The following is a 112315-nucleotide window of genomic DNA, read 5'->3' as shown; positions in this document are numbered from 1 at the left end:
GATTCGCGCGCCATCGCCACGGCAGAAGCGCTGTACTTTCGCGGGCAGGCCACCCTCGCTGCTGAGACGGCACGCCCCTATCTTGACGCCACCAATCCCGCACTGCGCTATTCCGCATGCTTTATCTGCGGATACGCCAGTCTGTCGCTCAACCGTATCGCCGACGCCCGCCGGTGCCTTGCTGGCATCCTCGATACCCCGGCCGACGAGGAATCACCCGCCATCCACGCCACGCATATCCTATTCGCCTCCGCCGCGAGTGTCCTGCTGCACTTGCCTTCCCCGTATTCTGCCGAAGAGTTTTATCCACTTGCGGCGCATCTACCCGAAGGCCTGCGCCTGTTCGCCAGCTACGTGATGGCGCACGCCTTGTACCTGCGCGGCGAATACGGCCGCAGCCTGGGCATGGCGGAAAATGCCCTGATTATGAAACAGGGAAGCTATCCGATCTCGGAACTGTTCCTGCACCTAGCAGCTTCCATGGCATGCATGAGCCTCAAGGACATCGACGCCGCAAAGGCACACTTCGGAACCGCTTGGAACATTGCACGTCCCGACGGCCTTATCGAGCTCATTGGCGAGCACCACGGCCTTTTACAGGGGCTCATCGAGGCGTGCCTAAAAACGCAATACCCTGACGACTTCGCGCGCATCATCGAGATCACGTACCGCTTCAGCTACGGCTGGCGGCGCATCCACAACCCCGATTCGGGCGAGGACGTGGCCGACGATCTAACGACCACGGAATTCACCATGGCCATGCTCGCCTGTCGTGGGTGGACCAACGCCGAAATCGCACGCCATATGGGAGTATCGCCGGGCACCGTCAAAAACCGACTATCCGGCGTATACGCAAAGCTTGGCATCGGCACACGCGCCGAGCTGGTCGCGCATATGTTACGTTAGCGACCGGACTGCCAAGCGCATCGAACGCATTCCGGAACCCGGCGCTTCGCTCGATCAATTTGGACATTTTGACCCTTGAACGGCACTACCGCTACGAGGCGCCTTCTCGCAAAATTGGATTATTTCCACCGATACCTGCGGGATGGGAGCCAAAGATGCTTGATCGCCGTTCGTTACTTGTCGCCGGAGCGTCCTCGTTAGCGAGCATTATGTTGCCGCGCGTGCCGGGAAGCGCAAACGCCTTCATATTGCCGTTCGCGCCCACCGAAGCCCATGCCGACGAAAAAGACCCCTTCAGGGTGCTCGTTCTCTCGCGCACCATGTTCGGTGTGGTCGTGGTCGACGTCGCCAACAAGAATACGCCCATCACGGGTGCCCAGGTCACACTCACATCGCGCTATGCCGCAGGCAAGCAGCTCACCGCCACTACCGATGACGAAGGCACGGCCATCTTTGAGGTCGCGCCGCTTTCGGAAGGCTACGTGGACGAGGCGACGCTTCTCGACGCGTACGACTTTAACGGCGGCATCTCCATTAGCATGGCGGGCTACCGCGATGTCGAGATTCCCCTCGCGCGTGTCCAAGGCGGAACCGCCATTACCGCACCCACACGTCCGCTCTCCGATGGCGAGCCGTACTTTCGCCAGCTCACATTCGACGAATGGGACATCCAGTACGCCGACGCTACGTTCATGGCATTGCCGAAGGACGACACGGCAAACGACCAACCCGACACGCACGCCTTTACCGTGCAGGCACATCTGCCACAGGGCGGACAGGCAACGCTGCGCATCAACAAAGTGATGCCCGCTGCGGGCAGCTCATCCGAAACCGTCACGCAGATTGGCCAAGTCAAGGCCAGCGCATCGGGCGCGGATAATCTGGCGACGTTCACGCTCGAAGACAAGTTCCTCGATGCAGCGTCGAGCCTTCTGGAAGAAGGATGCAAGCTGCGCTTTATCCTCGACTACCAGGGCAAAACCTACACGCTCTCCTCCCCCATGGCCGTTGTCACTGCGCCGGCCGCAAAGGCAGAATCGGGCTCGACCACCATCATTCCCACCACTATGGACCAAGAGATCACTCCGTTTGATTTCCCCGCGGCGTTTCCCGGCATCGGCGGCAATAAGTTCACGTGCTGGATGCCCACATTTCCGATTCTCTTCGATTTCTCGTTTGCTGGATACGTGCTGTTTGGCGGAGGATACAAACCAGCCAGCTATATGAACGATTCGGGCAACCCTGATCCGGAATACTGGAAGAAATCGCCGCGCGAGTCGGGCGCCAAGCAGGCAAACCGCTACCTCGACGAGATGGAGGGGAAGTGGAATCAGTACAAGAGTATGAGTGCCGGTTCGGGCACCGATCCAAGAAACACCAAGCTCCTTCGCCACCATTGCACGCCGCTGTTCACGATGGATATCGCCACACAGCTGTACGGCTCGCTCGCCTACGATTGGGTGGGCAAAACCTGGGGTAACAACAACGACCCCGCATACGGCAATATTAAGGCCCTCTTCCAGGTAAGAACCGACCTCAATTGGACCGAGCAGTTTACCCTAGGACCGGTGCCGTTTTTCCTAAACGTCAACCCCTGGGTGCTGGCAAAACTGGCGCTCGCCGTGGGTGCCCACACGCACGGCAGCGGCGCGGCGTTTTTTAAAAACATTTCGCTCGACTATTCAAACACGTCGGGCTCGTTCACCATCCAGATCGGGCTTGCCGTCACCTTTGGTGCCGGCGTTGCAGGCGTCGCTTCGTCTGCCGTGCGCGGCGCCGCATCCCTCACGCTGTTCATTGGGTACGAGAAGGCAGATGGACACCAGCTTCCGCGACTGCGCGTAGGTGCAGACGTCGATGTCGACGTGATACTCCAGTTCGTAATGTTCAAGTGGACCACCAAGGCTTGGTCGGGGTCGTGGCCCACACTCATCGATTCGTGGAATATGTCGGTGAACAATGGCGACCAGTATGTGCTCCAGCGCTCTGAGCTCGCATTGGGTGGAGATACGCCTTATACGCTGGATGCCTGCTTCGGCTCGGCCGGCAACGCCGAGGCGGGTGGTGTGCCGCAATTTATCGCATCGGCCACCATCGTCACCAACGCCGAACTGCTCGCACGCGCCGAGGTTAAGGCCACTGCAAGGAATGTCGCGCCTACCGTACGCGATTGGGACCGGTCGGTCACGCGCATTGAGCTCGAGGCGGATGCAGAAAGCGACGACACGGGACGGGTCGAACATTTCGTCCATGCACTGATAGAGAACGACGAAAACGCCGCGCCGATGTACGATTACACCTATATCGGCCAGGCAACGAACACCGTTGCCGACCCGAACGCCAACTCTGCCGGCGTGTCGGAGGACGAGCGTGGCGGCATAAAACCCTCGAGCGACAACGTACTGTTTTCCGGCGTGCTCAGCGAAGCCCACATGAAGCTAACGATGATTGCCGGCGTGGAGTGCCTATTCCGTATCGCCTCGGTGCGCTACGGCGAGAATGGTCGCTCGCGCCTGGTGGTGCATACAAAGACGAACGGCACGTGGTCCGCTCCCACGCCCGTGGACTTCTCCCTTGGGTTTGGCGAGGGCGACGTGGAGCGCAACGGCATATTCGATTACGACTTCGACGTGGTGGAATATACAGACGGGAGGAGAAACCAGGACGCCTACGTGCTGCTGGTCTCGGGCGAGCGCCCCGCCGGTGACAACACCCTTTTCGATACGGCGAGCACATCCGGCATACTGTCCGTTGTACGCCTGCGCATAAGCAACGACGGAGTTCGCGTGATATCGCATACGTCATGGCGCAGCATCTCGCGCGGCCGCCTTCAGGAGGATGGCTACCATTGCCTGCAGTGCCCACGCATCACGGTGGGCAAGACGCTAGTCGACGGGCGCCTGTCGGGCGCCTACCTCCACCGCCGCGGAGCCACCGCAGAAAAGGCACTCGGCAGCGAGGCCGAGGTTGCGCTGGAGTGCTTTACCCTGTGGTCGGACGTTTCGGGCGACAGTCTCACGTTCCGTCAGGTCCTCCGCTTTCCGCAGGCACCGTCGAGCATCGAGCTGGGCACGCCCGAGAATATCAACGGCAAAATGGTGGTGCCCGTTGCATACGAGACTGCAGACGGTTGCGGCTGCGCATCGTACGCCGTGATCGGCCAGTCCATTGCGGGCTGGGGCGTTATGTCGCCAGATGCGGCAGTACCCCACGCGGTGCCGTGGCCGCAACACACGGGCTTTTTGGCTACCGTCAACGAGCAGCTGCAGCATATTACTTGGGCACGAGGCGCATCGGCATTTGCAACGCAGCCCGTGGGCGCCGCGGGCTGTGGCCCGGCATCGTTTAGCGTAAGCAACAACGGCAGGTGCGTGCTCTATGTAGAGAACACCGATGGCAAGGTGGGGCAAACCTACGACGAAGAAGGCAACCCAGTAGCAGTGATGGGCAAGCACTTCCGCATCTTCGCCAGCACCTTGGCAGGTGATCTGTTTACGGAGCCGTTCGTGATGTGCGAGCTGGACCATCCCGTCGATCAGATAACGACGTTTTTGACGTCGGGAGGCATGCTCTCCGCACTCGCCACGCACATTGTGAGTGCCGAGCAGAGCGAGGCAGAGCTGCACGGCATCGAAGTACCCTTGGCGGCGTGTGCCACTCCGACGGGCGCGGTCGCTACCTCGGGCGCGGTGGTGCCCGGAGCAGCAGGCGAATCCTTCATGGTCACGGTGCGAAACGACGGCAACACGCTGCTCACCGCCGGCACAATCGATCTATACCGAGAGGGCTCCAGCCAGCCGTTCTCCAGCGCATCCATCGGATTCGGAGCGAACGCACGCACGGCATCGATCTTTGATCCAGAGCTTTCCGAAGATGCTCCGGCCAACGACATGGCACACGTGAAGTACGCGCTCGAGACGCTGGGCGCACGTTTTGCAACGCACCCGCTGGTAGCCGACAACGGCAACGCCGTGCTGGCACCGGGTTGCACGGCACAGTTTCGCATGAGCTTCGCCATCCCCGAGAGCTGGAGCGACGAAGTGGGCAAACGCGTAACGCTGTATGCGAAGGCGCGTAATCTGGTGGCGCTCGATCCCGTAACGCTCGAGGAAATTCGACCAGGCGCAAACTCGGCGCTGGGTGCCGTACTGCACGAGTTTCATGTGCCCGACGCGGCATGCGAGCGCTCGGAAGTTCAGATCGGCGTATGCGACAGCGCGGATACGACAGGACTTCACGACGCCCCGATGGCAGCAGACGGCGATGGTGGCTCGAGTGGCGGCGGTACTGACGAGGGCGGCGGCGCGGGCGGAGGCAGCTCCGGCAGTGGCAAGGACCACGGCAATAACAAGCGCTCCGGAAAAGCGGGCGCGCTTGCGGGCACGGGCGATGTCAACGCTCCCCTTACGGCAGCCGCTGCAGCACTCGCCGCGGCAGGCGCGGGCCTCATCGCCTACAGCGCCCGCCGCACGGCGCTCGAAAAAGACACCGCCGATGAGGTCAATTCGGATAAGCCTCGCTAGCTCCTAGTTACATGTCATTATGGAAATCATGTTCGTCATTGCGCGCACAATGCCCCACTGCACCCGAAACCGCGCGAGGCACTGGCCCTGCTCATCGAGCACCAAAAAGGGCTGGCCCCGATAACTCGGAGCCAGCCCTGAGTCGCCTGACGTAAGAATCGCGGCGTTACTTGAGCTTCAGTGCCTCCATCATGGGCACGGCGGCATCCCAGTCGATCTTCCAGCCAATCGACACGCGGACGGTCTCGCCCGTCGCGGGAGCCGTCGCAAACAGTGTATGGCCGTTGTCGGGACCGGTAAAGCGCAGCCACGTTATGCCGTTGTACTCGACCTGGTCGGTTGTTGTCTCCTTGCCTTCGTAGACCTGCTCTAGGCTTGCAACCTCTTCCTCCGGCGAGCGCGGGAAGATGCTGATGTTCAGGCGTCCTCCAGTCTCGTCGTGGAAGAAGTTTGCCTTTTCGCGCTCTTCGTCGGACGAATCCAGCGTGTACCCATCGGCGGCCTCGATGCTGTACGATGCGCAGTCGATGCCCGTTAAATCTGCCTTCTCGCCAGAATCGGCCACGCCGCCGGCCGCCTTGAACTCCTTGGTCTCGCATCCCGTGGTGTCAAAGTGCATGGCCTCATGATTCTTGGCGGGGGCGTAAGCGTCTACGAACTCGACAGTGATGGGCCCGTAGTACGCCGTCTTGGGCGCCCAGAAATACACGTACTCAACGGTCTCGCCCGGACCGATATCTGGCCTCTCGGAAAGGTCAATTCCCTTGTGCAGATCATCGGGAGCCTCGCTTGCAACGTAGTCGAGCACGGCCGCCTTGCCGGAAGTAAACAACGGGTCGCCTGCCTCAAGATCGCCCTGGGCAGCGTGTACGTTAAAGGAGTCAAACGTCCTGTTCTTTGCATTGTTGTTGGTGATCTTGACGTGCAGGTAAAAGCCATCCTGCAGCTTAGCGTCGCCGCGATAGAACGTACCGTGGTCTACCGACTCATAGGTTATGCCAGCCACCTCGACCGTCTGCGACTCATAGGCCTTGGCCTTCTTGGACTTCTCCTGCACAGGTGCGCTCCCGCCCGAGCCACTCGGCGCATTACCGCCGCAGCCGGCAAGCGTACACGCCAACACAGCCGAAAGCGTCACGGTGGGAATTCCTAACAGCAGCTTCTTCGTCATGGGCTTCATCATCCTCACCGCTCCTTTCGGCTTGTAGCTCATCCGTTGCCCGAGTCGCAAGTCGACTCCGTGGCATCGGCTTCCACTATGAGCGTATGACGAAACGCGGCGCCGGCGAAGTGACCCACGGCCCAAATAACGACCCGTCAGCGTTCCTTATGGGCCAAAGGGACTCACACACGCACGCCCGTGGCCCATAAAACGAGACGCTTGTCCCAATGTTCGATTCGGAGCAACAATCCGCACGACACGTTTTACCCGTTAATCCGAACGATTGTTCGATGGATTTCGTGTTGGTTGGAATCGCCCAAGGGCTGGGCTATGCTACCTTGACTATCTATATGACTTAAACGCAGCAAAGGAGCACCGAGAGAGCGAGTATGGCAAAAAACACCGCAAACTATGGTAACGACAGTATCCGCCAGCTCAAGGACGAGGAGCGCGTACGCCTGCGCCCCGCCGTCATCTTTGGCTCGGATGGACTCGATGGCTGCGCGCATGCCGCCTTCGAGATCCTGTCCAACGCCGTTGACGAGGCACGCCAGGGCTACGGCAAACTTATCACCCTTACCGCCTTTCGCGATGGCTCCATTCAGGTAGAGGATAACGGCCGTGGCTGCCCGCTCGACTGGAACCCTTCCGAGAAGCGATTTAACTGGGAGCTCGTCTTTTGCGAGCTCTACGCAGGTGGCAAATACAACAACAACCAGGGCGGCGACTACGACTTCTCGCTCGGCACCAACGGCCTGGGCTCGTGCGCGACCCAGTACGCATCCGAGTACATGGACGTCACGGTTTGGCGTGATGGTAACAAGTATTCCCTGCACTTTAAGAAGGGTAAGGTCGTCGGCGCCAAGAAGAAGGCGCTCGAGATTGAGCCCAGCGACGAGAACCGCACCGGCACCACCATCAAGTGGCGCCCCGATCTTGAGGTCTTTACCTCGATCAGCATTCCCCACGAGTGGTATCGCGAGACCATGCGCCGCCAGGCCGTGGTCAACGCCAACGTTACCTTCCGCCTGCGCATCGAGGGCGACGATGACGAGTTTTCCGAAGAGGACTTTTGCTATCCCAAGGGCATCGAAGACTACGTGCTCGAGAAGGTCGGTACCGACTACCTCACCGAGCCCTTCTTTATCGAGGCCGACCGTCGCGGTCGCGATCGCGAGGACCTGCCCGACTACAACGTCAAGATTACCGCGTGCATGTGCTTCTCGCGCACCTTCATGATGCAGGAGTACTACCACAACTCGTCATGGCTCGAGAACGGCGGCTCGCCCGAGAAGGCGGCCCGTAGCGCTCTGACCAGCGCCATCGATGCTTACATTAAGCAACAGGGCAAATACAACAAAAACGAGAGCGGCATTAAGTGGCAGGACGTCCAGGACTGTCTGGTGCTGGTGACCAACTGCTTCTCAACCCAGACGTCCTACGAAAACCAGACTAAGAAGGCCATCAACAACCGCTTTATCCAGCAGGCTATGACGGCCTTCTTTAAAGAGCGCCTCTCGACCTACTTGATCGAGAACAAGGACGCCGCCAACAAGATCATGGAGCAGGTGCTCATCAACAAGCGCTCGCGCGAGAATGCCGAGAAGACGCGCCAGAGCATCAAGACCAACCTGCAGCAAAAGACCGACATGGCCAACCGCGTGCAAAAGTTCATCGATTGCCGCTCCAAAGACAAGAGCCGTCGCGAGATCTACATCGTAGAGGGCGACTCGGCAGCAGGCGCCATTCGCACCTCGCGCAATGCCGAGTTCCAGGGTGTTATGCCCGTCCGCGGTAAGATCCTCAACTGCCTGAAGGAGGACTATCCGCGCATCTTTAAGTCCGACATCATCATGGACCTCATGCGCGTGCTGGGCTGCGGTGTGGAGATCAAGGACAAGCGCATCAAGAACCTTGGCGCCTTTGACCTGGACAACCTCAACTGGAACAAAGTCATCATCTGTACGGACGCCGACGTCGACGGTTATCACATTCGCACGCTCGTGCTCACCATGCTCTATCGACTGGTGCCCACGCTTATCGACAAGGGCTACGTCTATATCGCTGAGTCGCCGCTCTACGAGATCAACTGCAAAGAGAAGACCTACTTTGCCTACACCGAGCTCGAGAAGAACGGCATCCTCAAGGAGATCGGCGACCAGAAGTGTTCCATCAACCGCTCCAAGGGTCTTGGTGAGAACGATCCGGACATGATGTGGCTCACCACCATGAACCCCGAGACGCGTCGTCTGATCAAGGTGGAGCCCGAGGACGTCACCAAGATGGAAACCATGTTCAACCTGTTGCTGGGCAACGACGAGGCGGGCCGCAAGCGCCATATCTCGGAGCACGGCAAGGAATACCTGGACCAGTTGGACCTGCAGTAGCAGCAAATCGATAACGACGGCCCTTAAGAAGTTCAAGAGGAAATCGTGGCAAAGAAGAAGACGAAGAACCAGCCGAAGAAAAAGCAGGTCAACGCCGAGAACGTCATCGGCCTGCACTCCGAAGTCACCGACCAGCCGATCACGCAGACGCTCGAGGTCAACTACATGCCCTACGCCATGAGCGTCAACGTTTCGCGTGCGTTCCCCGAGATCGACGGCTTTAAGCCCTCGCACCGCAAGCTGCTCTACACCATGTACAAGATGGGTCTGCTCAAGGGCGAACGCCAGAAGAGCGCCAACATCGTGGGTCAGACCATGAAGCTCAACCCGCACGGTGACGCCGCGATCTACGAGACGATGGTGCGCCTGGCGACGGGCAACGAAGCGCTGCTCGCTCCCTTCGTGGAGTCGAAGGGCAACTTTGGCAAATACTATTCGGGCGACCTGAGCTACGCCGCCTCGCGTTATACCGAGGCCAAGCTCTCCCCCATTAGCGCCGAGATCTTCAAGGACATCGACAAGGACCCGGTCGACTTCGTCGACAGCTACGACGGCGCCATGAAGGAGCCGCGCCTGCTGCCCACCACGTTCCCCAACATCCTCGTCTCGGCCAACAAGGGCATCGGCGTCGCCATGGCATCCGATATCTGCGGTTTCAACCTCAACGAGGTCTGTACCGCCACAATGCATTACCTGCAGGATCCCAATTGCGACCTGCTCGAGTACATGCCCATGCCCGACTTCTCGACCGGCGGCGAAATTATCTACCGCCGCGAGGAGATGGAAAAGATTATCGAGACCGGCCTCGGCAGCTTCCAGATCCGCTCCCGCTGGCGCTGGATTCCCGAAGAGCGCATCATCGAGGTCTACGAGATCCCCTACACCACCAAGACCGATGTCATCATCGAGCGCATCGTCAAGCTCTCCAAGGAGGGCAAGGTCAAGGAGATCGCCGATATCCGCGACGAGACCGACCTTTCGGGCTTGCGCATTGCCATCGACCTTAAGCGCGGTGTCGACCCCGACAAGCTCATGGCCAAGCTCTATCGCTCGACCACGCTGCAGGATTCGTTCTCGTGCAACTTCAACGTGCTGGTCGATGGTTACCCTCGCGTTATGGGCGTGCGCCAGATCCTGCACGAGTGGGTCAAGTGGCGCATTGAGTCCACGCGCCGCCGCATTAACTTTGACCTGGGCAAAAAGTCCGAGCGCCTGCACCTGCTGCACGGCCTTGAGGCAATTCTGCTCGACATCGACAAGGCGATTGCCATCATCCGCGGCACCAAGCTCGAGGCCGAGGTCGTGCCCAACCTTATGAAGGGTTTCGACATCGACGAGACCCAGGCAGAGTTTGTTGCCGAGCTCAAGCTCCGCAACATCAACGAGGAGTACATCCTCAACCGCACCAAGGACATTGCCAAGCTCGAGGGCGAGATTGCCGAGCTTGAGGAGATCCTCTCCAGCGAGGAAAACATCAAGAAGGTCATCAGCGACGAGCTGGCAGCGGTCAACAAGAAGTACGTGATGCCGCGCCGCACGGGCAGGATCGAACCCCATGAGGTTATCGAGGTGAGCCTGGAGCCCGAGGTCGAGGAGTATCCGGTCACCATCATGCTCTCGCGCGATGGCTACCTTAAGAAGATGACGGACCGCGTGCTTAAGAAGGCCACCACGCTCAAGTACAAGGACGGCGACAAGCCCTTTATCGAGTTCCCGTCCTCCAACACCCACGAGCTGCTGGTCTTTACCAACAAGAGCCAGGTGTACAAGTGCAAGGTTGCGGCGTTTGAGGATACCAAGTCGGCCCAGCTGGGCTCGTACCTGCCGACCGATCTTGAGATGGAACCCGATGAGAGTGTCATCTGGGTCATCGACCCCGAGGACTACAAGGCCGACGTGCTGTTCGTCTTTGAGAACGGCCGCGTGGTGCGCGTCGCGCTTTCCGGATACGTCACCAAGACCAACCGCAAGCGCCTCAAGAACGCCATCTACGGTGGCAGCAAGCTGCTGTATGCCCAGGTGCTCAAGGAGGACCGCGACATCGCGCTGGTCTCGAGCGACTATCGTTTGATGAACTTCAACACGTCGCTGCTCAAGACCAAGACGACCACCAACACGCAGGGCGTCCAGGCCTTTACGGCCAAGAAGGGCCGCTCGGTCACCACCGTCGGCACGACCGAGGAGATTCTTGGCGCCGGCGTCTCCGCCGAGAAGTTCACCGCGCAGAGCCTGCCTTCTGCCGGTGCCCTCATGAAGGAAAACGACATGCCGAGTTTGTTTGACTAGGACGACGGCAGAACCGCCATAAGCTCTCAAAACGGTGGGGCCCGGAGCGCAGCAACATCGCGCTCCGGGCCCCGCTCGTTGCAACGTAGTCGGAATAATAGGAATCCCCGTTTTTCACTCCTGCAACCCCACGGCACAAGGCATGTTAAGCCATTGGCAAAACTTGCAAAAGTTAGCAAAAGTTGCAAAAATTAGCAAAACTTGCAAAGGAGCTACCATGGAGTACAGCAAGAACCCCTTTACCCCAACATTCGGAAGCGTCCCTCCCTTTCTAGCGGGTCGCGAGCATATTCTGCGTGACATTAACCGTGGCTTTATCAACGGCCCGGGAGATCCAAACCTGTCGACTATTTTTACGGGCGCAAGGGGAACGGGCAAGACGGCGCTTCTCTCGTTCCTTTCAGAAACGGCGCTTGAACACGGCTGGATCGCAGCAAATGTCTCCGCCATGCCAGGCATGCTCGAAGATATTATCGAGCGAACCAAAGAAGCCGCAGATAGCTACCTCTCACAGCCTCACGCGCGCATAAACGGTGTTCAAATTGGCCCAGTGGGCATCGATTGGACATATGCTCAAGAGGCCCAGGGCAACTGGCGCACGCGCATGAATGGCATCTTTAAGCAACTCGAAAAACATGACATCGGACTTCTCATCACCATCGATGAAGTCACCGTCGATCTCGAAGAAATGCTTCAATTTGCCTCTGTTTACCAGCACTTTGTACGCGAAGGTAAAAAAGTTGCCCTACTCATGGCAGGACTGCCCTACAAAGTATCGGCGTTGCTGCGTAACGATTCCGTCTCGTTCCTCAGGCGTTCCCAATATCATCAGTTGGGACGAATCACTGACGTTGAAATTGCAAACGCATTCCGCAAAACCGTTGAGGCCGGAGGCCGCTCAATCACGCCAGAAGCGCTCGAGGATGCCGTGAAGGCCGTCGACGGATTTCCCTATATGATGCAGCTCGTCGGATATCGCACATGGGATGTTTCGGAGAACTCGCCCAAAATCAGTGCACCTGATGTACAGCAGGGTTCTCTGCTTGCCCGCATGGAACTGCGCGATCGAATTCTCGAAACGACCTATCAGGAGCTTTCCGATAAAGACATTGAGTTTTTGCTCGCGATGCTGCCCGATTCTGGCCCCAGCAGGGTCTCGGAGATAGCCAAACGCATGGGCGTCGCCAGCAACTACGCAAGCCAATACAAACGCCGCCTCCTCGAGGACGGCGTTATCGGGGAACGTGGACGTGGCCTCGTCGGCTTCGACATCCCCGCGTTCAGGGAATTCTTGAACGAGAAGGCGTTTTAGCACACCGGAATTGTCCGCGGGAGCATCGTTGCATGGCAATCAGCAATCCTCTTGGTAAGGGCAGCAAGCATTTCCGCTTGTGCTGATTGCCATGCGCTCCTCTTGTCCTTAGGCGAGCTTGCGGGCGAGCTCGCGCACCTCTTCCAACTTGGGCGAGGAGGCCATGCTGTCGCGCTCGGTCATACCGCTGATGGTGATAATGCCTTGGTCCTCCCACTTGCAGTACGCGCAGGTTGACTTGTACATAGCGATCGCCGCATCATAGACGCCCTCGCTGTGGCTATCGAGCAAAAGGGCCGTCTTGGTGAACGGGAAGCCCGTAGCACCAAAGGCGTACAGGCGGTCGATGGCGGCCTTTTCCTGCGCGGTGATATCGAACCAGTAGATAGGCGAGGCGAAGACGACCATATCTGCGTCTTTCAGCGACTCGATCACGTTGGCCATGTCATCCTTCTGCACACAGGTGCCCTCATGGGCGAAGCAGTACCGGCATCCCAAGCAGCCGGCGATCTTTTTGCTGGCAACGCGGACGACCTCGACCGTATTGCCACCCTCACGCGCGGTCTCGGCAAACGCCTCGACCATGGTGTCGGTATTGGCGCCCTTACGCGGGCTGCCGCTCAACACAACGATATTCATAGGATTCCCTCTCCTTCATGCTGCAGGCGCGCAGCATGTTTTCTTGTAACCAAAACGAATGGAGTTAATCAATCGCCAGCAGGCCATATCTCTTGTTCAAGTTCCCTAAAGAAGCTCAAGACGATTGCGATTGCCTTATACAACGTCGAAAATCAACGAGGGAGCCATAGCTGCGCCGCCTGCCCAAAATGGCACGCGGTCAAGATGGGCTACGGGGATCGTGACGAGCCGATACCGCCCGCATGCCCCCTTCGGAATAAGTGCTGAGCAGTTCCTGGGCGTGGGCGAACTCGGGCCCTCGCCTCCAACCAAGCAGGCGGTTGACCGCGAGATTTCCTTGGACGTTGTGGACGAAGAGCAGATAGGCGTCCTCGCGCGAAAGCCCGGTCTCCTCCATGATCGAGGGAACCATCTGCTCGGCGCCGCGCTCGACGACGCGCTGTGCCACCCGGGCGTACGCGTCGTCATCCGAGTAGAGCAGATAATAGTCATCATTTGCCGGCGGGCGCTGGCAAAGGGCGCCCACCTCCGTTCCCTCGAGCGGGGGCGCCGCCGCCAAGGCCTCGTCGATAAGTGCGTCGAGCAGCGCGAACTTGTCCTCGTAGTGCAGATAAAACGTGCCGCGGTTGATGTCGGCGCGGCGGCAGATATCCGCCACCGTCATCTTCGCGAAGCCGACCTCGGCCAGCAGCGCAAAGAACGCCTCCCGTATGACCGAAAGCGTATAGCGCCGGCGACGATCGATCTTCCCCACTTCCATGGCTCCTCCAATTGCAGCGCTCGACAATGCCCAGCAAACGCTCGTTTATCGACAGCAGGCCGAAGCTGTTCATTGCTCTTAAGCAAATCGACATGGATACTTTTTATAGACACCTGTTTATAATAGCTGAAAGAAGGTATCCAGTGACTCTGTACGAGCAGCTCGTTATCGAGCTCACCAACCGATCGTTTTCCCTTCAGGCTGCCTACCGCAGCGGCGGCACGCCCTATGAGCTGAGTGACCGCGAGTCCGAGCCCTACGACCAGCAAATCAAGGACTTCGCCCACATGATCGAGGAAGCCGATTGCGTGCTGGTGGGCGGGGCCTCCGGACTCTCCGCGGCGGGCGGCGGCGACTTCTACTACGAGGACAACGCGACCTATCGCAGGCATTTCGGCAAATTCGCCGAACGCTACGGTTTCAAGGGCGCTTTCGAGGGGTCGTTCTACCGCTGGCCCACCGCCGAGGCGCGCTGGGGATACCTCACCACCTTCCTCGACACTACGCTCAACGCCCCACTACGCAAGCCCTACAAGGACCTCGACGCTATTCTCGCCGAGAAGGATTTCTTCGTGCTCACCACCAACCAAGACACGCAGTTTGTGAAGCTCTATCCCTGGGAGAAGGTGGCCGAGATCCAAGGCGACCACCGCTTCTTTCAGTGCTCCCGCTGTTGCACTGACGAGGTGTGGGACGCGGTCGAGCCGGTCTCCCGCATGGTAGAGGCCATAGGAGACGGCCTTGAGGTTCCGACGGAGCTCGTGCCGCGCTGCCCGCGCTGCGGGGCAGAGGCGTTCCCCTGGGTTCGCGGCTACGGCAACTTCCTGCAGGGCGAGCTCTACGAGGAGCAATACCACAAGGTGTCCGACTGGCTCGACGCGCACGCGCGGCAGAGGATTCTTTTCCTCGAGCTGGGCGTGGGCCGCATGACGCCCGCGTTTATCCAGGAGCCGTTCTGGGCCCTCACGGCGCAGTTGCCGCAGGCTAGCTACATTGCCGTGAACAACAAGACGCAGTTTCTCCCCCGCGCGATCGAGGATCGGGGGCTCGCCGTTCGCGCCGACATCGCCGACGTGCTCGCCGACGTGCGCAAGACGCTGGGGAGGTAGCGCATGGGGGCGGCGAAAGCAGTTCGCATAGGCAGGGCGCTAGCCGAGGCGGATCTTGTCATCATCGGCGCTAGCAACGGACTCGACATTGCGGAGGGGCTCAACCTCTTCTGCGCCGATACTCATTTCCGAGAGGCGTACGGGGACCTCGCTCAAGCAGACGGCATCGGCTGCATACTGCAGGGGCTCGCCTCCCCGGATGCCAGCGTGCGACGCCGATGGGCCGAGCGGTTCCATCAAAAGGAATATCTTGAATATGAGCCCAGCCCGCTCATGAACGGGCTGCGGGATCTTACGGAGCACGCTGACACCTTCGTGATCACGTGTAATATCGACGGACACTTTGCACGTGCAGGGTTCAACGAGAACCGCGTACTCGAAACGGAAGGGAGCATACACACGTCGGTCGACGAAATGCGTCTCGCTCATCCAGACGCCCTCGCCATGGCCCAGCTCGAGGAGCTCGAGCGCCTTGTGCGCACCCATCGCAACGGCAGGGTCGCCATCCTCGAACTTGGCGTGGGACTGCGCAACGGCGTCATAAAGCACATGCTCGCCCAGATCGCGAACGCCTGCGAGCACGCCACCTACATCGTGTTCAACTACAGCCAGGCCATGGCGCCCGCCGCTTCGTGCGAGACAATTTTCGTTGACGGCGATATGGTCCCGGCTTTCGAGGAGATCGCCCGATGCCGCCCCTAGAAAGAGAAGCGACGAGGCTTCGAAGCCTTATCGACGATGCCGACGCCATCATTGTCGGCATCGGCTCGGGCATGTCGAGCGCCGCCGGGTTCAACCATTACAACCGCGCGGGCATGGCGCGCGCAGGAATGACGGACTGGCAGCAAGCCTTTGGCTTCAAGAGCCTTTTCGACGGCTTCTACCACCTCTACCCCAGCCTCGAGCAGCAATGGGCCTACTACGCGCGATACATCGATTTCATGCTACGCGAGCCGGCCTCGCAGCCCTATCTCGACCTACGGTCCCTCATCGGCCATAAGGACTACTTCATCCTGAGCACCAATGTGGACACCCAGGTCGAGAAGACGTTTCCTGCCGAGAAGACCTGCAACTATCAGGGAAGCTTCGCACACCTTCAGTGCAAGCAACCATGCTGCGACGAGCTCTTCGACGCAAGTCCCTACGTCAAGCGCATGCTTACGGGCATGACGGGGTTCGAGATCCGCAGCGAGAATGTCCCCCGATGCCCGCACTGCGGCTGGCAGCTTGTGCCGTGGGTGCGCGATGACACATTTCTGCAGGGCGCGGCTTGGCGCGAGGGCCTCGGACGATACGAGCGCTTCGTGCGCGAGCGCGGCGATGGCCGCGTGCTGCTGCTGGAGCTCGGCGTGGGCGAGATGACCCCCGGCATCATCACGCTCCCGTTCTGGAGTATGACCGCAAAGCTGCCGGATGCGCACCTGTTGAGCGTAAACATCTCGGGCGGCTCGGCACCACTGCAGCTTGGAAGCAAGGCAGAGGCGATCCAGGCCGATTTGGGCGCACTGCTCTCGGCGGCACGGGCGGCGAAGGTATTTAAGCCTCCTTGTCAGTCGCTTTAAGGTATTGCTCGTCGTCCACGGGCTCCAGCCACTCGTTGGAGGCCTCCTCGCCCGGAACCTCCAGCGCGAGATGGGAGAACCAGCTGTCGGGCGCCGCACCGTGCCAGTGCTTTACGCCCGGGGCGATGTTGACCACATCACCCGGGCGCAGCTCCTGTGCCGGCTTTCCCCATTCCTGGTAAAACCCTCGACCAGTCACAGCATGCCGGCAGCGAGGTCAATGCGAATTCACGCGTGCTACAATGCGGGCACCAGAGATGAAAACACAGTCCCCGTCGGGTAGTCGTGGGCGTGCGGGAGTCCGCATCAGTAACCTGCCTCCTTGGTTGTCCCTTCTCTGCATGGTCATCTACATAAAGGAGGAACCAACCATGCAGATCAGCGTGTCGTCCACCCTGACCGTATATCACGACGGCCAATTCTGGGTCGGGCTGGCGGAGCATGTCGAGGACGGCAGATACGGCGTCGTCCGCATCGTCTTCGGCGCAGAACCGTCCGATGAGGAGATTCAGAAATTCGTTACAAGCAAATGGGAGAAGCTCTCATTCTTCGGTGGCGAACCGGCTGAGGCAAGCAAGCCCGCAAAGAACCCCAAGCGGCGCGCTCGCGAGGCGGCGAAAACCCTCAAGCGGCCAGCGATGAGCACCAAGGCGCAGCAGGCGCTCGCGGCACAGAGGGAAGCGTTGAAGCAGGAGTCAGCTCATGCAAGAAGCCAACGCCGCACGGAAGAGGCTGATGCACGCTACGAGCAGAGAAAACTGAAGCGCAAGCAGAAGCATCGCGGGCATTGATCGGTGCCGACATGGGCCCTGACGTGAACAGGGCTACACCCCCTGTTCAAAAAACGAGGGAGGCCATATCGACCTCCCTCGCAAAGGGCAATTTACTTTCTCACTCATTAGTTAGAAACTCTCTCCAGTTTTTTCAGTTTGCCGCGGTTTGCCTTAGTTTGTCCTATTTACACTCAGTCTTAATAATTGCCGCGAATCCATGGGGTCAAATTTGGGTCACGGTTTTTCGGGTCATCCGAGGCGTTTTCGTGGGTCACGGTGGGTCACGGCTTTGCTAGGGAAACGCTGATTAATTCAGCCGACTTTGCCCCCGTCTGCCACCCCGACAAAATAAGGTTAGCCTTATCTTACTTCATGATTCGTGTGTTATAGTTAGATGACTCTAACTGTTTGGGGGCGACAGCCATGCACGAACGCAAGGGTTTCTGGGACAAGAATGCCAGTCGGTACGACCGTTTCATGCGAAACGACCGGGCGGTGTATGAGAAGATGTATGGGCTGATCCGGCCGGTGGTGAAAGCAAAAACCGTACTGGAGGTTGCCACCGGCACGGGGCTTATCGCAAAGAGCATCGTGAATGCGGCGGCGCACATCGAGGCTACGGACGCCTCTGCAAAGATGATCCTTGAAGCAAAGCAGGACAATCAATCCGCAAAGCTGCACTTTTCCGTACAAGATATGTTCCACCTGCCCTATGCACAGAAGTCCTTCGAAGTGGTGATCGCGTCCAACGCGCTTCACATAGTGCCGCATCCGGAAAAGGCCCTGCAAGAAATCAGGCGGGTGCTGAAGGACGACGGCGTGCTCATCGCACCAACCTTCACTCACGCGGGGAGCTCGGTTTCCGGCAAGGCAAAAGCCTTTTTCATGAGTATGGCGGGATTCCCCCTCCACAGCAGGTGGACAAGCGAGGAATACCTGCGTTTCCTGCGTCAAAACGGCTGGGCGGTGCAGAAAAGCGCGGTGCTGAAGGCCTCGTTCCCGTTGACCTATGCGGAATGCACAAAATCGGAGGGGCCAGATGTCGTTCTTTGAAAACACCCGCAAGCCCGTGGGCCTCGGCGGAAAACTTATGGTTGCCATGATGAATCTGGGCCACAGCCCTATGGCGCGGTGGGGACTTCAGTTTCTACGACTTGCGCCAAACGCCAAGGTGCTGGATTGCGGCTGCGGCGGCGGGGCGAACATAAAACGGCTGCTGAAAAAATGCCCGCATGGCGTCGTCAAGGGCATCGACTATTCGCCCGTCAGCGTGGAGAAGGCTAGAAAGCTCAACCGAACTGCAATTCAGGAGGGGCGTTGCGCCGTTCTGCAAGGCAGTGTGGCGGATATGGCGTTTGAGGACGCCATGCGGGCATTTTTGCATCCATCCTGCACATGGCGATAGGTATGACAGTCATAGCGGCTGTGCTGGCGGCAATTATGACAGTTTTTATTCGCTGAGGAAGGAACCTATGAAATGTAAAATTGAGAAAAACACCGTGCAGGAGACGCTGATCCTCCCGCTGTATTCCCGGAAGCTGTGTACGGAGCTGTACCCGAACCTTTACAGGGATGAAACAGCGGTTCGTCTGCTCGACCAGATCGACTACGACTTTTCAGAGGCAGAGAAAAGCTCCCGCAGCCTGATGCAGCGTTTTGGTGCGCTGGAGGTGGCCATGCGGCAGGGTGATCTTGCTTTCGAGGTGCGGGATTACCTGAAAGGCCACCCCAATGCAGCGGTGGTCAATCTGGGCTGTGGGCTGGACAACACCGGCAGAACCTGCGACAACGGTAGATGCAAGATCTACAATCTGGACTTCCCGGATGTGATTGCCTTGCGGCAGCAGCTACTGCCCGCCGGGGATCGAGAACAAAATATCCCCTGCGACCTGAAAGACACCGTATGGTTTAGCAAAATCAATGCCTCCGGCGGGGCGGTGTTCTTTGCCTCCGGGGTGTTCTATTACTTTCTGACCCAACAGGTCCGGGAACTGGTGCGGGGGATGGCGGACGCTTTCCCCGGCAGTGTGCTGGTCTTTGATGCTGCCAATCGGACGGCGGTAAAGATGATCGCAAAAACATGGCTTAAGACTGCAAAAATCAAGGATGTGGGGGCATATTTTGCGGTTTCGGATGCCGCCAAGGAAATCGGCACGTGGGGCAGACGTCTGCAGGTCACAAGTCGCGGCTATATGCTGGGTTACAACGATTTGAAAGACCCTTCTGTCAGCGGCTTTTTCCGGTTTCTCGCAAGGGTCGGTGACAACGGGATGAAAATGCAAATCGTGAAAATAAGATTTTGAGAGACAAAAATGAAGCGCGCTCACTTTGACGTTGAAGAAGACGGCTTTTACGGCGCATATTGAGCGCGCAAGAACACACATACAGCAGCGGGCACGGATTCGATTGAAACCGTGCCCGCTATCTGATACTATATTATTTTATCGAACGTCTGTTCTATTCCCACTCGATCGTCGCGGGCGGCTTGGACGTAATGTCATAGCACACGCGGTTGGCACCCGGGACCTCGGCAACGATGCGGCCGGAGATGCGGGCCAGCACGTCGTAGGGCAGCTTGGCCCAGTCGGCGGTCATGGCATCGCTGGACTCGACGGCACGCAGGATGATCGGGCGCTGATAGGTGCGCTCGTCGCCCATAACGCCGACGGACTTGATGTCGGGCAGGACCGCAAAGTACTGCCAGCAGCTGTGCTCGGAGTTGCGCTCGCCGGTCTGCTCAAACAGGCGCTGGTTGTAGGCGTCGAGCTCCTCGCGCACGATAGCGTCGGCGTTCTTGAGGATCTCGAGCTTCTCCTTATCGACCGCACCGATGATGCGGATGGCCAGACCCGGGCCCGGGAAGGGCTGACGGAACACGATGTGACCCGGCAGGCCCAGTGCCAGACCAAGTGCACGGACCTCGTCCTTAAAGAAATGATCGAGCGGCTCGATGAGGTCGAAGTGCACGCCCTCGGGGAACGGGATCAGGTTGTGGTGGCTCTTGATGGTGGCCGTCTTGCCGCCCGTCTTGCGAGCGCCGGACTCGATGATGTCGGGGTAGATGGTGCCCTGAGCCAGGTACTTGACCGGCTTGCCATCGGTCTCGAGCTGCTGCGCCACGGCGAAGAACTCTTTCCAGAACTGCGTACCGATGATGCGGCGCTTCTCCTCGGGCTCGGTCACGCCAGCCAGAAGCTCGGCATAGCGGTCCTCGGCATGAACATGGATAAAGTCGACGTCAAACTGCTTGGTGAAGACCTCCTCCACCTGCTCGGGCTCGCCCTTGCGCAGCAGGCCGTGGTTGATGAACACGCAGGTCATCTGCTTGCCCACGGCACGGGCGCCCAGGGCGGCCACGACGGAGGAGTCGACGCCGCCGGACAGGGCCAGAATCACGCGGTCGTCGCCGACCTTCTCGCGGAACTCGGCCGTCATGGTCTCGACCAGGTTGTCCATGCTCCAGTTGGGCTCCAGGCCGCAGATCTCAAACAGGAAGTTGCTCAGCAGCTGCTGACCATACTCGGAGTGCTTGACCTCGGGGTGGAACTGCGTGGTGAAAATCTTGCGCTCGACGCACTCCATGGCGGCAACCGGGCACACGTCGGTGCTGGCGGTAACGGTAAAGCCCTCGGGCACCTCGGAAACGGCGTCGCGGTGGCTCATCCACACGGTCTGCTCCATGGGCGTAGAGTTAAAGAGCTTGGCGCCTGCCGTGCGCGTGATGGTGGCGCGGCCATACTCGCCCACCTCAGAGTGGCCGACCTTGCCGCCGAGCGTCACGGCCGTGATCTGATGGCCGTAGCAAAAGCCCAGGACGGGAAGGCCCAGGTCAAAGATGGCGGGATCGATAGACGGAGCGTCCTCGGCATACACGGAAGCCGGGCCGCCGGAAAGGATGAGCGCAGAGGCGTTCATCTCGCGAATCTCGTCGGCCGAGATGTCGCAGGGGACGATCTCGGAATACACGTTGAGGTCGCGGACGCGACGGGCAATGAGCTGACCGTACTGCGCACCAAAGTCGAGTACGAGGACCTTTGCGGAAGCCTTTTGATCCATGGTTCCCCCTCTTGTTGGCGGGGAGCCGGTGCCCACCCGCGTGAATGAACGAAAATAACCTCCATAGTGTACACGTTATATGGGGTTTCTCGCCCCTCGCAGCCATCAGCGCACGGCAAACGCACGACCTGGGCCCCTATTTGACAGCAATTGAAGTGTTTTCAAACGTTACAGATGATGTAATACGTTTGAACATTGGACGCCCTGTGCCACAATACTGCCGAACGACTCCGCCCTCGCGGCGGCAAATACGATAGGAATACCAGCATGAAGCGCATCCTTCTCATCGCCACGGGCGGCACCATCGCATCGACCGAGGACGGCAACGGCCTCTCCCCCGCCCTGACCGGTGAGGAGCTCGCCCAGAGCGTCCCCGAGATCTCGGGGCTCTGCGAGCTCGACGTCGTGCAGCCCATGAACATCGACAGCACCAACATGCGCCCGAGCGACTGGATGCGTATCCGCGACGTCATCGTCGAGGGTTATGCCGACCACGACGGCTTCGTGATTCTGCACGGCACCGACACCATGAGCTACACCGCAGCAGCGCTTTCCTACCTGATTCAGGACAGCCCCAAGCCCATCGTGCTCACCGGCTCGCAAAAGCCCATGGGCAACCCATTTACCGACGCCAAGCTCAACCTGTACCAGAGCCTGCTCTATGCGCTCGACGAGCATTCGCACGACGTCTCGATCGTGTTTGGCGGCGTCGCCATTGCCGGCACGCGCGCCCGCAAACAGCGCACCATGAGCTTTAACGCGTTCATTAGCGTCAACTATCCGCCCATTGCCTACATCCGCAATGACCGCATCGTGCGCAACGGGCTTCACGGCACGCATCAGGGCGAAAACCCGGTGCGTTTCTACGACAGCATCGACCCGCGCGTATTTGTACTCAAGCTTACGCCCGGCGTAAACCCGGGCATCCTCGACGCCCTTGCCGATAGCTACGATGCTGTAATCCTTGAGACCTTTGGCATTGGCGGTATTCCCGAGTTTGGCGAGTCCGGCGATTCGTTCCAAGAGGCAATTTTCCGCTGGGTCGATTCGGGTCGCACCGTCGTTATGACCACGCAGGTCCCCGAAGAGGGCCTCGATCTGGGCGTTTATGAGGTCGGCCGTGCTTACGCCGATCATCCGGGTATTTTGCGCGGCGACGACATGACCACCGAGACGCTCGTGGCCAAGACCATGTGGGCGCTCGGCCAGTCACGCGATGCGGCAGAGATTCAGCGCCTGTTCTACAGCCAAGTCAACCACGACCGCATCCCGATGGCGTAATTCGGTTGTCGACGGGTATCCCCTATTCGATACCCTCGAGAAGCTCTGACACCGTCATGCCGAGTGCGGGCGCGATCTTAAATAGAACCTTGAGCGTGAAATTTGCCGTCCCATCTTCGATTCGGTCGAGGTAGGGTCGGCTGATTCCTGTCGCCACACAAAAATCAACCTTGGAGATACCAAGGTCCCTGCGTGTCTCTTCGACCCGCCTGCCAAGAATCTGTTTCGCACGTTCGTCCATGCAGCCGAGTTTGAAATGGAGGCGAACATAAACGTAAACTATAGTTTACGTTTTCCCGAATACACAGGAGTTTTCTATGTCGGGATCTTCGGTCCGCATGTACCGAGCCACGCTTCGCACAAACAGCGCACCGCCCAAGCTCGTCGTCGTTGAAGCAGAATGCCGTTCGCCCGATGAGCGCACAGCATTTGCATTGCTATCAAGTCGCGTCGTCGCCGTTCTGGTCCCTTGCCCGGCGCAAGGTGAACTTGCCATTCAATGCCAAACGCACGGCTGCTCGCTCAATCAGGTTGCCGTAATCGCAACCAGCCAACGCGGCCTGCCGCTCCTTTTAGAAGCCGGCATAGCACTCGCCCTTCGCGGCGCCGGATACGAAAACGAGGCCGCCGCCGATGTAGTCTTTCAACCACGGTCGAGCGGCGGCCTCGCAGCAGCCATTGAATATGCGTGCAGGCTCGTTGCCTAAAAGGACAAGCTAGAAACCAAAGCCAAAGCCCGTTCCGGTAATCGCCGAGTACATAAAGTAAACGTTGATCACGTTGAGGAACACACCCGTGATGCAACCGTTACGCAGGTAGCGCTCGCACACGATGCGCGCCATGGCGGCAGAGTCCTCATTGTTTTTAGCTTGACGTCCCGCCGTAAAGTATGTCACCACGCTCAGCAGCAGGTTGAGCACCGGCAGCGCCAGTAACTCGTAGCTCTTGCCCCAGCGCGTCACCTCGCCGGCGGCGTTAAACTTCGTTGCCACCTCGGGGCCAATGTTGGGGATAACACACGCTGCGACCACCAGCGGAATCACCGCAAGCACGAGCAGCGCGATACCCATGTAGCCAGCTTTTTTGCCGTATTTGAACATGCGCGTCGTCCTTACACGTTAAAGCGGAAGTGCACGACGTCGCCATCGGCCATGACATAGTCCTTGCCCTCAATACGCAGCTTGCCGGCGGCCTTGGCGCCCTGCTCGCCGCCGAGCTCGATGTAGTCGTCGTAGCCAATGACCTCGGCCTTAATAAAGCCGCGCTCAAAGTCGGTGTGGATGACGCCGGCAGCCTGCGGGGCGGTCGCGCCCTGACGCACCGTCCAGGCCTTGACCTCCATCTCGCCGGCCGTAAAGAACGACTGCAGGCCGAGCAGCTTGTAGGCAGCCTGAGCGAGCACGTCCAGGCCGGGCTGCTCCAGGCCCAGGCTTTCCAGGTAGTCGGCGGCGTCCTCGGGATCGAGCTCGGAAAGCTCGGCCTCGATCTTGGCGCAGATCGGCAGCGGCTTGACGCCATCGATGGGCGCCAGGTCCTCGTTGAGCATGTCCTCGTCTACGTTGGCCACATACAGGATGGGCTTCATGGTGAGCAGGAACAGGCCCTTGGCGGCGGCACGCTCCTCGTCGGTCATCTCCATGGATGCGGCGCGCTTGCCTTCGTTGAGCCAGGCAAGCAGGCGCTTAGCGACCTCGAACTTGGGCATGAGTTCCTTGTCGCGCTTGGCCTCCTTCTCGAGCTTGGGCAGCTGCTTCTCGAGCGTGGCCATGTCGGCCAGGATGAGCTCGGTCATGATGGTGTCGGCATCGCCGGCAGGATCGACGAACTCGCCCGTGCGGCCCACCTCACGCATGACGTTGGGGTCCTTAAAGTAGCGCACGACCTCGCAGATGGCATCGGTCTCGCGGATGTTTGCCAAGAACTGGTTGCCCAGACCCTCGCCCTCGTTAGCGCCCTTCACCAGACCCGCGATGTCGACGAACTCGACCGTCGCCGGCACAATGCGGCCCGGGTTGACGATGTCGGCGAGCTTTTGCAGGCGGCTATCGGGCACGTCGACGATACCCACGTTGGGGTCGATCGTGGCAAACGGGTAGTTGGCGGCAAGACCGGTCTTTTTGGTAAGCGCGGTGAACAGCGTCGACTTGCCCACGTTGGGCAGGCCCACGATACCGATGGAAAGGGACACGACAGCTCCTTTTGGTACAAGTATTTCAAACTGCATAAGTATAGCGCCGCCGCAGCATCCGGGCGAACCCGGACACCGCGGCGGCACGAATGAAGCAGAGATAGAGGTCGCCGACTAGTCCGCGAGCTTCTCCACCTGATCGAGCATCTTATCGAGCTTGGCCTTTGCCTCGGCCTTGACCTTCTGGGCTTCTTCGTGGGCCTTCGCCTTCTGGGCGGCCTTTTCCTCGGCTTCGGGATCGACGACGACCAGATTGGACGCGTCGTGCTCAACCAACTTGAGCGCATGCTCGGGGCACACCTTGACGCAGGCACCGCAGCCCAAGCAATACGTGGACTCCAGCGCAAAGCGGCCGCTTCCCACCAAATCGCAGGCAAACGTGGGGCACACGTTGACGCACTCGCCACACGACGTGCACTTGTCAAAATCGCATTCCGGCGTGCTCACCTGCATGTTCTGGGCAAGCTCGGGGTGGTTTTGCAACGTCGAGAGCACCAGTTGGCGCCCGTGCGTGAGTGAACGGCGACGCTTGGTCGTCGTGGTGCCGCACATGGTATTGAGCGTGCGCTCCAGCTGGGTAATCTGATGGCGATGGGCCTTGAGCTTCTGCGTCACCGAGGCCAGCGCCGCCGTCGCCGGGTTGAGCTTGGTCACGGTAAGGCCCGTGGTGCGGGCAATCTTATCCATGTACTCCTTGCGCTCGTACTCGCGGCGCTTATGACATTTGAGGCTCTTGGGGTCGACCTCCAGGCCCATGCCCGTACCGGCCCACTCCTCGGCAGTGGCGATGGCCTCGCCCAGAATATCCTCGCCACCGGTGTTGCGGCACTTATCGCACACGCCCAGCGGCAGGTACACGCTCACGTTGGGATAGTCGGCCAGCACCGAGAACCAGGTCTCGGCCGTAATATCGCCCACGCAGGCAACGACGACCTCGTTCTCGCGCGGCATGCGCTTAAGGGCACGCGTGCAGGTAACGTAGGCGGTCTCGTGACTCGTAGCTGCCGAGACAATGTCGTCATACAGGTTTTTGGGCGCCAGGCGCGGCGAAATAATCGCCTCAGTCGGGCAGGCGGCAGCGCACAGGCCGCACTTGCGACAGGAATCGAGGATCTCGATGGCGTCTTCCTCGACCTCGATAGCGTCGACCGGGCAAACGTCCATGCACGCGGTACAGCTGCTCTTTTCGTTTTTGCAGGTCAGGCACGGAATGGTGTTGCCACGCGGACGCTCCTTGTAGTCGGCAGGATTCCACTGCGGCGCCGACGGATCGAGCGCATCGGTCACACCGCCAAGCGGGTTTTTTAGAAAGTCGAAACCCTTGCTGATCTCGATAATGTCATCAAACAGATCGTGTTCCTGCGCCATGCGCGGCCCCTCCCTGAGCAGTGCAAACAAGCAAGAGATAATGATACGCCATCGGCCCACGCCTCGGGTAAATTACACGCGGCGCATCTTTGCGGCAAATAGCCCATGGCTTATCGCCGCCCCGATTGCACAAGGTCGATCAAGCGCCAAGCTATGCCTCGCACATGAGCTGCACGAGCTTCTGTTTGGTCACCTTGGCCTGCTCGTTGGCCATATTGCGCTCGTTTCTAAAGACCGCATCCGCAACGCTCATCAGGTCGGTATCGGAAATCTCGCCAAGTCCCAGCTCCGCGAGCGTCGTCGGTAGACCAACGCGCTGGCAAAACTCGAGCACCTGATCAAGCTCGGGCGCACGCTCCAGGCGCAGCTGCACCACCAGGCCAAATGCCACGGCCTCACCATGCATGGCCTTGCACTCGGGCAGAATCGTCAGGCCGTTGGCTATGGCATGGGCAAGCGCTAGGCCACCACTCTCAAAGCCAACACCCGAGAGCAGAATATTGCACTCGATCAGGCGCTCAACCGCTGGCGATGTACGGCCCTTTTTGAGATCGCGCTTGGCAGCGACGCCGCACTCCATGAGTGTGTCATAGCAGGCACGAGCCGCAACCAAGGCCAAGTGTCCCGGCGCGCCACCGTGCTCGTTGGCGCCGTGCGCCGCGGCGCACGAACGCGCCTCGAAATACGTTGCCAGCGCATCGCCCATACCAGCGACCGTCATACGCAGCGGGGCCGCCGCGACCACGTTGGTATCGACCACGACCAGGTCTGGATTCTTCTCAAGCATCAGGTAGCGGTCGAACGACCCATCCTCGTGATACAGCACCGAAATCGCGCTGCACGGACCGTCCATCGACGCCGCCGTGGGACATACGCACAACGGCAGCTCAGCATAAAACGCAACGGCCTTGGCGATATCGAGCATCTTGCCGCCGCCAATGCCCACCACCATGTCGCAATACTCGGCCCGGGCTTCCTTGGCCATTTCGACAACGGCATCTTCCGTACACGGACCGTTGTAAATCTTAAAGAACGGCTCGCTTAGATCTTCATCCAGAAATCCATCGACGATCTGCCTGCACAGCCGATCCTCGGTGCCCTGGTCAAACAAGACATAGGCAGCGCAGCCCAACCATGACAAATACCTGCCCTGGCGCGAAAGCTCCCCCGGTCCCTGAACATACCGACCGGGGCCGCCATAAACCATAGGAAGCGCCATACGAGAATCCACCCTTCATCAAACAACGATGGGTGCAAAGTACCCTGACCCCTTTGCACCATAGCAAAAAGGGGCAAAGCCATCTGTTGGCTTTGCCCCTTCCTTAGCTTGATTTACTCATCCATGAGATAGTAGTGGCCCAGTGCGTCGGCACCCAGGATGGCGTTTGCGACCATCTCGGGCGTCACCTCAAACGGCATATTGCACATGGTGTCCTCGGGCGCGCACGCAGCCTCGGCAACAATCATGGCCTGCTCGCGCGTAAGCTCGGCAACGCCAAGTTCCTTCATCGTGACCGGCAGGCCCAGCTCAATGCAGAAGCCCAAGACTTCCTCGAGCTTCTCAGTCGGAGCATCCTCGAGTACCAGCTGAACGATGGTACCAAAGGCGACCTTCTCGCCGTGATACATGCCGTGGCACTCGGGCAGCATCGTCAAGCCATTGTGGATGGCATGAGCAGCAGCAAGGCCCGAGCTCTCAAAGCCAATGCCCGAAAGCAGCGTATTGGCCTCGATGATATGCTCGACGGCAGGCGTCAGCGCACCCTTCTCCAGCGCGACCTTGGCCTTGATGCCATCGGCCATAAGCGTCTCGTAGCAGAGCTTGGCAAGTGCCAGACCAGCCATACCGCCCTTGCCGCCAGCGCAGGTGCCACCGTCGGCATCGTGCGTCGCCTGGGCCTCAAAGTAGGTTGCGAGCGCATCGCCCATACCGGAAACCGTCAGGCGCACCGGGCTCGCCGCGATAACCGTCGTATCCATCAGGACGATGTTGGGGTTTGCCTTAAGGAAGAGGTACTTGTCGAACTGGCCGTCATCGGTATAGAGCACCGAAAGCGCCGAGCACGGTGCATCGGTCGAGGCAATGGTGGGGCAAATGATAACCGGGGACTCCAGGTAATAGGCGACGGCCTTCGCGGTGTCGAGGATCTTGCCGCCACCGACGCCGACGATGATGTCGCAACCGTTGTCGCGGGCGAGCGCAACCAGGCGATCGACCTCGCCCTTGGAGCACTCGCCGTTAAAGTCCTCAAACAGCAGCTCGGCCTTGGCCTCGGCAAAACCGCCCTCGATCTTAGCACCGACGCGCTTCTTGCCCGAAGGTGTCACTATGACGAGGGCCTTAGCGCCGAGCGGCTCGACATAGGAGCCGAGCTTGGCCAGCTCGTCCGGACCCTGGATGTACTTGCTGGGGCTATTGAAAATTGCAGCCATAACTATCCCATTCTCTAAAAAAGAAAGGGGCTCCGTACGGATACGTGCGGAGCCCCTCGTTACGATAACAAGAGTCGATTAGAAATCGATGTCGGTGTCGTAGTAGCAGGCCTTGAGGATCTTCTCGAAGTCGGCAGCCTTGGTCTCACGCGGGTTCTCGGGCGTGCAGGCGTCCTGCTCGGCGTTCGCGGCGATCTCGGGCAGCTTGGCGAGGAACTCCTCCTCGGAAACCATCTGCGGGTTCTCGGCGTCGACCTTCACGCCACCATTCGCGTAATCCTTGATGGACTGCGGAATGTTGAGCTGGTCGTTGAGGTCGCGGATCTTCTGGACGAGCGCAGCGATGAGCTCCTCGTTGGTCTCGCCGGGAAGGTGCAGGATCTCCTTGGCCACGTAAGCGTAACGCTCGGCAGCACGCGGGTCCTTGGAGTTCCACTGGATGACCTTGCCCAGGTACATGGCGTTAGCAGCACCGTGGATGATGTGGCCGTTCTCGAAGGCAGCACCGGTCTTGTGAGCCATGGAGTGAACGATGCCGAGCAGGCCCGAGGAGAAGGCGATACCGGCGATGCACTGAGCCTCGTGCATGTGCTGACGGGCCTCATGGTCGCCAGCATAGGACTTGGGCAGCCACTCGACGATCTCGCGGATGCCGTGCAGGGCGTTGGCGTCGGTAAACATAGAGGCGCAGGTGGAAACGTAGGCCTCCATGCAGTGGGTCAGAGCATCCATGCCGGTGTGAGCGCACAGCTTGGCGGGCATGGTGTAGGTGAGCTCGGGGTCGACGATGGCGACATCAGGGGTGATGTTGAAGTCGGCCAGCGGGTACTTGATGCCCTTGGCGTAGTCGGTAATGACGGAGAACGCGGTGACCTCGGTAGCGGTGCCGGAGGTAGAGGAGATGGCGCAGAAATGAGCCTTCTGACGCAGCTCGGGGAAGCTGAACGGCTGGATGATGTTGTCGAAGGACTCCTCGGGATACTCGTAGAAGACCCACATGGCCTTAGCGGCATCGATGGGCGAACCGCCGCCGATGGCGATAATCCAGTCGGGCTCGAACTCGCGCATGGCCTCGGCGCCCTTCATGACCGTCTCGATAGACGGGTCGGACTCGACGCCCTCGAACAGCTTGACCTCGAAACCGCCTTCCTTAAGGTCGGCCTCAACGTCCTGCAGGAATCCGCCGCGGCGCATAGAGCTGCCGCCAGAAACGATGATGGCCTTCTTGCCCTTGAGGTTCTTCACCTCGTGGCGAGCGCCCTCACCAAAGTACAGATCGCGAGGATTGGTAAAACGTCCCATACTGTGCCTCCTAAACAAGCCCCTCTTAGACTTGCGTATATAACGGAGCACCCAATTGGCTCCGTTAGGACCGTTTGCGCGTTGCCGGCGATGACAATGCGCGATGTCTAAACGTCTCAACGCTCAGACAAACACTATTTTACCGTTCTGGTTGGTCAGTTATTCATCCAAAGTTACCAATGATGAAACGTTTTTTCTATCCTGGAACCTCTAGCGTTGCGGTTATTGTCCCAAGCTGGGCAAACGTTTTATCAAGGTTGACTACATATCCCGGGCAGGACTGTGCCCCTCCAAAATATGCACCGTTCGCCGCCAAAAATCGACCGTTTGCGGCACCGTGATACCACTCGGTCGTCCAAGGTGCCGACATTTGTGCGACATCCGTCTTCGTGGTGCAAAGGTGCAAGTCCAAGTGCGGCACCCCCGGTGTGCCACATGCGGGTAAACTAGAACCTTATATAGAAACATTTGAACCCTAACCGCAGCAAAGGAGGCCCCATGGCATTCGATCCCATTCAAGAGGATTGCCATCGCCTCGTTCTTGAGGCCTTGCGCCGCGACAATATCCCGCTCACCGACGGTGCCGCCGTAGAGCGTCTGATGGAACAATTCACCCGCAACCCCGCACCGCTCATCGTGCACGACCGCGACCGCGCCGGGCACCTCATTGCCAAGGTGGTCGAGGCTGTCGACTACCGCATTCCCTTTATCCCTGACGATACCCAGGCAGAGCAAGAAGAGGCAGCTGCCGAGAACATGCTCCGCGAGGCAGCCGCGCTCGACCCGACCAACTGGGACGCTCAGCGCATGCTGACCGCCCTCACCGCCGGCTCCAACGAGGAATACGTGCAGTATCTGGTGTCCAAGTGCGACGAGGTGGAGCACGATCTGGCGCTCAAGACCGCCTCGGCGCAGGACCCCTACGAGCGTGAGGCCGCAGGCGACCTTATGCGCCGCCCCTACCTGCGCTGGCTTGCCGCCTTGGCATCGCGCGCGCTCATTAGCGGACGCTACCGCATGTCGCTCGAAGCCGCGAATCGCAGCTTGGACTTTGCGCCCAACGACCCCGCTGGTGTCCGCCACACCGCGATGCTCGCTATGGCAAAGCTCGAATACCCCGCCGAGGAGCTCAAGCGATTTCGCTCTGCCCACTCCGTCCCCTATCTCGCCAACACGCCGCTGCGCCGTCGTCCCAAGGACGCGGAGCGCGACTTGGACCCATGGACGCTCATCGCGCTGATGAGCGCTGCCTGGCGCGAGCTGGACTACGAGGGCGCCGAGCACTATTTGCGCATCCTCGCACGCTCGTGCCCGCACGCGGCCGAGGCGCTCTACTTCCAAACCGAGTTTCCCGATGGCGTCTATGCCCGCGTCAACGTGGGTGTGGGCTCCACCGACGAGCTCGTCCTTGCGCTGTCCGAGGCGACGCCGGTACTGCAGGAGGGCCTGGGCGCCCCCGACAACGCCAGCTTCGCCGCCTGGGTCGCTACCAACGATATCGTGCGTTCCCAAATCGATGAGCGCATACTGCGGGCGGCCGAGCAGGGTTTGCCGTTTAAGGGAGGAGACCTCTAATGGATCCGAGCGTCTACATCCCCGCCTACCTGGAGCGCACCTATCTGGCGTCGCACCCCGAACTCACCGATGCAGCACGCGAGCTTGTCCATAACGACGTGAGCGTCAACCCTCATAAGTATGCGCAGACCGAGCATGCTCAGGCACTGCTGTCCTACGCCGGTGTCCATCGCCACCTGCTCGACGAGCTCCATCGCATCGAGGACATGGGCAGCGACGAGGAGTTTGAGCAGACGCGCAACCGCCTGTTCGACGATATGCGCGATGAGCTGCTCAAGATCGTCCGCATCGATGCGCATGTCCTCGATGCCCAGCTGCTCGCCATCATTTTGGCGGACACGCCCGTCGACGCCTGCCTGGGCGATCTGATGAAGCTCGAGGCGACCACGGCCGATTACCTGCAGCAAAGCGTGCCCGGGTTCGACATGGAGGCCCCGCACTACTGGGCCAACAAGGTGCTGGCAGACGACGTGACAGCGGCCGATCTCACCGTGAGCGAGCCGGCGCTTATCGGGTGGCTCCACACGCTCGAGGCCATCTCGCAGCTGTGCATGGCGAGCGCCCGCTACCGTGCTGCCGCCAACTACGCCCGCCGCGTCCTTAAAGCAGAAGGCTATCCCACCCGAGCCGCAGGCACCGTGTTGCTCGCCCTCGCTCGTCTGGAGGACGAGGACGGCTTTTTTGCCCTGGCCCACCAGCTCGAGGAAGAGATCGGGGCAGACGCACTCGAGAACTCTCCTTGGTATCTGCTCGCCCGCACGATTCTGCTGTTCAAAACAAACAAGATGCGCCCGGCGACACGCGCGCTGCGTGAGTTTGCCAACCGTTGCGAGGGCGGTGCGTTCTTCTTACTGAACCCCATGTACCAGACACCGTACCTTCCCTGCCGGCCCGAGCCACACGATCCCTGGGATCTTTCGCACCAGGCCGTTTGGGAAGCGGACGGTATTATCTCGGACACTCCCGACTTTGCCCCCTGGGCCAATGCCTGCGAAGACGTATCGCAGCTTGCCCAGGAATTTGCGCGCCGCTACGGCTTTTAGCGACGCGATCGCCCCGACCATGTCATCTATGTTAGGAACGGTTTCATGAACCTCCGCTCATCTCTTGCCTGCACCTCGAGCGATATCGCTCGCTGGGGACTGCGCTCTGTCCTCAAACGCCAGGGTGGCGTGCTTCCCGGCCGCATCGCCATGAAGATCGACCCCGAGCTGCTGAGCGACCTCGCCGGCCTTGTCGACCGCAGCGTGGTGATCACCGGTACTAATGGCAAGACCACCACCTCCAACCTCATCGCCGACGCCGTTGCTGCCAGCGGTGCTACCGTGGTGTGCAACCGTGCCGGCAACAATATGGAGCCTGGTGTGGTGGGTGCTCTGCTCGAGGCCCGCGGCGGCCTTAAGCACGCTGACAGCGGCAAGCGCGTGGGCGTTTTTGAATGCGATGAGCTCTACACCGTGCGCGTCCTGCCCAAGCTCAAGCCGACGTACTTCGTGCTGCTCAACCTGTTCCGCGACCAGCTGGATCGCTATGGCGAGATCGATCACACCCAGGAGGTCATCGCCCATGCGTTGGAGCTTTCGCCAGCAACGACGCTCATCTATAACGCCGACGATCCGCTCTGTGCCTCGATTGCCGCGCGCGTTCCCAACGCAAGTATTGCCTTTGGCATCGACGGCGCCACTGACACAGAGTCCGACCGCATTAGCGACTCGCGCTTTTGCTCGCAGTGCAACGCGCCGCTGGAGTATGACTACGTGCAATACGGCCAGCTCGGCGCCTACCATTGCCCCTCGTGCGGTTGGGCACGCCCCGCACTGGTCCGCCGCGTAACGAATGTGGAGCTCAGTCGCGATGGCTATGGTTTTGACCTGGTGTTTGGATCTGATTCCAGCGCGCCAGCCGCGCACATCGCCACGCGCTACAACGGCTTATATATGGTCTACAACGTTGCCGCCGCATTCTTTGCCGCACATGAGTTAGGCGTAGATATGGCGCACCTGCAGCCCACGCTCGATGCCTACGTTCCCGCCGGCGGACGCATGGGCCGCTGGGATATCGCCGGCCGCACCGTCGAGGCCAACCTGGCCAAGAATCCCGTAGGCTTCGATCGGCAAATCCAGTCCATCAAGACGGCAGGCGGCAGACTCTGCGCTTTCTTCCTTAACGACAACGACGCCGACGGCCACGATGTATCGTGGATCTACGACGTCGACTTTGAGCGCATCGCCGACACGCCGGGACTTGTCGCCTTTGCCGGAGGCACGCGCGCGCACGACATGCAGGTGCGCCTCAAGTACGCCGGCATCGATGCCGCGATTATCTCGGACGTCGCGCAGGCAATTGGCGCCGTGGCAGACGAGGCCGCCGATGACACCTTCTACGCCGTCGCCAACTACACGGCCTTCCCGCCGCTGGTCAAGGAGCTCGACGGACTGAAGGGCGCCACTTCCGACGCTGTTGCCGGGCGCGGCGTAGCCCGTGCCGACGGCAGCGCTCTTCCTGTCGGCATCGCACCAGTCGAGCTTTCGCGCCCGCTGCGCATCGTCTACCTGTATCCCGATGCCCTTAACCTCTACGGCGACGGCGGCAACGTTATCGCGCTCGAGCGCCGCTGCGCCTGGCGCGGCATTCCTGTGCGCGTGGACGAGGTCCGCATGGGCGAGGCGCTCGATCTCACCGACGCCGACATCGTCATGATGGGCGGTGGCTCCGACCGCGACCAGCTAGCCGTAGCACACGAGCTGCTCGCCCAAAAAGACAAGGTCGCGACCTATGTTGAGGATGGCGGCTCGCTGCTTGCCATCTGTGGCAGCTATCAGCTGCTCGGCCGTTCGTACTACATGGGCGACGATCGCATTGAGGGCCTGGGCGTCATTGCCGCCGAAACCGTACGTGGCTCCGATCGCCTGATCGGCAACGTCGCCGTCAAGACCGACCTGTCACCCGAGCCCTTTGTGGGATTCGAGAACCATGGAGGTCGCACGCTTTTGGACGCCGATGCCACGCCGCTCGGAACGTCCGTCGTCACGGGCACCGGTAACAACGGCGACGATGGCTTTGAGGGCCTCATCTACAAGGGCGTCATCGGCACGTACCTGCATGGCCCGGCGCTGCCCAAGAACCCCGAACTCGCCGACTGGCTGATCGCGCACGCCCTCGAGCGCCGCGGCGACGCACAGGCCAACGCTCTGCTGCCGCTCAAACCCCTCGACGACACCTACGAGCACGCCGCCCACGACGCCGCCATGAAGCTCCTCCCCTAACGCCCCAACCACCACAAAGGGGACAGGCACCTTTGTGGTGGTTTTTCAGTTTGCCAACGATATGTGAACGGCTAAAAAAGTCTGCTATACTCTTTCCCGCTGTCCCCATCGTCTAGCGGCCAAGGACGCCACCCTTTCAAGGTGGATATCGCGGGTTCGAATCCCGCTGGGGGCACCATTTAAATTAAGAAGCCCGTTACCCCCGCGGTGACGGGCTTTTTGCTACCGATATGCCGGGATTCGAACCCGACAGGGTGCGGAGCTGAGGAAACGCGCAAGCGTTTTCCAGCGCAGCACGCAAGGAGCGAAGCGACGAAGCGGAAGCGGGCGGCGCCAGCCGCACGCGGATATCCCGCTGGGGGCACCATTTAAATTGAGAAGCCCGTTGCCCTCGCGGTGGCGGGCTTTTTGCTACCCATGTGCCGTGATTCGAACCCGGCAGAGTGCGGATCACGGCATCATCGCAAAGCCTGTGGGCAAAAAATAGCAAATATGAGTACTGTTACCAATTTAGTAACAGCGATTTCATGCCATCAGAAGGCGATTTAGACGCCAGGGGTCCTACGGCGGAAGAATTGCAGGCGTTTATCAGCTATGTACTTGGACATATGTTGCGTAACAACCCATATTTTGTAAATAGATAATGCTACAGGACTTGTGACAGTACTCATATTTGACGTTTTTTGTCCACAACCCTTTATACCTAGGCAAATCGGCGGCAAAACGGGCTTCAAAGCGCCCTTCGCAAACAAAAACCGGGGCCCGCATGATGCGGACCCCGGCTCAATACCGTGACGATATGTCAGTTACGCTCTACACGTAGAACAGGATGTCGTCGTAAGTCGGGACCGGCCAGTAGTCGGCGGCCACGATCTCCTCCATGGCATCCACGGCGGCGCGCAGCGTATCCATAGCGGGGACGACCTCGTGTGCATACACGTTGGCCTGCTCCTGGCCATCGAGGGCCTCAGCCTTCTGATGCACGGCGTCAAGCGCCTTGATGGAGTCGTTGATGGTGGTGATGCCGTTGCAGAGCTTGTTGAGCGTGTTCTGCTCGCACTGCATGGCGGCCTCAGCACCGGCGGCACGAATAGTCTCAAGGCCCTTAGCGACTTTGGTGGCATAGGCGGTAATGACCGGGCGATAGGTACGACGCGCCTCGCGAACCATCGTGGTGGCCTCGATGTTCATGAGCTTGTTGTACTTCTCGAGCTTGCAATCGTAGCGGCACTGGGCCTCGGCCTTGGTCAGAACACCCGTCTCCTCAAAGAGCGCAATGGCCTTATCGGAAACAAAGGCGGGCAGGGCGTCGGCCGTGGTCTTGTTGTTGGCAAGGCCGCGCTTCTCGGCCTCGACGGGCCACTCGTCGGAGTAGCCATCGCCGGAGAAGAGGATGCGCTGGTGGTCGGTCAGGACCTTCTTGCAGTACTCGAGCGCGGCGTCCTGGAACTCATCCTCGGGCGTACCCTCAAGCGCGTCGGCGAAGGACTTGAGCGACTTGGCCACGGCGGCATCGAGCACCAGGTTGGAGTCGGAGACGTTCTGCTCGGAGCCGCAGGCACGGAACTCGAACTTGTTGCCGGTGAAGGCAAACGGGGAGGTGCGGTTGCGGTCGGTGTTGTCCTGCATCAGCTTGGGCAGGGTATCGGCGCCCAGGTCAAGCACGCCGCGCGTGGCATGGACGGAAGCCTTGCCATCGATGATCTTCTCGACGACCTCGGTAAGCTGGTCGCCCAGGAAGATGGACATAATCGCCGGAGGAGCCTCGTTGGCGCCCAGACGATGGTCGTTGCCGGCCGAGGCAACAGAGGCACGCAGGAGCTCCTGATAGTTATCGACGGCCTCAATCACCGCGGTGAGGAAGACGATGAACTGCAGGTTGTCGAGCGGGGTGTCGCCTGGATCGAGCAGATTCTCGGACTCGGTGCCAAGCGACCAGTTGTTGTGCTTGCCCGAACCGTTGATGCCCTCGAAGGGTTTCTCGTGCAGCAGGCAAACCAAGTCGTGGCGGGAGGCGATGAGCTTCATTTTCTCCATCATGACCAGGTTCTGGTCGATGGCCTCGTTGACTTCGCCATAGACGGGGGCGAGCTCATGCTGGCAGGGAGCAACCTCGTTGTGCTTGGTCTTGGCGGGAATGCCGAGCGCCCACAGCTCATCGTCCAAGTCCTTCATGTAGGCCGAGACGGTGGGGCGGATAGCGCCAAAGTAGTGCTCCTCGAGCTCCTGACCCTTGCATGGAGCAGCACCAAAGAGGGTGCGGCCGGTAATGACCAGGTCCTTGCGCTTGCGGTAGGCGTCCTTCTTGATCAGGAAGTACTCCTGCTCGTCGCCCACGGAAGGAACGACTTTCTTGGGGGTCTTACCGAACAGCGCCAAAACGCGCTTAGACTCACGCGAGAGCGCGGTCATGGAACGCAGCAGCGGGGTCTTCTTGTCCAGGGCCTCGCCCGTGTAGGAGCAGAAAGCCGTGGGGATGCACAGGACATCGTCCTTGATAAAGGCGGGGCTAGTGGGGTCCCAAGCGGTGTAGCCACGGGCCTCGAAGGTAGCACGCAGACCGCCGTTGGGGAAGCTCGAGGCATCGGGCTCGCCCTGGATGAGGTTCTTGCCCGTAAACTTTGTAATGGCGGTGCCGTCGTGGTTGGGCTCCAGGAAGCTGTCGTGCTTCTCGGAAGTAATGCCCGAAAGCGGCTGGAACCAGTGCGCGTAGTGCGTCGCGCCCTTGGAGATGGCCCAGACCTTCATGGCATGGGCAACGGCGTTGGCCACATCCAGGTCGAGCGGCTCACCGCCCTCGAGGGTTGCAGCAAGGCGCTTCCAAATGTCCTTGGGGAGGTAGTCCTTCATGACTTCCTCAGAGAACACCATGGTCCCGAAGCGGTCAGTAAGTTCGGCCATACGGAACTCCCTTCGTATCGGCACCGCGTGAGAAGCGGTGTTGATTACTAACGAACGAGTCATAGCTTAGACTCGCCGTGTTTCCGCGACATTACCGTTATGTTGCTGTCGCGAAACCAATCAATGAGGTTACCCTATCGAGGCGGCGTTGCCACCCTCAACAGCCAATCAACTGCATAAATTGCAGACCTCTCTCCATGGTTTAAGGGTAGTCAATTTGGGATGGAGCTCTATTAACTGGTATTTTGCATCAGATACCAGTCTTTATAGTCCGTGCCTAGATTAGCCGCTCTGTTATAGAGAAAGCCGATAGCAAGGCATCTTTGATTGGTATCCTCAAATAGCGAGTGAAACTCCACCGTGGCACAGTGGTGCTGTAGAATCCTTACAACACATCACACTATTACGTATCTAGAGGAGCACGATATGCGCGTCGACGAGGTTTTTAAGCAGGCAGCATCCCAGGGCACCGTACCCGTTTCGTTTGAGATGTTCCCGCCCAAGGGCGAGCTGACCCTCGACACGGCTCGCGAAGTGGCAGGCAATCTGTGCAAGCTTTCGCCGAGCTTTGTCTCGGTCACCTGCTCGGCCGGCGGCTCGGGCAACGGTGCCGCCACCGCCCCCATCGCGCATATGATTACGAGCGAATTCGACACGCCCTCGGTGGCACACCTTACCTGCGTGGGCCGGTCGCATGCCGATATCGCCGCCAAGATCGATGAGTATCGCTCGGCCGGCGTGGAAAACGTGCTGGCCCTGCGCGGCGATCTTCCCGCCGGCGCGACCGAGGACGACAAGCCCGCCTCCGACTACGCCTACGCCCGCGACCTCATCCCCGAGCTCGTCGACGCCGGCTTTTGCGTGGGCGCCGCAGCCTACCCCGAGGGCCACATTGCCTGTGAGGACCTCAACGTCTCGGTCGAACACCTCAAGCAAAAACAGGACGCCGGCGCGAGCTTCTTTGTGACGCAGCTTTTCTTTGATAACGAGTGCTTCTACCGTTTTCGCGAGCTTGCCGACAAGGCCGGCATCACCGTGCCCATTACCGCGGGCATTATGCCGTTTATGGGCAAGTCGCAGATCAGCCGCATGGTCTTTATGTGCGGCGCGTCGCTGCCCTCCCCCGTCATCAAGATTCTCGCCAAGTACGAGAACGACCCCGAGAGCCTGCAGGCAGCCGGTGTAGATTATGCCGCCCGTCAGCTTTGTGACCTCAAGGAGCACGGTGCCGACGGCCTGCACCTGTACACTATGAACCGTCCTGCAATCGCCGCGACCATTATGGAGCGCCTGGGGTAATGGAAAAACCGCACATCGATACAACCACTGTCGAAGTGCCGGCCGACCTTGCGTCGCCGGCGCTTTACCGTGTCGATGCTGCGCACCATCCCCGTGTCGACCGTGCCGAGATGCTGCGGTATCTGGGTTACGGCGGCCAGCAGATTGAGCCCGAACTGTCACGACGTATTGAGCCTGTCGTTGAACGCCTGGAATTGGACATTGAGCCCCGTGGCGTGCGCCGCGTATTTGCCGTCGATGCCACGGGCGTGGACGAACAGGGCAAGCCTTGCATCCGTCTGGTCGGCACCAACGTTGAGCTGCGCGGTCGTGATATCTATCGACATCTCAAAGACGCCCGCTTTGCCGCGCTCATGGCATGCACTCTCGGCATGGATGCTGAGCGCCGTTTGCGCACCACGGGAGCCCAACATCCCCTGGAGGGCGCCGTGCTCGACGCCGCGTGCTCCGCTTACGTGGAAGCCGCCGTTGAGCAAATGGACCAGCAGGTCAAGATGGACGCCGCCGTTCATGGGCTCGCCGGCAACTGGCGCTTTAGCCCCGGCTACGGCGACTGCCCGCTCTCGGCCCAGCGCTCGATCGTCAATGCGCTCAACGCCACGCGGCTCATCGGCCTGACCGTCACGCCCACCAGCCTGCTCATGCCCACTAAAAGCGTGACAGCGGTGATCGGCCTGTTCGACGGCGAAGTCCACGACGCCCAGAGCCGCCCCACCTGCAATATCTGCCGCATGCGCGAGCACTGCCGCTTCCGCGCCGCCCACACCACCTGCTATTCGCATTCTGAATAAAATGTCAATTGATGGCACGGTATCGAGGGAATCTCATCCGTATGTAAGCGGATGTCCTCACAAACAAGTACCATAAGATTCCAAATAACAACTATCTGAAAGCCAGTACATGCACAACATTCTGCAGTTCTCGCCACAACTAACCGCGCTTGAGTTTTTTTCAGGCATTGGCTTGGCTCGTGCCGGCATGGCAAAAGCCGGAATCAAAACAATCTGGGCAAATGACATAGACCATACTAAATGCGCCATGTACGGCCAGTGTTGGGGCGATGAGCATCTAGTCGAGCAGGATGTCCACACACTCGACCCCGACTTAATACCCCAAGCCGACATCGCATGGGCGTCAAGCCCTTGCACAAACTTATCTCTCGCGGGAAACAGGGAGGGACTTATCTCTGGCAAAGAGTCCAGTGCGTTCTTTGGCTTTATTAAGGCCATCGAAGGAATGGGCGATCGTGCCCCGCGGGCACTTGTTCTCGAAAATGTCATCGGCCTTGCCACGTCTAATAACAGTGATGACTTTAGACTCGTTTGCCAGGAATTTAATCGTTTAGGCTATTCATGCGACGCTTATTTTATCGATGCACGGCACTGGCTTCCCCAGTCACGCCCCCGCATGTTTGTCGTCGGATTAAAAAACCCTCTTCCCAACAGCCGACTCGATTCCTCGCTTCGTCCTGAAAAGGTCTCCTGGATTCACTCCGACCCTTCACTCATTACGCACGTCTCTCACCTAAACGAGCCAAGTCCACTTCGCATGACGGGCCTTGCAACGGTTGTTGAAAATATTCCCGAGAACGACAAGCGTTGGTGGAACAAAAACCAAGTACAAGCATTTATCGACTCACTTGCACCGCATCAAGCAGAGCGCCTTCAGCGCTTCTTAAATGCCAAAGAAAAAATTGTTCGCACTGCTTACCGTCGCACGCGATCGGGCGTTGTGCGCTGGGAAATCCGTGAAGAAGAAATTGCCGGATGTCTAAGAACGGCTCGCGGCGGCTCATCAAGACAGGCAGTCGTTATATGCGAAAACGGAAAGATAGAAGTTCGCTGGATGACTGGAACTGAATATGCCCGTCTCCAAGGTGTTGACTCATGTCAGTTTAGCGGCTTCTCGGATGCTCAGATTCGCTACGCATTCGGCGATGCAGTTGCCGTGCCAGTTGTCACTTGGCTTATAAAAAATGCAGTCAAACCCGCGCTTATGTCTTCAAGGAACGGAGTGGACAATAATGGAAATGACCAATTGCTCCTTGAGCGAGCCCGATAAAGACATCTTGGATGCCATTGAACTCTGGTACGAATCCAAGCGCAGCAAGCGAGGCAACGTCAACCGTAACGTCATGGCGGTTGGCATAGGCATAAGCGAGCTGTTGCAAAACCGTTTTCCGCTCACCGACGATTATGTGCAATCGGACAAGGGGAGCCAAGTACGAGGCCTAAGTGGAGCATGCATCAAAACAGTTTTAGCCAGACATGGGGAAACGCGTGCCTTCGCGTCAGAGGGCGGCAGAACCTCACGCGGCACACTCCCGATGGCGCTTGAGCTTGCCACGATTATCAACTCTGCCCTACCCAGTGACATTTGCGAAGACACTCGTCTTGAAGCTGCGAATGCAATCGCCAATTTCTTCGTCGAGCGAATCCAGGTCGATTTCTTTAACCGGCAGAGAATCAAAGTCGAAATCGATCTTCAAAAACCAATTTCTGTCATTGTCGATGATATCCTAGCCGAAGCAAGCCTACGGTCCGATAAGCCAACGGGTACCGTCGCACAGCACCTGGTAGGTGCAAAACTAGAGATGTTATTTCCAACCATAGAAATCGGAAAGGACAACTCAAACGCCGCCGACCAGCAGACAGACCGTTCTGGCGATTTCCAAATCAATGATGCTGCATTTCATGTGACTGTATCGCCAATGGCCAAATTGACCGATCGATGCCGAGATAACATTCGAAATGGCATTCGGCCCATCGTCGTTGTCCCCCACGATAAAGTTTCCTTCGCTTACGGACTGTTCGAAAGTGAGGGACTCGGCAATCGCGTACAGGTTATCGCACTCGAATCGTTTATCGGCATCAATATTGAAGAGTTATCGTTCTACAAGCGAGGCCTAATTCGATTAAATGTCGCACGGCTTCTTGCCCACTACAACAAGCGAATCGAAGATATCGAGCCCGACAAATCTCTTCAAATAGAAATTCCTCAGTGGGCTCTAGACGAAATGGATGCACATGGCGAATAGCTCAAACATACTTATCACTCATGATCTGGACGGTGCCGCGCTGGCGGCACCCGTTGATGCCGCACGTCGCAACGGTGCCACGTACAAGACGCGCACGATCGACGATCTGCGCATTAAGGACGATCGCCTGCGCGCCGCCATCGAGGGCACGGGACACCTGCTGTTCGACGGCGGCATGGGCACCATGTTGCAGGCCGCTGGCATGAAGGCGGGCGCCCTGCCCGAGCTGCTCAACTTTGAGGAGCCCCAGGTTATCACTGATATCCAACGTCAATATGTCGAGGCCGGCTGCGACGTGATTACCGCCAACACCTTTGGCGCCAACGCCCACAAGCTCGACGGTGCCGCCGCCGTGGCAGACGTCTTTGCCGCGGCCGTCGCCTGTGCCCGCGAGGCCGGCGCCCGCTACGTCGCCGGTGACATCGGCCCCATCGGCGCGCTGCTTCGCCCCCTGGGTACCCTGAGCTTCGACGAGGCCTACGACCTCTTTGCCGAGGAAGTGCGCGCCGGCGTCGCCGCGGGCGTCGACCTCTTTATTATCGAGACTATGACCGACCTGGCCGAGATCAAGGCGGCGGTCCTCGCCTGCCGCGAGAACTCCGACCTGCCCGTCTTTGCCACCATGGCCTTTGAGGAAGACGGTCGCACCTTCCTGGGAACGAGTCCCGAGGTGGCCGCCATCACGCTCGACGCCATCGGCGCCGACGTTTTGGGCATCAACTGCAGCCAAGGACCGGCCGAGCTCCGAGGACTCGCAGCACGTATGCTCACCGTTACCGACAAGCCCGTTATGGTGCAGGCCAATGCAGGACTCCCCCATGTGGACGACGACGGCAACACCGTCTTTGATATCCAGGCCCCCGAATACGCCGAGGCCGTCGCCGGCATGATCGCCGACGGCGTGAGCGTCGTGGGCGGTTGCTGCGGCACCACGCCGGCGCACATGGCGGTCTTGCGCACGCTTATCGACAACCACACGCCCAGCCCGCGCCACCGCAAGCCCAGTATGTCGGTCACGAGCGCCCAAACGGTCGTGGACCTTCCCTGCGACGGCCACAAGATCGCCGTCATCGGCGAGCGCATCAACCCCACCGGCAAAAAGCGCCTGCAGCAGGCCCTGCGCGACGGCGACCTGGACTACGTTGTGAGCCAGGGCATCAGCCAGCAGGAACAGGGCGCCGACATTCTGGACGTCAACGTGGGCCTGCCCGAGATCGACGAGGTCAAGATCATCCAACAGGCGACCGAACAGCTCCAGGGCTCCACGCTGCTGCCGCTGCAGATCGACTCCACCGACCCCGCAGCCGTCGAGGCCGCCGTGCGCCGCTACGCCGGCAAGCCCATCATCAACTCGGTCAATGGCAAGCAGCAGATCATGGATGAGATCTTTCCGCTGGTCGCCCACTACGGCACCAACGTTGTCGGCCTTACGCTCGACGAAGGCGGCATCCCCGATACCGCCGAGGCTCGCTTCGCCATCGCCGAGCGCATCGTGGCCGAGGCTGCCCGCTACGGCATCGGACCGGACCGCATCCTCATCGACTGCCTGGTCATGACCGCCTCGACCAATCAACGCCAGGCCGAGCAGATCCTACGCGCCATGTCCCTGTGCAAGGAACGCCTGGGCGTTAAATGCGCACTCGGCGTGTCGAACATCAGCTTTGGCCTGCCTGCCCGCCCGCTGCTGGGCTCGGTCTTTTTGGCCGCCGCTTTTGGCGCGGGCCTGGACGCCCCCATCATGAACCCGGGTTCCAAGCGCTTTATGGATACCGTCTACAGTTATCGTGTGTTGAGCGTTGAGGACGAGGGCTCGACCGGATACATCGAGCGCTACGCCGGCTGGACCGATCCGTATAAGATCGCCGCAAACCCGGCAGCAGCTCAGGCCGCATCGACCGACGCCGCGCCCGCTGCTGGCACCGCCGGCGCCGACGGCAACGACGACCCCATCCGCCACATGGTCGTCTCGGGCCGCAAAGGCGAGATCGCTGCCGAAACCGAGCGTCTGCTGGCAGACCACGACGCCATGGACCTCATCAACAATCACTTTATCCCCGCCCTCGACGAGGTTGGCGTCCTCTTTGACCAGGGCAAGTTCTTCTTGCCGCAGCTTATGGCCTCGGCCGAGGCCGCACGCGTGGGCTTCGACACCATCAAGCGCCTGATGCCCGCCGGCGAGATTGCCGACAAGGGCAAGATCTGCGTGGCCACCGTCAAAGGCGACATCCACGATATTGGCAAGAACATCGTCAAAATGCTGCTCGATAACTACGGCTACACCGTCTTTGACCTGGGCCGCGACGTCGACCCGCAAGAGGTGCTCAAGACCGTGCAGGAGCGTGACATCAAGCTCGTCGGCCTCTCGGCGCTTATGACTACCACGGTCGTCGCCATGGAAGAGACCATCAAGCTGCTTCATGCCGAGGTGCCGGGCGTCAAGATCATCGTAGGCGGCGCCGTACTCACCCCCGAATACGCCAAGCAGATCGGCGCGGACTACTACGCCAAGGACGCCGCCGAAAGCGCGCGCATCGCCGAAGAGGTCTTTGGGCAGTAACACAACGGAAACAACCGAGCACCAAAACGTGCCGCACGCGCCACTTGGCACGTGCGGCACGTTAGAATAGAAAAGATTATGCTCGTTTTGGCAGATAGGAGCGCAAGGATGGCGATCACACCCGCAGAAATCGCGGAAACCCGCGGCATGGTTGAGGAGCAGAACCTCGACATCAGGACCATCACCATGGGTGTTTCGCTCATGGGTTGCGGTGACGAGAACCTCGACCGCATGTGCACGAAGATCTACGACCACGTGACGCACACGGCTGAGCATCTGGTCGAGACCGCCGAGAACCTCGAGCGCGAGTACGGTATCCCCATCGTCAACAAGCGCGTTTCCGTCACCCCGGTGGCGCAGATCGCCGCGTGCTGCAAGGATGAGGACCTCACCCCCATCGCGCACGCCCTCGACCGCGCGGCCGAGACGCTCGGCATCGATTACCTGGGCGGCTTCTCCGCGCTCGTCCAGAAGGGCATCGGCGACGCCGACCGCCGCGTCATCCAGTCCATCCCCCAGGCGCTCGCCACCACCAGCCGCGTCTGCTCCAGCGTCAACGTCGCCAGCCTGCGTGCCGGCATCAACATGGACGCTGTGCTCATGGCCGCCCAGACCATCATCGATGCCGCCAAGCTCACGGCCGACCAGGATTCCGTCGGCGCTTCCAAGTTTGTCTGCTTTGCCAACATGGTCGAGGACTCCCCGTTTATGGCGGGCGCCGTCCACGGCGGTGGCGAGGCCGACGCCGTCATCAACGTAGGCGTCTCGGGCCCCGGCGTTATGGCCGCAGCCCTGGAGACGCTGCCCGACTCCGCATCGATGATGGAAGTCGCCGAGAAGATTAAGCAGACCGCCTTTAAGATCACCCGCGCCGGCGAGCTCATGAGCCGCGAGGCCGCCCATCGCCTGGGTGTCGAGAAGGGCATTGTCGACCTCTCGCTGGCTCCCACGCCTGCCATCGGCGACTCCGTCGCGCGCATCCTCGAGATCATCGGCGTGGGCACCTGCGGTGGCCCGGGCACGACCTGCGCGCTCGCCATGCTCAACGATGCCGTCAAGAAGGGCGGCGTCATGGCCAGCTCCAGCGTGGGCGGTCTCTCGGGCGCCTTTATCCCCGTGTCCGAGGACGCCGGCATGATCGCCGCCGTCGAGGCCGGCGCGCTTTCGCTCGAGAAGCTCGAGGCCATGACCTGCGTGTGCTCCGTTGGCCTGGACATGATCGCCATCCCCGGCGACACCCCGGTCGAGACCATCGCCGGCATCATCGCCGACGAGATGGCCATCGGCGTCATCAACAACAAGACCACGGCCGTCCGCGTGATCCCCGCCATCGGCAAGGGCGTGGGCGACTGCGTCGAGTATGGCGGCCTGTTTGGCCGTGCGCCCATCATGCCGGTGAACCCCAACGCCGGCACCGTGCTTGCCCACCGCGGCGGACGCTTCCCGGCACCGCTGAACTCGCTGAAGAACTAGCTGAGGGGGACTGGCGAGGAGCCCCGGGGAGGGCAAATATATAAGGTCGCCTGCTCGGACAGTCCTGACTCGCACGGAGAGCACATTAAGTGCTCTCCGGCTCGTGCGGAACTCGCGATCGACCTTATATATTTGCCCTCCCCGGGGCTCCCGCACAACGGAACCTCAGTTGGGTTCTATCCCGTATGGCAGTCGCTTCGCTCCTGCCCGCCTTGGTTGTGAGGGCGATTTGGCGTTGGAACGGTTCTTTTTCTGATATATGCTGGTTGCGGCTCTTCTTTTGGGAGGAGTCGCTTTTTTGTTGCTAGGAGGTTAGCCCGTGGTTGAAGGGGATGCTCGCTCTGAGCTTCTTTCTGCGGATTGGAATGGCGAATGGATGCGCCTGCAAGCTGGTCGGCATCGGGCTGATGATTCTTTTGAGTGGGATAAACGGGCTCGGCATTTTCGGCCGCTTGAGACTGCTCCTTATGCCCGGGATTTTATAAAGTTGTTGGCGATTGAGCCCGGCGAGTCCGTGCTGGATATGGGGTGTGGGGCTGGGTCGATTGCTATTCCGCTTGCTCAGGCTGGGCATTCCGTGATTGCTGCCGACTTCTCTCCTGCCATGTTGGGCACGCTTGATGCCGGCATTGAGTATTACGGGCTCGAAGATCTTATTACGCCGCTTGAGCTTGCTTGGGATGATGATTGGGATTTGGTTGGACCGGTCGCGAAAGCGGTGGATGTTGCCTTTGCCAGTCGGTCGGTTACGACGACCAATCTAAAAGATGCGCTTGCCAAGCTCGACCGCACGGCTCGTCGGCGTTGTGCTGTCACGATGGTCGCCAACTCCAGCCCGCGCTATGACCTGCACCTGATGAACGCCATCGGTGCCTCGGTTACCTGCAGTAATGGCTTTGTGTATGCTTTTAATATCCTCATTCAGATGGGTGCCCTGCCGCAGGTTACGCACTTTGAATCGCCTCGTCGCGATACCTTCGATAACCTTGAAGCGGGCGTAGCAGATTTTTCCCGTATGCTCGAGCATGGCAACGAGGATAAGGTCGACCGTCTGCGCGACCACATCGCCCAGCACATGATTGAGAACCCCCATGCCGGTGAGCCGGGCTCCAAGGGTGTGCCGCAGGGACGCTATATGCTCGACCACGTCCGCAAGGTCCGTTGGGCGTTTATTGCATGGGAGCCGGTCTCTGCACCCCGCTCATAGCCTGTTCGCAGCCCGCACTGCCCACTCACTCGGCATCCGCATTCTTTTTGAACTGGGCAAACGCGCTCCACACCGCACCGTTCCTGCGCTATCGTGGGACAGCTCACGTAAATTAAGGCCCCGTCGCGGGGCGCCCCATACATAGAAAGCGAGAACCCATGGCACTGACAGGAGCACAGGTCAAGCAGCTTCGCAGCATGGCCCATCACCTCAACCCCGCCATCATCATCGGTAAGTCCGATGTCAACGAGGGCACCGTCGAGCAGACGGTCGCCTACCTGGAGAAGCACGAGCTCGTTAAGTGCTCCGTGCTCGATGGCTCCAGCCTTTCCGCCCGCGAGGCCGCCGAGGAGCTCGCCGAGCGTTGCCACGCCGAGGTCGTCCAGGTCATCGGCCGCAAGTTCTCACTGTATCGCGAGTCCTCGCGCAAGGACATCGAGAAGATCAAGCTCGTCTAAGAGCCAATGATCCGGCGATCCAACACATAGCAAGCTTACGGGTGCCCAAGTACTTCGGGCGCCCGTTTTTTATCGCTCGACCAGCACGCGATTGAGCCGCCCCTCCACCAAGCGCTCGTATAGACGCCGCGTCTCGGGCTCGGGCACGCCATTGACCTGCTCCCTCAGGTGGTGCATATGCCCGCTGTACAGCTCGACGATATCGCGCCGCCGCCCCGCCGCACTGTAGACGCGCATGGCGCAGCGCACCATATCCTCACGCGCCGTTTCCTGTCGAAGCCCCGACTCCGCCAGCCAAATCGCCGACTGCAGATCGTTTTCTTCTAGAGCGGCATTTGCTCCCTTAATCATGCAATCGATGTACTTTGACTGCATAATGCGCCGCATGCGCAAAAAGTAGGTGGGATTACAGCCATTGGGAACATACAGCGGTCCGGCATAAAGCTGCTCAATCTTAAGGCACAGCTCAACTAAATGGGGCCCGCGCGCACCCGTGCGATTTCCCAAAACCTCGCGGCTTATCTGGTCAAACAGCCGTACATCGGTCTTGACGTAGTCGCCGTTGAGCCCAATGCATTCATTTTGGATGAGCACGCACGACTTGCCATCCGGCGTCGGTCCCAAAGCCGACCGCAAGCGCGATATCGTCGAGTACAGGTTGTTGCGGGCGCTATTAAACTCGGCATGGGGCCACAGCTCCATGGCCAGCGTCTCACGATCGACGAGCGCATCCATGCCCAGCGCAAGCCGCTCGGCAAGCGTCGCCGCCTTCTTGCGGCGCCACATTTTGTCCGTGATGGGAAACCCATCGCGCTCGGCACGAAACGCACCAAACATGCGAATCTCGATATGGTCGATGGTATCAACGGCTTCAACCTCGCCGGCCTGGAACAGGCGCTCGCCCTCTCCTTCCAAATCGTCGCGCAGCGAGTACCGCGACAGCTCGCGTACGGGAAGCTTCTTGCGTATCCTGCCCGCCGGCTCGCCCAGACAATGCATGGCAAGGCGCGCAAAGAGCCGATACGATGGCTCTAGAATCCCCGCACGATTCATGGACATCCAGGCCGCAAGATCGCTGTCTCGGCCCGCACAGGCCAAATGCAGCGCCACCATCCAGGCCTCCGCTCCACCAACCTGCGTCTGGCTTATATCGAGCAACTCCGCTTCCTCGCGCACCGAAACCATCGAGGTGTTACGCAGATATGCCGCGCGCTCCAGCAGCAATGCGTTATCGCGCATGTACGCAATCGACTCCTCGGCAAGTTTGAGCACTTGGACCGCACGGAACTTTGCATTAACCGGCCGTCCCTCTGCCAGCGACTGCCAGCCTTCTAGCAACAGCCCAAACAGCTGAATCTGGTTGTCGCGCATGCGCACGGCAAAACGATCGAGCTCGTTGAACGCCGCATCGTCGGTTACCGGCAAGCCGGAAAGGAGCCGCCGTGCCGCCAACACCATGCGCACCCAGATAGCCATCGCCTTAAGTCCACGTACGTCGAGCGCCTCCCGCACCACCGTCATCTCGTCGTCGCGCTCGTCGGTTCCCGCAAACGACCCATCAAAGAGCTCCACCAGCATGCTATCGGCCCGTATAACAATCCCCGCGATGTCGAGCTCGCAGTCATAGGCCTTGCTCGTTTTGAGCTGCTGTAGAACGCCGCTGTCATCTCCCCGTTCGGTCAGGCAGCGCTTGACCTCGATATGCGCAGACAACATATCGAGTGCGGTGTGAGATGCCTCGATTTCTGGCACGGCCAGGTTCGTAGGAAGCCCAAGCCCGTTGTCCCCATAGCAAACAGCCGTCAGTGTCTGGGCCACCCTCCATGAAACAGGGTCTATTTCGCAGGCCGCCCGTTCGCCCCCGCATTCGATGACCGATGCCATATAGCGAGCGAGCTTTGTATTGGACACGCTGACCGCTGCCAGATATACGCCAAGCGCTTCGGCAGGCGTTGGCTCTGGAGCCGGATCGTCGGCATCGATCGTGCCCAGCGCCGCTCGGCAGATATCGGCCCCGTGCCCCGTCAGAGCCAGATCGACCCCATACTGCCCAGCAAGTTCAAGGACCGCTTCACGGTCCAGAAAGGCGTCCGCCAGGCCCATCGCCGCATCGCATCGGCCCGCCTTAAGCAAAATCCGGGCCGCCCTCGGAACAAGTTCGGGGCGAACCTCGGCCACCAACTTACGCAAGCGCAAGCGTCCGTTATCCTCCGTGCCCAGACACGTAAAACTCCGCTCGGCGGGATCCAAGCCAAAGATCGGGTAGTCGCGTACAAAGTAGGACTGGTCGACCATCGACAGCCTCACCCCACAGGCCTCGAGTTCTGCGATATTGCCCTCGCCCATCAAAACCATGAGACATGCCACGCAAAACAGCGCATTATTGTCGAGTGAAGCCAGATCGGCAAGTGCCGCGCCATACACGTTGACAATCTCGTTTTCGAGCAGGCCGGCTACGTCGCCTTGGCCATACAGACCTGTCTGCAATGCCGAAACGAGCTCGGGCACGCCCTGCGTGAGCTGATAAAAGTCGAGCGATGTGCTGATCGAAAACGCCGATGCCCACGCCGAATACTCATAGGCATGCACCTTGAGCATCTGCGCATTGATCTTAACCGAATCGCCCAGCCCATGAATCAGCTGACGATTTGAAGGACGGCAGGAGATAAAGACCCCTACCCCCATAGCGCGCAGGCCGCGAATCCTGTCGATGAGGTCTTCGGTATCGTGCTGATCGAGGTTTGGCACATTATCAATCGCGATAAGGGAGTGCGGTTTGTCTTTGAGTTCTTCGGTAACCACCTCGAGCTGCATAAACACCTCGCGCCCAATGGCACGATCGGCCTCGATAATCCGCACGGGGCCTCGCGTCGGGTCGCATTTAACCTCATGGGTGTACTGCAGCAGCACCGAGGTCTTCCCAAACCCGTCGGGCGCATAAAGAACCACGATGCCGGCCTTTCGGCCCTTGGCGATAAGCTCATTCATCAAGCGTTCGCGTCGCACCATATAGCCTCCGCCCAGCGGCATCAGCTCGAGGTCGTCTATACCGCTCAAATCATTTACCATGCCCGCTCCTCAACTCGACCGTATGGACACTGTAGCCGCAAGACCATACAAGCCGCGCTATGAATAGAGCGACCTTGTGTTTTAGGTTGTCTTTTGGTACGCAAGCGGCAAGTTTTTGTACAGCGAGGGCCGATTGTTATTAATCCCCCGACTAATCGGTCTTTAAGCAGGTAAATGAGCTTGTCAGCTTGTCCCATCTAAGCGGCAGTGTAACGCAGATGAACAAGGTTCAGCCATGTCATTCAACTCGCCTAGCACCCGCTACCGTCTACGACCTTCTAGTGGCATTTTTGCATAGAATCTGGTATGGAATGAATCAAGCTGTTGGACATCTGGCGTTCGTCAAGCTTGCGGCAAGATTTTGGTCAAGTGGGCAAAAAGGGATAGCAAAAAGGCCCCCGCAAAGCGGAGGCCTTAGACAAGGCTATGTCGAGCTGCAGGATTCGCGCTACTCGCAGAGCGAAAGGGCGGCCTCGTCGGCAACGACAACGCAGTTGGTGTGCAGCTGCAGGATCGAAGCCGGGCACTCGGGCGTAACCGGACCATAGCACATGTCATGCACGGCCTGAGCCTTGGCCTCGCCGTTGGCGACGACCAGGATCATGCGGGCATACATGATGGTCTGGGTACCCATGGTGTAGGCCTGACGGGGAACATCGTCGATGCTGTCGAACAGGCGGCTGTTGGCCTGAATGGTGCTCTCGGTGAGGTCGACGCAGTGCGTGCCCTTGGAGAAGTGGTCATCGGGCTCGTTGAAGCCAATGTGGCCGTTGTTGCCAATGCCGAGCAGCTGCAGATCCGGATAACCGGCGTCGGCGACAATCTTGTCGTACTCAGAGCAGGCAGCGGCGGCGTCGGGGTTGGAACCGTCGGGCACATGCGTGTTGTTCAGGTCGATGTTGATGTGATCGAAGAAGTTCTCACGCATGAAGTAGTGATAGCTCTGGGGATCGTCGTGCGAAAGGCCGCGATACTCGTCCAGGTTGTAGGTGCTGACCTCGGCAAAGTCGACGTCGCCCTTCTCGTACCAAGCAGCGAGCTGCTTGTAGGCACCGATCGGGGTGGAGCCGGTGGCAAGGCCCAGTACACAGTCGGGCTTGAGGATAACCTGGGCCGAGATGATATTGGCGGCCTTGCGGCTCATATCCTCGTAGTCTTTAGCTTTAATGATCTTCATTACGCGTCCTTTCTCGTACAAGAGAGGCAAGGCTCCCTTACAAGCACTTGCCCGCGGCCCGCGTCGGCCGCAACCAACGTGTGCGGCCACCAGGGCGAGGTCGCGTAATGTATGTGTCTCGTGTCTAGCCGCGTCGAGGCCCCTGCCCGTCCACGGTGACCCAAAGCTGTTTAGCTTCGGACAAATCTCATCTTGCCACGGAGGGCGTCCTCTTTCAAGGGCGCCCTCCGTAAACGTGTTTGAATTGTAGGCTAATGGCCACGTGCACTTGCTAGCGCTCGCGAGCAACGATGAGCTGGTCCATCTCTTCGACATGCACGCCAGCGGAGCCCTTGATGCTCGAGAACTCAACGGAGTTACACACCAAGATGGGAACCGTCACATCGTAGCCCTCGGCAGCAATTGCCTCGCGATCAAACTCAATGAGTACATCGCCCTTATGGACGATGTCACCCACTTGCGCATGTACGGTAAAGTGCTTGCCCTCGAGCTGAACAGTGTCCAAACCAACGTGGATGAGCACGTCCAGGCCATCGACCGTGTTAAGCGCAACGGCGTGCCCCGTGGGAAAAATGGCCTCGACCTTGGCATCAGCCGGTGCAATCACACGCGTTCCGGTGGGCTGAATCGCCACGCCCTGGCCCAAAAGGCCGGTGGCAAACGTCTGGTCGTTTACCTCGGAGAGCGGAATGACGTCGCCCGAGATGGGAGCATCCAGCGTAAGGACTCGACCACGCATACCAAAAGACCTTAGGACTTTAGTGAACATGCTCCCCCTCGGACACACCAATCAATCAAAATAGTTTTACTAGTTTACCACTTGGCACCGGTTTTTGACCATTAGGGAAGTTCGCGCTTGACAACCTCGACGATGTCGTCGACGACGCGCTGGGTCAGCTCGTGCGTCTCCGCCTCGGCCATAACGCGAACCAGCGGCTCGGTACCGCTCGGGCGCACCAAGATGCGGCCGCGACCGTTGAGCTCCTTCTCGGCGGCAGCGACGGCGTCCCAAATGGGCTGGCAATCGTCCAGGCCGGCCTTGTTGTCGGAATGCACGTTGACGAGTACCTGCGGGTACTTCTTCATGATGCCGGCAAGATCGGTGAGGGTACGACCGGTGCGCTTGAGCACGGCCAGCAGCTGCAGAGCCGTCACCAGGCCGTCACCGGTGGTGTTGTGCTCCAGGAAGATGATGTGGCCGGACTGTTCGCCGCCGATGACGGCGCCGTCCGCGAGCATGCGCTCCAGAACGTAGCGGTCGCCCACGGCGGTCTGAACCATCTCGAAGCCCTGCTCCTTCATAGCGATGGAGAAGCCCAGGTTGCACATGACGGTCGAGACGATCTCGGAGTTGGCGAGCTTGCCGCGAGCGGCAAGGTCAGAACCGCAGATAGCCAGGATGTAGTCACCGTCGATCTCATTGCCCTCGCTGTCCACGAACAGTACGCGGTCGGCGTCGCCGTCGTGGGCCAGACCGATGTCAGCATGGGTGCGCAGCACGAGCTCGCGCAAGGGCTCGAGATGCGTAGAACCGCACTCAACGTTAATGTCGGTGCCGCAATAATCGGTGTTGATGGCATGGACCGTAGCACCCAGGCGCTGCAGCGCGGCGGGCGTGGTCTGGCAAGAAGCACCGTGGCCGCAGTCGACGGCAACGACCAGGCCGTCGAGCCTCAGGCCATCGAGCGTATCGATGGCATGATCGACATATGCCTTGCGGGCATCCTTCATCTTGATGATGTGGCCCACGCCGGCACCGGTCGGCAGCGTGTCGGCAGCCATGGCTTCCTCGGACATGACCCAGGCGCTGATCTCTTCCTCGACAGCATCGGGAAGCTTCATGCCCTTGCGGCTAAAGAACTTGATGCCGTTGAACTCCGGCGGATTATGCGAAGCAGAGATGACGATGCCGCCGTCGAGCTCGTTTTGAACGGTGAGCAGGGCCACGGCCGGCGTGGGGATGACGCCGCAGCAATGCGGGCGGCCGCCCTCGGCCATAATGCCGGCGGTCAGAGCGCTCTCGAGCATGGTGCCCGAAAGACGCGTGTCGCGGCCGATGCAGATATCCGGACCAAGAAACTTGGTCGCCGCGCGGCCCAGGCGAAACGCGAGGTCGCACGAGAGGCCGGCATTGGCGACGCCACGAACGCCGTCGGTACCGAAGATGTTCTGGGGCATAGGATCGCTCCTTCCCTAGCAGGCGATATGCAACCGCCCGCCCTAGTCGAAAAAGAAAAGCGGGACCCGCCGAGGAATCGGCAGGCCCCGCTTGTACATTGTATCTCGAAAGGAGATAAAACCTTAGCGCTTGGAGAACTGGGGAGCGCGGCGGGCCTTCTTGAGGCCGTACTTCTTGCGCTCGACCACGCGAGCATCGCGCGTAAGGAAACCGGCCTTCTTGAGGTCAGCACGGTAGTCGCCAGCGTTCAGAAGAGCGCGAGCGATGCCCAGGCGCAGAGCGCCGGACTGACCGGAGATGCCGCCGCCATCGCACAGAGCGATAACGTCGAACTGACCGGCGGTGTCGGTCACCTTGAAGGGAGCAAGGGCGTTCTCAACGAGCTGATGACGGCCGAAATACTGCTCGGCGTCACGCTTGTTGATGGTCACCTTGCCGGTGCCGGGGACGAGACGGACGCGGGCGACGGCGTTCTTACGACGGCCGGTACCCTGGTAGACAACGGTGTTCTCAGCCATCTTTAAGCCTCCAGCTCAATCTTCGTGGGGTTCTGGGCAGCGTGCGGATGCTCGGCACCAGCGTAGACCTTAAGCTTGGTCATCTGGGCACGGCCGAGGGTGGTCTTGGGCAGCATACCGCGAACGGCGCGCTCGATGACCTTCTCCGGGTGCTTCTCCATAGCCTGGCGGAAGCTCTCAGCCTTGAGGCCGCCGTTGTAGCCGCTGTGGCGATAATAGGTCTTCGTGTCGGCCTTGTTACCGGTAAGCTGGACCTTATCGGCGTTGATGACGACAACGAAGTCGCCGCAGTCGCTGTTGGGCGTGAACTGGGGCTTGTTCTTACCGCGCAGGATCATTGCGATCTGGGTGGCAAGACGGCCCAGGACAGCACCATCGGCGTCGACGAGAACCCAGTTGCGCTGGACCTCGCCCTGCTTGGCGTAGTGAGTCGATTTCGAAATCACTTAGACTCCTCCATGTACAGTACGTGTTGTTACAGAGATTCACGGGGCTCTGCAAGTAACCCGTCCATATTACCCCGCTCGCCGTACGAGTCAACAGGTATTTTGGCTCCGACCAGAGTTTCTGCACATGTCATCCACGAGCCGTGATTTTCCAGCTCTTTAGCTGTTGTCATTTTTTGAGGGTTCGCCGTCGCTAGCGCTCAACGAACTCTTGGATTTCCGCGAGCAGGCGCTTTGCCTCCTGACGTCCCTGGATATACAAGTCCAAAAGCTTTGCCGAATCGTGCTCGACATGGCCGACCTCGACCGGCTTTTGCGGAGCGACGACCAACGCACGACCCTCGCGCTCATACTTCCACAGGTGCATGCGCTGGATGTTGTAACGGTCGTGGCGCGTCTCGATAGCCTCGAGCAGATAGGGGTAGTCGGCATAGCGGGCGCGCGCGGCCGGCAAAAACTCGTAGGGCTTTTTCTCGTACGAGCGGTCCTGCGTGACGATGACGACCGCACGGTCGAAGCCCGCCTCCTCGAGCACATGCTCGATGGGGACCGAATCGGCTACGCCGCCGTCGACGTATTTGTGCCCGTCTATCTCGACCGGCGGCGTCACCAGCGGCAACGAAGTCGAGGCGCGCACGGCGTCGAGATCGAGCACAGCGCTTTTGACCGGCAGGTACGTGGCGGTTCCAAAGAGCATGTCCGTCGCGACGGCGTACATCTCGATGGGGCTCGCGTCGAACGTCTCGTTGTCAAAGGGATCCAGGCGGTCCTGGACATCGTTGAAGATAAAGTCGTAGCCGACGATAGAGCCCGTGGATGCAAACGATGCGGCGCCCATGAAGCGGTTGTCATTGCAGAAAGCCAGGTTGATGCGGTTGGCACGGCCGATCTGGTGCGACTTATAGTTCACGCCGTTGAGGGTGCCGGCCGATACACCGTAGACAGCCGGAATCTCGACGCCGGCCTCCATGAGAACGTCGAGCACGCCCGCGGTAAACTGCCCGCGAAAACTACCGCCCTCCAGGACGAGCGCGACCTTTCCGGCGTTCTTTGCCTTATCTTCTGCAGTCATATCGACCTCCTGCGATTGCGTTTTGGCTTTCTTCTACCCAGTTTTGGGATGGCGAGAGCGCAGGTTTTTTGAGGCGGCAAGTGAAGCGGAAAGTGTGTCCCAGTTTGAGGCGAGATTCCGGGATGCGCTTTCCGCTTGGACCGCCGCTGGGAAAGCGCGTCCCGTTCTGAGCGCGGATTCCGGGATGAACTTTCCGCCTGGGCCGCCATTGGGAAAGCACGTCCCACTCTGCGTCACTGAGGCGTTTTCTTTACGCTCGCGCCCTGCACAGAGTTCGATTCTCCGCGGTGCGGACCAGAAATAAAAAGGCAGGTAGATATGAGTATCTACCTGCCTGTTGCTTATGGTGGAGGCGCGGAGAATCGAACTCCGGTCCACGAAAGCCCCCTGATTGGCATCTCCAAGCTCAGTCGCTGGTTTAGTCTCGGACGCTTTGCGCGCAGCGACACGCTCGCGGCATCCCAACCGGTTCGGTCTTAGCCCGCGCCATACCGATTACGTGCGCGGGAGCATTCCCCTAAAATGACGTCGCGCCGGTGACGGGGAAATCACCGGGTTGACGCGCCGCTATAAATTAAGCAGCGAGAGCCATAGGCTCAAAAGAAGAGTTGTTGTCAATTCAATTTGACGGTACCCCTGTTTAACGAGGCGAGGAGACCTCGGCTTGCTTCCTCTCTCAGAGCTATCGTGTCGAAACCAGTCGCCCCCGAATGTCGGGAAAGTCTGGATGGTATCGGGCCTACAAACACCCGATAACCGTCGACTTTTCAAGGAACATACGGGGCGAGCCCCGCTTGTGATGAGTTATCTTACCACGTTCTGAAAGCAGGCAGCTGTTCTATGCACGAGCTGTGAAGACCCCAACGTGCGCCGCACTTCGCACTTTTGCTACCGATCGCGTCACGTATATTTTCGCCAAGCAAAATTGACCCGTCGAAAGGACCGTTATGGATACCAAGCAGCAACTCGTCGATGCCCTCGCAGGCCTGGGCTCAACCATTACCGAAGCTATGGATGTCATCGAAGGCTTTGTCCCCTGCGGACATCCAGCCCTCACGGTTTCGAACGCCCTTGTTGCGCTGGACGCTGACGATGATGCAGCTCTCGCCCAGCAGCTTGAGACCGTCGAGGGCTTTATCGACCACGTGAGTGAGAACCGCGGCGTGGCCGCCTACCACGGCATCGAGGTCGAGCTCGCGGGTCCCAAAGCCGATCTGTTCGCAGCAATCCGCGAGGTAGGCGCCCTTATGCAGACCGCAGGCGTCAAGAACACCCAGGTCAATGAGTGGGTCTACCGCAGTCTGGCAGCACTCGACAGCTCCGACGAAAAGGCCGCCGAAAAGCTCGCAGAAAGTCCCGCCATCAAGGCCGAGCTTTTGTAAATAGCAGACGCGGGCCCCTTGGCGCATCGTCGTCCAAGAGGCCCGCAAACAGTTCGCGTCAACCGATAGCCGCGCCGCCGCGTTCGACCAAAGCCAGAATCGGCATCATTTGACGAGGTGTCTTTGCTGCAAGATCGGCATGTTCGAGCAGCTTGCGATCGTTAGTTACCAAGTAATCAACCTGGGCGCGTTTGCATGCGGCGAGTACCAAGTTGTCCTCGTAATCGCGATGGAGCGTCAGATATTTGTCGGCTAGCCACAGATCGGATGCATCAGCGCCCACGGCTGTGGCGTTTTCGGTCATGTTCCGAACAAATGCCAGTGCCGCATCGCCAATCGCGCGGGCAGAAGCCTCGTCGAGCGCTCCCCCGCTGGCAAGAACGCTACGCTTCAGCTCATGTTGGACAACGTACAGCACGTCCTTGGCGATATGCACCGGAAAGAACAGCAATGCCCCCGTCTCCGCCGCCTGCCCAATAAACGCACGCGCGGCAAGCGACTCGGCATGGTCGACGCAAAACGAATCAACCCATACGTTGGCGTCCACCATTATTTTGAGGGGAGACCCGCTCACAGGATCATCCCCTTTTGGCGATAGCGCTCGTCCATGGCTTCGGAATAGATTGCGTCCCAATCGCGATCGTCGAACACGGACGACGTAGCGATGCCCAAATCTGCATAAAGCCGGTCTGCCGCTGCCCACGACGCGGCGAACGGCGTATCGGGCGCGACGGTCTGCTGCCGGTCGTCGACGGCCGCAAGCACTTCCTCGCACTGCCCGCCACCCTGTGCGACCTTGGCCACGACCTTTTTGATGAGCTCGGGCAGTGACCTGCCCGAAAGCTGCAGCGCTTCCTCGGCACGGTTCTTGACCTGGCGATCTACGCGAACGTTCACCTGCGCCATGCTGCCAACGGTAGCCATTTCAACCTCACCTTCAGCATTTACTAGCATTGCTAGCACAAGCATATATCCGTGCTAGCCTCTCGTCAAACAAAAGAAGGCCTGCACTCTGGCGGCTGCGGTGCCGCCCGAATGCAGGCCATATACTCAATCGAAAACGCTAATGCAGGTAAGCCTTCGCGTTGCTCAGGCTGTAGGCGATCGTCGAGCCGTTGTGCAGCAGTGACGATGCCTGCGGGGTAATCGCGCCGGTAATACCCAATGCCAACAGCGCCGAGTTGGTGAGCATCACCTTGGAATACGAACTCGACAGACGGTCGATAAGCCCCTGACTCATGCGGCGCAGGCGCACGATTGCGGCCAGATCCGTATCGGTCAGGATGATATCGGCGACCTCCTTGGCGATGTCGCTTCCACCGCCCATGGCCAGACCCACATCGGCCAGACCCAGCGCCGGTGAGTCGTTGACGCCGTCGCCCACCATGGCAACGTGGCGCCCCTCGCACTTAATGCGCTCCACATACGCGTACTTGTCCTCGGGCAGCAGCTCGGCCTTAAACTCGTCGACACCTGCCTCGCGAGCAATGCGCTCGGCCGTGCGCTCCGAGTCGCCCGTGAGCATGACCACGTGCTTAACGCCCAACGCGTGCAAGTCGGCGATGGCCTCGCGGACCCCGGGCTTAAGCGGGTCCTCGATACCGAGCACGCCCACAACGGTGCCGTCGACCGCCAGATACAGCGGCGACAGGCCCTGCATCTGGGACTCGATGCGCTCCTTTATGTCGGACTCGAGCTGCGCGCCCTCATCCTCAAACACAAAGTGTGCCGAGCCGATAATCGCGCGACGTCCTTCGATGGACGAAGCGATGCCGTGTGCCACGATGTACTCGACGGCAGCATGGCGCTCGCGGTGCTCGAGCCCGCGCTCGCGGGCGGCGTTGACCACGGCACGCGCCACCGGATGCGGGAAATGCTCCTCCAAGCAAGCGGAAAGGCGCAGGACCTCATCCTCGCTCCAGTCGTCGGTCGTGAGCACGCAAGCTAGGCGCGGCTGGGCCTCGGTCAGCGTACCGGTCTTGTCAAAGACAATGGTATCGGCCTTGGCAAACGACTCAAAGTACTTGGCGCCCTTCACCATCACCCCCATCTTGGCAGCATCGCTCATGGCGGTCATGACGGCAACGGAACCCGTGAGCTTGAGTGCGCACGAATAGTCGACCATCAGTGCCGCCGAGGTCTTGATGAGGCTGCGGGTGGTAAGCGCAACCAGGCCCGCGAGCAGGAAGTTCCACGGGACGATCTTGTTGGCAAGGTCCTCCATATGCGACTGACCCTCGGACTTGAGCGAGTCGGCCGTCTGCACGAGCGAGACAATCGAGCGCAGCTTGGTCTGCGCCGTGTTGGCGCGCACGCGCACCAAGATGCTGCCGTCTTCCACGACGGTGCCGGCGAACACGTCGTCGCCCGCGCTGCGCTCGACGGCCAGCGGCTCGCCGGTCAGGGTCGCCTGGTTGACCATAGCGCTCCCCCGCTCGACCACGCCGTCGATGCAGATAGACATGCCGGTGCGCACGGCGACCAGATCGCCGGGCTCAAGCTCGGTCGCGGCAACGCTTACCTCAGTGTCGCCGACGACCTTTTGCGCCTTGTCGGGCACATCGAGCAGCGAGTTGATGAGCTCGTTTTCGCTCATGGCGCGGGTGTAGTCCTCAAGCAGCTCGCCCACGTTGAGCAGGAACATCGTCTGACCCGCGGTGTCGGCATCACGCTTGACGAACGAAATGCCGATGGCCGAAGCGTCGAGCACGGGAACGGTCAGGCGCGGCTGAGCCAGCTCATGAAGGGCAGCGCGCAAAAATGCCATGTAACCGGCCACGACAAACACCGCACGCAGAGGCGTCGGCAAGAACCAGCGGCGCGCGTAGTGGGCGCCGATAAGTGTCGCCAGATCCATGACAAGCTTGTGCTTGCGTGGCTCAAGCTGCATCACGTAACCCGTCTTTGCGTCGGCAATGGCCTGGGCATCGAGCGCACCCAAGGCGTCGAGCACGCTCGCGCGGCGCGGCTCGTCGTATTCCAGCGCCATCTGGCCAATGCGGCCATACACGCGCACCTTGCGCACGCCGTCGATATCGCCGCTGAGCTTAAGAAGTGCATCGAGATCGCTCTCTGGCACAGGACCCGCCAATTGAAGACGGGTCCTGCCGGGGATCTCGCTAATAATCGAGAATCTCATAGTTTGTGCCTGGGGGCGTTACTCGGCTGCCTCGTCAGCAGCGGCCTCGCTCTGGGTGATGTATGCCGCCTCGGCAACCATGTCGTCGACATTAGCCTTGGCCTGCTCGACCATGTCCTGGTAGCAGTTCTTGACGCGCATGCCGCACGCGATGCCCTGCACGCAGGCATTCTTTACCGGAGCGCTGGTGAGCAGCTTGATGCCGGCCGTACCAAGCAGAAAACCGCCACCGACAAGCAGGGTGTTAAACGTCGACTTCTTCATGTTGCTTCTCCCTTTTGCCGCATTGGACGCGGCATGGTGCTTCAGCACCCGAGTAAACAAGTTTGCTCGAGCACGCTTTTGAAATATCTCAATTTTATCTAACTATCTAGGTCAGCCATGGCTAACCTTTTGAAAATTAACGATGCGGAGTAACCGATTGTCAATGTGAGAAAGGGACTGTCCCTTTGCCCCTTCTTACAACTGCCAGGTAGCTGCTTCCTTTTGCAGCGCCACCATGCGGGCGAATTCTCCACCTGCCGCCTTGAGCTGCGCCGGAGTGCCCTGCTCGGCAACCACACCATCCTTGAGTACAACGATTTTGTCGGCATTTTCCACCGTACGCATACGGTGGGCAATAACGATAACCGTCTTACCTGCAAGCAGACGGGAGAGCGCCTGCTGAACCACGGTCTCGTTCTCCACATCCAAACTCGCCGTCGCCTCGTCCAGCAACACGATCGGCGCGTCTTTGAGCAGCGCGCGGGCGATAGAGATGCGCTGGCGCTCACCGCCGGACAGCTTGGAGCCGTTCTCGCCGATCATGGTGTTGTAGCCCTGCGGCATGCGGCTCACAAACTCGTCGCAGTTGGCGGCACGCGCAGCCGCAAGCACTTGCTCATCGGTGGCGCCACGACGCCCGAGGCGGATGTTTCCCATCACCGTGTCGTCAAAGAGCAGCACGTCTTGGAACACAATGGCGTAGTCGCGCAGCAGCACCTCGGGATCCACGCTCGCAACATCCACGCCACCCACGGTGACCGTGCCTTCGGTGGCGTCCCAAAAGCGCGCAGCCAGGCGGCTCACCGTAGACTTGCCGGAACCCGAAGGACCGACCAGTGCCGTAACTTCGCCTTCCTTGGCGGTAAAGCTCACGTCGGTAAGAACTTTCTCGCCGGCGCGGCCGTCCTCGCCCGCACCATAGCCAAATGCCACGTGATCGAACACCACATCGTGGCCCACGGGCTCAAATTTCTCGCTGCCCCGCGCCACGGGCTCTTCCATGATGGAACGCATGCGCTTGGCCGACGACTCGGCGGCAAACAGCTCGGACATCAGCATCAGCGCCTGATCAAAGGGCGCATAGATGCGGCTCACCATAAGCAGGAAGGCAAACATCACCAAAAAGTCGACCTGGCCGGAGGCGACCATCGCAGCGCCCGTGACCAACGTGGTGGCAATCCCCAGGCGCAGGATGGCAAAGGCGGAGTTGACCAAAAGCCCATTGGCGAGCTCGCCCTTGGTGGTCTCGCGCTCCTCGGCATCGATCACGACGTTGAGCCCCTCAAGATAATGAGCCTCCTGGTTGGTGGCGCGGATCTCGCGCACGCAGTCGAGCGTCTCCTGGATCGCCTCGGTAACCTTGACCTTCTCGGCACGCACATGGTCGAACACCGGGGTCATGGGGCCGCGTGTCAGATACAGCACGGCAAAGGCCACGGGCACGCTCCAAAACGCCGCAATCGCCAGCTGCCAGCAAAAGAACAGTGACGCCACGAACACGATGGCACTTGCGATGATGGCACCCCAAAGCTCTCCCAGCACGTGGCTGTAGGCGTGCTCCATGGCCTGGACGTCGCCCATGATGGTCTCGGTTAAATCGGCCAGATCACGACGGCCAAAAAACGACAGCGGCAGCTTGCGCAAGCGCTCGGCGATCTCCATACGCTGCTTGCCGCACTCCTCGTAAAAGATGCAGTAGGTGTAGTAATACTGCTGCCAGTTAGAGGCAAAGAGCAACACGAAAAAGACCAGGAGGCCGCCCACAATCGGCAGGGCATCCGGCAGGTCAGCCCCGCTGGCGAGATGTTCGACAAAACCGGCCATGACCAGGAACAAAAAGCCCATGCCGGCCATGGTCACAAGATTGGTGAGCGTGGTCCAGAAAATGCCGCGTTTTACGCCGGCGACGCCTTTATCGGATAGGAAATACTTCTTTTGGAATGAGGCGAACATTTAGGCCTCGCCTCCCTTCGTGACGGCGGCATCCGCGGTCGCTGCAGTGATTTTCCAGCTCGCGGCCTGTTCGTATTCAGCCCACATCTTGGCGTATAGACCCTTTTGGGACAGCAGCTCGGCATGGGTGCCGGCCTCCTGCACGCTACCTTGGTTGAGCACCACGATCTTGTCGGCCCCCACTACAGTCGAGAGTCGGTGCGCAATCATAATGACCGTGCGACCCGCCGCCAGCTTGCTAAAGGCGCGCTGGATGAGCGCCTCGTTCTCGGGGTCGGCAAACGCCGTGGCCTCATCGAGCACCACGATAGGCGCGTCTTTAAGGATCGCGCGGGCGAGTGCTACGCGCTGCACCTCGCCGCCCGAAAGATATGCCCCTCCAGCACCGAGCATGGTGTTAATACCCTGCGGGAGCTTGGCCACAATGTCGTCGCACTGAGCTGCGGAGAGGGCCGCACGCACTTCGTCGTCAGTGGCCGTGGGCTTGGAGGCACGCACGTTATCGGCAAGTGTTTGCCGGAACAGCTGGTTGGTCTGGAACACGAAGGCGACCTGGTCCATGAGCTCGTGCGGATCCATGTCGCGAACGTCTACGCCGCCCACAAGCACGCGACCCGAGGAAACATCCCAAAAACGCGGGATCAGGCTTGCGCAGGTTGACTTACCGCCGCCCGAGGGACCAACCAACGCAAGGGTGCTGCCTGCGGGAACGCTAAAGCTCACATGATCGACAGCAGGCGCTTCGGCACCCTCGTAGGTAAAGCTCACGTCCTCAAAGCGCACATCGCAGCCAGCAGGGTGCTTGGGCAGGGCGGGCACGGAGAGCTGCTTGGAATCCATAACGCTTCGGATGCGCGCCAGCGAATCGGCACTCATCTGAGACGCCTCGCCCACAAACATGAGCTTGGTCATGGCCGTCGGCACCACGGCCGAAAAGATCGCGTAAAACGTAAAGTTGACCATAAAGCGCGCAAAGTCCGTCTCGCCCGGTGCCAGCAGCAACGCCACGGGCAAAAGAAATGCCACAAGACCGTTGAGCGCGGTAAGGTTGAGCACCTGCGGACCTCGGCAAAACGTGCCCGCATAGTTTTGCGCCATGTCGGCGTATTCGGCGATCGCATCGTGGAACGCCTTAAAGGAGTAGACCGTCTGCTGAAACACCTTGACCACGGGGATGCCGCGTACGTATTCAGTGCCGGTCTTGTTCATCTTGACCAGCGCGCCCATGTAGGCCTTCATGAACTCGGCGCCTTTGCCGCTCATCATGGTGGCCATGGCGCAAAACGAAACGATGACCGAGATTAAGCATGCCGCGCCCAAACGCCAATCGAGGGCGAAAAGCAGCACGAGCAGGCCCACGACCATGGCGGTGGCGCCGGCGATATCGGGCAGCATGTGCGCGAGCAGCGCCTCAGTGGAGGCGGCGCAGCCGTCTACGATACGGCGCAGCTCACCGGTGGCGTGCGTGTCAAAGTAGCCGAGCGGCAGCTTAAGCAGATGCTCGCTCGTAGCCTTGCGGATATTGGACGCGCAGCGAAACGCGGACAGGTGCGTGCACATGAGTCCCACGAAATAGACCACGATGCTCGCCAGGGCAAAACCCACAGCCCACCAACCATACATCGCGATGTCGGTAGCCTCGCTCCAGTTGGGCGCCACGGCGATAAGATCTCGCGCTACAAGCCAGATGCACACGTACGGGCCAAAGCCCAGCAGCTGCGAGAGCGCCGAGAGGGCCATGCCCAAATACGTTAGGAATTTACGTTCACCGGCATATGCAAGCAGCTCGCCGATGCCGCCACCTTCCTTTTTTGATCCCTTTGCCATGAGATTCCCTTCTAACTGCTTGAGAGTTAACCGTAAGAAACTTATCATGGGCGTGTTAGCCAGGGCACACAATTGGGCCAGGCGTGGACGTTTTCGCAAATGAAGGGGACGCTTTTGAAAATGCGGCGGGCAGCAACCGATATAACCGAGCTCTACGCACCGCAGTTTGAGCAGTTTGGTCTGCAGCTTTCCGGCAAGGGCGCCGTCTTTACCGGCGAGGTGGCAAACGATCGGGCACACGGACGCGCATGGATCATGCCTCTCTCCCCCGCCTGCATCGTCATGGAGCATTTCATTACCCCGACGCACGATATGTACCTGGCCGAATACACACCCGAACCGTACGCGTGCGTGAGCGAGGTCAGCGCGCCCACGCTCATGTGCATGCCCAAGGCTGGCATAACGCCTGCGAACCTTAAGCCACTGCGCGGGCCGTGGCCGAACAGCGCGGTGTGCAGCTTTATCCAAGATAGCTGCGGCGAGGAGCTAAGTCCGCTGTTTGCAGGGCAGCTTTATCACTCGCGCTCGGTGCTCTTTTTGCCTGGATTTTTTGACGAACTGGAGCACCGCTATCCCACCGAGTTCGCGGGTATCTTTGAGGCGTTTGCCGAGCCATGGCACGAGGAGGCGACGTCTGTCATCTGCCACACGCTGCGTCGGATTAACGAGGAACGCGCCCGCACCGTAGGCGGACACGTCTATATGCAAGGCATCGTGGAGACCATGGTCGCGGAGCTCGCCTGTTCGCGCGCGGCCCACAAGCAGGCGCAGCAGGCGGCAGACACACGCGCCAGCGTGACCATTGCCGAGGAAGCGACGGCGATGATTGAGTGCGCACTCGACAAAGGCAGGCGTGTGGGTGTCAACGAAGTGGCCGAGAGGCTCTACACAAGCCGCTCCAAGCTATGCGCAACCTTTAAGGCCCAAACTGGCGAGTCCCTGGGCGCCTACATTCGCAGACGCCGTATGGAGCGAGCACAGGACCTTTTGGCCGATAGCGCGCTCACGATAGCGCAGGTGGCAGAGCGTCTAGGCTACCCTCAGCAGGCCGCCTTCGCCCAAGCCTTCAAGCAACACACCGGCACCACCCCCACCGCTTGGCGCTCCCAGCATCAATAAAGAGGCGACAAAGGGACGGCCCATAAGTCCCACAAGCAGGGAAGACCATTTGCAATGTGACAAAGGGACTGCCCCTTTGTCACCCGCACAAAAATGGGCGCGCCAACGGCGCGCCCATTCACTCTATTCCATTCAGCCCCACCTGACCCGAACGGCCGAGTCGTCTGGCCGGGGAAGCCCCGAGTCGCCGGGGTGTTTGCTCCAAATGAGTTCCGCATGCAAAGAAGGCCACTAAATGTGGCCTTCGTCTTGCATAGGACTGTTTGAAATTTGGAGGAAACACCCCGGCGACTCGGGGCTTCCACGGCCTCGCAGCTACGAGAGCGACGTTCTCAGCAACTCGTTGAAGAGCTTCGGGTTGCCCTTGCCGCGGCTCGCCTTCATGCACTGGCCCACCAAAAAGCCGATGACCTTCTGGTTGCCGTCACGATACTGCTGCGCCTGATCGGCACAGTTTGCCAGCACTTCGTCCACGATCGGCTGCAGCGCGCCGGCATCGCTCACCTGACGCATACCACGCTCGTCGACGATCTTGTTGGGGTCGTCACCGGTCTGGGCCATAGCCTCAAAGACCTCGTGCGCTTGGTTGGAGCTGATAGCATCGGTCGCCAGCAGCTTGGCAAGGGCTGCCACCTGAGCCGGCGCGATGCCGGACTCGGCGAGCGACACGCCTGCGCCCTTAAGGTAGGCGATCATCTCGTTCACCAGCAAGTTTGCAACCGTCTGGGCCTCCTTGCCAGCCATACCGGCAGCGGCAGCCTCAAAGAACTCGGCAAACTCCGGGTCGCCGGCAATCTGCTCGGCATCGGCCGCCTTAATACCAAAGTCGGCCTCAAAACGGGCGCGCTTGGCATCGGGCAGCTCGGGAATCTCCCCTCGGCAGCGGTCGATGAACTCGTCGTCCAGATCGAACGGCGCCAGATCGGGGTCGGGGAACAGACGATAGTCGTCGGCCGTCTCCTTGACACGCATGACCACGGTGCGCTTGCGGCTGGGCTCCCAGTGGCGGGTCTCCTGATAGATAATGCCGCCCTCCTCGAGCACCTCGGCCTGGCGGCAAATCTCGTAGGCAAGGCCGTCATGCAGACTCTTAAACGAGTTGAGGTTCTTGAGCTCGGTTTTGGTGCCCAGCTTGGTCTCGCCGCGGCGACGCAGCGACACGTTGCCGTCGCAGCGCATGGAACCCTTCTCCATGGAGCAGTCCGAAATGCCCAGCGTCACAAAGATGCGACGGAGCTTCTCCATAAACAGGCGCGCTTCCTCGGGCGTGCGCAAGTCGGGCTCAGTCACGAGCTCAATCAAAGGCGTGCCGCAGCGGTTGTAGTCGACGAGCGACTCGGCCGCGGCGGTAATGCGGCCCTCGGCACCGCCTACGTGCACCATCTTGGCGGCGTCCTCCTCCATGTGGATGCGCAGGATGCGAATAGGCACCGTGTAGGAACCGTCCTCGCGACGCTCGGGCATCTGCAGGTTAGACGCGTCATAGCTGGCCAGGTGGCCGGCGCGCTGATTGCCCTCGCGCATGGTCGACGTCATGGACGTGGCCAGGCCCTCGGCGTTGGCCGAGGCGCTCGCCAGGCTCTGGGCCTCGGCCTCGCCAAACGCGCAGTCGGGGCGCTCGGCGGCACCGCGACCGGTCACGTCCAGGTCCAGGTGGCCGTACATGGCAAAGGCGACCGGACCCTGCGTGGTCTGGAAGTTCTTGGCCATATCGGGATAAAAGTAGTGCTTGCGGTAGAACATCGAATGGCGCTGGATCTCGCAGTTGGTGGCAAGACCGGCCTTGACGATGCTCTCGATGGCGCGCTTGTTGGGCACCGGCAGGGCGCCGGGCAGGCCCAGGCACACCGGGCACACGTTGGCGTTGGGCTCGTCATCGTGGCTGAGCTTGCAGTTGCAGAACATCTTGGTATCGAGCGCGGTGAGCTCGGTATGGATCTCCAGGCCGATCACGGCCTCCCAATCCTGCAGGACCTCGGAAAGCTCCTTCATTACAGCTCGCCTCCCTTCCCGGCAAAATCGGGCGCGACGGAAAGCGCGGGCGCACCCGTGGCGGTATCGGCAAAGCCGCGCTCCAGGGCGCGAGCAAACGTGAGCAGCTGACGGTCCTTAAAGGCCGGACCAACCAGCTGGGCAGAAACGGGCAGCTGAGTGTCCTTGCCCAGGCCCAGCGGCACCGAGATACCACCGTTGCCGCAAATGTTGAGCGAGATGGTGTACAGGTCCGAAAGGTACATCTGCGTGGGGTCGCTAATCTCGCCAAACTTAAAGGCCGTGCGCGGCGAGGCGGGCATGAGGATGGTGTCCACCTTGGCATACGCGGCGTCGTAGTCCTGCGTGATGAGCGTGCGGGCCTTTTGCGCGGCATAGTAGTACTTGTCGTACACGCCCGAGCTCAGCAGGTAGGCGCCGAGCATCTGACGGCGCTTGGCCTCGGCGCCAAAGCCGTGGGCGCGCGAAAGGGAGCTCTGGTCGGACAGGTTGGCGCAGCCCTCCTCCTGGTAGCCATAGCGAATGCCGTCGAAACGTGCCAGGTTGGAGAACGCCTCGGCCGGGCCGATGACGTAGTAGGCGGCGATGGCGGCGTCCAGGTGCGGCAGGTCGACCTCGACCAGCTCGGCACCCTGGTTCTGCAGCTCCTGGGCGGCGCGCTGAACAGCGGCCTTGACCTCGGGCGTCAGGCCCTCGGCCTCCATAAACGCGGGGATGATGCCCACGCGCTTGCCCTCGATGCTGTCGTTGAGATGTTCGGTAAAGTCGACGGCGCAATCCTGGCTGGTGCAGTCGTACGGATCGTGGCCCGCACCGGTAAGCGCGTTCATGGCCAGCGCGACGTCCTCGACCGTGCGGCCGAAGGGGCCAACCTGGTCGAGCGACGAGCCAAAGGCAACCACGCCGTAACGGCTCACGGCGCCGTACGTGGGCTTAAAGCCCACCACGCCGCACAGCGACGCCGGCTGGCGAATGGAGCCGCCGGTGTCCGAGCCCAGCGAGAGCGCGACCTCGCCCGCGGCGACGGCGGCAGCGGAGCCGCCCGAGGAGCCGCCGGGCACGCGCTCGGTATCCCAGGGGTTGTTGGTGCGGTGGAACGCCGAGCTCTCGGTGGAGCTACCAAAGGCAAACTCGTCCATGTTGGCCTTGCCCATGGGCAGGCAGCCGGCATCGAGCATGCGCTGGACGCAGGTGGCGGTGTAGACGCTCTGGTAGTCCCCGAGCATGCGGGAAGCGCAGGTGGTACGCGTGCCCACGAGGTTCATGTTGTCCTTGATGGCCAGCGGCACGCCCGCGAGCGGGGGCAGCGGCTTGCCTGCGGCACGGTCGGCATCCACGCGCGCAGCGGCCTCGAGCGCAAGCTCGGGCGCCACCTGCAGGAATGCCTGGACCCCGCACTCGCGCGCCTCGATGGCGGCAAGGGAGGCCTGAGCCACCTCGGTAGCGGTAAAGTCACCGGCGGCAACGCCTGCGGCGATCTGGGCAGCGGTAAGGGAATCGAAGCTCTGCGCCATTACTCGCTCTCCCCCTCTCCCAAAATGGACGGCACGCGGAAGTAGCGGTCGCGCGCGCTGCCGGCGTTTTCGAGCGCGACGTCGAGCGGCAGGTCGCGCTCGGGCTTGCGCAGGTCGTCGCCCATCACGTTGGACAGGCTTCCGATGGGATGGAACGTGGGCTCCACGTCGGGCAAGTCATATTGCAAGACGGGCTCGAGCATCTGGACGGCGTCGTTCAGGTAGGACGTCATCTGGGCGAGCTCGTCATCGGTCAGTGCGATCTTTGCGTACTCGGCGATGCCGTGCACATCTTTCTCGCTGAGTGCCATAGGCGCTCCCTTCCGCATAACAGTTAAACCGCTCTAGTATACAGGGCAACGCCGGCTTGGAGCAGGTGCTTTACCTAAATGCAGCGAAAACGTAACGAGGACGGCGGTTGGCAGGGCGCGGGCTGGCGGTTCTGCAGCAAAACCGCACCGTCCATAGCGAAAACCGTCCCACCTGCAACGAAGACCGTCCCGCCCACAACGAAGACCGTCGCGCCCACAACGAAAAGCATCACAACATTCGACGCTTTTCGCCAAAATCGCGATTTTCATCGAATGTTGTGATGGTTTGGAAGTCCCGACCACCACAAAGGTACCTGTCCCCTTTGTGGCGGTTCTGAAGAATGTCTTATGCCGAGGCCTTGGCCTTGCGGCGCTTGCGGACCGCGTGGACCACGATGTCCAGCAGCAACAACACAATGGCTACGACCACGATGAGCACGGCAAACTCGCGCTTGCCCCAGTGGCGGCCGGCCAGCGACTTTTGCTTGTCGACGTCCTTCTTGCTGTACTTGGTGCGCACGCAATGCACCAGCAGGCGGTGGTCGTTCACGCCGTAGGGCGTGCAGGTGACGAGCGTCACCTTGTCGGCGCCGGGCTCGATGGTCAGCGACTCCATCTCCTCGGGCAGCACCACCTCGGAGTCCACCATCTTGTAGGCGAGCGTCTTGTTCATGGTGTGCAGCAGCACCAGGTCGCCGGGCTCCAGCGAGTGGATGTCGTCGAACATGCTCAGGTTGCGCATGCCCGAGTGCGCGGTGAGCACGCAATGCGTCGAGGTGCCGCCCACCGGCAGGCTCGTGCCCTCCAGGTGGCCGACGCCTGCCATAAGGACTTCTTCGCTCGTGCCGTGGTAGATGGGCATGCTCACGTCGATGGAGGGGATCTCGACCCAGCTCATCATGGGGTCGCGGTCAAAGATGAGCTGCTGGGCGTAGGGCTCGATCTGGTCGGCGGGAAGCTCGGTGGCCTCGCCCGCAAGCCGCTCGTTAAAGGAGCGCGCCTGGAGCAGGATGCGTTCGCGCTCCTCGGCAGACAGCGCGTCCACGGTGCTGGAGCAGAAGCTACTTACTGCGAACACGATATATGCCAACTCGGTTGAAATCAAGGTAACACGAAGCTGGTTTGCCGTCGTGGCCATCTGCGAACCAAATAATAAAAAAGGCTAATCAATCCCAAATTTCTGCTTGCTTTTCTCTATGGTCTACCCTATAATAATAGATGTCAAGAGGAAAGGAGGTGGTTCAAATGGAAGAGTTTTTGAAGGACTTGGCAGTAGCCGTGATAAGCAGCTTGGTTACAGTAGCGGCGGAAACGGCAATCCAAGCCCTAAGAGAAAAGACCTCTCACAAAGCCGGGAAGCATTCGAAGAGGTCTTGAGCAGAAGGGGCACCGCGAAGGCGGTGCCCCGTCACCAACGATTTTACACCAGGAGAATCGCGATGAAAACGGTTTTAATCGCAGTTGCGGCGTCATTGGCAACAATCTTTGTAATGAGGTGGCTCAGAAGCAGGAAAGGCGGAAAATGATGGTCTACGATTCGCAAAAGCGCGCCGTATCGGCCTACCGCAAAAAGTCGGTGAAGCAGCTCACCATTCGGTTTTACCCCAACGATGACGACGAGATCATGTACCAGTGGTTAAAGAGTCAGCCGAACACAACCGAGTACCTTAAGAAGCTCGTTGCAACCGACATGGAAAAGCATGCATGAAACGCAGAAAAAGCCCGCACCCATTACAGGGTGCGGGCTTAATTCGTTTAATCGTCAAGTTTCGATACGAGCCAAAACACAGGGACGAAGGGGAACAGAAAGGCCGTAATCAGCACGCCAACTGCAACGCCGACGCCCCAGCAAACTTCATCCTTCATACCAGAAGCTCGTTCACGCGCTTCTGAACGGCATCATAGTTGCTTCCCAGGGCGGAACGGCGAGCATCGCCATCACCGTACTCACCGCGAATCACGGCGCGTGCAAGAGCGTCAATGTCAACGCCATTGGCGCGCTCGTTCACGCGAGCCTGAACATCGTCATAACGGTCTGCGAGGATTGCGCGGCGAGTATCGCCGTTGCCGAAAACCCCGTTAAGAACGTCGCTCGCGAGGTCATCGACGCTCGCTGAAGCAGCGCGATTAATGAGGTTTTGGACATCATCATAGCGCGAACCTAGGCGGTTGCGACGATCGCCCCCATTGCCGTACTCACCACGCATGACGGCGGCAGCAATGTCCGCCGTACTTCCCTGCGGGTCATTGGACGGCGCGGGCGCGGGCGTACCGCCGTTGGGGTTTGCGAACTTCGCCCATGCGGCGGCATCCATATAGGCGATATCAAGGTCGAGAAGGCCGTCGTAACCGTTGATGCGTCCATGGGACGTGTACTGATGAATTGCGCAGGAATCCCACGCACCAAACGCGCCAGATGCGAGCCACGGCGAATCCTGGTATCCAGTCTCGTTGTTGTCGGCGTACTGCGCAACCCAGAGCGCATGATTCGGCGCGATGGCGCTCCAATCCTCTTCTGTGCACACACTGCGACTTATGTACACGATGCAGCGCACGCCTGTAAGCTCATATATTCTGTCGAGGAACTGTTTTGCCTTGTCAGTGCCGATGCGCCCGTAATCCTCGTAATCGAGCATGGGAACGCCGACGCCGAAATAGTTCTTGCAGTTCTCATAGAAGTGGTTTGCCTGCGCGATCGGGTCTTCCTTGTTCAGGAAGTGATAGAAGCCCCAGCACTTACCCATGCTGATTGCCTTCTGAATGAACGGGTCGCACGTGTCGTGCACGATTCCCGTTCCCTCCGTTGCCTTGCAGAAGACGAAATCGTAGTCGATAGCGCCGAGGTCAAGCCCGCGCTGATAGTCAGAAATGTCGATGCCCTTCATAGTCATCGTTTATCACCTCTCAAAGCGTTGAAAGAGCCGAAGCCGACGGCTTTAAGCTCTTCCCTCGTCCATGTCTTGATTGAATTCACCCCATCGTCGGGGTCTCGCATCGCGTAGGTGCCGTCATCGTTTCTGCGCCACAGCATCACGACGTGGCTCCCGTAGTTGCGTTCGCCAAGCGTTCCGCTCACGCCAGCGAAGACGATCCAACCGTCATCGACGTATCCGAGCGCCGTATCGGTGTCCCAAAACGTGTCAACGCGGTCGAAGCCATAGCGGTCATGGAGCAGCTGTGTGAACTTTGCCATGTCGTTCACACGGTCGGTAAGGCACGCTTCGCCAACAAGGCTCGAAAGCAAGTCTGGTGTGACGATGACGCTGTTCTCGTAGCTCAGAGCCATAGCGGCGCACGTGAGCCCACAGCCGTACGTGCCGATGGTTCCGTCGCTGTAGGCGCAAGAAACCCATTGGGGGTCTTTCTGCAAGAAGAGCGGCATATAGCCGCTCTTCTGTGTGCTTGCCTGTTTGTCGATGATGGGTTGTGCGTCTTGCACACCGTCGCTGTAGCCGCGCTCGTAGCTCTTGGCGACGCTTGAGCTGTCGACCTGCATGTGGTCGAGCGCAACGCCAAACCACACCGCAAAGCCGATGGCGATGCCGAGCAGCAAAGCGATTGCGAGTTTCATCCTAGCCGCGCTTCGAGACTTCATCGGTTACCGCCTTCGCACTCGCCGCTTCGGCGTCTGCGTGCTCGAAAATCTTCATGATTGGAAGGCTCGCGATATCGGGGTAAGCCTTGCAAAGGTTTTCGAGGATGCTGGCCACCTCCATTACGATGATCGCCACACATACGACGTACACCGTTACGCCGCCGAAGCCAAGGCCAGCGACGTGAGCGCTCAGAATCTCGATGCACATCGCGAGCAGGATGATAAGCGCCAACACGGCCTTGTGCCCAAGCCCAGTGCGCATCGTGGAGCTCTTGAACTGATGGTTCATGATGGCGGAGATGATGCCGCTAATCATGTCGAACAGCATCAACAGGAACGCGCCAGCGATTGCCCAAATCTGCTGGTCGGTGAACGTGTAGATTGCAGTAAAGTCCATAATCTTTAACCTTCCTGGTCGTTTTTCTTGTCTGCTTCGAGCATCGCCGCCACTGCGTCGCGCCACCGTTTCGGAACGCTCTCAAGCGTTCGTCTGCCGCTCTTCACGGCTTCGTAGTAGATCTTTGCCACCGTTACTCACCGCCTACCAAATCGCCGATTTCGAGCAACGCGGCGTTCGTGTCATCGAGCGCGGCGTTGGTTGCCTTGAGCTGCGCCATGAGCGCGTCGATTCGCTCGGCGTCGGTAAGCCCGTCATCCTCGTGCGCTTCCCACAGCTCGTCGAACGCCGCCATCACCTCATCAACGGTCGGCACGCCGACTTGGACGAAATGAAGCTCGTCGGCCTTATAAAACTCGATTGACTTCTCAGCATCGGGGCCGTTATCTGCAACGTCCTTCTCGATGTTCTTGCGAAGCCAAACGTCGGCGCACGCGCCGTCCGCGCGGGCTTCGATGAGCACCGCGTCAGGCTGTGTGGCGGACACTGTCTGATAGCTCATGTCTCTTCCTCTCTGCGGCGCTCACGTGCCGCTTTGCTTGTTTGATAGTCTTGTCGAATCCGTTGCTCGCAACCAAGGCGAGCGAATCTGTGTTTCTAAACCATCCCCAATAGCTGCACACGCGCCTAGCGCGCCCAAGCGTCGGACTTCGCCGGTATTTGCGGAAAGCTCGGCACGCGCGTAGGAAGAGCGTCGGTCGCAGCGTCACGCGATTGCGGCGAACCGTGAAGCCAACGACGTCAACGGGCTCCTGGTCGCCAACTCGACAGACCTTCCACGGCTTGACGTGAAGGCCGAAGTCCTTGAGCAGCAGCCTTTGCAGCTGCCGCGCTGCACTTCGCAAGTTGCGCTTGTCTTGGCTGAACAGGTAGATGTCGTCGGCGTACCAGAGCTGATGCGTAACCATTGGGACGCCGCAACCTCTTCGAACCTTGCGCATGTCTTCCACGGCGTGATAGCCGAACGAAAGAACAAACTGCGCCATCCGCAGGCTGAAATAGCTGCCGATCTCCAGCCCGCCGCCGTAGGTTGCGAGCAGCGTTTCGCACAGGTACAGCACGTCGGGGCTTCGCACGTATCGGCGAAGCATCCGCATGACCACATCGGCCTTGATGGACGGGTAGCACTTGCGAACGTCGAGATGGACGAAGTAACCGCCCTCTTGAACCCAGCGACTCACGGCGTTCGCAGCCATCAGCTGGCCTTTTCCCTTCACGCTGGAAACCTGCCAGAAGCCAACCTTCGCGCGCAGCAGCCGGCTTAGCGCTTCGATGGCCACGTAGTCGCAAACCTGCTGCTTGACGCTTTCGACTCCGATGATGCGCAGCTTGCCGTTTGTCGGTTCGCGGTGCCTGTAGCGCTTGATGGGCCGAAGCGCGAGCGTGCGCGATGCGATTTCGCTCTCGATTTCTGCAATAAGCGACTCGGCGCTGCCGTGCTCGTCGGGTACGCGCCACGCGTTCTTCTTGCCAGCGGGCGCGGCGAGCCACGATTCGTAGGCTCTACCAATAATGGCTCCGTCGATGCGGAGCCCTTTGCAATAACTCTTCAATTGTTCAGACCGTTCTCTCTGGATGCTGTCTGAGAGGTCGCCGACACGGCTACTGTCCCAGTGGTCTTAAAGCCATTTCAGTCAGTTGACCCAGGCCAATGCCCGCTCGTTGCCAGCACGGCGGGTAGTCGCGGCGGAAGTGTTCAGCTGGTTGTTAGTTTTTTCCAGATAGGCGCGAGCCGATGTTCCACCTGGTGTTGCCGGTGCCGTTGTTGCCGTTGACGTACCAAAGGCCAGCATTGCCCCTGTTCCTCAAGTTGCCGAGAGAAAGCCAAGAGAACATGACAGCCCGCGCGCCGCGAATCCCTGTTTTGTCTGCAGAAGGGGGCTTACGCCCCCTCGCGGCTTACGCCGCTTCACCCCTTGAGCGACCATTTGCAGAGCGGCGCGAGCCGAAGGCCCACCGGGTGATGCCGGTGCCGTTGTCGCCGTGGACGTACCAAAGGCCAGCAACGCCCCGGTTCCCCAAGTAGCCGAGAGAAAGCCACTCTCGCCATCCGACGGTGGTGTCCGCGACCTTGTAGTTGCCGTCGCAGATGCCGACGGACGTTGACGCGCCCGTTCCCTGCTGCATCATCAGGCCGCTGGCGGTCTTCGGGTAAAGGCCATAGTTCCAGCCTTCACCAGCAGGGCCAGGGAATGCGCCGATGCTAAGCGCCGAATCGGGCATGCTGCCAGACTTCTCGTTCTTGGTGTCGGGGTTGACCCAGACGACGGTGCCGCTGCCTGTGTATTCGATGAGAACATTGCCAAGAACCTCATACATACCCAAGCCAAGCTCGATGCCCTGGATGACGAACGGCTGTTTGGAATCGGTGCAGCTCGTCGGCGAACCATCTCCCTCAACCATGTCGCATGCGCCAGCGTTCCACGGAGCAGTAGCGAGCTGGTAGGTGGTAGCGGTATTGAACGGCTTCGCAACATCGAAGTAGATCGCGACGTTCGAAGCATCGACAGCCACCTTCTTGATGACCTTCGCGCCGTCGAAGATGTCGCAGTTATAGCTATAGCCACGGTCGGCGCTGTCCCCCGTGTGCGTGCCGAGCATCATCGCCGAGCCTACGAGAACCTGGTCGGCCTTGTCCTTGGCGATTACGACGCGCGTGGTGTTGCTCTCGGCAACGGTTGGCGCGGTGGTCACATCGTAGGCCGTGCATCCAGTGAAGATACTCTGGCTATTTTTGGTAGCGTACTTGAGCAAGAACATCGCCTTCACGTACCAGTCATCGGCGGCGACCTTGAGCGCGTCGCCTGTGGTGGCCGTCTTCATGAGCGAAACGCCGCCGTCGTGGCTCACGCTGCGCGTCTTGACGGGCGCGCCGCTCACGCTGCGCGGTTTGCCGTCCACATCGACCGACAGGGCGTATTTCGCGTAAAGCATATAAGGGCGCTGAGCGCCGTTCGGCAGCAGCGCGGCGGGCTGGCGCTTCATGCCAGGGTGACACGTGTCGGAAACCGCGAGGTTCACCGCATCGTCGGTCTCGGTCTCAAGTGTGTAGAGAACGGGCGTCAGAATCCATGTGTCATCCTTGCGACTAAAACGGCCATCGCCGTTGATCGCCGTGACATAGGGCATGCCATCGGCATCCACGCCACCGTTCACCTCGAAGAAGAGAAACGCACCGTGACCGACGTACGGGTCTACCGCCGCGCGACCGATGACGCCAGGCTGCGGGTTGGCGATGCCAGCGTTCGCGCCTGTCTTCGTGCAGGCAGTAGAGCTGCCTTTCGGAATGCTGACGCCATAATTCTTTCCATCGCGCATCTTTGCGAGCCATGCGGCAATGCTCGCGTTCGTATAGCGTCCAATTTCCTCATTAAAAATGGGGACTGTCGAAGCCCCCATGGATTCGAGCGCGATTGCCACGCGCTCAAGTGTTTCGTGGTCTGCAATGTGCGTCTTCGCCATGCCTAATCCTCCGTGTCCACTAGTGTGATGTACTCGGTATCGCCCACGGTGTCGTAGGCAAGATAGATGCGCTTGTCGGGGCTGATTGAGCCGCGAGCTTCCTCGGCGGCCTTGCGCGCATCTGCCGCCGCTTCGTCGGCGCTGTCCTTCGATGCGGTTGCGGCGTTGGTCGCCGTCTTCGCGGCATCGGTTGCCGCGTCGGCGTTCGCTTTGGCGGTGTTGGCGGCTGTGGTGGCGGCGTTCGCACTTTTAGTCGCGGCGTTGGCCTTACTAGTGGCCGTGTTGGCTGCTTCGGTCGCGCTCTTGCAGATGTTCACAGCGGCGGTGGCATTGTTGACGGCGGTAGTCGCGTCGGTTGCGGCCTTCTCGCCCTTCAAAACGGCTGTTTCGGCTCGTTTCTCAAGTTCCTCGACGGCGTTGTCCCAAGATTGCGCGGGCGCGTTGCCTTCGCGGGCGTCGCGCATGATGTCGAGCGCGAAACGCTCGGTCTGCACTGTCTGCGAGCCTTTTACGAACTCGAAATATGCTTCGTCGGTGTAGCCAGGGACACATGCGAGCTTGCTTTCCTCGCAGACGTGCGTTACGGCGTTGCCCGAAACGGTTGCTGTTCCCTTGTAGTAGTGGATACGATCAGGCAAACGCGCAACAAGGTAGGCCGTATAGCCCGAAAGTGCGAACTCTGCGCCGTTGTCGTAGACGAGCGCCTTGATGGTGGTGCCGCCGCTCTCGCCCTGCGCGATACGGATGCAGTTGTTCCCGCATCCTCGCTTGTCGATGTCAAGCTCGATTGTCTGCGTGTTCATTTCTCTTCACCGCCAATGTTAAGAGCTCGAAGCTTCTCAAGCGCGGCCATAAACGCCCCAATCGGGTCAACTTGCGTTTCGGTTTCATCAGCGGAAGCCGTTGCGACCGATGGGTTTACAATTTCCGCGAGTGCATCGAAACACGCGACTGTCGCGGAAGTTCGCTCATCCACGTATGAAGGCAGAACCAGGGTGATGCCGCTATCGTTCGAGAACGTCTGAGGTTCAACAACGTCGACCGCCTTGACAATGGAGCGAGTTCCGTCGTCGTATTCAGCGACGAACACGATGCCCGCTTCCTCTCCTTTTTGCAGCTGCTCCTTATCGAAACTCTGCAACATGTTCTCAATGTTTCCGACAGGATCATGAGCCCAGTATCTAACGATTTTCGCCATGCGCATTCCTTTCTATCCGGTTCCGACGGTGCTGTAGCCAACGAGGATGCCGTTGATGTATCTCAACTGCATCGTTCCGTAGTGCCATCCAACCGTTCCGTTGCCTGCATCGTGGAGCTCGGAGATGAGCGGTTGGTTGATGTTTCCAGTCCATCCCTGAGTTGTCGTTACGCTCGTGTTAGAGCTTGAAGCCGTCGATATTCTCGGAGACGATATGCGCACGATGCCTTCGGCTTGCAGTTGAAGGCCGTACATCAGCTCTCCCGTTGATGTGTTCCTGGCAGAGCTCGAATAGTCGATATATCCAACGCTTCTCGTCTTGTTGTTGTCGGTCCTGTATCCGTTCATCTGCCCAACGGAATTCAACATCGTGTAATAGTTGCTATATCCACAGCGAAAAGTGCCATTCGCCGTGATGTTGTTCGCTGTCATGTAGTTCGTCGAGAACGCGCCGGTTTTTAGGTTCCAGCTGTTCCGCATAGTTGCATCGGCGATGATTCCAGCAGACATATACGACGCGTTGATGTACACAAGGCCGTTCTTCATGAAAACGCCCTGCGTCTTGCCGTTGTTCGTCAGGAGGTTGAACACCTTGTTCTGCGTCCACGCATCGTCGTAGTCGCTCAAAAGCCCCTGCGCCGTCGCTTTGGCCTTCGATTGCTCGATGATGCTCTTCGCGTAGTACGCCGCCGAGTGATACGCGTTGATCGCGCTCGCATAGGTGCTGTAGGCGCTCTTATAATCGACCATCGCAGTCTTGAGCTCATCCGCAGTTTTGCAGGCGAGCACAATGTCAATGCAATCTTTCAGGTTGTCGTACGCCTGATTCTCTCCAAATGCGGCATCGTATTTCGGCACCAAAACGTTCAGTTTGAATTGCTCGTTGAGCGAAGTGCTCGTGGTTAGAATGCTGTACTCGCTCGAAAGGTCGGATTGCTCCTTCTCGATCGTTTGCAGAATCTTGTTGACGGCGGCTTTCTCGGCTTCAGTCACCACGCCGTCGCTCGCGAGGTTGTTGACGGTTCCGTCGAGGTTGTTGATCGATGTCTTTAGCTCCGATAGCGACTTGTCGGTCTCGCCAAGGTTGTCGGTCAACTCCTTGAGCGCATCGCCTGTGGCGGTGCCAAGGCTTTTGATGTCGCTTGCGTTGTTGCTCGCCCTATTGTCGAGGTCGTTCACAACGCCTTCGAGCGTCCAACCGTTATCGCCATAGTTCACGTCACCTGGCGAAAGCTGAAACTCGCCCGTGTCGAAGTTCCAAAAGTTCTTTCCCTTCTCGTCGGTGAGCAAGCCAGCGCGAACGCGGTCGGCGTGCATGGTTCCGACGTTGATGCAGTCGGCGTTGACGCTTTGGCCCGTGATGAACGTTGTCCAAGCCCACTCGCCGTTGGCGGTGAGCGAAGATGCCAGGCGGATACCCATGCCGTTGATGTTAACCGCCCACATGTTGGACGTCGTTTTGACTGGCGTGCCCGTCTCGGGGTTCAGCGCAACATTGCTGAAAATCTGTCCAAGCTCGAAAGATTCGACTTTGTACGTGCCCGCGGCGTTGAATTGCTTGTTGAGGGCTGATTGTAAAAGCTGCAACCAGCCGACGGAGGGATTCGCCACGGCATCAAAGTTCGCCCGAGAAGCCGCGCCTGATTTCAGCGCATCCGCGACCGTCTCCCACATGTCGGTGAGCGCATCGATCAGGTTGCCGAATGTCACCGTGGTATCGGCGGTCACCAAATCGCGCTCAATCTGCGAGACGCGCCCCTTAAGGCGTATCCCGCTCTCGGCGAACTGTTTGTCGATGATTGCAACGCAATCGCCGAGCGTCACACCTTCCCATGAGCGACCGTAGGCGTGCAGATCGAGCACGTTGGCTTCATACGAAACCGTAGGTTCCTTTACGGTTTCGAGGTAATCTTGCGTCTCCTTCAAAAGCTGAGCGGCGTCCTCGCATTGCTCGTTGACGTACGTATCAACGGCCGGCAAGATTCCGCCGCTTCCATCAGGATGACCCCAAACCTTGGTGGCTTCTGCATCCTCTATATAGTCCTTGCCGCCGTTGATGTCGCCGAACGTCAGGCGGCGACCGTAGCCGCCTGCGTCGGTTTCAACACCCTTGCCGTAGCCGTAGACGCGTGTCTTTGGGTTAGCACTGCCGACGGTGCGCTTTATGTCAACGATGTCCTTAGTCCACGTGAAGCGTTTAGGGCTGCCTTGGTCGCCACGCGAAGCCCGCACGCCGATGTAGCGATGCGTGACCTTAACGCCGTCGGTCTCGATGCGCGTCTCAAGCTCGCCGCCCCATGTCGCGATGAGGTCGGTCAACGCCGCCCGTACGCTCGTATGGTAGAACGTATGCGATGCACTGGCCTTGAGGTCGCATGTTCCGACTTCCCAGCGCGTGCCGCCCAAGATGGACGTGAGCGCTTCGGCCACGCCGCCGCTAGGCCGCTTATCTTCTATATAGTCATCGAGCAACTCGGCGATGGAGTTTATGCAGACGGCTTCGCAGTAGGTCTTGCCGCTTTCGTTGTGAACCTGAGAGACCTCATCGACAAGATGCTCGTGCGCATTGCCTTGACGGTCTACCCAAACGACACGCTGGCCCTTGGAAAGCTCGCGACCGCACGTGATCTTAAGCTCATCGGTTCCGTCGAGCGCTTCGGTGTGTGTTGCGGCAGTGTAAGCCAAGCGCCCCATGTTCTCACCCCAGCGGTCGAACAGGGTAAAGCCGATGCGCGAGATTAAAGCCATCGTTCCTCCCATTCGATAGTTGCTGTGCCGCCTGTAATCTTCAAGTGAGCGCGGCCATTTATCTCGAAGAAATCGCTCATGATGTTGAGTGCCGCGACCGAGCCGTTCACCGTGGCTTGCTCCGTTGCGAAATCGAGCCGAACAATGCTGTCAGCCGTCAATGCCTGAACCACCTCAACGAACTCGCCCGTATCGGTGTTGGTGATACGCCAAGAGCTGCAAGCACCAGGCTTCGCCGTCACTCTCATCGGTGCTGGCAGCGTGCCGCCGACGGCGAACGCCGCTGAACCGCTCACTTCGATGCGTCGGCTTTGGCCGCGATAGTCCGGGTCGCCGATGTGGAACGTCACCGTGCAGCTCGGGCAATCGTCGGTTATCTCATCTAGGTCGGTGCTTCCGCTGACGATAGCCATAAGGTGTCGCGTCGGATCGTCTGGCAGAAACAGCGGCGCGGGCTCGTCAGTCCAGAGCCTTGCCGCAAGTTTGTGGCGGGCTTCCGCTACGTCGCGGCGATGCTCTGTGCGCAGCCACATATCGACCGAGAGGTCGTAGCCATCGCGCTTGACCGTTTTGAAAACCTCGCCGTGCCGCCCCGGCACATCTTCGAACGTCGCATCGACGCTCGCCATGACAGGGCGGCGAATTTTACAGTAAACCAGGCTCGAAAGGTCATGGCCGTTGAACACGATGCTGTCGGTCTGGTTGCGCTTGCGGTTACGCTCCAACGGTCACTCCCTTCTGCTTAAGGCGGCTTGCGATGCCAGCGCCTATTTGCTGACCTGTGGCGTAGGCGTCCATCTTGTCGGACACGCTCGCGTTCACTGTCACGGCGATTTCGACGGCGCGGGAAGCCCCTGCGCCCACGCGGTCGAACGCGCGTGAAACCGCATCCTCGACGCTGGAGCGCAATTTCTTATCTGGCGTGACATGCTCGCCGCCTGCTTCGCCGACGCCGATGATGCTGGGTCGGTCGAAGTAGCCGCCTTTTGCGTACCAATCGACGCTCACGCTCGGCAGCTTCACGACGCCGCCGACGTCGCGCCAAGAAACGTTGAAATGCGGCAGGTTGATGTGCGGCAAGCTGATTCGGATGCTGCCGAATGCAGACGAAATGCGCCCAGGGATTCCGCTAATCGCGTTCCACGCATCGTTAATAGGGCTGGTAATGTTGTTCTCGATTTCGTTGAACTTATTAGCAACCGTTGAGCCAAGACCAGGAAAGCCCAATTTCTCTCCGATTGCGTTGCCCGCGTTGATAGCGTTGTTCTGAGCGTTTTGCAGTTTGGTCGATATGTTGTCTTTGATGCCGTCAAAGGCGTTGCTCGCCTGGTTTCGCGCTTGCTCCCAATCGCCGTTGAGCACAGATTGCAAGGCCCCAGCCGCAGAGCTGCCGACGATCTGGGCCGTCTGCATGTCGTTCTGGATAGAATCTCTAATAGCACCGAATTTTTCCACTGCTGCGGTTTGCAGGTTGCTCCACGTGTCGCTCGCCGAGGTCTTCAAGCCTTCCCAAGCGTTAGATGCGCTCTGCTGAATGCCATTGAACTTGTCTGCTAGGCTGTTCTTCGCCTCTTCGCATTTGCCCGTTATGCCGTCCCATATTCCCTGCCAGAATACGGGAACACCAGCAAAGAAGTTTTGCACGCCTTGCCATTTTTCTGATATCCATCCCGTGAAGCCAGACCACAGCTGCTTGCCTGTCTCGGTCTGCGTGAAGAACCACGTAAGACCAGCAACAGCGGCGGCCACTGCCGCGACGCCAAGCAGAATCGGGTTCGCGGCGATGAGCCCCGTGAACGAAGTCCAGCCGCCGCCGACGGCACCGATAGCGCCCTTGAGCCCGCCGAACGTCTCGGAGACTCCCTTTATCGCGCCGCCGATCTCGGTGCCCGTTTGGAGAACCTTGCCTGCGCCAGTCGCGAGTCCGCCAAACGCGAGCGTCCCAAGTCCGATGTTCGTAACCAAGTCCTGCTGCTCTGGCGATAGCTGCTGATACCAGTTTGAGACCCCCTCAAGCGCAGGCGTCACCTTTTCGAGCAGCGTGGTGCCAAGTTCCAAGACCTTCTCTTTAAGCGGCATCGCCGCTTCGCCAGCTTCCGCCATCTTCTGGTTGAGCTGAGCTTGCTGCTCGCGCGTGTCGAGCATGGTCTTGTTCGTTTCCTGATACGTCTGCCCGATGTCGCCGTACAGACCGTCGAGCGTCTGCGTGATGAGCGTCGAGCGTTCCTGCTCACTACCACATGCGGCAAGCGCGGCATTGAAGGCATCTTCTTTTGTCGCACCCTGGTCTATCTGATCGTTGAAAGCCTGCTGTGCGGCCTGATTTCCAGAAAGCGCGGCGCTCCATTGCTCGTTGCTCGCGGTAGCCCAGTTGAGCGCATCTGCCAAACCGCCCGTTACGGTGCCCGTGTGAGCCGTCTCCTGCGAAGCTTCGACGAGGTTTTCTAGCGGCAGCGCATCGCCGAACTTGGAAAAAGAACCAGCGGCGATGTTCGTCCATTGATCAAGTTCCTGCTGGTTCGTTGTCAGGCGGGACAGATTTTGCGCGGCTTCGGTGGCGGTGTCCTCTTCGCCGAGCAACTTGTAAAAGAGCGTATACGAGTTCCGCGCCTGCTCGCTCGTTCCTCCAGCATCCTTCCATGCGGCGTCCAGCTGGTGGGTCTGCTCGATATTCTCTTCTTGGCTCGAAGCCAAGCCGACGAGCGCCGTTGCTGCGCCGCCGACTGCTCCGGTGATTGTCTTGCCAGCTGTCTCAAGGCCCTTGCCAGCCTTTGCAAGCTTGTCGCTGTTGTCTTGGATGGTTTGGCCGAATTGATACAGCCCAGTTTTGGACGCTTCTGCTTCACGGCTCACGCTTTTTAAGTCGTCGGCATAGCTCTCAAGCTGGTTCTCGCAGATGGCTATCTGAGCCTTCAAGCTCGAATACTGGGCCTGCTCGCGCTCCGTGAGCGCAACACCGCTTCGCTGCTTTTCCTCAAGACCCGCGAGCGCAGACTTGTAGGCGTCGAGCTTCGTCTTCGTCTCGTCGTATGCGCGATTCAAGAGCTTTGCCTTCTCGGTCAAAAGCTCGGTGTTGCCAGGGTCGAGCTTGAGGGCGCGGTTGATATCCTTGAGCGCGCCTTGCGTGTCCTTGGCCGTGCTTTGCACTTTCTTTAACGCGCCTTGCAGCTCGGTCGTATCGCCGCCGAACTTGATCGTAAGGCCCTTGTACGTTACGGCCATGCCTTCACCTCTATTCGTATTTCAAAGATATGAGCGCACAGAACAGCGCACCTTCTCAGATGCGCTGGCGCTTTGCGCTCGCATCACGCCCAAAAGGCCGCTTCGCCCTTGCGAGATTCCTCGTCGTCTTGCGCGTAGGCAATCGCATCGTTGACGAACGAATGTATGTCAAGCAGCGTCTGCACCTGCCGATAGCTGAGCTTTTCCAGGTCGTTTATCGACAAGCCCGCCTGCTGGCACTCGTAGATATAGAGCGCGTCGCAGCTACTTTGCAGCTCCGTCGGCAGCGGCGGCATCGGATGCTTCGGCGGTCGCGGGCTCCACGTTCTTTCCTGCGTTCGGAAAAAAGTTCTCCTGGACGATGCCCATCACGTCGGTAGCCCAACCGTCTGAACGCTCCAGGTCGTACGCGTCGGCGGGAAAGCCCTTCACCCACTCGTCGAACGGCTTGAGCTTGCGGTCGGCAGTTTTCGCACACGCGTAGAAAATCTCAAGCAGCGGAACCACTGGCGCGACGCTTGAGCAAGCCTGAACCTCAAGAACCATGGACACGTCTTCGTTGATATCCTTCGGTCTCTTGCTCCCGTCGGCACGGGCCACGCTGAACTCGCGAGAGAACACGATCGGCGTGAACGCGTTGCACTCGACGGGGTACGTCTCGCCGCCGACGGTAATCTCGGCCACCATTACGCAACCTCAGACGCGGGCGTGAGCTGGATATCAACCTTCTCGAAGAACTTGTCGTAATCAGCAAGGTCGCTATAGCTGTCGTAGCAGCTGCCGCGCCAGCCGTTCGGCAAAGTGACAGGACGCCACGTCAAATCGTAGTCGAGCTGAGTGATATCTGGTTTGTCTTCGATCGTCTTGGAATCCATGCTTGGTGCCTTGATTTGACACGCGAGGAAGCAGCGGCGCTTGTCGATGACGTGTCCGGGCTGCTCGCACATGAAAGCGAACTTTTTCGGCGTCTTTCCGGACGTGCCAAGAACGCGGCCCTTTGCGTCAACATCGAATCCCACAAGCTCGGCGAACAGCTTGCGCAGCTCTGGCGTGCTCTCCGTGTCGTAGAACGAGATCGTTCCGGAGCCGCCGTTGTCCTGAGTTTTGTCAATCCACGGCTCGTTGTCGGCGTAGCTCGTGTTCGTCTCGACGGAAGGCTCCATCTTGATTTCAACAGTTCCGGGAATCTTGACAGGAATTTCGTAGGTAAATGCATCTTCGTCTTTAAGAACGGCGATGTGCGAGTTCTTGACGCCGAAGAATCCGTTTCGTGGCATGTTGTGCCCCTTTCTATTCGAATACGTTTATCTGGTAGGCGGTCTCGATGACGCCTTCGCCGTCGATGGGCGTGATTGTCTTCGTGTATGCGAAACCAGCATCATCGAGCGCGGTTTCGACACGCTGCTCAAGCTTGTAGTCGCGTTCTGCGCAGTAAAGGCCGCAGTCGTACGGCATCCATCGCAGGTACGCCACATTGTCGGCGTACGCGGATTCTCCGTAGCCAGCTTCAATCTCGATGTACGGCGGCGCGGGCCGCTCGTCTGGCTGGAACGCGCCGTTGCTGAACGGCAAGCCAAACGACTTGAGCAACGCCACTAGCTCGTCAAGCGTTTTCATCACTCGCCGCCTTTCGCGAACTCGGCGGCAACCTCGTTGTACACGCCCTCGATTACGTGGTCGCCAGCGACGTGCCCAGGGTAACGCCCGCTCTGGTTGGCGATCGCATGGCCCTTTTCGAGCAGATGCGTGAGCTGATATTGCTTGTTGTGGACGGTGCAGCTCGTGCCAGTCTCGTCCGTCTCGACGCTCGCCGCCCATCCTTTGGCGTAGCTGCCGCCGTGATGTTCCTTTTTTCGGCTTCGCTCGCGCAACAACCGTACGGCCTTCTGGCCAGCGGCGCGGGCGTTGCCTTCAAGGGCTTCGGCGTCATCGTCGATGACCTCTTGCATGTCGTTCACGATGATCGTCGCCAAGTCATCGATATTGATGCTGCTCATCTGTTGCCCGCTTTCTCAACAAGCGTTAGGCGCACGTTGTCGGCACCACTCATTTGCTTGTTGTCAACCGAGTACGTGGTGCCGCCTAGCTCCACAAGAACCTCTCCAGAATACGCACAGGCGCGGATACCGATAATAGCCTGCGGTTTAACGCCAGCCTGAGCCGCCGCATAGTACGCAGCCGCGCTCATCGAGTACACGTTGCACGGAACGCGGCGGCGGCGTTCCTTCTTGTGCGGCACGCCCTTGTCATCGCGCTCGGTCTCGGTCGCGATGAGCGTGCATACGCCGTTCCAGTTACTCATCGGCTGGCTCCGTCCTGTAGGCCGAATCACCGCTCATGGAAGTGAGCATGCATTCGAACGACTTCGTGAAACGGTCTGCATCTGGGTTGTCCATGCCGAAATTGGCCTTGACGTATACCTTGATGGCAAGGCGAATGCGGCCATCGGAGTCGTCGTTGGCCTTCTCGGGAAGGACGCCGCCCGCTACCAGCTCGGAGCGGGCGGCGTCGATGACGTCTGCAATCTCTTCATCGAAGTCGTTGCAGAAAGCGGGAATGCGCAGGGCGGCGCGGCAGGCATCGAGAATGCATTGCTTCTGCTTCTTCTTGTCTGCCATGGCACGAGACCTCCTTATGCAGTCTTTACAGTCAGCTGGGCGAACGACTTGGGCACGGCAAGGCCGCAATCGATCAACTCGTAACCGTCAAAGCAGCGGTTCTGAGTTCCGTCGGACGCGATATAGGGCATCACGTCGGGGCCGTCGAACACGTTGCCCTTGAACAGGTCGGGATAGCCGGCGATGATCACACCGTCGGCGATGGAATCGTCGCGCTTGACAAGCTTGCCGAAGATGTGGCCTTCGACGGACGGGTCGGCATTCTTCTCATCGACGAAATACGAGCGCCCGTTAGCGTCCTCGAGCATGGCGATGTAGTTCCAAATGACGTTGTTGTTCGCGTAGATAATGGCACCCTTGGGCGTGGAGAGGCCGTAGGTGTAGAGCTTGGAGAGCAGGCCAGCGAGGTCGGCTTTCTTGAGCGCATTGGCCGTGGAAGTCTGAATCTTGTTCGTCTTTTCCATGCCGTAGGACTCGTCGGCCAGGCGCGCATGGGCATGAGCGTTGCATCCAACGGACAGTCGTGCGGCGATCTCACTTACGAGATAAGACTGGAAGGATGCGACGGATTGAACGGCCATACGGCGGCTCATCTTCAGGCTCTTCTTAATCTCGACGCCCTCGAACTTGAGCGTGTCGAACGTGTTCTTCTCATCGTCGGTCGGTGCCGCGCCCTCGTCGGTCTGCGCGGCGTCGCCAGCATCAATGGACTTGTGGCGGATAATCTCGAACTGATGGGGGAAGTTCTGCTTCGGCATATCGCCCCACAGAACGGCGGTGTTGTCGATGAGCGAGATAATCTCGTTTTGAAGCTCGACGGGAATGACGGAATCGGTATTGCTCGTCGTGTGGTTGAATGCGGCGCGCTGCTCCATGGCGTGGTTCTGCGCGGCGCGCTCCGCGTCGGTCAGTGCGTAGCCCTCTACCAGCTGGACGCCAGCGCGCTCAGCGACGCCCTTCACCCACGCGCGCTGCTCGGCTGCGTCGTAGTCGGTCACGTCGTAGGCATTGCCAACGCCGACGACATTGGCGGAACGCGCCAGCGGAACGGCATCCACGCGACGGGCGGTGCCGTTCTCGATGGCTGCGCGGGCGTCTGCGACGGTCGCGGCGCGGGTCTGCGCGGTCGCAGTCTGCTGTGCGCGAATCTCGTTGATGTTCTTCGTCAACTCGGCCATGCGGGCGGCGTCCTCATCGGTCGGCTCGGCGTCGTCGGCGGAATACTTGTCGATGAGCGCCTGGAGCTCTTTCAGCAGGTCTTCAAGGTTCATTTTTGTTTCCCTTCTAATTGGTGGCGATTGCCATTACTGCACGCGCCTTTACGAGCGCGTTCTTGCGGCGCACGTGCTCCACGTGCGACTCCTCAATCACTCCGTTGAGAAGGTTTCTTGCACTTATTTCGGTGTTCGGGTCAGCAGGAAGGCTGACTGCGGACACGTCATAAATCTTCTTGACGCGCGTGATTGTCGTGGTGTGCGTGTCTCGGTCGTACTCGGACGCGCCGATGGTGAACGCCCACGACATGCGCGTAACAAGGCCGTTGTCGATTTCCTCGAATCGGTTTCGGGCGGCTTCTGATTTCGAGAGGTCGGCGGCCATGAAAAGCCCGTGCTCGTCGGGTTCGACGATGAGCGTGCCGTTCGACTGGCGCGCCAAAACGTCACCCACATGGTCGAACTGCATGATGATGTCGCTCATGTCGGTATCAACGAATGCGTCTGGGCTGATGACCTCGCGGTACTCGGTGCCGTCCCAAGGGTCTTGCCAAAGGACGTATGGGTCATTGAACGTCGAAGCGTATCCCTCGACGTAGTAGTCAGATTCGATGCGCTTCTCGCGCTTGCCGCCATCGGGCAGGCTTCGCAGCACCATCGACATTGTTCTGTATTGACGCTCATTCGGCTTGGCTGGCATCGTCGTTACCGTCCTTCTTCTTACCGTCGATTGCCGCGACGTTTGCGTTTACCTCAGCCGCCTTGGCGGCTTGCTCGGATGTGTGCTCGCTTATCAAGTCCAGGTCAATGTACTCACCGCGGATTACGTGGCGGTCGCCGCCCTCGTAATGCGGAAGCTGGAACACGTCAGCGCCCTGGTTGCCCGTCATGATTCCTCGGTCGTAGAGCGATGTGACGACGTTGAGCTTTGTTTGATTACTAGCGAACTCAAGGCGGTTCGCGCTGAACATGATGCTGTTGCCGTACGCGATCTCGTTCGGCGTGAAGGTCATGCACGTGAGCACGTATCCAAGCTGCACCGCGAAAACCTCTGTGCGCCCCTCATAGAACGAGTTGTATGTTTCCTCGTCGGCCTTGTTCATAACGATGTCTTCGCACGAGCCGAAGAACCGATATGCAGCCTTCTCGATGCGTTCCATCTGGGCGGCGTCCACCGTGTAGCTCTGCGGCGTTATCTGCTTGACGTCGTTGTATTTGTTGTCATAGACAGCTATACCGCCAGCGTTCGCCGAACCGAGCTGCTTGTTGAATTCCTTTCGGGCCTTCTCCAAGTCTTCGGGATTGCGGTTCTGCGACATCTTGCCTATGAAGCGAATGGCCGCACCTTGCTCGATGGCCGTCTTCTCAGCTTCGTTCTGCGCGTGCATCAGCTCTAGCGTCGGATTGAGCACGTTCGTCCCGTCGCCGAACAAATCGCTTCTGAATTGGTGACGCGTCAACACGCCGACGCGCGACCATTCGAGCATGGTGGCGTCACCGCCAGGGAAAGACAGCTTGAGCCACAGCGTGCCGCCGACGTCGTAGGCTTCGCACTGTCCCGGAAGGACAGGATAGTAGCCCGTGATGGTCTCGGCGTTCCCGTCGAGGATGGGAACGATAAGGCACGTGTCGCACACGTCCAGCATCGTCGAGATGCGGTGCAGGAACTGCGGCGTTGTCATCCACGGGTTCGGCTGCCATTCGAGCGAGCGCGTTGCCAACCGCTGCGCGGTTCCCGAAACCTCGGGTTTCAGCTTGCTCGCGTGGTCGGCGTTTCGCTCGATGATGCTTCGCGTCAGCTCCGCTTCGTAGATACCGCCACTCCACGTTGTAAAGCGCGGCGCGTACGCCGTGAACGTCTGGAAGTAACCGTCCACGGCCTGCATGATCGGCTTGTGGAATACGGCATCGAACATTGAGCGGAACATTGACGTTCGTTTAGCCACGTTTAACCTCCAATCATGCTTCTGAAATCGTCCATCATGTCTTTTAAGACCACGAATGCATCGCATTCCGCCGCCCAGGCGTCGATGCGGTTGCGCGGGTCTTGGTTCTTTTTGTCGGGCGCGATGTTTCCGTTCGCGTCGCTGCGCACCGCAACGTTCGAGCGGCACCACTCGGCAATCGGGTTGCTGTTGTCAACTACGCGGTTCTCCTTGTACAGGGCGCGTAGTTCCTTCATCGGCATCGAGAGCGTTTGAGCGCCTTGGATGACCTTCTTGAAGTTATCGGCTCCGAAATAACCTTCGTAGGCTTCCACCGTCGGCACGTCGCGCATGTGCCACGGGTCGTAGCCGCACGCAACGGCATAGATGCCGTATTTCTCGCGCACCTCGTCCACCCAATCGAGCACAAGCCGCTTGTCGATGATTGGCGTCGGAGACGTTCGCAGAAGCCCGCGCGCGATCCACGCGTCGTAAGGCACGCCGTCGCGACCGCCGCGCCGTCCTTCCGTTTCCGCCTGCTCCAAGGCGCGAAGCGGAATCCACGCCATGTGCATCGCATATATGCGCTCGTCGTTCGGGCGCATCATCAGCAAGCATGCGGCGGTGAGGTCGGTGGTGTCTGACGCATCAACGCCGAGCACCGCATAAGAAAAAGACCCGTCGGACGGGTCGAAAGCGTCATCGTTATGAATCTCAGCCCACGTAAGCCACGCTTGGCTCTGGTTTTCGATGAGGTTGAAGTCCTTGACCAGAAGTGTCGGCAGAAATGTCGGGTCATCTTTGGCCTTTGAGACGTTTTGGCGCAAGCCCTCAAGGCTTTTGATGGTGCCAAGGCCAGGGTTCGCCTTAATCCACGCCGATTCCTCTTGCCACTCATCGCGCTCATCAAGCTCGAAGATGAACGCTATGAAGCGCTCAGCCTTCTCGCCTGTCGCCTGACCGTCGAGCCATTTGGTTGCGTATTCGTATTGGGCGTCGAAGATGCCGTTCCGAACGAAACCGTTGGTCGTGATTTCCAGAACCAACGGTTGGCGGCGAGCGGACGTGCCCTGAATGGTTAGGTCGTACAGATCACGGTTCTTCATTGCCGCGAGCTCGTCGACGATGGCACCTGAGATGTCAAGGCCGTCGAGGTGGTTCGTGTTGGCGGAAAGCGCCTTGATTGAACCCATGTTGAGGTCGCAGTAGAGGTCACTCACGCGCTTGCGAACGTGCCGCCCAAGAGCGGGCGACGTGAGAACCATGCGCCAGGCGTTGTTGAAGCCCTTCGCCGCCTGGTCGTGAGCCGTGGCGACGTTGTAGACCTCGGGCGCACCCTCATCGTCGTTGATAAGCAAGTCAAGCTCTATGGCGGAAGCAAGCGCGGTCTTGCCGTTCTTGCGCCCCATAATCCAGAGCACTTCGCGATACTGCCGTTTTCCCTCAACGTCCACGAAGCCGAAAACGACGGATAGGATGGCTCGCTGAAAAAGCTCAAGCTCGAACGGCTGGCCGAGCTTGCCAGATGGAAGTCGGCAGAAGCGCTCGATGAAGCTCACGTGTTTCTGCGCGTATTCCTCGCGATAGTGGTATGGATACAGCGGGTCGTCGTTGTCCAAGTCTCGAAGGACGATGGCCGCGACCTGCTGTATCTTCGCGCACGCGGTTATCGTGCCGTCGAGGACGCCGCCGAAGTACTCGCGTATCGCCTTTTCGCACGAGCCAGCGGCCTTCTTCCTAGCCACCGAACCTCGTCTCGTTCAGGTAGTCCATGAGCGCATCGGCTGAAGTGCTGCCGCTCGGCATCATATCGGTGATCTGCTTGATACCGCGCGAGAACGTTGTGAACAGCTTGTTGTACGCGGAAAAGCCTGGATGCTCGCGCAAGCCCGATTGACCGCCGCCGTTGTCGTACTCGGTGAAGATGCTTTCGCCCATCAGCTCCACGCGAGCTTGGTCGAGTTTCACTTTCAGAAACGCAATGTTCGACATGAGCGGCATGATGGCTGTGCGCTTATCGTCTGGAATGACGTCCTTGGTCAAGCGCTGCAAGCGTTTCAACTCGTTTTGATAGAGCGATTGCACCGATTGCCCGTTCCGCTTCGGGGGACTCTTCGCGACTTTCGGCGAAATCTCGGTACTTTCGCATACTTTTCGCTTTGCCACAAGACCACCCCCGTTCTGAAAACCTCTGCGCGCATAAATCTATCTCCCGGCGTTGGTGCCCTAGGCTGGTAGCCTTGGTTTTCGAACGGGGGGATGCTGCGTCGCTCTGACCTGCTGTTTTGTTGTCTCTGTTTTGTGAGCTGCGAATTGTGCTCAGTCTGTGTGTTCATCATTCAACGAAACCAAGTTGCCGTCCTCGTCGAACGCCAAGCCTTGCCTAGTGCTGCCCTGCCTTACCCAGCCGTGCACCTTCTTGTGGCACAGGTCGCACAGGCTCACTAGGTTGTCGAGGTTTGTGTTGATGTTCGGATCGTTGACGTTCGCTGGAGTCAGCTCCACGATGTGATGAACCATGACCGCTGGTGTCTCTACTCCTTGAGCCAAGCAATGCTGGCAAAGGTAGCAATCGCGTTGCAATGCCTGCTCGCGAGCCTGTTCCCAGTCGGTCGAGTGATAGAAGCGGTATGAGAAGCCCTTAGCCATCGCCGTACCTTCCCAACAAAAAAGGGACGCGAGCCGAAGCCCGTGTCCCTTTCGTTTACCTAATCCACCGTAGCGAACTTTAGCATAAAGCGGGAAGTGAAGGGAAGTACTGTTTTTAATTTTCCTTTAGCCACGCCACGCCAACGGCATCGATATACCTGAACGCGGCATTGCACAATTCGCGGCACCACTTGGGCGAACACTGCATAACAGCAGCAACGTCAGCCCATGGCATCGCCTGGCAGTAGCCCATACATACCGCATCTGCGTAGCGGTTGCCCTTGAGTTTTGCCAAGCCGCCGTGATTGTCGTTGCCATACAGCACGGCGCAGGCTTCATCAACGACGGCATTGCTTTCAACGATGCGCTGCTTCAAGCGTTGCTCAAAGTCGATGCGCCCGTTGATCGCATCCATAGGGTCACACGAACCGCCACCACCGCCAGCCGTATAACTCTGAGCCTTTGCCCCTTCACGAGCCTTGAGACGTGCAAGCATTTCTCTTGACTTCTCAAGGCTCGCCACCTCGTCGCGTATGCCCTCAAAGTATTCCTTGGCATCCACGACACATCATCTACTCAATACCGGTAGAGCCGAAGCCGTCTTCGCCACGCTCGGTGCCGCTCAGCTTATCGACTTCCACCAGGTCGCACGGCACAAACGGCGCAACGACCATCTGGCATACCCGCGAACCCTTCGGCAGATACACCGTGTCGCAGCTGAGGTTCACGAGAGGTGCGCACACCTCGCCGCGAAAGCCGCTGTCGATGACCCCGACGCTGTGGCTGAGCGTGACGCCGTAAAGGCTCGAAAGACCAGAGCGAGGGAACAGCAGCCCAACGCACCCACTCGGAATCTCGAAAGCGCATCCGAGCCCGACGATTGCGCGGGCGTTCGGCTCAAGCCTGCAATCCTCGGTGATGCACAAGTCGAAGCCCGCATCTCCATCGTGTGCGTAACGCGGCAGCTCTGCGCCGTCGAGCAGCTTCACGTTTAGTTTTCGTCCTTGCATATCTGCCCCTTAAAACGGAATGTCTTCGTTGTAAACGTCAGGCACGTATGCCTGCTGCGGTTGAGCCTGGTACGGCTGCTGAGCCTGCGGCTGTTGCGGCTGCCTGTAGTTGGTCATGCCGATAACGTTGTCAACGATGACCTCTAGCTTGCGGCGGCGTTGGCCGTCTGCTTCCCACGTGCTCATGCGCAGGTGTCCTACGACGGCAAGCTTTGCGCCTTTTTGCAGGTAGCCATTAGCTTGCAGCGATTCGCCGCGCTTGCCAAATATCGTGCAATCGACCCAGCTGGTCTCGTCCGCATAGCTGCCGTCTTGCTGCTTGCGCCTATGGTTGACCGCCAGAGAGAATGACGTGATCGCCATGCCGCCAGCCGTGTACCTCACCTCGGCATCGTTGCCGATGTTCCCGCTCAGCGTGCAGGTGTTAAGGCTCTCGGCGCTCATTCGGCACCACCAGCCACCAGGGCAAGCGCCATGATTGCAAGCACTGCAACAGCGGTAGCGATTGCAGGGAACACCAGCGAGAACGCACCGCCAGTGAAGAGCAACACGAGCACTTCCACTATGCAAAACGACAGGAACAACAGGCCGACAATGAGCAGGCAGACTGCTATCGTAATGAGCAGAGTGACGCTCTTAACCGTAACACGGTAATCATCTCGCTTGCGCATGCCTACCACCTCACCAGCGTAGACAGCAGGTTTGCCCGCTGGTTCCTGCCCAAGCCCTTTACTTTGCGACTGCTCGCGATATGCAGCTTCTTCATGAGCTGTTCGGCGCGGGTCTCGGCATATCCAGGCAGAGCTGCAATCATCGCCTTGACACGCATACCCGATGCCGCCTGATCTCCTTCATCCGCAAGCTCAAAGAACTTCTCAAGCGGCAAAGCGCCCTTCTTCAACTGCTCGCGATACTCAGCTCGCTGATGCCTTATCTGCATTCCTTTAGCAAGGTTCTCTTGCCTTTGTTCTTTGGTCAAAATCGGTACCATTTTCACTATCTCCTGATTCTTACTTGAAATACGTCGGTTGTCGTTTTCAAAACCGCTGGTTTTGCGGTCTGACCTTTCTTTTTGTTGGCGGTGGCAAAATTGGCGCGGCTATGCCGTTGGCACACCATTGGCACCGTCTCCCTTGAGCTCATCGGTAAACTTGTCGAACACCTCTGCCGCCCTCTGGTCGCGCCCCGGCATGGCGTGCGCGTAAAGCCTAAGCGTGGTCGATTCATTAGCGTGGCCGAAGCGCTCGGCGATGTCCTTAAGGTTCGCGCCGTTCGCCAGAAGCCACGTGGCATGCGTGTGCCGCAGGCTGTGAAACGTGCATCCGCCTGGAAGCCCTAGACGGTTGCGCAAGCGGGTAAAAGCCTTCGAAACCGTTGTGGGGCGCATGAACGAACCGTTAAAGCTCACCAGCGGCGAGTTCGGCGTGAAGGCTTCGGAAAACGCGTCCTGCAACGCGATGAAACCGAAAACCGTCTCGAATTCCCGTGCCGTCATGGAAACGTTTCGGCTCTTTCGGCCTTTAGTAACATCCACGCGATCAAGCCCGCCGCCGTCAAGTTCGACAATCTTGCCGCATACATGGAGGTACCCAAGCCGCCTAAAAACATCTCGGCGACGCATCGCGCACACCTCGCCGACGCGCATGCCCGTATGCAGCGCAAGCCACGCGGCGAACGCGTAGGCTGCTTCGCGCATAGTCCTCTCACTCAGCTCATCTGGATGCAGAGAAGCCGTAATGGCCTCGTCAAGCCCTGGATAGTCCCATTCGTCGAGCGCCACGGCTTCGTGCTTTTCCTCGGCAGGCGGCTCCACGTAAAACAGCGGGTTCATCTCGCACACGCCGCTTTTGACCCAGTAGTTGTATGCGCCGCGCAAGAAGAAATGCACGCTTCGGACGGTGTTGCGCGACAAGCCTTGTCCGCGCTTCTCCTTCGGAAGCAGCAACCGTGTTTCGAAGTCGCTCAAATCCATTACCGACAACTTGCAGGCAGATTTGCCTTTGAGGTACTTGCCCACATACGAGCGCGCGAACAGGTTCCACCGCTTTACCGTGTAAGGGCTGATGCCTTTCACCTTGCGCTCGGCGATATACGTCTTGAGCAAGTCGGTTATGATGGCGCTCTTTACCTTGCCGCCAGCGGAAAGCTGCGAAATCCAATGGTTCGCCAGCTCTTGAGCCTGCGCCCTCGTTGCCGCTTCGGGGAACTGCCGATATGGGCGAATCTTCGTGCCGTCAGGCGCGGTACCGAGATACGGGCGCGCATACCAAACGCCTTTCGCGTCTTGCTTGACCTCAACGCTCATGGCTTCCGCCCTTGTCATTGATTACCTCTATAGCATCGCCAACGATGTCAGACCACATAACGAGGTCTTCGTAGCTGACTTTCACGCTCTCGCGCTCGCGCTTCTCGCACGTCAGGATGCGCCTGCTCATGTCCTGCGAGACCATGCAGAGGTTTTCGAGCACATGGCGCTTGCCAAGCCTACTCATCGCAATCACCACGCGTAATCGTTACCGTAACGCCAGAGACACCGAACAAATGCGCGAGGAACAACATGGACACCGTTAGATCTTTTACCGCGTTCTCAATGTCCTCGGTCTTTGCGTGTATTGCTTTGCCCTTAATCTCGAAGCCAAGCTTGACGCTACTCATCCCCATCACCTTCAATCGCGCGAATCATGTTGCCGATGCACTCTCGCGCCTTCTTGAGGTCTTCGATGCCGTTCTTGTCGCGCCATCGCCAGATGTACTTGAACGCGCATGCCTGCATGTGGGACACGTACGCTTCGGTTCCAAGCATCGACTCCATTGCCGACTTGCAATCGATGCCGGTGTGCCCAGCGTAATGCGATGGCTTCGTAACGGGATCAAAAGCAGAATCAGTGCTTGCTTCCGTTGCGTAAGTGCAATCCACAAAACCATCCTCGTCGGTCAGATCGCCGACGCGTTTGACGTATGAAGTCATTCCTTGCCGCCTTTCTTACAGTTGCGCCAGACGCGCAGGCAGTTAACCAGTGTCGGATTTGCCTTGATTGCGAACTCGAAGTTGACGGCATCGGCATCTATGGTTACCGCTTCGGCCCTGATCATATAGCGCCGAAGCCACGTAGCCTGTATTACGTTCCGAACGGCAATCGGAACGCCGCTTTGAGCGGAAAGCTCAAGCAGTCGTGTCGTTTTCCCCGATCCGCGCGTTCCAACGATGCAAATCATTCTTCCCCCTTTGAGCCCAACCACGGATGCGGGAACAGAACCCTTGCGCGGCATCCAGTGCAGTATTTCAAGCTGATAGGTTTGTACGGGTATTCAGGCTCGAACCAGCTGTATTCGCCGCTCCAATCGAACATCAGCTCTTGGCCGCATTTCGAACACGTGAAGCAGTTGCAATCATCGGAAGGTTTGGCAATTCGCAAGCACTGGTCTTCCTCATCCCACACGGTGTCGAACTCTTCTGGAACGAACTCGCACTCTTCGTCGGGCACATACAGCCTGCCGTCGCATTCGATGATGTCGGGCTCGCCCTGCGGTTCGAGCAGTCGCAAAACACGGCTTTCCTCACTCGCCATCTTCGGCCACCTCCAAAAGCTCTCGATAATGGCCACCGAAGCTGTTGTCGAGCCAATCGTTGACCCAGCGATAGAACGCGACGAGAAATGGCATCGAGTTCTTATCGTCGGCCCATCCGCAAAAGCCGATGAACCCGTCAGAGTTGAACGAGATCGCTTCGCGACCGTTGAAGTACGAACCGTCGCAGAACAAGAAGGCCGATTCGATGCCGCCGGTGCGAGGGCTCATCGCGACAGTCGGGCTGAATTTGACGCGATGCGAGATGTGCATGGCGGAAAAGGCGGCATATTTGCACTCCTGGTTGTATCGAGCAAGCTCGATGCCGATAAACCCTTCCAGCGCTTCGATATCGTGTTGCGTGAGGTCGGAATATGCGAATCGCTCGGCGAACATCTTGCGCAGAACGTCGCGCGACAGCTCCATGTCGAACTTGTAATCGCGCGGTACTGGGTTCGGGTCAACCTCGATCACGATTTTCTGCACCTTGCGGCTATCCGATGCGGTCATTGCCTTCTCCTTTCTTCAGCTCGCGGCACTTCCAGCAGCGCTTGTCTCCCGTCGGCTTGTCGATTTCGATGAACCAATCAAGCGAACGTTCCGTGCCGCAGAACGGGCACCGCCGCGTTTTGACCTTGTTGGCATAGCTTCGCCAAGACATGTGAATCACCGTCCTTTGTTGAAAACTCTTCGATTGTTGAAAACTTGTGGAAAGCGTGTTGAAAACTATGATTCGAGCGACTGAAAAGCTCGAAAATTCGGCGCGAAAACGAACGCCCGTAAAGAAAGAAGCAAAGAAAGTAAGACTTACTTGTCACATAACGCCACAAGCACGTTTGCGGGTTTTGGGTTTGGGTTGGGTTGTGACCCAACCCAAAACCCGCCCTGTATTGTTATGTATTGTATTGTTAGGGTTTAGCCAATCGCAAACCGATGGTTTACCGCTGGTTTCTTTCATGAACATCCGTTTTGCCGCCTTTGACCTGCTATTTCATCGGCTCTGACTTGTTCTTGCGAGGTCTCCCGCCTTTGGCTCCGTTCGCCCTTTGCATGCCGAAATACAGAGCGTTTTTCTGCATCCTCGCGCTTTCGATGCGCCCTTTTCCGTCGCGCGTCAGCAAGCCGATCTCAAGAAGGCAGCTGATGAAGTCCTTGCAATCGTCGACGCTTGAAATCTCGTCGAACGCGCCAGCCTTGCGCATGCCTATCTGTTCGGCGAGTATCAGCCAGTCCTCGTCCGTCTCCACGGGCAAAGAGTGCGTCGTGGTGTTCGCCAGAATCTCGCACAGCCGCCAGAATGCGCCATACCCAGCGTTTCCATAGCGGAACAGCAACCGTTGGCACTTCTGGTCTTGCGCGGCGTTTGAGTCGTGCTGGAACCACGCCATAGGGTCTTGCGCCTTGTCGTGAACCTCCTTGGCAACCATCATTCGTCTTCACCTCCTTCATCCATCACAAGCCCCTTGCTCATGCCGCGAAGATGCCAGCCCTCCCATACGCAGTGGCCGCACTCTCGGCAGTTCGTCCAGATCAAGACGCCGCGAAACATGCACCTGCTTTTCGGCTTGTTGCCCGTGGCGTCGAAAACGCCGTCCTCGTACTCGCATGCGCCAGGTTCTGGCATTGGCGGCTCTTCGAACAAGCTCAGCTGGTCACAACTGCTCGACATACTTCTGGCTCGCGGTTCGGATGATTGTCATCAGATGGTCTTCGGGGTCTCCTGCCTTCAAACGGCCATCGACCAGCACAGACGCGTACGCGAGCGTTGAGCAGATGATTTCGCTCACAAACGCGGCATCGAAGTCGATGCGTTCGCCGGTGACGCTGTTGCCGATGTGGCAATCCTCGATGCAGCGAGCAACGTCGGAAACTTCGCGAAGCTGCTTGACGATGTTCTTGCGCAGCATGTCAGCCCTCTTTCTTCGTGTCGTAGATAGACTTGCGTGTCTCGATGTTCAGATCGGGATGCCTCTCCAAGAGCCAACGGCTCAGAAGCGGCGTATCCGTGTTGTTGATGGCATAGGCGTGTTCTTGTCCGTTTCCATCCATGAACGGAACGCCCGTAATCTGATGCGAACCCTCGTAGCGCTGCTTCTCGATGAGGTACTTGGTCGATACGCGCATGCCGCGCTGATGGATAGCCAAGGCCGTGAGCTCGATGCTTCGAAGCGTCTTGGGGTTCAGTTCGCACCATTTGGCGAACAGCTCTGCGCGGTCTTGAATCTTGAGCGGAAGCGGGTAGACCGCCATTCGCTCTTGACGCATCACGTTTTCGAGCGGCTGGGTGAAATCGTCGGTGTTCATCGCACGTCACGCCCGATCAGATGCAAGATGAACCAGACCTCAGCGACGAGCAGGACAAGCGGAAGCCACCAGCAGCCAAAGGAATCGCAAAACCAGATGAGCCATTCCGCCGCCGCCATGGGGACGATTCCGCACAGGCACAACGCCGCGAAAATGTAGACAAACCAACGGATAACCAACGGTTTTCCTGCTAGAATCTCATCGTCATTGCTCTGGAAGTTTTGACGATAGCCCGTGCGCGTTTGCCGACGTGCGCGGGCACCTTCTCTTTGCAGGCTTCGCAGCTTCTCTGACCCTCGTAAAGAACCGACGCTGATACGCACTCGACGCGTCGCGGCGGTTTTGCTTGTCTAAAACCACTACGCAAACCAGCGGTTTCTGGCTTGGTTTCATACATTTGAAACCCCTCCTTTCTTAATACTTGCGAACGGTGAAAGTGGTGTGCTTGAGCGCGTGTTCGACGCCAAGCCCAACGCCGACGGCAACAGCCGAAGCGAAGAAGCCCCACAGGCCGACTACCTGAAAAAGCTCGTCAAGCCACTCCATTACGCGACCTCCTTACTTGAATTCGGGGAAAGTGCACAGATCGTTTGGCGTGCAGTCCAAAGCGGTTGAAAGCTTTACGATGCTTTCCAGCGTCGGCGAGCAATCGCAACGCTCGTACTTGCCGATTGCATCAACGCCGACACCGGATGCTTCCGCAAGCTGCTGTTGCGACCAATGCTTCTTGGCGCGACGAACTCGCAGATTGTCCGCAAACGCATGTTTCAACTCGGGCATATGTTCACCTCCTTTCAATGAGTGCTCATTAGGTTTGTATTGGCTTTAGTCAATACAAACCTTATTCTTTTACGTGTAGTAAAAGAACCTAAATCAACGTGAATCACGTTGATGGCTACAGACAATAAACGTGTTTAACGTTCTTTGCAAGCGTGAATTGCGTATTTTCTTGATTAACGTACGTGAATCACGTAGAATCGGCGTTGCAGCGACGAAAGGAGGGCGCATGGAATATCAATTGAAATTGAAAGAGTTGCGCAAGGCCGCTGGTTTTGCGACACAAAAGGCGTTTGCCGATTTCCTCGGCATAAAAGAACGCAAATATGCTTCATGGGAACGTGGCGAGGTTGGTATTCCGCTCGAAGACGCTTTCATGCTATGCGCAGCATTGAAATGTACGCCGAATGATTTATGTGGCTTTCCAAGCACAGGGACGAGCGAAGACGACTTGACCAGCGACGAACGCGAGATTGTGGACAACTACCGCGAAAGCTCGCCGCAGTGGCAGCAGAACATAGCGATGACCGCAAAGGCTGCGGCAAGCGAATCGAGAAAGGGCTAGAAATGGGAATCTTCAAGAACCAGCGTGAAGAAATGGCACGGCAGGAAATCGAAAAGGCGATCTCCTCGATTCCAACGCCCGACGGGCGCATTCACGTCATGCTCATTCGGTCGTTCGGTCAATCCTTTAGCGGACGGGTATTCGGCGCTGACCAGAAATACAACGAGCAGATAAACGAAGTCCTCAACGCGCTTCAAGATAAGGGCCTTGAGATTATCAGGGTAGAAACCAACTCTGTTCCTGACCAAGGTATCAGCGGCGCAGACCGTTACGACACGCTCATAACGTACAGATAGCAAAATGCCCTGTATCCATCCGCCAAGACCAGATACAGGGCGCGCCATTCCGTAGACAACTGAAAAGGCAAGGTGATAATACCATGGCAAAGGGTAACCGTGCGGCCATTTACGCACGTTTTAGCTCGCACAACCAGCGAGACGAAAGCATTGAAATTCAGGTCGATAAGTCACGCGAGTTCTGTGACGAAAGCGGCCTTGCCGTTGTACGCGTCTACAGCGATTACGCCAAAACTGGCAAGAACACGAACCGCGCTGAATTTCAGGCAATGTTAAAAGATGCCCAAAAGGGACTTTTCGATTACGTGGTGATATACAAGGTCACGCGCATCATGCGCAACAGAGACGAAATGGCTCTTGCGCGCATCATGCTTCGTAAGGCAGGCGTTGAAATCCTCTACGCCGGTGAAACGCTCGGCGAGGGCTCAACTAAAGTTCTGCACCTCGGCATGCTCGAAGTGCTTGCCGAGTATGAAAGCGCCGTCGATAGTGAGCGCATACGCGACGGCATACAAAAGAACGCGCAACGCGGCATGGCGAGCGGCCAGCGCCTGTACGGTTGGGACGTTGTAAACGATCGCTTCGTCGTAAACGAGCGCGAAGCCGCCGTTATGCACAAGATGAAAAACATGCTGTTCTCAGGCTCAACCATTGCCGACATCCAGAGGGCGATAAGAACCGAGCGAACAAGGCGCGGCAAGGCGTTCTCACAAAGCACGATAAAAAGGCTGCTCTCGCGCGAGCAAAATTGCGGCGTGTACAAATACGCTGGCGTGCGCACGACGAACGGCATGCCTGCACTGTGGTCACGCCAGGAACAAGACGAGATTGCAAGCATCCTCAACGGACGCGGCCACAAGCATCGCGTTGTTGACGGAGAACAGCCCTATGCGCTCAGCGGCAAGATGTATTGTCGGGAGTGCGGCAGATGGTTCGTCGGAACCTCTGGAACTGGAAAGAGTGGCAAAACGTATTACTACTACCGCTGTCCGAAGTGTCGCAGGACGTTCCGTCGCGACCTCATAGAGGATGCGGTTTCCGACACCATACTCGAATCGATACATGACCCAAAGGTGCGCGAGCGTATCATCGCAACGCTTGAGATGATGATCGCTGAAACCGCCGAGGATGGCGCGCCAAAGGAAAGCGAGCGCATCACGGCAGAGATAAGGCGCATAGACGCGGCGTTTGAGCGTATATGGCACGCCATAGAGGACGGCATAGCGCCCCCAGGCGGCAAGGATAGGGTTGAGGAATTGAAAGCCCGTCAAGCGGCTCTGAAAGAGGAATTGGAGAAGGCGCTTGAAGCGGAAAGCGCCGAAGACTTGAGTCTTGATGACTATCTTACATGGCTCGACACGCTGGGCGCAGAATCTGACCCGTTCGAAATCATCGACACGTTCATACGCTTCATACAAATCGACGGCGATGAAGTGCAGCTGTTCTTTAGCTTCGACAATTGGGATGATGACTTTATGCCGACAAAAAAAGACGAACCCCTGATGAACAAGGGTTCGTCTAACTTTGATGTGGTGGAGACCGTGCTGATCTGGTTGAACACGCCCGAGGCCTCGAGCCGGTCCAAGATCCACGGCCAAGTCATAAGGCCCACGCCGATAAGGATGATGACGATGGTGATGAGCCGGTCGGCCCAGCGCGGCAGCCGCTTGCGACGGCGCTTGGGCTTTGGTTGAGGTTTGGGCTGAGGGCTTGAGCCGCCGTTGTCCGCGGCGTTATTGCTCTTCATATGTTTGGCGCCCTGCACCATCGCCGGTCACTCCTCTACAACTCAAGTTGTCTAAACAAATAATAGCCGATTAGCGAGCTTCCACGCCGGACAACGCAGCTAGGACCGAAACGCCGCCTACGGTTCGAATTCTTGGAGACCTTCTACAGCGCTTCTTGCCATGGATATTCCTTTCCAAACATGCGATCGACTTCGAGCTGAATTCGCTCATCGTCGATTGCCGCCAAAGATAGCGCAAGCGAAATGTCATCGACGCGGGAGGAGTCGGCAAACACGGGCGCATAGCGCCACACTTGGATCATCGCCGTTTCGTTATCCGGCAACTCCCCGTCTGCGACTTCGAGGTCGCTCAGTTGACGCCATGCACTTCTTAAGACGGCCTTTTGTTCCATGCCCGGCGCAGCGAGCATCGAACGCGCAGCGAGCGCCGTCTCCCCGACGTCAACAAGATAGTCGATCTGCGGCGTCTTCCTTGCAAAAAAGACCTTCGAGACAGGCGAGGAGAGCTCTGCCATGTGCTCACTGAGCAAAAGATCGACGGCGATAGGGAGCACGACGACACGCCGCTCGCGACGCTCGCGCCTCGCGAGCCCCCTGTCGACAAGCTCGGTTATGGCCTCACTCGCGCGGCTTGCCGAGATCCCAAGCGCACGACAAAGGTCATAGGGGCGATATGGCTCCTGGGCGGCTCCCCAGATTGCGGCAGCCTGCGCGTTGGGTGACATCTTGGTCGCATGATTGCGAAACCAGGCACCGCCCCTCTCCGTGCAGGCCGTGCCCATAAATGGAAGAAAAGCCTGTCTACCTGGGCAGACAAAGGGAATCCCTTGTGCGACCAATGCTTTGCGCTGACGTGCATCGGCATCAGGAAACGAAACGACAACAGGAGTCTCCGCGCGCAAGGCTAGCTGACTATAGACCCTCTTAGCCTCGGGAAGCCCGACGCCAGTAGGCAAACTTGCAAGCAAAAACGAAAAACCGTTTGCGTCAACAGTGAGGACCTCAATCGCCCGCAGATGCAGCGGCAAGCGTGCGGATCCAGGCCAAGTTTTGGTCTTGGCGGAAAGGCCTAGTGCTTCTTGTAAGTAGATTAGCGCTTCGTTCATTTCCATTGTTTTCGTTCGTTTCCAGTTTGTATTGGAATTATACATTATTTTCGGAATTAACGAGATTCCTTTCGTGCATAAGCCCGCATTTGAGTTTTCAAAATATCCCGAATCGGTGGGGCGACTCGGGATACAATGACTACAGGAAACGACGCACCCCGCGCAAGTGTTCGAAAGCGCGGGCGACCAGTTTCCGGTGTTGTTAAATGCCCGGACTCCGAACCACGGGCATTTTAATTTGCACGCGCGGCGCAAATGCCTTCTACCGTCCGCACCGCGCGTGCGCCTACGGACCTTAAACCGAACCTCATACGAGTCAAGAAACGCGATGACGGATGAGTCCGCATCGGACGGTGGAGGCTGCCTGTGTTGTCCAAAAAGAACGGGGCAGACTCCAGTGCGGAGTCTGCCCCGAAAAGAGAATGGCAAAGCAAGAACGTGGATGGACGAGAAAAGTGTCCGCAAGTCTCATGGCCATCACATCCCACCTGCCAAAGGGATGGGTGAGTGAGCCTTACTCCTGCTCGGACTCCTCAGCCTGCTTACGGCTGCGGATGAGGTGTGCCACGCCGATGCACAGCACTGCGCTGCCAGCGATCCAAGTGAAGGTCACGCCGTTAAGACCGGTCAGCGGGAGGCCGGAGCCTTTCTTGTTCTTGACGGTAAGGGTAACGGTGCCGCCACCAGAAGAGGAATTGGTGACGAGACCAGAACCATTCTTGGATGTGGTCACCGTCAACGTATTCTCGCCCTCATTCTGATTAAGACCCGTGGCAGTAATGGTGAACGTGAATTTGGGCACGGTGTTATAGCCGGGGAGCGTATGGGTCTCCTCGACCGTGTAAGCGCCAGCATCGAGGCCCTTGACGCTGATTTCGCCCTTATCATCAGTCGTAAAATCATAAGCAGTATTGCCCAAAGAACCGTTCACTTAGACATACTGGGCGCCGGCGCCCTCGTCGGTTCCCTTGGAAGAGGTGCCGGGCGGAGAGCGGAGCATGGCCACCGGACCCACCGAAACACATCTCCACCGTTCCTTCAACTGGGAAAATGCCGCCCCGGAGCCCGGGAGGGACCCCGGGGGCTTTCGGCTAACTGCGGGAACGGCCTATCCGCTCAGTATGTTCAGCTGAGATCAGAAATCAACCGGAGAAATCGACCCTACTAAAAGGAGGCCGTATATGAAGACTGTATATCCCTTTTGCCTCCATATACACAAGAAGCGCCCCTCGGGCGCTTCTGAGAGGCTCCCCCTGGGATGTATCCCAGGGGGAGCCTATGGACCTTAAGGGCCGCTGCGAACCGTTCGCAGTCGGGCCGTCGAAGGCCTCGTTACTTAAGCTCGGGCCAGAAGTCCTTGTTGGCCTCGATCATGTCGTCGAGAATCTCCTTGGCGACCTTCATGGACGGGACCGTCTTGTTGAGCGTGAACGCCTTGAGCGCCTTCTCGTACGAACCCTCGATGCACGCCTCGACCACGAGCTTCTCGGAGTTGAGCTGCTGCATCATGAGGCCCTGCTGGAACAGCGGGATGTTGTCGCGCGAGATGACCTCGGGGCCGTTCTTGCCGATATACGCGGGAAGCTCGACCATCGCGTCGTACGGCATGTTCGGGATCGCGCCGCGGTTCTGGCAAATGACCAGGAAGCGAGCGAAGGCGCTACACTTCGAGCGATATTGAGCACCAACGCGGGCGCTAGCGCAGGTGTCGCCCGCGATACTCGGGAGAAACAGCATCGGAATCGGGGGAAGCCGAGGAGGCTGAAGCAGAGGAGACGAAGGAGGCCGCAGGCCTGGAGGCTCCCACGGTCCACCCGTTTCCGCCATCGCCAGCAGCCGCGTCGGCGCCCAGCGTCACCGCGGCGGCAACGGCCGCACGCTGCGCCGCGCGCCGCTTCTTGCGCACGTGCCCGGCCACAACGAGACCCACAACAATCGCCAGCAGCGCGCCCAGAACGCCCAGCGCCACCGCGGTGGTGTTGATGCCCTGTGCCTCCTCGGGCACGGGAACCTCATCCGGAATGCTTGCACGCACACCCGATACCAGCAGGCGGTGCGAGTTCACGCCGTAGGGCGTGCAGGTCATGAGCGTCACGCGGTCCTCGCCGGCGGTCACGCGCAACTTGGAATCGTCATCGGGCTCGATCACGTCTATGCGGTCGATCTTGTAGCCCAGTTCTTCGCCCATCACCTCGATGTAAAACGAGTCGCCCACCCGCAGCTCATCCAAGCGCGTGAACAGGAGCGAGCCCGGCACGCCACGGTGACCGGTGAGCACGGCATGCGTACTCTCGCCGCCCACGGGCAGCGACGTTCCGTACAGGTGGCCGGCGCCCGCGGCGAGCACCTCGTTGGAGGTGCCATGGTACACGGGCAGGTTCACGTCGATCTTGGGGATACGCACCGAGCACATAAGGCCCGAACCCGCGTCGAGCAGGCCCTGGTACGTGGTGTCTTGCGAGGCGATGGAGTCCTTGGCACCTGTTGCGGTGGAAGCGCCGGAGGTGCTACCGAACGGGTCCACGACCTCGCCGATGACGTCCTGACCGCCGGCGGCCAACTGCTCGTTGTAGGCGCGCGCTGCCGCGAGGGCCTCCTCTGCCTGCGGATAGGGCCAGCCATCCACGGTGTTTTGGGCCGCGGCAACTGCGGCCGTCTGCTCGGCCTGGGACATGGCGCGCAGGACGAGGGGCGTGGCCACGATAACAAAGCCGGCGGCAAAGCACAGAAGGGAAAGCAGGCGCAGGACGAGGGGCGGTTTACGTCGGCTGGGGGAAGCCGGGTTCGAACCGCCGCTCGGCGTGCGCATCGTCGATACGGGCTTGATTGCCTCCATGTGGTTCACCTCCGGGGGTGTGGGTGTGAGGGCACGGTCAAAGCACCGACCCCGCCGCGTGTCCAAGCGCGACGGGGTGCGGCGAAAGGGAATATGAGAACGCGGCGCGCAGGCGCTGATAGGAGACGACGATCGCCCGCTCGCCGCGTCATCAAGCTAGGGAATTAAGCGCGCATACGTGCACTCAGGGCGAAGGCGGCGCCAGCAGCCATGAGCAGCACGCCCACGGTGATGAAAACCTTGATGCCCAGGTCACCGGTCAAGGGCAGCTCGGTGAGGTTCTTGGCGTTCCAAATCTTGATGGTCGAGTTCTCAACGGAGACGCGAGGATCGGTAGCGTCCTTGGCATAAGAGACAGCAGTGATGGTCTTCTGGCCCTCGGGATCGTCGGACTTCACCGTAGCGGATACCGTAAAGGTGAACTTCGGCAGGGAGACGGCGGTGTAACCATTGGGAGGAACGATCTCCTCGATCTCATACGTGCCAGCGTCGAGACCATTAAAGTTGATGACGCCATCGTCGGTGGCGAACACGCCAACTTCGGCACCACCCTGAGTATCCTTAGTCGGAGTCGTGGTCAGGGTCTTCCATGCGCCGTTCTCGTAACCGAGATAGCTGCTTCCCGCCTTGATCGTGAACTTAGCACCCGAGAGCTTAGTGGTCATGTCCTTGGCGGTCTTCACGATGTTGAACTTATAGGAGTAGACATTCACCTCGTTACCAGGAATGGTCTGCTCATCGGAGGTGTTGTTGGGGTTGTGCGACCAGGTAAGTGAGTCCTTGTTGGGGTTGCCCTGGATGGCGGTGGAGTCAGAAAGCTTGGCATCTGCATCAAGGGTAGCACTCACCAGTACGGTCACCTTTGCGCCCTCGTTCAGCGCAGTAGCGCCCGCAACCTGGTTCACGTAGTTGCCAAGGTCGATGACGGTATCTACACCTCCGGCGTACTTACTATCGGTATCAGAAGTGGCAGCATAGGAAACACTGTAGTCGTCACTCACCTTAAGAGTAACGTCTCCAACCTTGACCGATTCAACCTTTACGCCCGTGGCGACGTTACCGACAATCGAAGAAATGGCAGAACTAGCAGTGTCGTTGATCTTGAACACACGTTCGGTCGGATAGCCGGTGTAGTACGGAACGGTAGTCTCAAGCGTGTAGTACACGGTGTCGCCCACGGAGAAGGACGGCTCATTGTTGTAGGTGCCGTCAGCATTGGCAAGATGCTTAGAGATGGTCGGAATCACGTTCTTCACGGTAACGGTGCCATCGACATCGGTGCCCGCAATGCTCGTCGGCGTAATGATGGGCAGCGAGAAGGACTCCTTGTCCGCAGCGGGATTGGTAACGTCCTTCAGGAACCAGATACCCGGGACGTTAAAGGTTTTCACATTGGCGTTGCCGGCCGTAGACGTGGTGAACTCGGTTGCAGCAGGAGTACCAGGGAAGGTCTGGTCCTCGAGGTTCTGGGCAAAGGTGCGCAGCGCGGCATCATTGTTCCAAGGCGAGGAGAGGTTAGGGGCTCCGCTATTGCTAAACACCCGCATGATCAGGAAGCCCATAGGGTTGTTCGACGCGTTGCCCTCGGACACAAAGAAGTTCTTGTCCTGCTTGTAGGCAGTAAGCACGTTCCGGGCATCGCCCGTCCCATCAATGACAGCATTGAAGTTCATCGCGCCCTCGATGGTGCTCACGAGCGCATCGGTGGTATCAATCGTATAGGCAATCGACTTGTCATTGCCAACAACAACGTCCTTCAGCTCGGCAAGCTGCCAGCCGTTGAACGTGTGATCGGCAGCATCCGTCGACTGCTTGTTGATCGTAATGCTGTAGACTGGCGCAGCCTTGGCCGTGGGCGCTCCACCCACCAGGCCGGTTACGGCGATCGCTACGGCGGCGGCGCCGGCGATCAGCTTTTGTACTAATCGGTTCATGATTCCCCTTTCAGAAATAAGCCCGACATTCATAAACATCTATCTACATGCGCCATCAGACGAATCGTCCTAGCGGCGCTTTGTAGCGATCCAATACGCTCCCGCGGCGATACCGCCCAGAAGCATGAGACCGGCGCCCACGAGGAGCATGGAGTTCTCGGTCCAACCCGCGCCGGTGAGCGGGAGGTCCGTGAGGACTTTCATGTTGGTGAAGGTGGAGGCGGGGATGGCGTTGGGCTCGGCGTCCTTGCCGATGGTGTTACTCACAGTATTGCCCATGTCGTCCTTCATCTGCGTGACCGTGGTGGAAGTGGTGAGGCCGGAGTACTTGCCGGTCTTCTCGTCCAAGACGGCTTTCACGGTGACGGCCACTTGGTACTCGGCCTTGGAGTAGCGGAGCTTGTCGATGGCATCGGCGTCGGGCGCGACCTCCTTCACCGTGTAGGTGTAAGTCTTGGCGCCCGTCGGGTTCGAAGCGTCGTTCGTGGCGAGGTACTCTTTGGAGAACGAGATTTCGCCAAAAGATGCCTCGATGTCGTTGACCTTGGTGGAGTCTGCGGGAGCGACGGAAATAGTCTTCGAGTCAGGCATAGGAGCGCTATCCTTATTTGGCCCCGTAGCCTCGATGCTGAAGTCGAACGCAACGTATTTACCGCTGGAATCCTTCGGCCAGTCCGTATTACGGACGGATTTAATCACCGGGATTTTCACGGACGTAACGGAGCACGAGTCGGAGATGTACGTAATGCCATCAACGATGTTCGGCTGCTCGTTCTCGATCCACGTAATGGAGCCGCTTGTGCTGTCCACCGTGAACTTGTAGGTGTTCTTGTTCAGTTCGTAGCCAAACGGAGCCTGGGTCTCCGTGAGCGTGTACGTGCCCGGCAGCAAATCGGCCAATGTGAACTTGCCATCCTTGGCGTCGGTATCGGCCCAAGTGGTTTCGCTCGGAGTCGATTGGTCACTCACGGTCCAGGACTGCGCCTCAGTCAAGCCATCGGCACCCAGTTTCGCAAGCTTCCACTCGGAACCAGCCAAAGGAGTGTGTTCTGCATCGTCCTTCTCCACCTTGGCCCAAGACACCGTACCGGTGATCTTGGTGTTGGCGATGGCACCCGTGGTGTTAGAAGGTGTGAACGGAACCTCGTTCCCGTTCTCATCCACGTAGCCCTGGACATAGTTCACCGACTCACCAGCATTGTTCATGGTTGCGTAGTAGATCTTGTCCGAAACCTGGTAACCCTCCGGCGCCGTCTCCTCTTTGATGTAATAGGTGAATGCCGGATTAGAATCCGAGATCTCCTTACTCGGATCGGCCTTCTGGTTCAAATAGTTGAACTGAAGCTTGCCATCAGTAGAAGCGTAATCGTTGGCAGCGCCATCCGTTACCGTAACGATGGGACCCGTCCCGTTCTTGGCATCTTTGACAGTGCCGTATATCGTCCACGAGGAACCGGGAAGCAGCTTAGTACCATCCGCAGCGTCGACCTTGCTCCATGCAATGGAGGAACCGTCCGGTGTATACGAGCCAGACCACGGGAAGTTGTGACGCTCCTGGTCCATATCGATAACGGAAGCCGAGTTACCCTCACCAAATGCTGCGGCAACCTTCGGGCTGTTCATTGAGAAATCGGCGCCGGCGTACACACGACCATTGGTGGTCACATGGTCGTCGAAGCTTCCGTTGGGAACGAGAATCGATCCGATCATAGCCGCCGCAGGATCGTCGTCAGTCCACTTGGCACCGGTAGTTGCGCCATCGTATCCCCAGTCCGCGCGGTCCTCTCCCGCGATGCCGCCCCGAATGGTAAGGCTTTGCGTATCGACAAAGTTCCACATGATGGACTGGGAAGCCGTCGCGTATGCTTCACCCAGTGCCTTGCCGGAATATTGAGTTTCGTAACCACGCGAAATCTCGATGCCGTTCCACCAAAAGCGCCAGCCATTGTGGAACTCAATATTCGAAGATCCGGTAACGTTCACAACAACCGAGGCGCCCTCGGGAATGTCCTCGAATGCGAAATCAACGCCACGATAATACTCGTTGTTGTATGTATTGCTCAGCTGAGAAGCATCGATGGTGAACACCTGCTGCATAGAGGTGTTGTCGCCCTTAAACGTGATAAGACGCTCGCTATTCTTGAATTGCTTACCATTGAGCGACGTATCGGCGCAGTCCTCATTGATGGTCTTATTCGACCCATCAAACACAAGGCCATAGCTACAATCCGTCTTGTTGTACTTGTTGATGATGTAGCGGTTGTCCTTATCGCACGCCGGAGCAACGCCGTAGCTCACTTTGCCCGTCTTCGCAAACGAATTCAGCTGATTAGAAAGCGTGTTGAGATAGCCTGTCTCTCCGCTGTAATTCGAGTAATCCTTGCCATTAATGTCCTTGAGGAAGTTAACTTGGTTGAACAGAGTACTGTCCTGAGCGTTCTCGCCCGCGTACCAATAACCCTGGGTTTTCACCACAGACTGGCGCCCGTTATTAGTATTCCAATAGGTAATGGGACCGGCGATCTTCGCGGTGTAGTCATAGCCAGCGGAGTCAGCCGTTCTCGCTTTGCCGACCCAAGCGCCTTTGTTCCAAGCGCCAACGGTAGTCTTCCCCGGCAAGTCGCCGCTGTAACCAACGCTCATGTTGGTGATCGCACTGTCGATTCCAGCCACCGCAAGCACGGTGCTGCCGTCGACAGGACGGAACTGGGAACCAAAACCAACGGTGCCAAAGCGGAAACCAGCGCCAATACCTTCATAGGGCCAGCTCTCTTTGAGTGGATTCATGGCAAGCTTGCCACGGACCACGGTAAGGCCCTCCGCCTCAGCGGCATATGAGCCGGCGGGGGCGTTGCTCGCATCAAGAGTTTTAGTGTTGCTCGGTTTACCACCGATGTACATGTCGCGGCCGACGTAGGTGGCCACGCCGGGATCGGGGGTAGAGACATCGATATTCGTACCGATGCCGATAGGCGTGGGCTTGTAGATGCCCTTGTTCACAGTGGTAGCCGCGCTCGCAGAGGTGGCCGCGCTGAACGGGGACAGCAGCGTGCTTGCAACGAGAACAGTTGCCATAAAGCTACATGCGGCGAACTTCTTCACTTTGAGCACCCCATTACAGTTTCCTCGGTAGAAACTGTCTGGACGTCGTTGGCGATGGCCTGCGAGATCGGGGGCATAACAAGCGACGGTACCAGGCTCAAAACGGAAGCTCCGCACAAAACACCTGCTAGCACACGATGTGCCGCTTTATTGTTCTGCTTAGTTTTTTCTGAATTCGCTTTCATCGATGTCTCCTCCCCAAGAGACCGCGATCTTGCTCTTTCACTATCAAACGTAGGTAGTGTCGAGAAAGTTGGTGTA

112 protein-coding genes, 1 tRNA gene and 1 other RNA gene (1 of these 114 cut by a window edge) are annotated in these 112315 nt (G+C 59.0%); 32 read left to right on the top strand and 82 right to left on the bottom strand.

Going from position 1 to position 112315, the window contains the following annotated elements; all coding sequences use genetic code 11:
* Both AAAX31_RS00570 and AAAX31_RS00565 read left to right on the top strand, forming a co-directional pair.
* Window positions 1-906, top strand: the 3' portion of a protein-coding gene (locus AAAX31_RS00570; RefSeq protein WP_349075806.1) for a LuxR C-terminal-related transcriptional regulator. Its footprint begins 99 nt before the window's first position; 906 of the gene's 1005 nt are visible here — the last part of the coding sequence; its start codon lies off the left edge, out of view; it ends in the stop codon at window positions 904-906.
* Window positions 907-1061: 155 nt separating this feature from the next.
* On the top strand, window positions 1062-5429 hold the full coding sequence (locus AAAX31_RS00565) for a hypothetical protein (protein WP_349075804.1): 4368 nt from the start codon (window positions 1062-1064) through the stop codon (window positions 5427-5429).
* A 166-nt stretch (window positions 5430-5595) separates the two neighbouring features.
* Here AAAX31_RS00565 and AAAX31_RS00560 read toward each other — a convergent pair whose 3' ends face one another.
* Entirely contained in the window at window positions 5596-6612 is a 1017-nt protein-coding gene (locus tag AAAX31_RS00560) for a hypothetical protein (protein ID WP_349075803.1), read from the bottom strand.
* A gap of 368 nt (window positions 6613-6980) precedes the next feature.
* Here AAAX31_RS00560 and AAAX31_RS00555 point away from each other — a divergent pair, with 368 nt between their 5' ends.
* The 3 genes from AAAX31_RS00555 to AAAX31_RS00545 all read left to right on the top strand — a co-directional run bounded on the left by AAAX31_RS00555 (window position 6981) and on the right by AAAX31_RS00545 (window position 12576).
* Entirely contained in the window at window positions 6981-8978 is a 1998-nt protein-coding gene (locus AAAX31_RS00555; protein ID WP_349075801.1) for a toprim domain-containing protein, read from the top strand.
* A 45-nt stretch (window positions 8979-9023) separates the two neighbouring features.
* Window positions 9024-11264: a DNA gyrase subunit A gene (locus AAAX31_RS00550; protein WP_349075799.1), complete on the top strand. Its 2241-nt coding sequence runs from the start codon at window positions 9024-9026 to the stop codon at window positions 11262-11264.
* 217 nt (window positions 11265-11481) lie between these two features.
* On the top strand, window positions 11482-12576 hold the full coding sequence (locus AAAX31_RS00545; protein WP_349075797.1) for an ATP-binding protein: 1095 nt from the start codon (window positions 11482-11484) through the stop codon (window positions 12574-12576).
* A gap of 108 nt (window positions 12577-12684) precedes the next feature.
* Here AAAX31_RS00545 and AAAX31_RS00540 read toward each other — a convergent pair whose 3' ends face one another.
* The gene (locus AAAX31_RS00540; RefSeq protein ID WP_349075795.1) at window positions 12685-13215 is read right to left on the bottom strand and encodes a flavodoxin family protein; all 531 of its coding nucleotides are present in this window, start codon (window positions 13213-13215) and stop codon (window positions 12685-12687) included.
* Window positions 13216-13414: 199 nt separating this feature from the next.
* Complete coding sequence (locus AAAX31_RS00535) at window positions 13415-13975, bottom strand: TetR/AcrR family transcriptional regulator (protein ID WP_349075793.1); 561 nt, start codon at window positions 13973-13975, stop codon at window positions 13415-13417.
* Window positions 13976-14118: 143 nt separating this feature from the next.
* Here AAAX31_RS00535 and AAAX31_RS00530 point away from each other — a divergent pair, with 143 nt between their 5' ends.
* The 3 genes from AAAX31_RS00530 to AAAX31_RS00520 are packed head-to-tail and all read left to right on the top strand — an operon-like array spanning window position 14119 to window position 16646.
* On the top strand, window positions 14119-15084 hold the full coding sequence (locus AAAX31_RS00530) for an NAD-dependent protein deacetylase (protein ID WP_349075791.1): 966 nt from the start codon (window positions 14119-14121) through the stop codon (window positions 15082-15084).
* Between the two features lie 3 nt (window positions 15085-15087).
* Window positions 15088-15786 carry a hypothetical protein gene (locus tag AAAX31_RS00525; protein ID WP_349075789.1) on the top strand — a complete coding sequence of 233 codons (699 nt, stop codon included), beginning with the start codon at window positions 15088-15090 and terminating at the stop codon, window positions 15784-15786.
* Window positions 15774-16646: a hypothetical protein gene (locus tag AAAX31_RS00520; RefSeq protein ID WP_349075787.1), complete on the top strand. Its 873-nt coding sequence runs from the start codon at window positions 15774-15776 to the stop codon at window positions 16644-16646. The genes AAAX31_RS00525 and AAAX31_RS00520 overlap by 13 nt, the downstream gene beginning before the upstream one ends.
* On the opposite strand, the gene AAAX31_RS00515 is transcribed toward AAAX31_RS00520, so the two are convergent.
* Entirely contained in the window at window positions 16621-16782 is a 162-nt protein-coding gene (locus AAAX31_RS00515) for a hypothetical protein (RefSeq protein ID WP_349075786.1), read from the bottom strand. The two genes, AAAX31_RS00520 and AAAX31_RS00515, sit on opposite strands and share 26 nt — an antisense overlap.
* 235 nt (window positions 16783-17017) lie before the next feature.
* Here AAAX31_RS00515 and AAAX31_RS00510 point away from each other — a divergent pair, with 235 nt between their 5' ends.
* The 4 genes from AAAX31_RS00510 (at window position 17018) to AAAX31_RS00495 (ending at window position 19722) form a co-directional block, all read left to right on the top strand.
* Window positions 17018-17437, top strand: coding sequence for a YjdF family protein (locus AAAX31_RS00510; protein WP_349075785.1), 420 nt, complete (start codon window positions 17018-17020; stop codon window positions 17435-17437).
* A gap of 405 nt (window positions 17438-17842) precedes the next feature.
* Window positions 17843-18472, top strand: a complete 630-nt coding sequence (locus AAAX31_RS00505) for a class I SAM-dependent methyltransferase (protein ID WP_349075783.1) — start codon at window positions 17843-17845, stop codon at window positions 18470-18472.
* Window positions 18459-18824: a class I SAM-dependent methyltransferase gene (locus AAAX31_RS00500; protein ID WP_349075781.1), complete on the top strand. Its 366-nt coding sequence runs from the start codon at window positions 18459-18461 to the stop codon at window positions 18822-18824. The genes AAAX31_RS00505 and AAAX31_RS00500 overlap by 14 nt, the downstream gene beginning before the upstream one ends.
* A 67-nt stretch (window positions 18825-18891) precedes the next feature.
* Window positions 18892-19722, top strand: coding sequence for a class I SAM-dependent methyltransferase (locus AAAX31_RS00495; protein WP_349075779.1), 831 nt, complete (start codon window positions 18892-18894; stop codon window positions 19720-19722).
* A gap of 154 nt (window positions 19723-19876) precedes the next feature.
* Here AAAX31_RS00495 and guaA read toward each other — a convergent pair whose 3' ends face one another.
* Entirely contained in the window at window positions 19877-21475 is a 1599-nt protein-coding gene (gene guaA / locus AAAX31_RS00490) for a glutamine-hydrolyzing GMP synthase (RefSeq protein WP_035136929.1), read from the bottom strand.
* Window positions 21476-21742: 267 nt separating this feature from the next.
* On the opposite strand from guaA, the gene AAAX31_RS00485 reads away from it, so the two are divergent.
* Window positions 21743-22756: an asparaginase gene (locus AAAX31_RS00485; protein ID WP_195240286.1), complete on the top strand. Its 1014-nt coding sequence runs from the start codon at window positions 21743-21745 to the stop codon at window positions 22754-22756.
* Window positions 22757-22778: 22 nt separating this feature from the next.
* Here the strand turns inward: AAAX31_RS00485 and AAAX31_RS00480 are convergent, their stop codons facing one another.
* Window positions 22779-22997, bottom strand: coding sequence for a helix-turn-helix transcriptional regulator (locus AAAX31_RS00480; RefSeq protein ID WP_035136926.1), 219 nt, complete (start codon window positions 22995-22997; stop codon window positions 22779-22781).
* Window positions 22998-23073: 76 nt separating this feature from the next.
* On the opposite strand from AAAX31_RS00480, the gene AAAX31_RS00475 reads away from it, so the two are divergent.
* On the top strand, window positions 23074-23463 hold the full coding sequence (locus AAAX31_RS00475; protein WP_349075777.1) for a hypothetical protein: 390 nt from the start codon (window positions 23074-23076) through the stop codon (window positions 23461-23463).
* A 9-nt stretch (window positions 23464-23472) separates the two neighbouring features.
* Here the strand turns inward: AAAX31_RS00475 and AAAX31_RS00470 are convergent, their stop codons facing one another.
* From AAAX31_RS00470 to AAAX31_RS00445, 6 genes are all read right to left on the bottom strand, one after another.
* Window positions 23473-23856, bottom strand: a complete 384-nt coding sequence (locus AAAX31_RS00470; protein ID WP_349075775.1) for a DUF1648 domain-containing protein — start codon at window positions 23854-23856, stop codon at window positions 23473-23475.
* A gap of 11 nt (window positions 23857-23867) precedes the next feature.
* The gene (gene ychF, locus AAAX31_RS00465) at window positions 23868-24944 is read right to left on the bottom strand and encodes a redox-regulated ATPase YchF (RefSeq protein ID WP_349075774.1); all 1077 of its coding nucleotides are present in this window, start codon (window positions 24942-24944) and stop codon (window positions 23868-23870) included.
* Between the two features lie 114 nt (window positions 24945-25058).
* Window positions 25059-26312, bottom strand: a complete 1254-nt coding sequence (locus AAAX31_RS00460) for a 4Fe-4S binding protein (RefSeq protein WP_349075772.1) — start codon at window positions 26310-26312, stop codon at window positions 25059-25061.
* 151 nt (window positions 26313-26463) lie between these two features.
* Entirely contained in the window at window positions 26464-27531 is a 1068-nt protein-coding gene (locus AAAX31_RS00455) for a glycerol dehydrogenase (protein ID WP_138375290.1), read from the bottom strand.
* 113 nt (window positions 27532-27644) lie between these two features.
* Entirely contained in the window at window positions 27645-28745 is a 1101-nt protein-coding gene (locus tag AAAX31_RS00450) for a glycerol dehydrogenase (protein ID WP_349075769.1), read from the bottom strand.
* 78 nt (window positions 28746-28823) lie between these two features.
* Window positions 28824-30047, bottom strand: coding sequence for an iron-containing alcohol dehydrogenase (locus AAAX31_RS00445; RefSeq protein WP_035136916.1), 1224 nt, complete (start codon window positions 30045-30047; stop codon window positions 28824-28826).
* A 498-nt stretch (window positions 30048-30545) separates the two neighbouring features.
* On the opposite strand from AAAX31_RS00445, the gene AAAX31_RS00440 reads away from it, so the two are divergent.
* The 4 genes from AAAX31_RS00440 (at window position 30546) to AAAX31_RS00425 (ending at window position 35066) form a co-directional block, all read left to right on the top strand.
* Window positions 30546-31622: a hypothetical protein gene (locus AAAX31_RS00440; protein WP_349075767.1), complete on the top strand. Its 1077-nt coding sequence runs from the start codon at window positions 30546-30548 to the stop codon at window positions 31620-31622.
* Window positions 31622-32665, top strand: coding sequence for a hypothetical protein (locus AAAX31_RS00435; RefSeq protein WP_349075766.1), 1044 nt, complete (start codon window positions 31622-31624; stop codon window positions 32663-32665). The genes AAAX31_RS00440 and AAAX31_RS00435 overlap by 1 nt, the downstream gene beginning before the upstream one ends.
* 45 nt (window positions 32666-32710) lie before the next feature.
* Window positions 32711-34888: a MurT ligase domain-containing protein gene (locus AAAX31_RS00430; protein WP_349075764.1), complete on the top strand. Its 2178-nt coding sequence runs from the start codon at window positions 32711-32713 to the stop codon at window positions 34886-34888.
* A 101-nt stretch (window positions 34889-34989) separates the two neighbouring features.
* Window positions 34990-35066, top strand: a tRNA-Glu gene (locus AAAX31_RS00425).
* Between the two features lie 635 nt (window positions 35067-35701).
* On the opposite strand, the gene AAAX31_RS00420 is transcribed toward AAAX31_RS00425, so the two are convergent.
* Entirely contained in the window at window positions 35702-37789 is a 2088-nt protein-coding gene (locus tag AAAX31_RS00420) for a glutamine synthetase III (protein ID WP_118205277.1), read from the bottom strand.
* Window positions 37790-38215: 426 nt separating this feature from the next.
* Between AAAX31_RS00420 and AAAX31_RS00415 the strand changes: the two genes are divergently transcribed.
* From AAAX31_RS00415 to AAAX31_RS00380, 8 genes are all read left to right on the top strand, one after another.
* Window positions 38216-39088 (top strand): methylenetetrahydrofolate reductase, encoded by an 873-nt coding sequence (locus AAAX31_RS00415; protein ID WP_271737645.1) that lies wholly within the window; start codon window positions 38216-38218, stop codon window positions 39086-39088.
* Window positions 39088-39879, top strand: coding sequence for a hypothetical protein (locus AAAX31_RS00410; RefSeq protein WP_349075763.1), 792 nt, complete (start codon window positions 39088-39090; stop codon window positions 39877-39879). Before AAAX31_RS00415 ends, AAAX31_RS00410 begins: the two co-directional genes overlap by 1 nt.
* Window positions 39880-39988: 109 nt before the next feature.
* A complete protein-coding gene (locus tag AAAX31_RS00405) occupies window positions 39989-41149 on the top strand; it encodes a DNA cytosine methyltransferase (RefSeq protein ID WP_117770028.1) in 1161 nt (386 codons plus the stop codon).
* Window positions 41112-42125 carry a DUF4928 family protein gene (locus AAAX31_RS00400; RefSeq protein WP_158556906.1) on the top strand — a complete coding sequence of 338 codons (1014 nt, stop codon included), beginning with the start codon at window positions 41112-41114 and terminating at the stop codon, window positions 42123-42125. The genes AAAX31_RS00405 and AAAX31_RS00400 overlap by 38 nt, the downstream gene beginning before the upstream one ends.
* Window positions 42115-44682 (top strand): homocysteine S-methyltransferase family protein, encoded by a 2568-nt coding sequence (locus tag AAAX31_RS00395; RefSeq protein WP_349075760.1) that lies wholly within the window; start codon window positions 42115-42117, stop codon window positions 44680-44682. The genes AAAX31_RS00400 and AAAX31_RS00395 overlap by 11 nt, the downstream gene beginning before the upstream one ends.
* A gap of 108 nt (window positions 44683-44790) precedes the next feature.
* The gene (locus AAAX31_RS00390) at window positions 44791-46155 is read left to right on the top strand and encodes a PFL family protein (RefSeq protein WP_035136908.1); all 1365 of its coding nucleotides are present in this window, start codon (window positions 44791-44793) and stop codon (window positions 46153-46155) included.
* Between the two features lie 376 nt (window positions 46156-46531).
* Window positions 46532-47362: a methyltransferase domain-containing protein gene (locus AAAX31_RS00385; protein ID WP_349075896.1), complete on the top strand. Its 831-nt coding sequence runs from the start codon at window positions 46532-46534 to the stop codon at window positions 47360-47362.
* A gap of 158 nt (window positions 47363-47520) precedes the next feature.
* Window positions 47521-47820 carry a YhbY family RNA-binding protein gene (locus AAAX31_RS00380; RefSeq protein ID WP_006234690.1) on the top strand — a complete coding sequence of 100 codons (300 nt, stop codon included), beginning with the start codon at window positions 47521-47523 and terminating at the stop codon, window positions 47818-47820.
* A 69-nt stretch (window positions 47821-47889) separates the two neighbouring features.
* Here the strand turns inward: AAAX31_RS00380 and AAAX31_RS00375 are convergent, their stop codons facing one another.
* From AAAX31_RS00375 to ssrA, 8 genes are all read right to left on the bottom strand, one after another.
* Window positions 47890-50889, bottom strand: coding sequence for a BTAD domain-containing putative transcriptional regulator (locus AAAX31_RS00375; protein ID WP_117770032.1), 3000 nt, complete (start codon window positions 50887-50889; stop codon window positions 47890-47892).
* Window positions 50890-51337: 448 nt separating this feature from the next.
* Window positions 51338-52066, bottom strand: coding sequence for a glucosamine-6-phosphate deaminase (gene nagB / locus AAAX31_RS00370; RefSeq protein WP_055287061.1), 729 nt, complete (start codon window positions 52064-52066; stop codon window positions 51338-51340).
* 271 nt (window positions 52067-52337) lie between these two features.
* On the bottom strand, window positions 52338-52835 hold the full coding sequence (locus tag AAAX31_RS00365) for a PTS glucose transporter subunit IIA (protein WP_349075758.1): 498 nt from the start codon (window positions 52833-52835) through the stop codon (window positions 52338-52340).
* Window positions 52836-52906: 71 nt separating this feature from the next.
* Window positions 52907-54244, bottom strand: a complete 1338-nt coding sequence (gene glmM / locus AAAX31_RS00360) for a phosphoglucosamine mutase (RefSeq protein ID WP_349075756.1) — start codon at window positions 54242-54244, stop codon at window positions 52907-52909.
* A gap of 123 nt (window positions 54245-54367) precedes the next feature.
* Window positions 54368-54763 carry a 30S ribosomal protein S9 gene (gene rpsI / locus AAAX31_RS00355; RefSeq protein WP_022094634.1) on the bottom strand — a complete coding sequence of 132 codons (396 nt, stop codon included), beginning with the start codon at window positions 54761-54763 and terminating at the stop codon, window positions 54368-54370.
* A 2-nt stretch (window positions 54764-54765) separates the two neighbouring features.
* On the bottom strand, window positions 54766-55209 hold the full coding sequence (gene rplM / locus AAAX31_RS00350) for a 50S ribosomal protein L13 (RefSeq protein WP_022094635.1): 444 nt from the start codon (window positions 55207-55209) through the stop codon (window positions 54766-54768).
* Window positions 55210-55402: 193 nt separating this feature from the next.
* Window positions 55403-56281 carry a patatin family protein gene (locus AAAX31_RS00345; RefSeq protein ID WP_349075754.1) on the bottom strand — a complete coding sequence of 293 codons (879 nt, stop codon included), beginning with the start codon at window positions 56279-56281 and terminating at the stop codon, window positions 55403-55405.
* A 344-nt stretch (window positions 56282-56625) separates the two neighbouring features.
* Window positions 56626-56989, bottom strand: a transfer-messenger RNA (tmRNA) gene (gene ssrA, locus AAAX31_RS00340).
* 239 nt (window positions 56990-57228) lie between these two features.
* Between ssrA and AAAX31_RS00335 the strand changes: the two genes are divergently transcribed.
* A complete protein-coding gene (locus AAAX31_RS00335) occupies window positions 57229-57663 on the top strand; it encodes a hypothetical protein (protein WP_195520648.1) in 435 nt (144 codons plus the stop codon).
* Window positions 57664-57721: 58 nt separating this feature from the next.
* Here the strand turns inward: AAAX31_RS00335 and AAAX31_RS00330 are convergent, their stop codons facing one another.
* The 6 genes from AAAX31_RS00330 to AAAX31_RS00305 form a co-directional block, all read right to left on the bottom strand.
* Window positions 57722-58237, bottom strand: a complete 516-nt coding sequence (locus tag AAAX31_RS00330) for a PIN domain-containing protein (RefSeq protein WP_161116011.1) — start codon at window positions 58235-58237, stop codon at window positions 57722-57724.
* Window positions 58234-58587: a hypothetical protein gene (locus AAAX31_RS00325; RefSeq protein WP_161116012.1), complete on the bottom strand. Its 354-nt coding sequence runs from the start codon at window positions 58585-58587 to the stop codon at window positions 58234-58236. Before AAAX31_RS00325 ends, AAAX31_RS00330 begins: the two co-directional genes overlap by 4 nt.
* A gap of 139 nt (window positions 58588-58726) precedes the next feature.
* Complete coding sequence (locus tag AAAX31_RS00320; protein WP_338324427.1) at window positions 58727-60742, bottom strand: heavy metal translocating P-type ATPase; 2016 nt, start codon at window positions 60740-60742, stop codon at window positions 58727-58729.
* A 78-nt stretch (window positions 60743-60820) separates the two neighbouring features.
* The gene (locus AAAX31_RS00315; RefSeq protein WP_022094642.1) at window positions 60821-61066 is read right to left on the bottom strand and encodes a DUF6110 family protein; all 246 of its coding nucleotides are present in this window, start codon (window positions 61064-61066) and stop codon (window positions 60821-60823) included.
* A 195-nt stretch (window positions 61067-61261) separates the two neighbouring features.
* Window positions 61262-63019, bottom strand: a complete 1758-nt coding sequence (locus AAAX31_RS00310; RefSeq protein WP_349075750.1) for an ABC transporter ATP-binding protein — start codon at window positions 63017-63019, stop codon at window positions 61262-61264.
* The gene (locus tag AAAX31_RS00305; RefSeq protein WP_349075748.1) at window positions 63020-64846 is read right to left on the bottom strand and encodes an ABC transporter ATP-binding protein; all 1827 of its coding nucleotides are present in this window, start codon (window positions 64844-64846) and stop codon (window positions 63020-63022) included. It abuts the gene before it with no gap.
* Window positions 64847-64966: 120 nt separating this feature from the next.
* Between AAAX31_RS00305 and AAAX31_RS00300 the strand changes: the two genes are divergently transcribed.
* Window positions 64967-65965 carry a helix-turn-helix transcriptional regulator gene (locus AAAX31_RS00300; RefSeq protein WP_349075747.1) on the top strand — a complete coding sequence of 333 codons (999 nt, stop codon included), beginning with the start codon at window positions 64967-64969 and terminating at the stop codon, window positions 65963-65965.
* 315 nt (window positions 65966-66280) lie between these two features.
* Here the strand turns inward: AAAX31_RS00300 and gatB are convergent, their stop codons facing one another.
* The 4 genes from gatB to AAAX31_RS00280 all read right to left on the bottom strand — a co-directional run bounded on the left by gatB (window position 66281) and on the right by AAAX31_RS00280 (window position 70860).
* Window positions 66281-67957 (bottom strand): Asp-tRNA(Asn)/Glu-tRNA(Gln) amidotransferase subunit GatB, encoded by a 1677-nt coding sequence (gene gatB / locus AAAX31_RS00295; RefSeq protein ID WP_349075745.1) that lies wholly within the window; start codon window positions 67955-67957, stop codon window positions 66281-66283.
* A complete protein-coding gene (gene gatA, locus AAAX31_RS00290; protein ID WP_349075743.1) occupies window positions 67957-69471 on the bottom strand; it encodes an Asp-tRNA(Asn)/Glu-tRNA(Gln) amidotransferase subunit GatA in 1515 nt (504 codons plus the stop codon). The genes gatB and gatA overlap by 1 nt, the downstream gene beginning before the upstream one ends.
* Entirely contained in the window at window positions 69471-69782 is a 312-nt protein-coding gene (gene gatC, locus AAAX31_RS00285; RefSeq protein ID WP_349075741.1) for an Asp-tRNA(Asn)/Glu-tRNA(Gln) amidotransferase subunit GatC, read from the bottom strand. The genes gatA and gatC overlap by 1 nt, the downstream gene beginning before the upstream one ends.
* A gap of 346 nt (window positions 69783-70128) precedes the next feature.
* A complete protein-coding gene (locus AAAX31_RS00280; RefSeq protein WP_349075740.1) occupies window positions 70129-70860 on the bottom strand; it encodes a class C sortase in 732 nt (243 codons plus the stop codon).
* Window positions 70861-71304: 444 nt separating this feature from the next.
* Between AAAX31_RS00280 and AAAX31_RS00275 the strand changes: the two genes are divergently transcribed.
* Window positions 71305-71490 (top strand): hypothetical protein, encoded by a 186-nt coding sequence (locus AAAX31_RS00275; RefSeq protein ID WP_303252074.1) that lies wholly within the window; start codon window positions 71305-71307, stop codon window positions 71488-71490.
* Between the two features lie 154 nt (window positions 71491-71644).
* Here the strand turns inward: AAAX31_RS00275 and AAAX31_RS00270 are convergent, their stop codons facing one another.
* The 45 genes from AAAX31_RS00270 to AAAX31_RS00050 form a co-directional block, all read right to left on the bottom strand.
* Entirely contained in the window at window positions 71645-72673 is a 1029-nt protein-coding gene (locus AAAX31_RS00270; RefSeq protein WP_349075738.1) for a GH25 family lysozyme, read from the bottom strand.
* On the bottom strand, window positions 72670-73353 hold the full coding sequence (locus tag AAAX31_RS00265) for a hypothetical protein (protein ID WP_349075736.1): 684 nt from the start codon (window positions 73351-73353) through the stop codon (window positions 72670-72672). Before AAAX31_RS00265 ends, AAAX31_RS00270 begins: the two co-directional genes overlap by 4 nt.
* A gap of 1 nt (window position 73354) precedes the next feature.
* Window positions 73355-73774 (bottom strand): phage holin family protein, encoded by a 420-nt coding sequence (locus AAAX31_RS00260; RefSeq protein WP_349075734.1) that lies wholly within the window; start codon window positions 73772-73774, stop codon window positions 73355-73357.
* 5 nt (window positions 73775-73779) lie between these two features.
* Entirely contained in the window at window positions 73780-73905 is a 126-nt protein-coding gene (locus AAAX31_RS00255) for a CD1375 family protein (protein WP_349075731.1), read from the bottom strand.
* Window positions 73906-73907: 2 nt separating this feature from the next.
* Complete coding sequence (locus AAAX31_RS00250; RefSeq protein ID WP_349075728.1) at window positions 73908-74276, bottom strand: hypothetical protein; 369 nt, start codon at window positions 74274-74276, stop codon at window positions 73908-73910.
* Window positions 74242-75327 (bottom strand): RNA-directed DNA polymerase, encoded by a 1086-nt coding sequence (locus AAAX31_RS00245; protein WP_349075726.1) that lies wholly within the window; start codon window positions 75325-75327, stop codon window positions 74242-74244. The genes AAAX31_RS00250 and AAAX31_RS00245 overlap by 35 nt, the downstream gene beginning before the upstream one ends.
* 346 nt (window positions 75328-75673) lie before the next feature.
* Window positions 75674-77236 carry a hypothetical protein gene (locus tag AAAX31_RS00240; protein WP_349075724.1) on the bottom strand — a complete coding sequence of 521 codons (1563 nt, stop codon included), beginning with the start codon at window positions 77234-77236 and terminating at the stop codon, window positions 75674-75676.
* 2 nt (window positions 77237-77238) lie between these two features.
* Window positions 77239-78039, bottom strand: a complete 801-nt coding sequence (locus AAAX31_RS00235) for a BppU family phage baseplate upper protein (RefSeq protein WP_349075722.1) — start codon at window positions 78037-78039, stop codon at window positions 77239-77241.
* Window positions 78036-78434, bottom strand: coding sequence for a hypothetical protein (locus AAAX31_RS00230; RefSeq protein ID WP_349075721.1), 399 nt, complete (start codon window positions 78432-78434; stop codon window positions 78036-78038). Before AAAX31_RS00230 ends, AAAX31_RS00235 begins: the two co-directional genes overlap by 4 nt.
* A 12-nt stretch (window positions 78435-78446) precedes the next feature.
* The gene (locus tag AAAX31_RS00225; RefSeq protein ID WP_349075719.1) at window positions 78447-81182 is read right to left on the bottom strand and encodes a phage tail spike protein; all 2736 of its coding nucleotides are present in this window, start codon (window positions 81180-81182) and stop codon (window positions 78447-78449) included.
* On the bottom strand, window positions 81173-81907 hold the full coding sequence (locus AAAX31_RS00220; protein ID WP_349075716.1) for a distal tail protein Dit: 735 nt from the start codon (window positions 81905-81907) through the stop codon (window positions 81173-81175). The genes AAAX31_RS00225 and AAAX31_RS00220 overlap by 10 nt, the downstream gene beginning before the upstream one ends.
* Window positions 81897-84404: a hypothetical protein gene (locus AAAX31_RS00215; protein WP_349075715.1), complete on the bottom strand. Its 2508-nt coding sequence runs from the start codon at window positions 84402-84404 to the stop codon at window positions 81897-81899. Before AAAX31_RS00215 ends, AAAX31_RS00220 begins: the two co-directional genes overlap by 11 nt.
* Window positions 84405-84487: 83 nt before the next feature.
* On the bottom strand, window positions 84488-84700 hold the full coding sequence (locus AAAX31_RS00210) for a hypothetical protein (protein ID WP_294379467.1): 213 nt from the start codon (window positions 84698-84700) through the stop codon (window positions 84488-84490).
* Window positions 84669-85091 (bottom strand): hypothetical protein, encoded by a 423-nt coding sequence (locus AAAX31_RS00205; protein WP_349075713.1) that lies wholly within the window; start codon window positions 85089-85091, stop codon window positions 84669-84671. The genes AAAX31_RS00210 and AAAX31_RS00205 overlap by 32 nt, the downstream gene beginning before the upstream one ends.
* Entirely contained in the window at window positions 85091-85681 is a 591-nt protein-coding gene (locus tag AAAX31_RS00200; RefSeq protein WP_349075711.1) for a major tail protein, read from the bottom strand. The genes AAAX31_RS00205 and AAAX31_RS00200 overlap by 1 nt, the downstream gene beginning before the upstream one ends.
* Before the next feature lie 13 nt (window positions 85682-85694).
* Window positions 85695-86021 (bottom strand): hypothetical protein, encoded by a 327-nt coding sequence (locus tag AAAX31_RS00195; RefSeq protein WP_349075710.1) that lies wholly within the window; start codon window positions 86019-86021, stop codon window positions 85695-85697.
* On the bottom strand, window positions 86021-86401 hold the full coding sequence (locus tag AAAX31_RS00190) for a hypothetical protein (protein WP_349075708.1): 381 nt from the start codon (window positions 86399-86401) through the stop codon (window positions 86021-86023). Before AAAX31_RS00190 ends, AAAX31_RS00195 begins: the two co-directional genes overlap by 1 nt.
* On the bottom strand, window positions 86398-86706 hold the full coding sequence (locus AAAX31_RS00185; protein WP_349075706.1) for a hypothetical protein: 309 nt from the start codon (window positions 86704-86706) through the stop codon (window positions 86398-86400). Before AAAX31_RS00185 ends, AAAX31_RS00190 begins: the two co-directional genes overlap by 4 nt.
* Complete coding sequence (locus AAAX31_RS00180) at window positions 86699-87022, bottom strand: hypothetical protein (protein WP_349075704.1); 324 nt, start codon at window positions 87020-87022, stop codon at window positions 86699-86701. Before AAAX31_RS00180 ends, AAAX31_RS00185 begins: the two co-directional genes overlap by 8 nt.
* A gap of 14 nt (window positions 87023-87036) precedes the next feature.
* Window positions 87037-88293 (bottom strand): phage major capsid protein, encoded by a 1257-nt coding sequence (locus tag AAAX31_RS00175; protein ID WP_349075702.1) that lies wholly within the window; start codon window positions 88291-88293, stop codon window positions 87037-87039.
* Between the two features lie 13 nt (window positions 88294-88306).
* Window positions 88307-88894: an HK97 family phage prohead protease gene (locus AAAX31_RS00170; RefSeq protein WP_349075700.1), complete on the bottom strand. Its 588-nt coding sequence runs from the start codon at window positions 88892-88894 to the stop codon at window positions 88307-88309.
* Between the two features lie 22 nt (window positions 88895-88916).
* Window positions 88917-90182 (bottom strand): phage portal protein, encoded by a 1266-nt coding sequence (locus AAAX31_RS00165; RefSeq protein WP_349075697.1) that lies wholly within the window; start codon window positions 90180-90182, stop codon window positions 88917-88919.
* A 2-nt stretch (window positions 90183-90184) separates the two neighbouring features.
* Complete coding sequence (locus tag AAAX31_RS00160) at window positions 90185-91906, bottom strand: terminase TerL endonuclease subunit (protein ID WP_349075695.1); 1722 nt, start codon at window positions 91904-91906, stop codon at window positions 90185-90187.
* Complete coding sequence (locus tag AAAX31_RS00155) at window positions 91899-92327, bottom strand: hypothetical protein (protein WP_349075693.1); 429 nt, start codon at window positions 92325-92327, stop codon at window positions 91899-91901. The genes AAAX31_RS00160 and AAAX31_RS00155 overlap by 8 nt, the downstream gene beginning before the upstream one ends.
* A gap of 153 nt (window positions 92328-92480) precedes the next feature.
* Complete coding sequence (locus tag AAAX31_RS00150; protein WP_303251621.1) at window positions 92481-92810, bottom strand: HNH endonuclease; 330 nt, start codon at window positions 92808-92810, stop codon at window positions 92481-92483.
* A 115-nt stretch (window positions 92811-92925) separates the two neighbouring features.
* Window positions 92926-93372 (bottom strand): hypothetical protein, encoded by a 447-nt coding sequence (locus AAAX31_RS00145; protein ID WP_349075690.1) that lies wholly within the window; start codon window positions 93370-93372, stop codon window positions 92926-92928.
* A 10-nt stretch (window positions 93373-93382) separates the two neighbouring features.
* Window positions 93383-93820 carry a dUTP diphosphatase gene (gene dut / locus AAAX31_RS00140; RefSeq protein WP_349075689.1) on the bottom strand — a complete coding sequence of 146 codons (438 nt, stop codon included), beginning with the start codon at window positions 93818-93820 and terminating at the stop codon, window positions 93383-93385.
* Between the two features lie 9 nt (window positions 93821-93829).
* On the bottom strand, window positions 93830-94264 hold the full coding sequence (locus AAAX31_RS00135; protein WP_349075686.1) for a single-stranded DNA-binding protein: 435 nt from the start codon (window positions 94262-94264) through the stop codon (window positions 93830-93832).
* The gene (locus AAAX31_RS00130; protein ID WP_349075685.1) at window positions 94261-94491 is read right to left on the bottom strand and encodes a hypothetical protein; all 231 of its coding nucleotides are present in this window, start codon (window positions 94489-94491) and stop codon (window positions 94261-94263) included. The genes AAAX31_RS00135 and AAAX31_RS00130 overlap by 4 nt, the downstream gene beginning before the upstream one ends.
* 2 nt (window positions 94492-94493) lie before the next feature.
* The gene (mihF, locus tag AAAX31_RS00125; protein WP_303251646.1) at window positions 94494-94811 is read right to left on the bottom strand and encodes an integration host factor, actinobacterial type; all 318 of its coding nucleotides are present in this window, start codon (window positions 94809-94811) and stop codon (window positions 94494-94496) included.
* A 108-nt stretch (window positions 94812-94919) separates the two neighbouring features.
* Entirely contained in the window at window positions 94920-96125 is a 1206-nt protein-coding gene (locus tag AAAX31_RS00120; protein ID WP_349075683.1) for a tyrosine-type recombinase/integrase, read from the bottom strand.
* Window positions 96115-96312 carry a hypothetical protein gene (locus AAAX31_RS00115; protein WP_349075682.1) on the bottom strand — a complete coding sequence of 66 codons (198 nt, stop codon included), beginning with the start codon at window positions 96310-96312 and terminating at the stop codon, window positions 96115-96117. The genes AAAX31_RS00120 and AAAX31_RS00115 overlap by 11 nt, the downstream gene beginning before the upstream one ends.
* Entirely contained in the window at window positions 96305-96475 is a 171-nt protein-coding gene (locus AAAX31_RS00110) for a hypothetical protein (protein WP_349075680.1), read from the bottom strand. Before AAAX31_RS00110 ends, AAAX31_RS00115 begins: the two co-directional genes overlap by 8 nt.
* Window positions 96468-96788: a DUF3310 domain-containing protein gene (locus AAAX31_RS00105; protein WP_349075679.1), complete on the bottom strand. Its 321-nt coding sequence runs from the start codon at window positions 96786-96788 to the stop codon at window positions 96468-96470. The genes AAAX31_RS00110 and AAAX31_RS00105 overlap by 8 nt, the downstream gene beginning before the upstream one ends.
* Window positions 96785-97036 carry a hypothetical protein gene (locus tag AAAX31_RS00100; RefSeq protein ID WP_349075677.1) on the bottom strand — a complete coding sequence of 84 codons (252 nt, stop codon included), beginning with the start codon at window positions 97034-97036 and terminating at the stop codon, window positions 96785-96787. The genes AAAX31_RS00105 and AAAX31_RS00100 overlap by 4 nt, the downstream gene beginning before the upstream one ends.
* Complete coding sequence (locus AAAX31_RS00095) at window positions 97033-97389, bottom strand: hypothetical protein (RefSeq protein WP_349075675.1); 357 nt, start codon at window positions 97387-97389, stop codon at window positions 97033-97035. The genes AAAX31_RS00100 and AAAX31_RS00095 overlap by 4 nt, the downstream gene beginning before the upstream one ends.
* Window positions 97379-97897, bottom strand: coding sequence for a hypothetical protein (locus tag AAAX31_RS00090; RefSeq protein WP_349075674.1), 519 nt, complete (start codon window positions 97895-97897; stop codon window positions 97379-97381). Before AAAX31_RS00090 ends, AAAX31_RS00095 begins: the two co-directional genes overlap by 11 nt.
* Window positions 97881-98048 carry a hypothetical protein gene (locus AAAX31_RS00085; RefSeq protein ID WP_349075672.1) on the bottom strand — a complete coding sequence of 56 codons (168 nt, stop codon included), beginning with the start codon at window positions 98046-98048 and terminating at the stop codon, window positions 97881-97883. Before AAAX31_RS00085 ends, AAAX31_RS00090 begins: the two co-directional genes overlap by 17 nt.
* A 325-nt stretch (window positions 98049-98373) precedes the next feature.
* Complete coding sequence (locus AAAX31_RS00080; RefSeq protein WP_349075670.1) at window positions 98374-98817, bottom strand: Lin1244/Lin1753 domain-containing protein; 444 nt, start codon at window positions 98815-98817, stop codon at window positions 98374-98376.
* Window positions 98814-99011 (bottom strand): hypothetical protein, encoded by a 198-nt coding sequence (locus AAAX31_RS00075; RefSeq protein ID WP_349075668.1) that lies wholly within the window; start codon window positions 99009-99011, stop codon window positions 98814-98816. The genes AAAX31_RS00080 and AAAX31_RS00075 overlap by 4 nt, the downstream gene beginning before the upstream one ends.
* Window positions 99012-99039: 28 nt before the next feature.
* On the bottom strand, window positions 99040-99294 hold the full coding sequence (locus AAAX31_RS00070; protein WP_303251605.1) for a hypothetical protein: 255 nt from the start codon (window positions 99292-99294) through the stop codon (window positions 99040-99042).
* A gap of 1 nt (window position 99295) precedes the next feature.
* The gene (locus AAAX31_RS00065) at window positions 99296-99691 is read right to left on the bottom strand and encodes a hypothetical protein (protein ID WP_349075666.1); all 396 of its coding nucleotides are present in this window, start codon (window positions 99689-99691) and stop codon (window positions 99296-99298) included.
* Entirely contained in the window at window positions 99688-99870 is a 183-nt protein-coding gene (locus AAAX31_RS00060; protein ID WP_349075664.1) for a hypothetical protein, read from the bottom strand. Before AAAX31_RS00060 ends, AAAX31_RS00065 begins: the two co-directional genes overlap by 4 nt.
* A 235-nt stretch (window positions 99871-100105) precedes the next feature.
* The gene (locus tag AAAX31_RS00055; protein WP_349075662.1) at window positions 100106-100237 is read right to left on the bottom strand and encodes a hypothetical protein; all 132 of its coding nucleotides are present in this window, start codon (window positions 100235-100237) and stop codon (window positions 100106-100108) included.
* A 12-nt stretch (window positions 100238-100249) separates the two neighbouring features.
* Window positions 100250-100471 carry a helix-turn-helix transcriptional regulator gene (locus AAAX31_RS00050; protein ID WP_349075660.1) on the bottom strand — a complete coding sequence of 74 codons (222 nt, stop codon included), beginning with the start codon at window positions 100469-100471 and terminating at the stop codon, window positions 100250-100252.
* 226 nt (window positions 100472-100697) lie between these two features.
* Here AAAX31_RS00050 and AAAX31_RS00045 point away from each other — a divergent pair, with 226 nt between their 5' ends.
* From AAAX31_RS00045 to AAAX31_RS00035, 3 genes are all read left to right on the top strand, one after another.
* On the top strand, window positions 100698-101033 hold the full coding sequence (locus AAAX31_RS00045) for a helix-turn-helix transcriptional regulator (RefSeq protein WP_349075659.1): 336 nt from the start codon (window positions 100698-100700) through the stop codon (window positions 101031-101033).
* A gap of 2 nt (window positions 101034-101035) precedes the next feature.
* Complete coding sequence (locus AAAX31_RS00040; protein WP_349075657.1) at window positions 101036-101329, top strand: hypothetical protein; 294 nt, start codon at window positions 101036-101038, stop codon at window positions 101327-101329.
* A gap of 83 nt (window positions 101330-101412) precedes the next feature.
* Window positions 101413-103023 (top strand): recombinase family protein, encoded by a 1611-nt coding sequence (locus AAAX31_RS00035; RefSeq protein ID WP_349075655.1) that lies wholly within the window; start codon window positions 101413-101415, stop codon window positions 103021-103023.
* Window positions 103024-103219: 196 nt separating this feature from the next.
* Here AAAX31_RS00035 and AAAX31_RS00030 read toward each other — a convergent pair whose 3' ends face one another.
* The 6 genes from AAAX31_RS00030 to AAAX31_RS00005 all read right to left on the bottom strand — a co-directional run bounded on the left by AAAX31_RS00030 (window position 103220) and on the right by AAAX31_RS00005 (window position 112054).
* A complete protein-coding gene (locus tag AAAX31_RS00030; RefSeq protein ID WP_349075653.1) occupies window positions 103220-104227 on the bottom strand; it encodes a hypothetical protein in 1008 nt (335 codons plus the stop codon).
* 469 nt (window positions 104228-104696) lie between these two features.
* On the bottom strand, window positions 104697-105113 hold the full coding sequence (locus AAAX31_RS00025; protein ID WP_349075651.1) for a prealbumin-like fold domain-containing protein: 417 nt from the start codon (window positions 105111-105113) through the stop codon (window positions 104697-104699).
* 401 nt (window positions 105114-105514) lie between these two features.
* Window positions 105515-105919 (bottom strand): hypothetical protein, encoded by a 405-nt coding sequence (locus AAAX31_RS00020; protein WP_349075649.1) that lies wholly within the window; start codon window positions 105917-105919, stop codon window positions 105515-105517.
* Window positions 105879-107018 carry a class C sortase gene (locus tag AAAX31_RS00015; RefSeq protein WP_349075647.1) on the bottom strand — a complete coding sequence of 380 codons (1140 nt, stop codon included), beginning with the start codon at window positions 107016-107018 and terminating at the stop codon, window positions 105879-105881. Before AAAX31_RS00015 ends, AAAX31_RS00020 begins: the two co-directional genes overlap by 41 nt.
* A 164-nt stretch (window positions 107019-107182) precedes the next feature.
* Entirely contained in the window at window positions 107183-108952 is a 1770-nt protein-coding gene (locus AAAX31_RS00010) for a SpaA isopeptide-forming pilin-related protein (protein WP_349075645.1), read from the bottom strand.
* A gap of 69 nt (window positions 108953-109021) precedes the next feature.
* Window positions 109022-112054, bottom strand: coding sequence for a SpaA isopeptide-forming pilin-related protein (locus tag AAAX31_RS00005; protein WP_349075643.1), 3033 nt, complete (start codon window positions 112052-112054; stop codon window positions 109022-109024).
* Window positions 112055-112315 lie beyond the last annotated feature (261 nt).

This window comes from Collinsella sp. CLA-ER-H5 (genome assembly GCF_040092375.1).
Lineage (GTDB): Bacteria > Actinomycetota > Coriobacteriia > Coriobacteriales > Coriobacteriaceae > Collinsella.
This window is presented reverse-complemented; position numbering and strand designations above follow the sequence as displayed.

Excerpts from the sequence above, each read along its gene's own strand:
- AAAX31_RS00565 (WP_349075804.1), top strand. The coding sequence starts at position 1,062 with ATGCTTGATCGCCGTTCGTTACTTGTCGCCGGAGCGTCCTCGTTAGCG.
- AAAX31_RS00560 (WP_349075803.1), bottom strand. The coding sequence starts at position 6,612 with ATGATGAAGCCCATGACGAAGAAGCTGCTGTTAGGAATTCCCACCGTG.
- AAAX31_RS00555 (WP_349075801.1), top strand. The coding sequence starts at position 6,981 with ATGGCAAAAAACACCGCAAACTATGGTAACGACAGTATCCGCCAGCTC.
- AAAX31_RS00545 (WP_349075797.1), top strand. The coding sequence starts at position 11,482 with ATGGAGTACAGCAAGAACCCCTTTACCCCAACATTCGGAAGCGTCCCT.
- AAAX31_RS00540 (WP_349075795.1), bottom strand. The coding sequence starts at position 13,215 with ATGAATATCGTTGTGTTGAGCGGCAGCCCGCGTAAGGGCGCCAATACC.
- AAAX31_RS00535 (WP_349075793.1), bottom strand. The coding sequence starts at position 13,975 with ATGGAAGTGGGGAAGATCGATCGTCGCCGGCGCTATACGCTTTCGGTC.
- AAAX31_RS00525 (WP_349075789.1), top strand. The coding sequence starts at position 15,088 with ATGGGGGCGGCGAAAGCAGTTCGCATAGGCAGGGCGCTAGCCGAGGCG.
- AAAX31_RS00520 (WP_349075787.1), top strand. The coding sequence starts at position 15,774 with ATGCCGCCCCTAGAAAGAGAAGCGACGAGGCTTCGAAGCCTTATCGAC.
- AAAX31_RS00510 (WP_349075785.1), top strand. The coding sequence starts at position 17,018 with ATGCAGATCAGCGTGTCGTCCACCCTGACCGTATATCACGACGGCCAA.
- AAAX31_RS00505 (WP_349075783.1), top strand. The coding sequence starts at position 17,843 with ATGCACGAACGCAAGGGTTTCTGGGACAAGAATGCCAGTCGGTACGAC.
- AAAX31_RS00500 (WP_349075781.1), top strand. The coding sequence starts at position 18,459 with ATGTCGTTCTTTGAAAACACCCGCAAGCCCGTGGGCCTCGGCGGAAAA.
- AAAX31_RS00495 (WP_349075779.1), top strand. The coding sequence starts at position 18,892 with ATGAAATGTAAAATTGAGAAAAACACCGTGCAGGAGACGCTGATCCTC.
- guaA (WP_035136929.1), bottom strand. The coding sequence starts at position 21,475 with ATGGATCAAAAGGCTTCCGCAAAGGTCCTCGTACTCGACTTTGGTGCG.
- AAAX31_RS00485 (WP_195240286.1), top strand. The coding sequence starts at position 21,743 with ATGAAGCGCATCCTTCTCATCGCCACGGGCGGCACCATCGCATCGACC.
- AAAX31_RS00480 (WP_035136926.1), bottom strand. The coding sequence starts at position 22,997 with ATGGACGAACGTGCGAAACAGATTCTTGGCAGGCGGGTCGAAGAGACA.
- AAAX31_RS00475 (WP_349075777.1), top strand. The coding sequence starts at position 23,074 with ATGTCGGGATCTTCGGTCCGCATGTACCGAGCCACGCTTCGCACAAAC.
- AAAX31_RS00470 (WP_349075775.1), bottom strand. The coding sequence starts at position 23,856 with ATGTTCAAATACGGCAAAAAAGCTGGCTACATGGGTATCGCGCTGCTC.
- AAAX31_RS00460 (WP_349075772.1), bottom strand. The coding sequence starts at position 26,312 with ATGGCGCAGGAACACGATCTGTTTGATGACATTATCGAGATCAGCAAG.
- AAAX31_RS00455 (WP_138375290.1), bottom strand. The coding sequence starts at position 27,531 with ATGGCGCTTCCTATGGTTTATGGCGGCCCCGGTCGGTATGTTCAGGGA.
- AAAX31_RS00450 (WP_349075769.1), bottom strand. The coding sequence starts at position 28,745 with ATGGCTGCAATTTTCAATAGCCCCAGCAAGTACATCCAGGGTCCGGAC.
- AAAX31_RS00445 (WP_035136916.1), bottom strand. The coding sequence starts at position 30,047 with ATGGGACGTTTTACCAATCCTCGCGATCTGTACTTTGGTGAGGGCGCT.
- AAAX31_RS00440 (WP_349075767.1), top strand. The coding sequence starts at position 30,546 with ATGGCATTCGATCCCATTCAAGAGGATTGCCATCGCCTCGTTCTTGAG.
- AAAX31_RS00435 (WP_349075766.1), top strand. The coding sequence starts at position 31,622 with ATGGATCCGAGCGTCTACATCCCCGCCTACCTGGAGCGCACCTATCTG.
- AAAX31_RS00430 (WP_349075764.1), top strand. The coding sequence starts at position 32,711 with ATGAACCTCCGCTCATCTCTTGCCTGCACCTCGAGCGATATCGCTCGC.
- AAAX31_RS00420 (WP_118205277.1), bottom strand. The coding sequence starts at position 37,789 with ATGGCCGAACTTACTGACCGCTTCGGGACCATGGTGTTCTCTGAGGAA.
- AAAX31_RS00415 (WP_271737645.1), top strand. The coding sequence starts at position 38,216 with ATGCGCGTCGACGAGGTTTTTAAGCAGGCAGCATCCCAGGGCACCGTA.
- AAAX31_RS00410 (WP_349075763.1), top strand. The coding sequence starts at position 39,088 with ATGGAAAAACCGCACATCGATACAACCACTGTCGAAGTGCCGGCCGAC.
- AAAX31_RS00405 (WP_117770028.1), top strand. The coding sequence starts at position 39,989 with ATGCACAACATTCTGCAGTTCTCGCCACAACTAACCGCGCTTGAGTTT.
- AAAX31_RS00400 (WP_158556906.1), top strand. The coding sequence starts at position 41,112 with ATGGAAATGACCAATTGCTCCTTGAGCGAGCCCGATAAAGACATCTTG.
- AAAX31_RS00395 (WP_349075760.1), top strand. The coding sequence starts at position 42,115 with ATGGCGAATAGCTCAAACATACTTATCACTCATGATCTGGACGGTGCC.
- AAAX31_RS00390 (WP_035136908.1), top strand. The coding sequence starts at position 44,791 with ATGGCGATCACACCCGCAGAAATCGCGGAAACCCGCGGCATGGTTGAG.
- AAAX31_RS00385 (WP_349075896.1), top strand. The coding sequence starts at position 46,532 with ATGCGCCTGCAAGCTGGTCGGCATCGGGCTGATGATTCTTTTGAGTGG.
- AAAX31_RS00380 (WP_006234690.1), top strand. The coding sequence starts at position 47,521 with ATGGCACTGACAGGAGCACAGGTCAAGCAGCTTCGCAGCATGGCCCAT.
- AAAX31_RS00375 (WP_117770032.1), bottom strand. The coding sequence starts at position 50,889 with ATGGTAAATGATTTGAGCGGTATAGACGACCTCGAGCTGATGCCGCTG.
- nagB (WP_055287061.1), bottom strand. The coding sequence starts at position 52,066 with ATGAAGATCATTAAAGCTAAAGACTACGAGGATATGAGCCGCAAGGCC.
- AAAX31_RS00365 (WP_349075758.1), bottom strand. The coding sequence starts at position 52,835 with ATGTTCACTAAAGTCCTAAGGTCTTTTGGTATGCGTGGTCGAGTCCTT.
- glmM (WP_349075756.1), bottom strand. The coding sequence starts at position 54,244 with ATGCCCCAGAACATCTTCGGTACCGACGGCGTTCGTGGCGTCGCCAAT.
- rpsI (WP_022094634.1), bottom strand. The coding sequence starts at position 54,763 with ATGGCTGAGAACACCGTTGTCTACCAGGGTACCGGCCGTCGTAAGAAC.
- AAAX31_RS00345 (WP_349075754.1), bottom strand. The coding sequence starts at position 56,281 with ATGACTGCAGAAGATAAGGCAAAGAACGCCGGAAAGGTCGCGCTCGTC.
- AAAX31_RS00335 (WP_195520648.1), top strand. The coding sequence starts at position 57,229 with ATGGATACCAAGCAGCAACTCGTCGATGCCCTCGCAGGCCTGGGCTCA.
- AAAX31_RS00325 (WP_161116012.1), bottom strand. The coding sequence starts at position 58,587 with ATGGCTACCGTTGGCAGCATGGCGCAGGTGAACGTTCGCGTAGATCGC.
- AAAX31_RS00315 (WP_022094642.1), bottom strand. The coding sequence starts at position 61,066 with ATGAAGAAGTCGACGTTTAACACCCTGCTTGTCGGTGGCGGTTTTCTG.
- AAAX31_RS00310 (WP_349075750.1), bottom strand. The coding sequence starts at position 63,019 with ATGTTCGCCTCATTCCAAAAGAAGTATTTCCTATCCGATAAAGGCGTC.
- AAAX31_RS00305 (WP_349075748.1), bottom strand. The coding sequence starts at position 64,846 with ATGGCAAAGGGATCAAAAAAGGAAGGTGGCGGCATCGGCGAGCTGCTT.
- AAAX31_RS00300 (WP_349075747.1), top strand. The coding sequence starts at position 64,967 with ATGCGGCGGGCAGCAACCGATATAACCGAGCTCTACGCACCGCAGTTT.
- gatB (WP_349075745.1), bottom strand. The coding sequence starts at position 67,957 with ATGAAGGAGCTTTCCGAGGTCCTGCAGGATTGGGAGGCCGTGATCGGC.
- gatA (WP_349075743.1), bottom strand. The coding sequence starts at position 69,471 with ATGGCGCAGAGCTTCGATTCCCTTACCGCTGCCCAGATCGCCGCAGGC.
- gatC (WP_349075741.1), bottom strand. The coding sequence starts at position 69,782 with ATGGCACTCAGCGAGAAAGATGTGCACGGCATCGCCGAGTACGCAAAG.
- AAAX31_RS00275 (WP_303252074.1), top strand. The coding sequence starts at position 71,305 with ATGATGGTCTACGATTCGCAAAAGCGCGCCGTATCGGCCTACCGCAAA.
- AAAX31_RS00270 (WP_349075738.1), bottom strand. The coding sequence starts at position 72,673 with ATGACTATGAAGGGCATCGACATTTCTGACTATCAGCGCGGGCTTGAC.
- AAAX31_RS00265 (WP_349075736.1), bottom strand. The coding sequence starts at position 73,353 with ATGAAACTCGCAATCGCTTTGCTGCTCGGCATCGCCATCGGCTTTGCG.
- AAAX31_RS00260 (WP_349075734.1), bottom strand. The coding sequence starts at position 73,774 with ATGGACTTTACTGCAATCTACACGTTCACCGACCAGCAGATTTGGGCA.
- AAAX31_RS00250 (WP_349075728.1), bottom strand. The coding sequence starts at position 74,276 with ATGAGCTATCAGACAGTGTCCGCCACACAGCCTGACGCGGTGCTCATC.
- AAAX31_RS00240 (WP_349075724.1), bottom strand. The coding sequence starts at position 77,236 with ATGGCGAAGACGCACATTGCAGACCACGAAACACTTGAGCGCGTGGCA.
- AAAX31_RS00235 (WP_349075722.1), bottom strand. The coding sequence starts at position 78,039 with ATGAACACGCAGACAATCGAGCTTGACATCGACAAGCGAGGATGCGGG.
- AAAX31_RS00230 (WP_349075721.1), bottom strand. The coding sequence starts at position 78,434 with ATGGCGAAAATCGTTAGATACTGGGCTCATGATCCTGTCGGAAACATT.
- AAAX31_RS00225 (WP_349075719.1), bottom strand. The coding sequence starts at position 81,182 with ATGGCTTTAATCTCGCGCATCGGCTTTACCCTGTTCGACCGCTGGGGT.
- AAAX31_RS00215 (WP_349075715.1), bottom strand. The coding sequence starts at position 84,404 with ATGGCCGTAACGTACAAGGGCCTTACGATCAAGTTCGGCGGCGATACG.
- AAAX31_RS00210 (WP_294379467.1), bottom strand. The coding sequence starts at position 84,700 with ATGCCGCCGCTGCCGACGGAGCTGCAAAGTAGCTGCGACGCGCTCTAT.
- AAAX31_RS00205 (WP_349075713.1), bottom strand. The coding sequence starts at position 85,091 with ATGGTGGCCGAGATTACCGTCGGCGGCGAGACGTACCCCGTCGAGTGC.
- AAAX31_RS00200 (WP_349075711.1), bottom strand. The coding sequence starts at position 85,681 with ATGCCACGAAACGGATTCTTCGGCGTCAAGAACTCGCACATCGCCGTT.
- AAAX31_RS00195 (WP_349075710.1), bottom strand. The coding sequence starts at position 86,021 with ATGAAAACGCTTGACGAGCTAGTGGCGTTGCTCAAGTCGTTTGGCTTG.
- AAAX31_RS00190 (WP_349075708.1), bottom strand. The coding sequence starts at position 86,401 with ATGAGCAGCATCAATATCGATGACTTGGCGACGATCATCGTGAACGAC.
- AAAX31_RS00185 (WP_349075706.1), bottom strand. The coding sequence starts at position 86,706 with ATGAGTAACTGGAACGGCGTATGCACGCTCATCGCGACCGAGACCGAG.
- AAAX31_RS00180 (WP_349075704.1), bottom strand. The coding sequence starts at position 87,022 with ATGGCAGACAAGAAGAAGCAGAAGCAATGCATTCTCGATGCCTGCCGC.
- AAAX31_RS00175 (WP_349075702.1), bottom strand. The coding sequence starts at position 88,293 with ATGAACCTTGAAGACCTGCTGAAAGAGCTCCAGGCGCTCATCGACAAG.
- AAAX31_RS00170 (WP_349075700.1), bottom strand. The coding sequence starts at position 88,894 with ATGGTGCTGCGAAGCCTGCCCGATGGCGGCAAGCGCGAGAAGCGCATC.
- AAAX31_RS00150 (WP_303251621.1), bottom strand. The coding sequence starts at position 92,810 with ATGGCTAAGGGCTTCTCATACCGCTTCTATCACTCGACCGACTGGGAA.
- dut (WP_349075689.1), bottom strand. The coding sequence starts at position 93,820 with ATGCAAGGACGAAAACTAAACGTGAAGCTGCTCGACGGCGCAGAGCTG.
- AAAX31_RS00135 (WP_349075686.1), bottom strand. The coding sequence starts at position 94,264 with ATGAGCGCCGAGAGCCTTAACACCTGCACGCTGAGCGGGAACATCGGC.
- AAAX31_RS00130 (WP_349075685.1), bottom strand. The coding sequence starts at position 94,491 with ATGCGCAAGCGAGATGATTACCGTGTTACGGTTAAGAGCGTCACTCTG.
- mihF (WP_303251646.1), bottom strand. The coding sequence starts at position 94,811 with ATGGTACCGATTTTGACCAAAGAACAAAGGCAAGAGAACCTTGCTAAA.
- AAAX31_RS00120 (WP_349075683.1), bottom strand. The coding sequence starts at position 96,125 with ATGAGCGTTGAGGTCAAGCAAGACGCGAAAGGCGTTTGGTATGCGCGC.
- AAAX31_RS00115 (WP_349075682.1), bottom strand. The coding sequence starts at position 96,312 with ATGAGTAGGCTTGGCAAGCGCCATGTGCTCGAAAACCTCTGCATGGTC.
- AAAX31_RS00110 (WP_349075680.1), bottom strand. The coding sequence starts at position 96,475 with ATGAGTAGCGTCAAGCTTGGCTTCGAGATTAAGGGCAAAGCAATACAC.
- AAAX31_RS00105 (WP_349075679.1), bottom strand. The coding sequence starts at position 96,788 with ATGACTTCATACGTCAAACGCGTCGGCGATCTGACCGACGAGGATGGT.
- AAAX31_RS00100 (WP_349075677.1), bottom strand. The coding sequence starts at position 97,036 with ATGATTTGCATCGTTGGAACGCGCGGATCGGGGAAAACGACACGACTG.
- AAAX31_RS00095 (WP_349075675.1), bottom strand. The coding sequence starts at position 97,389 with ATGGCGAGTGAGGAAAGCCGTGTTTTGCGACTGCTCGAACCGCAGGGC.
- AAAX31_RS00090 (WP_349075674.1), bottom strand. The coding sequence starts at position 97,897 with ATGACCGCATCGGATAGCCGCAAGGTGCAGAAAATCGTGATCGAGGTT.
- AAAX31_RS00085 (WP_349075672.1), bottom strand. The coding sequence starts at position 98,048 with ATGTCTTGGCGAAGCTATGCCAACAAGGTCAAAACGCGGCGGTGCCCG.
- AAAX31_RS00080 (WP_349075670.1), bottom strand. The coding sequence starts at position 98,817 with ATGATGGTTGCCAAGGAGGTTCACGACAAGGCGCAAGACCCTATGGCG.
- AAAX31_RS00075 (WP_349075668.1), bottom strand. The coding sequence starts at position 99,011 with ATGCCAGAACCTGGCGCATGCGAGTACGAGGACGGCGTTTTCGACGCC.
- AAAX31_RS00070 (WP_303251605.1), bottom strand. The coding sequence starts at position 99,294 with ATGCTGCGCAAGAACATCGTCAAGCAGCTTCGCGAAGTTTCCGACGTT.
- AAAX31_RS00065 (WP_349075666.1), bottom strand. The coding sequence starts at position 99,691 with ATGAACACCGACGATTTCACCCAGCCGCTCGAAAACGTGATGCGTCAA.
- AAAX31_RS00055 (WP_349075662.1), bottom strand. The coding sequence starts at position 100,237 with ATGGAGTGGCTTGACGAGCTTTTTCAGGTAGTCGGCCTGTGGGGCTTC.
- AAAX31_RS00050 (WP_349075660.1), bottom strand. The coding sequence starts at position 100,471 with ATGCCCGAGTTGAAACATGCGTTTGCGGACAATCTGCGAGTTCGTCGC.
- AAAX31_RS00045 (WP_349075659.1), top strand. The coding sequence starts at position 100,698 with ATGGAATATCAATTGAAATTGAAAGAGTTGCGCAAGGCCGCTGGTTTT.
- AAAX31_RS00040 (WP_349075657.1), top strand. The coding sequence starts at position 101,036 with ATGGGAATCTTCAAGAACCAGCGTGAAGAAATGGCACGGCAGGAAATC.
- AAAX31_RS00035 (WP_349075655.1), top strand. The coding sequence starts at position 101,413 with ATGGCAAAGGGTAACCGTGCGGCCATTTACGCACGTTTTAGCTCGCAC.
- AAAX31_RS00030 (WP_349075653.1), bottom strand. The coding sequence starts at position 104,227 with ATGTATAATTCCAATACAAACTGGAAACGAACGAAAACAATGGAAATG.
- AAAX31_RS00020 (WP_349075649.1), bottom strand. The coding sequence starts at position 105,919 with ATGCTGTTTCTCCCGAGTATCGCGGGCGACACCTGCGCTAGCGCCCGC.
- AAAX31_RS00015 (WP_349075647.1), bottom strand. The coding sequence starts at position 107,018 with ATGGAGGCAATCAAGCCCGTATCGACGATGCGCACGCCGAGCGGCGGT.
- AAAX31_RS00010 (WP_349075645.1), bottom strand. The coding sequence starts at position 108,952 with ATGAACCGATTAGTACAAAAGCTGATCGCCGGCGCCGCCGCCGTAGCG.